Origin of the sequence: Burkholderia sp. MSMB1078WGS (genome assembly GCF_001528895.1) — a bacterium.
In the GTDB taxonomy this organism is placed as follows: domain Bacteria; phylum Pseudomonadota; class Gammaproteobacteria; order Burkholderiales; family Burkholderiaceae; genus Burkholderia.
In genome coordinates this window covers 55,565-170,907 of record NZ_LPDI01000024.1, presented here as the reverse complement: position 1 = coordinate 170,907, position 115,343 = coordinate 55,565, and the positions used below count along the sequence as shown (strand labels likewise).

General features: G+C 64.9%; 104 protein-coding genes, 1 tRNA gene and 1 riboswitch (2 of these 106 running past the window's edge). Of the genes, 84 read left to right on the top strand and 21 right to left on the bottom strand.

Annotated features, from left to right (window positions below; all coding sequences use genetic code 11):
• On the bottom strand, positions 1 to 38 hold the beginning of the coding sequence (gene hemB, locus WT24_RS04605) for a porphobilinogen synthase (protein ID WP_034209736.1). The gene continues 961 nt to the left of window position 1, outside the view; the window shows 38 of its 999 coding nt (coding positions 1–38); its start codon is at positions 36 to 38; its stop codon lies off the left edge, out of view.
• Positions 39 to 291: 253 nt separating this feature from the next.
• On the bottom strand, positions 292 to 951 hold the full coding sequence (gene yihA / locus WT24_RS04600) for a ribosome biogenesis GTP-binding protein YihA/YsxC (protein WP_034209737.1): 660 nt from the start codon (positions 949 to 951) through the stop codon (positions 292 to 294).
• 214 nt (positions 952 to 1,165) lie between these two features.
• Here yihA and WT24_RS04595 point away from each other — a divergent pair, with 214 nt between their 5' ends.
• From WT24_RS04595 to msrQ, 5 genes are all read left to right on the top strand, one after another.
• Positions 1,166 to 1,819, top strand: coding sequence for a cytochrome c (locus WT24_RS04595; protein ID WP_011546640.1), 654 nt, complete (start codon positions 1,166 to 1,168; stop codon positions 1,817 to 1,819).
• Between the two features lie 218 nt (positions 1,820 to 2,037).
• Positions 2,038 to 4,251, top strand: coding sequence for a cytochrome c biogenesis protein ResB (locus tag WT24_RS04590; RefSeq protein ID WP_060031540.1), 2,214 nt, complete (start codon positions 2,038 to 2,040; stop codon positions 4,249 to 4,251).
• Positions 4,252 to 4,255: 4 nt separating this feature from the next.
• Positions 4,256 to 5,446 (top strand): c-type cytochrome biogenesis protein CcsB, encoded by a 1,191-nt coding sequence (gene ccsB, locus WT24_RS04585; RefSeq protein WP_060031537.1) that lies wholly within the window; start codon positions 4,256 to 4,258, stop codon positions 5,444 to 5,446.
• A 159-nt stretch (positions 5,447 to 5,605) separates the two neighbouring features.
• On the top strand, positions 5,606 to 6,601 hold the full coding sequence (gene msrP, locus WT24_RS04580; protein WP_059499783.1) for a protein-methionine-sulfoxide reductase catalytic subunit MsrP: 996 nt from the start codon (positions 5,606 to 5,608) through the stop codon (positions 6,599 to 6,601).
• A gap of 20 nt (positions 6,602 to 6,621) precedes the next feature.
• Positions 6,622 to 7,308 carry a protein-methionine-sulfoxide reductase heme-binding subunit MsrQ gene (gene msrQ / locus WT24_RS04575; RefSeq protein ID WP_059499768.1) on the top strand — a complete coding sequence of 229 codons (687 nt, stop codon included), beginning with the start codon at positions 6,622 to 6,624 and terminating at the stop codon, positions 7,306 to 7,308.
• A gap of 82 nt (positions 7,309 to 7,390) precedes the next feature.
• Here msrQ and WT24_RS04570 read toward each other — a convergent pair whose 3' ends face one another.
• On the bottom strand, positions 7,391 to 7,669 hold the full coding sequence (locus WT24_RS04570) for a lipoprotein (RefSeq protein ID WP_059790955.1): 279 nt from the start codon (positions 7,667 to 7,669) through the stop codon (positions 7,391 to 7,393).
• A 36-nt stretch (positions 7,670 to 7,705) separates the two neighbouring features.
• Between WT24_RS04570 and cyaY the strand changes: the two genes are divergently transcribed.
• Entirely contained in the window at positions 7,706 to 8,032 is a 327-nt protein-coding gene (gene cyaY, locus WT24_RS04565) for an iron donor protein CyaY (protein ID WP_059499766.1), read from the top strand.
• A gap of 81 nt (positions 8,033 to 8,113) precedes the next feature.
• On the opposite strand, the gene WT24_RS04560 is transcribed toward cyaY, so the two are convergent.
• On the bottom strand, positions 8,114 to 10,507 hold the full coding sequence (locus WT24_RS04560) for a penicillin-binding protein 1A (protein WP_060031534.1): 2,394 nt from the start codon (positions 10,505 to 10,507) through the stop codon (positions 8,114 to 8,116).
• A gap of 219 nt (positions 10,508 to 10,726) precedes the next feature.
• On the opposite strand from WT24_RS04560, the gene WT24_RS04555 reads away from it, so the two are divergent.
• The 12 genes from WT24_RS04555 to ugpQ all read left to right on the top strand — a co-directional run bounded on the left by WT24_RS04555 (position 10,727) and on the right by ugpQ (position 22,933).
• The gene (locus WT24_RS04555) at positions 10,727 to 11,650 is read left to right on the top strand and encodes a hypothetical protein (RefSeq protein ID WP_060031531.1); all 924 of its coding nucleotides are present in this window, start codon (positions 10,727 to 10,729) and stop codon (positions 11,648 to 11,650) included.
• The gene (locus tag WT24_RS04550) at positions 11,650 to 12,303 is read left to right on the top strand and encodes a hypothetical protein (protein WP_060031528.1); all 654 of its coding nucleotides are present in this window, start codon (positions 11,650 to 11,652) and stop codon (positions 12,301 to 12,303) included. The genes WT24_RS04555 and WT24_RS04550 overlap by 1 nt, the downstream gene beginning before the upstream one ends.
• Positions 12,300 to 13,166 carry a hypothetical protein gene (locus WT24_RS04545; protein WP_060031525.1) on the top strand — a complete coding sequence of 289 codons (867 nt, stop codon included), beginning with the start codon at positions 12,300 to 12,302 and terminating at the stop codon, positions 13,164 to 13,166. The genes WT24_RS04550 and WT24_RS04545 overlap by 4 nt, the downstream gene beginning before the upstream one ends.
• Positions 13,163 to 14,848 carry a type IV pilus secretin PilQ gene (locus WT24_RS04540; RefSeq protein ID WP_060031524.1) on the top strand — a complete coding sequence of 562 codons (1,686 nt, stop codon included), beginning with the start codon at positions 13,163 to 13,165 and terminating at the stop codon, positions 14,846 to 14,848. Before WT24_RS04545 ends, WT24_RS04540 begins: the two co-directional genes overlap by 4 nt.
• Positions 14,849 to 14,888: 40 nt before the next feature.
• On the top strand, positions 14,889 to 15,443 hold the full coding sequence (locus WT24_RS04535) for a shikimate kinase (RefSeq protein WP_059499760.1): 555 nt from the start codon (positions 14,889 to 14,891) through the stop codon (positions 15,441 to 15,443).
• Positions 15,440 to 16,519: a 3-dehydroquinate synthase gene (gene aroB / locus WT24_RS04530; protein WP_059499759.1), complete on the top strand. Its 1,080-nt coding sequence runs from the start codon at positions 15,440 to 15,442 to the stop codon at positions 16,517 to 16,519. The genes WT24_RS04535 and aroB overlap by 4 nt, the downstream gene beginning before the upstream one ends.
• Positions 16,520 to 16,559: 40 nt before the next feature.
• Entirely contained in the window at positions 16,560 to 17,768 is a 1,209-nt protein-coding gene (locus tag WT24_RS04525) for a deoxyguanosinetriphosphate triphosphohydrolase (RefSeq protein WP_060031521.1), read from the top strand.
• 88 nt (positions 17,769 to 17,856) lie between these two features.
• Entirely contained in the window at positions 17,857 to 19,191 is a 1,335-nt protein-coding gene (gene ugpB, locus WT24_RS04520; protein ID WP_060031518.1) for a sn-glycerol-3-phosphate ABC transporter substrate-binding protein UgpB, read from the top strand.
• A gap of 97 nt (positions 19,192 to 19,288) precedes the next feature.
• Positions 19,289 to 20,173, top strand: coding sequence for a sn-glycerol-3-phosphate ABC transporter permease UgpA (gene ugpA / locus WT24_RS04515; protein WP_059795123.1), 885 nt, complete (start codon positions 19,289 to 19,291; stop codon positions 20,171 to 20,173).
• Positions 20,170 to 21,015, top strand: coding sequence for a sn-glycerol-3-phosphate ABC transporter permease UgpE (ugpE, locus tag WT24_RS04510; RefSeq protein ID WP_034209753.1), 846 nt, complete (start codon positions 20,170 to 20,172; stop codon positions 21,013 to 21,015). The genes ugpA and ugpE overlap by 4 nt, the downstream gene beginning before the upstream one ends.
• Positions 21,016 to 21,049: 34 nt before the next feature.
• Positions 21,050 to 22,135 carry a sn-glycerol-3-phosphate import ATP-binding protein UgpC gene (locus WT24_RS04505; RefSeq protein ID WP_059795125.1) on the top strand — a complete coding sequence of 362 codons (1,086 nt, stop codon included), beginning with the start codon at positions 21,050 to 21,052 and terminating at the stop codon, positions 22,133 to 22,135.
• A 27-nt stretch (positions 22,136 to 22,162) separates the two neighbouring features.
• Positions 22,163 to 22,933: a glycerophosphodiester phosphodiesterase gene (gene ugpQ, locus WT24_RS04500; protein WP_060031515.1), complete on the top strand. Its 771-nt coding sequence runs from the start codon at positions 22,163 to 22,165 to the stop codon at positions 22,931 to 22,933.
• A gap of 188 nt (positions 22,934 to 23,121) precedes the next feature.
• Here ugpQ and WT24_RS04495 read toward each other — a convergent pair whose 3' ends face one another.
• Complete coding sequence (locus WT24_RS04495; protein WP_060031512.1) at positions 23,122 to 23,847, bottom strand: OmpW family protein; 726 nt, start codon at positions 23,845 to 23,847, stop codon at positions 23,122 to 23,124.
• 193 nt (positions 23,848 to 24,040) lie between these two features.
• Here WT24_RS04495 and WT24_RS04490 point away from each other — a divergent pair, with 193 nt between their 5' ends.
• The 3 genes from WT24_RS04490 (at position 24,041) to WT24_RS04480 (ending at position 31,298) form a co-directional block, all read left to right on the top strand.
• Complete coding sequence (locus WT24_RS04490; RefSeq protein ID WP_027783329.1) at positions 24,041 to 24,754, top strand: transposase; 714 nt, start codon at positions 24,041 to 24,043, stop codon at positions 24,752 to 24,754.
• Positions 24,755 to 25,042: 288 nt separating this feature from the next.
• Positions 25,043 to 29,746 carry a glutamate synthase-related protein gene (locus tag WT24_RS04485; protein WP_059795128.1) on the top strand — a complete coding sequence of 1,568 codons (4,704 nt, stop codon included), beginning with the start codon at positions 25,043 to 25,045 and terminating at the stop codon, positions 29,744 to 29,746.
• Positions 29,747 to 29,831: 85 nt separating this feature from the next.
• Entirely contained in the window at positions 29,832 to 31,298 is a 1,467-nt protein-coding gene (locus WT24_RS04480; RefSeq protein ID WP_034209758.1) for a glutamate synthase subunit beta, read from the top strand.
• Between the two features lie 60 nt (positions 31,299 to 31,358).
• Here the strand turns inward: WT24_RS04480 and WT24_RS04475 are convergent, their stop codons facing one another.
• Positions 31,359 to 31,757 (bottom strand): hypothetical protein, encoded by a 399-nt coding sequence (locus WT24_RS04475; protein ID WP_060031508.1) that lies wholly within the window; start codon positions 31,755 to 31,757, stop codon positions 31,359 to 31,361.
• A gap of 370 nt (positions 31,758 to 32,127) precedes the next feature.
• Here WT24_RS04475 and WT24_RS04470 point away from each other — a divergent pair, with 370 nt between their 5' ends.
• Complete coding sequence (locus WT24_RS04470) at positions 32,128 to 33,618, top strand: sodium:alanine symporter family protein (RefSeq protein ID WP_059499751.1); 1,491 nt, start codon at positions 32,128 to 32,130, stop codon at positions 33,616 to 33,618.
• Complete coding sequence (gene thpR / locus WT24_RS04465; RefSeq protein WP_060031505.1) at positions 33,615 to 34,181, top strand: RNA 2',3'-cyclic phosphodiesterase; 567 nt, start codon at positions 33,615 to 33,617, stop codon at positions 34,179 to 34,181. Before WT24_RS04470 ends, thpR begins: the two co-directional genes overlap by 4 nt.
• A gap of 108 nt (positions 34,182 to 34,289) precedes the next feature.
• On the opposite strand, the gene WT24_RS04460 is transcribed toward thpR, so the two are convergent.
• The 4 genes from WT24_RS04460 to WT24_RS04445 form a co-directional block, all read right to left on the bottom strand.
• Complete coding sequence (locus tag WT24_RS04460; RefSeq protein ID WP_060031503.1) at positions 34,290 to 35,663, bottom strand: D-amino acid dehydrogenase; 1,374 nt, start codon at positions 35,661 to 35,663, stop codon at positions 34,290 to 34,292.
• Positions 35,664 to 35,688: 25 nt separating this feature from the next.
• Positions 35,689 to 36,951, bottom strand: a complete 1,263-nt coding sequence (locus WT24_RS04455; RefSeq protein ID WP_059499748.1) for an MFS transporter — start codon at positions 36,949 to 36,951, stop codon at positions 35,689 to 35,691.
• A gap of 215 nt (positions 36,952 to 37,166) precedes the next feature.
• A complete protein-coding gene (locus WT24_RS04450; protein ID WP_060031500.1) occupies positions 37,167 to 37,943 on the bottom strand; it encodes an SDR family oxidoreductase in 777 nt (258 codons plus the stop codon).
• Positions 37,940 to 39,709, bottom strand: coding sequence for an ABC transporter ATP-binding protein/permease (locus tag WT24_RS04445; RefSeq protein ID WP_060031497.1), 1,770 nt, complete (start codon positions 39,707 to 39,709; stop codon positions 37,940 to 37,942). The genes WT24_RS04450 and WT24_RS04445 overlap by 4 nt, the downstream gene beginning before the upstream one ends.
• Before the next feature lie 270 nt (positions 39,710 to 39,979).
• Positions 39,980 to 40,103: riboswitch (TPP riboswitch) on the top strand.
• Between the two features lie 225 nt (positions 40,104 to 40,328).
• On the opposite strand from WT24_RS04445, the gene WT24_RS04440 reads away from it, so the two are divergent.
• From WT24_RS04440 to tatC, 29 genes are all read left to right on the top strand, one after another.
• The gene (locus tag WT24_RS04440) at positions 40,329 to 41,465 is read left to right on the top strand and encodes an FAD-dependent oxidoreductase (protein WP_060031549.1); all 1,137 of its coding nucleotides are present in this window, start codon (positions 40,329 to 40,331) and stop codon (positions 41,463 to 41,465) included.
• A 32-nt stretch (positions 41,466 to 41,497) separates the two neighbouring features.
• On the top strand, positions 41,498 to 41,695 hold the full coding sequence (gene thiS / locus WT24_RS04435; protein WP_006488534.1) for a sulfur carrier protein ThiS: 198 nt from the start codon (positions 41,498 to 41,500) through the stop codon (positions 41,693 to 41,695).
• A 37-nt stretch (positions 41,696 to 41,732) separates the two neighbouring features.
• Complete coding sequence (locus tag WT24_RS04430; RefSeq protein WP_060031494.1) at positions 41,733 to 42,548, top strand: thiazole synthase; 816 nt, start codon at positions 41,733 to 41,735, stop codon at positions 42,546 to 42,548.
• Positions 42,545 to 43,669, top strand: coding sequence for a thiamine phosphate synthase (gene thiE, locus WT24_RS32125; protein ID WP_082742093.1), 1,125 nt, complete (start codon positions 42,545 to 42,547; stop codon positions 43,667 to 43,669). Before WT24_RS04430 ends, thiE begins: the two co-directional genes overlap by 4 nt.
• Positions 43,670 to 43,753: 84 nt before the next feature.
• Positions 43,754 to 44,575 (top strand): ABC transporter ATP-binding protein, encoded by an 822-nt coding sequence (locus tag WT24_RS04420; RefSeq protein ID WP_006477138.1) that lies wholly within the window; start codon positions 43,754 to 43,756, stop codon positions 44,573 to 44,575.
• On the top strand, positions 44,572 to 45,339 hold the full coding sequence (gene mlaE / locus WT24_RS04415; protein ID WP_034209767.1) for a lipid asymmetry maintenance ABC transporter permease subunit MlaE: 768 nt from the start codon (positions 44,572 to 44,574) through the stop codon (positions 45,337 to 45,339). The genes WT24_RS04420 and mlaE overlap by 4 nt, the downstream gene beginning before the upstream one ends.
• Positions 45,340 to 45,363: 24 nt before the next feature.
• Complete coding sequence (gene mlaD / locus WT24_RS04410; protein ID WP_060031491.1) at positions 45,364 to 45,933, top strand: outer membrane lipid asymmetry maintenance protein MlaD; 570 nt, start codon at positions 45,364 to 45,366, stop codon at positions 45,931 to 45,933.
• A 30-nt stretch (positions 45,934 to 45,963) separates the two neighbouring features.
• Complete coding sequence (locus WT24_RS04405; protein ID WP_059499743.1) at positions 45,964 to 46,926, top strand: VacJ family lipoprotein; 963 nt, start codon at positions 45,964 to 45,966, stop codon at positions 46,924 to 46,926.
• A gap of 111 nt (positions 46,927 to 47,037) precedes the next feature.
• Positions 47,038 to 47,667 (top strand): phospholipid-binding protein MlaC, encoded by a 630-nt coding sequence (locus tag WT24_RS04400; RefSeq protein ID WP_027783346.1) that lies wholly within the window; start codon positions 47,038 to 47,040, stop codon positions 47,665 to 47,667.
• Positions 47,664 to 47,939 (top strand): lipid asymmetry maintenance protein MlaB, encoded by a 276-nt coding sequence (locus tag WT24_RS04395; protein ID WP_060031488.1) that lies wholly within the window; start codon positions 47,664 to 47,666, stop codon positions 47,937 to 47,939. Before WT24_RS04400 ends, WT24_RS04395 begins: the two co-directional genes overlap by 4 nt.
• Before the next feature lie 192 nt (positions 47,940 to 48,131).
• A complete protein-coding gene (locus WT24_RS04390) occupies positions 48,132 to 49,058 on the top strand; it encodes an ABC transporter ATP-binding protein (RefSeq protein WP_034209771.1) in 927 nt (308 codons plus the stop codon).
• On the top strand, positions 49,055 to 49,876 hold the full coding sequence (locus WT24_RS04385) for an ABC transporter permease (protein ID WP_230624984.1): 822 nt from the start codon (positions 49,055 to 49,057) through the stop codon (positions 49,874 to 49,876). Before WT24_RS04390 ends, WT24_RS04385 begins: the two co-directional genes overlap by 4 nt.
• Positions 49,877 to 49,931: 55 nt before the next feature.
• Positions 49,932 to 50,171, top strand: coding sequence for a BolA family protein (locus WT24_RS04380; protein WP_006477131.1), 240 nt, complete (start codon positions 49,932 to 49,934; stop codon positions 50,169 to 50,171).
• 14 nt (positions 50,172 to 50,185) lie between these two features.
• A complete protein-coding gene (gene murA, locus WT24_RS04375) occupies positions 50,186 to 51,535 on the top strand; it encodes a UDP-N-acetylglucosamine 1-carboxyvinyltransferase (protein WP_059499741.1) in 1,350 nt (449 codons plus the stop codon).
• Complete coding sequence (hisG, locus tag WT24_RS04370; RefSeq protein ID WP_059499740.1) at positions 51,532 to 52,185, top strand: ATP phosphoribosyltransferase; 654 nt, start codon at positions 51,532 to 51,534, stop codon at positions 52,183 to 52,185. The genes murA and hisG overlap by 4 nt, the downstream gene beginning before the upstream one ends.
• Positions 52,186 to 52,209: 24 nt before the next feature.
• Positions 52,210 to 53,526: a histidinol dehydrogenase gene (gene hisD, locus WT24_RS04365; RefSeq protein WP_060031486.1), complete on the top strand. Its 1,317-nt coding sequence runs from the start codon at positions 52,210 to 52,212 to the stop codon at positions 53,524 to 53,526.
• A 145-nt stretch (positions 53,527 to 53,671) separates the two neighbouring features.
• On the top strand, positions 53,672 to 54,745 hold the full coding sequence (gene hisC / locus WT24_RS04360; RefSeq protein ID WP_060031483.1) for a histidinol-phosphate transaminase: 1,074 nt from the start codon (positions 53,672 to 53,674) through the stop codon (positions 54,743 to 54,745).
• Between the two features lie 65 nt (positions 54,746 to 54,810).
• Positions 54,811 to 55,398 carry an imidazoleglycerol-phosphate dehydratase HisB gene (gene hisB, locus WT24_RS04355; protein ID WP_011546606.1) on the top strand — a complete coding sequence of 196 codons (588 nt, stop codon included), beginning with the start codon at positions 54,811 to 54,813 and terminating at the stop codon, positions 55,396 to 55,398.
• Between the two features lie 61 nt (positions 55,399 to 55,459).
• Positions 55,460 to 56,080, top strand: coding sequence for a YchE family NAAT transporter (locus WT24_RS04350; protein ID WP_059499738.1), 621 nt, complete (start codon positions 55,460 to 55,462; stop codon positions 56,078 to 56,080).
• Positions 56,077 to 56,718 (top strand): imidazole glycerol phosphate synthase subunit HisH, encoded by a 642-nt coding sequence (hisH, locus tag WT24_RS04345; RefSeq protein ID WP_059499737.1) that lies wholly within the window; start codon positions 56,077 to 56,079, stop codon positions 56,716 to 56,718. The genes WT24_RS04350 and hisH overlap by 4 nt, the downstream gene beginning before the upstream one ends.
• Before the next feature lie 163 nt (positions 56,719 to 56,881).
• A complete protein-coding gene (gene hisA, locus WT24_RS04340; RefSeq protein WP_059499736.1) occupies positions 56,882 to 57,637 on the top strand; it encodes a 1-(5-phosphoribosyl)-5-[(5-phosphoribosylamino)methylideneamino]imidazole-4-carboxamide isomerase in 756 nt (251 codons plus the stop codon).
• Positions 57,638 to 57,743: 106 nt separating this feature from the next.
• Positions 57,744 to 58,517 (top strand): imidazole glycerol phosphate synthase subunit HisF, encoded by a 774-nt coding sequence (hisF, locus tag WT24_RS04335; protein WP_059499735.1) that lies wholly within the window; start codon positions 57,744 to 57,746, stop codon positions 58,515 to 58,517.
• Complete coding sequence (hisI, locus tag WT24_RS04330; protein WP_059780301.1) at positions 58,517 to 58,933, top strand: phosphoribosyl-AMP cyclohydrolase; 417 nt, start codon at positions 58,517 to 58,519, stop codon at positions 58,931 to 58,933. Before hisF ends, hisI begins: the two co-directional genes overlap by 1 nt.
• A complete protein-coding gene (locus tag WT24_RS04325; protein WP_059499734.1) occupies positions 58,930 to 59,295 on the top strand; it encodes a phosphoribosyl-ATP diphosphatase in 366 nt (121 codons plus the stop codon). The genes hisI and WT24_RS04325 overlap by 4 nt, the downstream gene beginning before the upstream one ends.
• Positions 59,296 to 59,365: 70 nt before the next feature.
• The gene (locus WT24_RS04320) at positions 59,366 to 59,758 is read left to right on the top strand and encodes a hypothetical protein (RefSeq protein ID WP_059499733.1); all 393 of its coding nucleotides are present in this window, start codon (positions 59,366 to 59,368) and stop codon (positions 59,756 to 59,758) included.
• A gap of 31 nt (positions 59,759 to 59,789) precedes the next feature.
• On the top strand, positions 59,790 to 60,155 hold the full coding sequence (locus tag WT24_RS04315; RefSeq protein ID WP_034209779.1) for a histidine triad nucleotide-binding protein: 366 nt from the start codon (positions 59,790 to 59,792) through the stop codon (positions 60,153 to 60,155).
• A 94-nt stretch (positions 60,156 to 60,249) separates the two neighbouring features.
• Positions 60,250 to 60,480 (top strand): Sec-independent protein translocase subunit TatA, encoded by a 231-nt coding sequence (tatA, locus tag WT24_RS04310; protein ID WP_034209780.1) that lies wholly within the window; start codon positions 60,250 to 60,252, stop codon positions 60,478 to 60,480.
• A gap of 26 nt (positions 60,481 to 60,506) precedes the next feature.
• Positions 60,507 to 61,040, top strand: coding sequence for a Sec-independent protein translocase protein TatB (tatB, locus tag WT24_RS04305; RefSeq protein ID WP_060031480.1), 534 nt, complete (start codon positions 60,507 to 60,509; stop codon positions 61,038 to 61,040).
• A 41-nt stretch (positions 61,041 to 61,081) separates the two neighbouring features.
• Positions 61,082 to 61,870: a twin-arginine translocase subunit TatC gene (gene tatC, locus WT24_RS04300; protein ID WP_059499731.1), complete on the top strand. Its 789-nt coding sequence runs from the start codon at positions 61,082 to 61,084 to the stop codon at positions 61,868 to 61,870.
• 207 nt (positions 61,871 to 62,077) lie between these two features.
• On the opposite strand, the gene WT24_RS04295 is transcribed toward tatC, so the two are convergent.
• Positions 62,078 to 63,283 carry a Do family serine endopeptidase gene (locus WT24_RS04295; RefSeq protein WP_059499730.1) on the bottom strand — a complete coding sequence of 402 codons (1,206 nt, stop codon included), beginning with the start codon at positions 63,281 to 63,283 and terminating at the stop codon, positions 62,078 to 62,080.
• Between the two features lie 21 nt (positions 63,284 to 63,304).
• Between WT24_RS04295 and WT24_RS04290 the strand changes: the two genes are divergently transcribed.
• The 12 genes from WT24_RS04290 to WT24_RS34185 all read left to right on the top strand — a co-directional run bounded on the left by WT24_RS04290 (position 63,305) and on the right by WT24_RS34185 (position 83,857).
• Positions 63,305 to 64,051, top strand: coding sequence for a Nif3-like dinuclear metal center hexameric protein (locus tag WT24_RS04290; RefSeq protein ID WP_060031478.1), 747 nt, complete (start codon positions 63,305 to 63,307; stop codon positions 64,049 to 64,051).
• Positions 64,052 to 64,269: 218 nt separating this feature from the next.
• Positions 64,270 to 64,890, top strand: coding sequence for a ubiquinol-cytochrome c reductase iron-sulfur subunit (gene petA / locus WT24_RS04285; protein WP_059499728.1), 621 nt, complete (start codon positions 64,270 to 64,272; stop codon positions 64,888 to 64,890).
• Positions 64,890 to 66,272, top strand: coding sequence for a cytochrome bc complex cytochrome b subunit (locus WT24_RS04280; protein ID WP_059499727.1), 1,383 nt, complete (start codon positions 64,890 to 64,892; stop codon positions 66,270 to 66,272). Before petA ends, WT24_RS04280 begins: the two co-directional genes overlap by 1 nt.
• A gap of 21 nt (positions 66,273 to 66,293) precedes the next feature.
• Entirely contained in the window at positions 66,294 to 67,052 is a 759-nt protein-coding gene (locus tag WT24_RS04275) for a cytochrome c1 (RefSeq protein ID WP_059499726.1), read from the top strand.
• 94 nt (positions 67,053 to 67,146) lie between these two features.
• The gene (locus tag WT24_RS04270; RefSeq protein WP_006400565.1) at positions 67,147 to 67,758 is read left to right on the top strand and encodes a glutathione S-transferase N-terminal domain-containing protein; all 612 of its coding nucleotides are present in this window, start codon (positions 67,147 to 67,149) and stop codon (positions 67,756 to 67,758) included.
• 71 nt (positions 67,759 to 67,829) lie between these two features.
• Positions 67,830 to 68,351, top strand: a complete 522-nt coding sequence (locus WT24_RS04265; RefSeq protein ID WP_027809263.1) for a ClpXP protease specificity-enhancing factor — start codon at positions 67,830 to 67,832, stop codon at positions 68,349 to 68,351.
• An 18-nt stretch (positions 68,352 to 68,369) separates the two neighbouring features.
• Positions 68,370 to 68,445, top strand: a tRNA-Thr gene (locus WT24_RS04260).
• Between the two features lie 143 nt (positions 68,446 to 68,588).
• The gene (locus WT24_RS04255) at positions 68,589 to 69,458 is read left to right on the top strand and encodes an IS110 family transposase (protein WP_082742092.1); all 870 of its coding nucleotides are present in this window, start codon (positions 68,589 to 68,591) and stop codon (positions 69,456 to 69,458) included.
• A gap of 1,360 nt (positions 69,459 to 70,818) precedes the next feature.
• Complete coding sequence (locus tag WT24_RS04250) at positions 70,819 to 72,525, top strand: ShlB/FhaC/HecB family hemolysin secretion/activation protein (protein WP_060031472.1); 1,707 nt, start codon at positions 70,819 to 70,821, stop codon at positions 72,523 to 72,525.
• A gap of 81 nt (positions 72,526 to 72,606) precedes the next feature.
• Positions 72,607 to 73,509, top strand: coding sequence for a hypothetical protein (locus tag WT24_RS04245; RefSeq protein ID WP_059499721.1), 903 nt, complete (start codon positions 72,607 to 72,609; stop codon positions 73,507 to 73,509).
• Between the two features lie 71 nt (positions 73,510 to 73,580).
• Entirely contained in the window at positions 73,581 to 83,492 is a 9,912-nt protein-coding gene (locus WT24_RS04240) for a hemagglutinin repeat-containing protein (RefSeq protein ID WP_060031470.1), read from the top strand.
• A 20-nt stretch (positions 83,493 to 83,512) separates the two neighbouring features.
• Positions 83,513 to 83,857: a hypothetical protein gene (locus WT24_RS34185; RefSeq protein ID WP_156441750.1), complete on the top strand. Its 345-nt coding sequence runs from the start codon at positions 83,513 to 83,515 to the stop codon at positions 83,855 to 83,857.
• Between the two features lie 117 nt (positions 83,858 to 83,974).
• Here the strand turns inward: WT24_RS34185 and WT24_RS34180 are convergent, their stop codons facing one another.
• On the bottom strand, positions 83,975 to 84,649 hold the full coding sequence (locus WT24_RS34180) for a hypothetical protein (protein ID WP_156441749.1): 675 nt from the start codon (positions 84,647 to 84,649) through the stop codon (positions 83,975 to 83,977).
• A gap of 1,151 nt (positions 84,650 to 85,800) precedes the next feature.
• Between WT24_RS34180 and WT24_RS35730 the strand changes: the two genes are divergently transcribed.
• The 6 genes from WT24_RS35730 (at position 85,801) to WT24_RS32105 (ending at position 89,986) form a co-directional block, all read left to right on the top strand.
• Positions 85,801 to 85,902, top strand: a complete 102-nt coding sequence (locus WT24_RS35730) for a polymorphic toxin type 22 domain-containing protein (protein ID WP_156441748.1) — start codon at positions 85,801 to 85,803, stop codon at positions 85,900 to 85,902.
• Positions 85,903 to 86,891: 989 nt separating this feature from the next.
• Positions 86,892 to 87,635, top strand: a complete 744-nt coding sequence (locus tag WT24_RS32115) for a toxin glutamine deamidase domain-containing protein (RefSeq protein ID WP_156441747.1) — start codon at positions 86,892 to 86,894, stop codon at positions 87,633 to 87,635.
• Positions 87,636 to 87,716: 81 nt separating this feature from the next.
• Positions 87,717 to 88,022, top strand: a complete 306-nt coding sequence (locus WT24_RS32110) for a YrhB domain-containing protein (protein ID WP_179949307.1) — start codon at positions 87,717 to 87,719, stop codon at positions 88,020 to 88,022.
• A 150-nt stretch (positions 88,023 to 88,172) separates the two neighbouring features.
• A complete protein-coding gene (locus WT24_RS34170; protein WP_156441746.1) occupies positions 88,173 to 88,676 on the top strand; it encodes a hypothetical protein in 504 nt (167 codons plus the stop codon).
• Positions 88,677 to 88,877: 201 nt separating this feature from the next.
• Positions 88,878 to 89,273 (top strand): hypothetical protein, encoded by a 396-nt coding sequence (locus WT24_RS04230; RefSeq protein WP_257127427.1) that lies wholly within the window; start codon positions 88,878 to 88,880, stop codon positions 89,271 to 89,273.
• A 110-nt stretch (positions 89,274 to 89,383) separates the two neighbouring features.
• Complete coding sequence (locus WT24_RS32105; RefSeq protein WP_082742089.1) at positions 89,384 to 89,986, top strand: hypothetical protein; 603 nt, start codon at positions 89,384 to 89,386, stop codon at positions 89,984 to 89,986.
• Between the two features lies 1 nt (position 89,987).
• Here the strand turns inward: WT24_RS32105 and WT24_RS04225 are convergent, their stop codons facing one another.
• On the bottom strand, positions 89,988 to 90,584 hold the full coding sequence (locus WT24_RS04225; RefSeq protein ID WP_060031461.1) for a DUF4291 domain-containing protein: 597 nt from the start codon (positions 90,582 to 90,584) through the stop codon (positions 89,988 to 89,990).
• A gap of 930 nt (positions 90,585 to 91,514) precedes the next feature.
• On the opposite strand from WT24_RS04225, the gene WT24_RS04220 reads away from it, so the two are divergent.
• Together WT24_RS04220 and WT24_RS04215 are read left to right on the top strand one after the other, a co-directional pair.
• Complete coding sequence (locus tag WT24_RS04220; RefSeq protein WP_156441745.1) at positions 91,515 to 91,802, top strand: hypothetical protein; 288 nt, start codon at positions 91,515 to 91,517, stop codon at positions 91,800 to 91,802.
• Between the two features lie 318 nt (positions 91,803 to 92,120).
• Positions 92,121 to 92,324, top strand: a complete 204-nt coding sequence (locus tag WT24_RS04215) for a hypothetical protein (protein ID WP_027783368.1) — start codon at positions 92,121 to 92,123, stop codon at positions 92,322 to 92,324.
• Positions 92,325 to 92,391: 67 nt separating this feature from the next.
• Here the strand turns inward: WT24_RS04215 and WT24_RS04210 are convergent, their stop codons facing one another.
• A complete protein-coding gene (locus tag WT24_RS04210; RefSeq protein WP_060031456.1) occupies positions 92,392 to 93,192 on the bottom strand; it encodes a transporter substrate-binding domain-containing protein in 801 nt (266 codons plus the stop codon).
• Between the two features lie 551 nt (positions 93,193 to 93,743).
• Here WT24_RS04210 and WT24_RS04205 point away from each other — a divergent pair.
• Genes WT24_RS04205 through WT24_RS04200 form a run of 3 tightly spaced genes read left to right on the top strand, consistent with a single transcriptional unit; the run spans position 93,744 to position 94,613 of the window.
• Positions 93,744 to 94,061: a hypothetical protein gene (locus tag WT24_RS04205; RefSeq protein WP_059499715.1), complete on the top strand. Its 318-nt coding sequence runs from the start codon at positions 93,744 to 93,746 to the stop codon at positions 94,059 to 94,061.
• Between the two features lie 14 nt (positions 94,062 to 94,075).
• Positions 94,076 to 94,249 (top strand): Imm1 family immunity protein, encoded by a 174-nt coding sequence (locus tag WT24_RS35725; RefSeq protein ID WP_082742088.1) that lies wholly within the window; start codon positions 94,076 to 94,078, stop codon positions 94,247 to 94,249.
• 28 nt (positions 94,250 to 94,277) lie between these two features.
• Positions 94,278 to 94,613 carry a hypothetical protein gene (locus WT24_RS04200; RefSeq protein ID WP_059499714.1) on the top strand — a complete coding sequence of 112 codons (336 nt, stop codon included), beginning with the start codon at positions 94,278 to 94,280 and terminating at the stop codon, positions 94,611 to 94,613.
• Between the two features lie 114 nt (positions 94,614 to 94,727).
• Here the strand turns inward: WT24_RS04200 and icmH are convergent, their stop codons facing one another.
• The 3 genes from icmH to tssJ all read right to left on the bottom strand — a co-directional run bounded on the left by icmH (position 94,728) and on the right by tssJ (position 97,567).
• The gene (gene icmH, locus WT24_RS04195) at positions 94,728 to 95,510 is read right to left on the bottom strand and encodes a type IVB secretion system protein IcmH/DotU (protein WP_060031454.1); all 783 of its coding nucleotides are present in this window, start codon (positions 95,508 to 95,510) and stop codon (positions 94,728 to 94,730) included.
• Complete coding sequence (gene tssK, locus WT24_RS04190) at positions 95,507 to 96,853, bottom strand: type VI secretion system baseplate subunit TssK (RefSeq protein ID WP_059499713.1); 1,347 nt, start codon at positions 96,851 to 96,853, stop codon at positions 95,507 to 95,509. Before tssK ends, icmH begins: the two co-directional genes overlap by 4 nt.
• Before the next feature lie 102 nt (positions 96,854 to 96,955).
• Positions 96,956 to 97,567 (bottom strand): type VI secretion system lipoprotein TssJ, encoded by a 612-nt coding sequence (gene tssJ, locus WT24_RS04185; protein ID WP_034209794.1) that lies wholly within the window; start codon positions 97,565 to 97,567, stop codon positions 96,956 to 96,958.
• Between the two features lie 373 nt (positions 97,568 to 97,940).
• On the opposite strand from tssJ, the gene WT24_RS04180 reads away from it, so the two are divergent.
• The 9 genes from WT24_RS04180 (at position 97,941) to tssA (ending at position 108,592) form a co-directional block, all read left to right on the top strand.
• Complete coding sequence (locus WT24_RS04180) at positions 97,941 to 98,567, top strand: M48 family metallopeptidase (protein WP_059795180.1); 627 nt, start codon at positions 97,941 to 97,943, stop codon at positions 98,565 to 98,567.
• Between the two features lie 46 nt (positions 98,568 to 98,613).
• Positions 98,614 to 99,129: a type VI secretion system contractile sheath small subunit gene (gene tssB / locus WT24_RS04175; RefSeq protein ID WP_059499711.1), complete on the top strand. Its 516-nt coding sequence runs from the start codon at positions 98,614 to 98,616 to the stop codon at positions 99,127 to 99,129.
• 15 nt (positions 99,130 to 99,144) lie between these two features.
• Positions 99,145 to 100,635 (top strand): type VI secretion system contractile sheath large subunit, encoded by a 1,491-nt coding sequence (gene tssC, locus WT24_RS04170; protein ID WP_059499710.1) that lies wholly within the window; start codon positions 99,145 to 99,147, stop codon positions 100,633 to 100,635.
• Between the two features lie 70 nt (positions 100,636 to 100,705).
• Positions 100,706 to 101,209, top strand: coding sequence for a type VI secretion system tube protein Hcp (locus WT24_RS04165; RefSeq protein ID WP_059449787.1), 504 nt, complete (start codon positions 100,706 to 100,708; stop codon positions 101,207 to 101,209).
• A 48-nt stretch (positions 101,210 to 101,257) separates the two neighbouring features.
• Positions 101,258 to 101,743: a type VI secretion system baseplate subunit TssE gene (gene tssE, locus WT24_RS04160; RefSeq protein WP_059499709.1), complete on the top strand. Its 486-nt coding sequence runs from the start codon at positions 101,258 to 101,260 to the stop codon at positions 101,741 to 101,743.
• A gap of 76 nt (positions 101,744 to 101,819) precedes the next feature.
• The gene (tssF, locus tag WT24_RS04155) at positions 101,820 to 103,655 is read left to right on the top strand and encodes a type VI secretion system baseplate subunit TssF (RefSeq protein ID WP_060031451.1); all 1,836 of its coding nucleotides are present in this window, start codon (positions 101,820 to 101,822) and stop codon (positions 103,653 to 103,655) included.
• Positions 103,619 to 104,719 (top strand): type VI secretion system baseplate subunit TssG, encoded by a 1,101-nt coding sequence (gene tssG, locus WT24_RS04150; protein WP_060031448.1) that lies wholly within the window; start codon positions 103,619 to 103,621, stop codon positions 104,717 to 104,719. The genes tssF and tssG overlap by 37 nt, the downstream gene beginning before the upstream one ends.
• Positions 104,720 to 104,758: 39 nt before the next feature.
• Positions 104,759 to 107,428, top strand: a complete 2,670-nt coding sequence (gene tssH / locus WT24_RS04145; RefSeq protein ID WP_060031446.1) for a type VI secretion system ATPase TssH — start codon at positions 104,759 to 104,761, stop codon at positions 107,426 to 107,428.
• A gap of 42 nt (positions 107,429 to 107,470) precedes the next feature.
• Positions 107,471 to 108,592, top strand: coding sequence for a type VI secretion system protein TssA (gene tssA, locus WT24_RS04140; protein WP_060031444.1), 1,122 nt, complete (start codon positions 107,471 to 107,473; stop codon positions 108,590 to 108,592).
• A gap of 90 nt (positions 108,593 to 108,682) precedes the next feature.
• Here tssA and WT24_RS04135 read toward each other — a convergent pair whose 3' ends face one another.
• The 4 genes from WT24_RS04135 to WT24_RS04120 all read right to left on the bottom strand — a co-directional run.
• Entirely contained in the window at positions 108,683 to 109,633 is a 951-nt protein-coding gene (locus WT24_RS04135) for an OmpA family protein (RefSeq protein WP_060031443.1), read from the bottom strand.
• A 4-nt stretch (positions 109,634 to 109,637) separates the two neighbouring features.
• A complete protein-coding gene (gene tagF, locus WT24_RS04130; RefSeq protein WP_060031440.1) occupies positions 109,638 to 110,627 on the bottom strand; it encodes a type VI secretion system-associated protein TagF in 990 nt (329 codons plus the stop codon).
• Positions 110,624 to 114,592: a type VI secretion system membrane subunit TssM gene (tssM, locus tag WT24_RS04125; RefSeq protein WP_060031437.1), complete on the bottom strand. Its 3,969-nt coding sequence runs from the start codon at positions 114,590 to 114,592 to the stop codon at positions 110,624 to 110,626. The genes tagF and tssM overlap by 4 nt, the downstream gene beginning before the upstream one ends.
• Before the next feature lie 301 nt (positions 114,593 to 114,893).
• Positions 114,894 to 115,343: the 3' portion of a M15 family metallopeptidase gene (locus WT24_RS04120; RefSeq protein WP_060031435.1), read on the bottom strand. The gene runs 396 nt beyond the window's last position; the window shows 450 of its 846 coding nt (coding positions 397–846); its start codon lies off the right edge, out of view — the gene reads right to left on this strand; its stop codon occupies positions 114,894 to 114,896.

Below are 115,343 nucleotides of genomic sequence, written 5' to 3'. Positions count from 1 at the left end.
CGCATCCGGCGCGGACGATGAAGCGGATGGAAGCTCATGGCGATTTGGCAGAAATCAGGGCAAGAAGGACCTTACGGAACCCTTAGGTCATTTTCGAGATCGTTGGTATATGATAGCGATCGAGCGGTACGCGTTGCGTGCAGCTCCCCGCTTCTCCTCCCTGAGCGGGTGCCTGTCGTTTTTCGATTAGGCTGTTTGACCCGCCGTTCGACGGCGGGTTTTTTTATGAGCCGGCCGAATCCGCAGGTGCCGTCAGGTGCGCACAGCCGATCCCAGCCGCGCGTTGCCCGCTCATTGTGCTACAGGCTCGCTTTTTTCGTCGGCGACGGACGGCCGCAGCCAGCTCTCGATCAGTTCATGGGCCTCGTCGAGCCCCGTGCGCTTCAGCGCCGAGAACAGCTGGACCGTCAGCTTGCCCTGCACGCCCTGGTCGCGATACGCGTCGAGCCCCTTCTGCGTATTGCGCAACGCGTTGATGCTTTCCTGGCGCGTCAATTTGTCGCACTTGGTCAGCAGCGTGTGGATCGGCTTGCCGGTCGGCGCGAACCACTCGATCATGCGTCGATCGAGATCGGTCAGCGGACGGCGCGAATCCATCATCAGGATCAGGCCGCAAAGCTGCGAGCGCGTCGCCAGATAGGACGACAGCAGCATTTCCCAATGTGCCTTCGCGGCGCCGGGCACTTCCGCATAGCCGTAGCCGGGCAGGTCGACGAGGTTCGCGACGGGCTCGGCGGCCGGGCCGACGGAGAAGTAGTTGATATGCTGCGTGCGGCCGGGCGTCTTCGACGCGAAGGCCAGCCGCTTCTGGTTGCAGAGCACGTTGATCGCCGTCGACTTGCCGGCATTCGAGCGGCCCGCGAACGCGATTTCCGGCTGAACCGTCGGCGGCAGGTCGCGCAGATGGTTGACGGTCGTGTAGAAGCGGGCTTGATGGAGCAGAAAGGCCATGGGAACCGGAAGGACGGGCGGCGCGAGCCGCTTGGTGGAGGCGGGGTAGCCCCGATAGGCGCGGGAGCTTTCAACACGATATTGTACAATACGGCGGTTTTACCGAAGGCCACCGGGCGCCTGCCTCGCGCTTTTATGTGGCTTCTGCGGTAGACTGGACGCCGTCGTTTTTTGCAGAACCTCAAATTCCCACAAGACGAAACAGGGTGTGCGAATGAATCGACTGTGCAAGTCTCTGATGGTGCTTCAGGTTGCAGCAGGGTTCGTAGGTTTCGTAGCGGAGGCAAACGCGGCAGATGCGGCCAAGCCGGATCTCGACCGCGGCAAGGCGATTGCCGGGCAGGTTTGCGCGTCGTGTCACGGCGCCGACGGCAATAGCGCGTCGGGCAGTTTCCCGAAGCTTGCCGGCCAGCATCCCGAATATCTGGTCAAGCAGTTGAACGACTTCAAGACGCAGCCGGGCGCGAAGGGGCCGGTGCGGAACAACGCGGTGATGGTTGGATTCGCGAGCGCGTTGAGCGCGGACGACATGCGCAACGTCGCCGCGTACTACGGGTCGCAGACGACGAAGCTCGGTACCGCACGCGATGCGGCGACCGTGCCGGTCGGCCAGAAGATCTATCGAGGCGGCATCGCGGAAAAGGGCGTACCCGCCTGCGCGAGCTGCCACGGCCCGACGGGGCAGGGAATCCCGGTCCAGTACCCGCGTCTGTCGGGGCAATGGGCCGATTACACGGTCGCGCAGTTGACCGCGTTCCAGCAGGGTGCCGGTGCGCGCAACAACAACGAGGCGATGCATCAGATCGCGTCGCGGCTGTCGGATACCGAGATCAAGGCCGTCGCGGATTACATCGCGGGCCTGCGTTGAGCGGTCGGCCGCGAATGGAATGACCGGGCGCCCGAAGGGCGGCCGGAGTCAGAACAAGAAAAGGGTGGGGCGCCGCGCCGTCGCGGTTGCCTCGCCCTTCTTTTTTGTCGGCACTCGCCGGGCCGAGCCGGGATGGAGCGGCTTGCCGGCGATGGGGGCTGCGCCCCCGAAGCGAACATAGTGAGCGTGGGGGCTGTTTCCCCTTAGTCGGAGTTTGAATGAGCGTTACCACGTCGGGGTTGCAGTCGAAGTCGAGCCAGGGTGCATCGAAACGCGCGGTCGAGCTGCTGAGCTCGATGCGCTTCGCGATCGCGCTGCTGGTGGTGCTGTCGATTGCGAGCATCATCGGCACGGTCCTGACCCAGGACGATCCGTATCCGAACTACGTGAACCAGTTCGGGCCGTTCTGGGCGGACATCTTCCGCTCGCTCGGCCTGTACAACGTGTACAGCGCGTGGTGGTTCATGCTGATCCTGATCTTCCTCGTCGCGTCGATCTCGCTGTGCGTGATCCGCAACGCGCCGAAGATGCTCGCCGATGCGAAGAGCTGGAAGGACAAGGTCCGCGAGGGCAGCCTGCGCGCATTCCACCACAAGGCCGAGTACACGGCGTCCGGCACGCGCGCGAGCGTCGCGACCACGCTCGCCGCGTTCGTCACGAAGGCCGGCTACAAGCACGTCGTGCGTGAAACCGACGGCGCGACGCTGATCTCCGCGAAGCGCGGTGCGATGACCAAGTGGGGCTATATCTCCGCGCACCTTGCGATCGTCGTGATCTGTATCGGCGGCCTGCTCGACAGCAACCTGCCGATCAAATTCCAGATGTGGATGTTCGGCAAGAGCCCGGTCAACACGAGCGCGACGATCAGCGAGATCTCGCCCGACCATCGCCTGTCCGCGTCGAACCCGACGTTCCGCGGCTATGCATGGGTGCCGGAGGGCCAGTTCGTGTCGACCGCGATCCTGAACCAGCCGAGCGGCTCGCTGATTCAGGATCTGCCGTTCTCGATCCAGCTCGACAAGTTCATCGTCGATTACTACACGACGGGCATGCCGAAGCTGTTCGCGAGCGACATCGTCGTGATCGATCGCGAGACCGGCCGGAAGATCCCGGCGCGGGTCGAGGTCAACAAGCCGTTCACGTACAAGGGCGTGTCGATCTACCAGTCGAGCTTCCAGGACGGCGGCTCGCAGATGCAGATGACGGCCTATCCGATGACGGGCAGCCACGCGGCGACCGTCCCCGTGAAGGGTACGATCGGCAGCTCGGTGCCGCTGCAGGTTCCGGGGGCCGACGGCGACACGATCGAGTTCTCCGATTTCCGCGCGATCAACGTCGAGAACATGGCCGACGCGACCGGCAAGCCCGACGTGCGCGGCGTCGCGACGACGAGCTCGCTGAAGGAAGTGTTCGACGAGCGGCTCGGCTCGGGCGCGAAGACGTCGAAGCCGACGCAGATCCACAACATCGGCCCGTCGGTGCAGTACAAGATCCGCGGCAAGGACGGCCAGGCGCGCGAATTCAACAACTACATGCTGCCCGTCGACATGAACGGCGAGCGCGTGTTCCTCGCCGGCGTGCGCGCGAGCCCGAACGACCCGTTCCGCTATATGCGGATTCCGGCCGACAGCCAGGATTCGATCGGCGAATGGATGCGCCTGCGCGCCGCGCTCGAGGATCCGGCCGTGCGCACGGAAGCCGCCGCACGCTTCGCGCAGCGCTCGCTGCCGGGCGACGCGTCGCTGCGCGGCCGTCTGCAGGACAGTGCATCGAAGGTGCTGACCCTTTTTGCGGCAAGCGACGACAGCATCGGTCGCGGAGCGGACGGCCAGCCGGTCGGCGGCTTCCAGGCAGTGGCGACCTTCATCGACCGCTCGGTGCCGAAGGGCGAGCAGGAGAAGGCTGCGAGCCTGCTGCTGCGGATGCTCGAGGGCTCGATGTGGGAGGTCTGGCAGATCGCCCGCGAGCGTGCCGGCGAGCCGGCGGCGCAGCAGGGCACCGACACGATCCGCTTCGTGCAGAACGCGATCAATGCGCTATCCGACAGCTTCTTGTATGGATCGCCGGTCTATTTGCAGCTTGACTCGTTCAAGCAGGTGCAAGCTTCGGTATTTCAGCTGACGCGCGCACCCGGCAAGAATCTGGTGTATCTTGGCAGCCTGTTGCTGGTCGCCGGCATCTTCTCGATGTTCTACGTGCGCGAGCGGCGACTCTGGTTCTGGCTGAAGGACGCCGGTTCGGGCGTCGATGTGGTGATGGCAATGTCCACGGCCCGCAAGACCTTCGATTTCGAGAAAGAATTCGTGCAGACGCGCGACGCGGCCGGCGCCGCCTTGCGCGCCGCACCTCGCGACGCCGCGCCTGCCGGTGCGGCTTCGACGGCCCGCCCGCCTGCCGGCGGCGGTTCCGATTCCGAGAATTCCACCCGGTAACATCATGGATCTCACGCAAGTTTCCTCTTCCCGTACGGCGTCGGCTGCGGCGCCGGCATCGTCGCCGCTGTTCGACGACCGTCCGTTCCTCGCGCGCCTGTCGCTGTTCGACTGGCTGTTCGCACTGGTGCTGGTGGCGGGCGCGGGCTATGCGCTCGTGCACTACAACGCGCACATGGATTACTACGACAAGGCGGTGATGATCGGCACCGTGCCGGCGCTCGTCGCGCTCGGCTGGCGCTGGAAGCCCGCGCGGCTGATGATGGCGTCGATCGCCGTGCTGTCGCTGCTGTCGATCCAGATCTACCAGGGCGATCTCGCCCGCGCCGATTCGGCGTTCTTCCTCAAGTATTTCCTGTCGAGCCAGTCGGCGATCCTGTGGATGAGCGCGCTGTTCGTGCTCGCGACGATCTTCTACTGGATCGGCCTGCTCGCCCGCTCCGAAACGGGCGCCGCGATCGGCCAGAAGCTCACGTGGGTTGCCGTGCTGATGGGCTTCACGGGGTTGATGGTGCGCTGGTACGAGTCCTACCTGATCGGTGCGGATGTCGGGCACATCCCCGTGTCGAACCTCTATGAAGTGTTCGTGCTGTTCAGCCTGATCACCGCGCTGCTTTATCTGTATTACGAAGGCCACTACGGCACGCGTTCGCTCGGCGCGTTCGTGCTGCTGGTCATCAGTGCGGCGGTCGGCTTCCTGATGTGGTACTCGGTCGCGCGCGATGCGCAGCAGATCCAGCCGCTCGTACCGGCACTGCAAAGCTGGTGGATGAAGATCCACGTGCCGGCGAACTTCATCGGCTACGGCAGCTTCGCGCTGTCGGCGATGGTGTCGGTCGCGTACCTGATGAAGGAGCGCGGGGTCCTCGCCGATCGCCTGCCGACGCTGGAAGTGCTCGACGACGTGATGTACAAGTCGATCGCGGTCGGTTTCGCGTTCTTCACGATCGCGACGATCCTCGGTGCGCTGTGGGCGGCCGAGGCGTGGGGCGGCTACTGGAGCTGGGATCCGAAGGAAACCTGGGCGCTGATCGTGTGGCTGAACTACGCGGCGTGGCTGCACATGCGGCTGATGAAGGGCCTGCGCGGTGCGGTGGCCGCGTGGTGGGCACTTACCGGCCTGCTGGTCACGACGTTCGCGTTCCTCGGCGTCAACATGTTCCTGTCCGGGCTGCACAGCTACGGCAAGCTGTAAGGTTTCCGCCGCTCGTCCGACCATATGACCGCCGGTGCACTGCGTGCCCGGCGGTTTTCTTTTGTAACGGGCGGGCGAACCGGGCGTCGAACGGCGCGTGACGGGCCGGGTCGAACGCTCATGAAGCATGCGCGCCGCGCATGCGGGAGGAGCTGCACGATGTGGATCAAACGCCCTTTGCGTAACGTACTGACCGGCGCGGATATCGCGCCGAGCGAGATCACCCCGCGCGCGGTGTTCGAGAACCGGCGGCGCGTGCTGCAGGCAGCCGGCCTCGCGGCCGCAGGCGGCCTGTTCGGCGCCAGCGGCGCGGCGCTCGCCGCGTATGCGTCGCCCGATCCGCGGGCGGCGAAGCTCGCGGCAAAAACGAACCCGACATTCGTCGCCATCGACAAGGTGACGCCGTTCAAGGACATCACGTCCTACAACAACTTCTACGAATTCGGCACCGACAAGAGCGATCCGGCGCAGAACGCCGGCACGCTGCGGCCGCGCCCGTGGCGCGTGAGTGTCGAAGGCGAGGTGCAGCACCCGAAGGTGTTCGATCTCGACGAGTTGCTGAAGCTCGCGCCGCTCGAGGAGCGCGTGTACCGGCTGCGCTGCGTCGAGGGCTGGTCGATGGTGATTCCGTGGATCGGCGTGCCGCTGTCCGAGCTGATCAAGCGCGTGCAGCCGACCGGCAACGCGAAATACGTGCAGTTCGTCACGCTGGCCGATCCGTCGCAGATGCCGGGCCTGTCGACGCCCGTGCTCGACTGGCCGTATTCGGAAGGGCTGCGCATGGACGAGGCGATGAATCCGCTGACGCTGCTGACGATGGGCGTCTACGGGCAGGTGCTGCCGAACCAGAACGGCGCACCGGTGCGGATCGTCGTGCCGTGGAAGTACGGCTTCAAGAGCGCGAAGTCGCTCGTGAAGATCCGCTTCGTCGACAAGCAGCCGAAGACGAGCTGGAACACGTACGCGGCGAACGAATACGGCTTTTATTCGAACGTGAACCCGAATGTCGATCATCCGCGCTGGAGCCAGGCGACCGAGCGGCGCATCGGCGAGGACGGCTTCTTCACGCCGAAGCGCAAGACGCTGATGTTCAACGGCTACGGCGATCTGGTCGCATCGATGTATCAGGGCATGGACCTGAAGAAGAATTTCTGAGTGCGACCGTGAGAAACGACATGCCTCCTTCGACGCTCACGTCCGCCCGCGCCGCGGGCGATGGGCCGCTCGCGCGCACGGCGCGGGCCGGTGCGATCCGTCCCGCCGCGCCGCGCTGGCTCGCACCGGCCAAGGTGCTGGTGTTCGCGGCCGGCCTCTATCCGCTCGCGCGCATCGTGCTGTTCGGGCTGACCGATCGGCTCGGCGCGAACCCGATCGAATTCGTCACGCGCTCGACGGGCTTGTGGACGCTCGTCCTGTTGTGCATCACGCTTGCCGTCACGCCGGTGAGGCGCATGACGGGTTTCGCGCCGCTGCTGCGCTTTCGCCGGATGATCGGGCTGTTCGCGTTCTTTTACGCGACGCTGCATTTCACGACCTACCTGTGGTTCGACAAGTGGTTCGACGTCGTCGCGATCCTGAAGGACGTCGGCAAGCGTCCGTTCATCACGGTCGGCTTCGCGGCGTTCGTGCTGCTGATTCCGCTCGCCGCGACGTCGCCGCGCGCGATGGTGCGCCGGCTCGGTCGCCACTGGGCGACGCTGCACAGCGCGATCTACGCGATCGCGCTGTTCGGCGTGCTGCACTTCTGGTGGATGCGGGCCGGCAAGCACGATCTCGCGCAGCCGAAGCTCTACGCGGCGATCGTCGCCGCGCTGCTCGGCTGGCGACTGGTTGCGTGGGGATGGCGGCGCGTGCGCGCATGACGGGGCGGCCCGGAAAAAACGAAAGGCGATGACCGAATGGTCATCGCCTCGTTTCGAGCGCCGCGCGGGCGGCAGCGCGGCGTTACTTCGTGGCGGCCGGGCCCGATGCCGGGGCGGGCAGCGTCGATGCGCTGCTCGACAACTCGGGCGACAGCGTGAGCGGCGAGCCGGATGTGTCGGGCATCTCGTCGGACGACGCGTTTTCGTCGGTCGGTTTCACGTCCGACGGCGGCGTGTCCTGTTGCTGGATCGGCTTGGGCATCGGAGGCACGGTGGGCAGATAGAGCGCGCCGCTTTGACCGCAGCCGGCAAGAATCGCCAAAGCCGCTACAATCGCGCTCATCCGGAAAACGACTCGCATGATCGTCCCTGAACAATTTAACCGATAGAGTTTAGCATGTCCGATACTGAATACCTGGCCCGTGCAGAGGCCGTGCTGGCGGCCGTCGAGCGTACCGTGGACGTCGCGAACGACGGCGATCACGACATCGATCTGGAGCGCAACGGCAGTGTGCTGACGCTGACGTTCGAGAACGGCTCGAAGATCATCGTCAACCTGCAGCCGCCGATGAAGGAGGTGTGGATTGCCGCGAAGGCGGGCGGATTCCACTACCGTTTCATCGACGGCGCATGGCGCGATACGCGCACGGGCACCGAATTCTTCGCGGCGCTCACCGAGTACGCGACCCAGCAGGCCGGCCTGCCGATCACGTTCAGCGCGTGACGGCCGGGGCACTGGGCTCCCAACGTCGTGCCCGAAGAAAAAGCGCCCCGCGGGGCGCTTTTTTCATGTCCGGGCCGCCGGTCAGTGGCCGCGGAACAGGTTCATGATGTCCTGCTTTTCCTGTTCGTCGACGTGCGGCACCGCCTCGTCGACGTTCTGCGCGGCCGGCGCCTGCGGCACGCCGACCGTCGACACGAAGCCGTGACCCGGCGTGAACTCGGTGAAGTACAGTTCGCCGCCGAGCGATTCGACGCCGTCAGGCGCCGTCGGCTTGAACTCGGGCACGCCCTTCAGCGCCGCACCCATGTAGTCGATCCAGACCGGCAGCGACAGGCCGCCGCCGGTTTCGCGATCGCCGAGGCTGCGCGGATTGTCGTAGCCGATCCATGCGATCGCGGCGAGCGTGTGCTGGTAGCCGGCGAACCACGCGTCGTGCGAATCGTTCGTCGTACCGGTCTTGCCCGCGAGGTCGGTGCGCTTCAGCACGTTGGTCCGCGCGCCCGTGCCGCGCTGCGCGACGCTCTGCAGCAGGCTGTTCATGACGTAGGCGTTGCGCGCGTCGATCGCGCGCGGCGCGTTCTGCTCGGCGATGAGCGGCTGCGCGCGCGCGACGATCGCGCCGTTCGGATCGGTGACTTCGGCGATCAGGTACGGATTGACGCGGTAGCCGCCGTTCGCGAAGACCGAATACGCGCCCGCCATCTGTAGCGGCGTGACCTGACCGGCACCGAGTGCCATCGGCAGGTAGGCGGGATGGCGCTCGGCGTCGAAGCCGAAACGGGTGATGTATTGCTGCGCGTATTTCGTGCCGATGTGGTTCAGGATCCGGATCGACACGAGGTTGCGCGAGCGCTGCAGCGCGGTGCGCATCGACATCGGGCCCTCGAAGCCGCCGCCGTAGTTCTTCGGCTCCCACGGCTGGCCGCCGGTTTCCGCGGCGCTGAAATACAGCGGGCCGTCGTTGATCACGGTGGCCGGCCCGAGGCCCTTGTCGAGCGACGCCGAATAGATGAACGGCTTGAACGACGAACCCGGCTGCCGCCACGCCTGCGTGACGTGGTTGAACTTGTTCTTGTTGTAGTCGAAGCCGCCGACGAGCGAGCGGATCGCCCCATCCTGCGGGACGATCGACAGGAACGCGCCTTCGACCTGCGGCAACTGCGTGATCGACCATTTGCCGGCGTCGTTCTTCACGACGCGGACGATCGCGCCGGGGCGGATGCGGCGGTTCGGCTGCGCGTTGGCGGACAGCGCGCCCGACGCGAAGCGCAGGTTGTCGCCCTCGATCGTCGCAGTGCTGCCGTCGATGAACGCAACCGTGATCTGGCGCGGGCTCGCGGCCGTCACGACCGCGGCGATCAGCTCGCCGTTGTCGGGGTGCTCGAGCAGCGCGTCGTCGATCGCCTGTTCGCGATCGTCGGCGCCGGCCGGCAGCTCGATGAAGCCCTCCGGCCCGCGATAGCCGTGGCGGCGCTCGTAATCCATGATGCCCTTGCGCAGCGCGGTGTACGCGACCTGCTGGTCCGCGGAATCGATCGTCGTGACGACGTTGAAGCCGCGCGTGTAGGTTTCCTCGCGATACTGCGCGTACATCATCTGTCTGACCATTTCGGCGACGTATTCGGCGTGCACGCTGAAATCGCGGCCCGGCCCCTTGACGACGAGCGGCTGCGCGGCGGCTTCGTCGTACTGTTCGCGCGTGATGAAGTTCAGCTCGAGCATCCGCTGCAGGATGTATTCCTGGCGCACCTTCGCGCGCTTCGGGTTCACGACCGGGTTGTACGCGGACGGCGCCTTCGGCAGCCCCGCGAGCATCGCGGCTTCCGCGAGCGTGATGTCCTTCAGGTCCTTGCCGAAATAGACCCGCGCGGCGCTCGCGAAGCCGTACGCGCGCTGGCCGAGATAGATCTGATTCATGTAGACCTCGAGAATCTGATCCTTCGTCAGTGCGCGCTCGATCCGGTACGCGAGCAGCATCTCGTAGATCTTGCGCGTGTAGGTCTTCTCGCTCGACAGGAAGAAGTTGCGCGCGACCTGCATCGTGATCGTGCTCGCGCCCTGCGACGCGTGGCCGTTCGTCAGCGCGACGAAGCCGGCGCGGACGATGCCGGTGAGATCGACGCCGCCGTGATCGTAGAAGCGCGCGTCCTCGATCGCGAGAATCGCCTTCTTCAGCGAGTCGGGCACGTCCTTGAAATGGACGACGTCGCGACGCTCCTCGCCGAATTCGCCGATCAGCACGTGATCCGACGTATAGATGCGCAGCGGCACCTTCGGCCGATAGTCGGTCAGCGCGTCGAGCGACGGCATGTTCGGCCACGCCACGACGAGCGCGTAGCCGAGCACGAGGCCGCCGGCCACGACGAGGGCCACGCACATCGCGGCGAAGCCGAGCAGGACTTTTTGCCACCAGGGTCGCTTCTTCGGCTCCGGGGCGGGAGGCGGGGACGTAGGAGTCGTGGATTGCATAGGCATACCGGAAAACAGTCCCGCGATTATAGCTGCCCGGTAAGACCGGTCCTGACGCGGGGGCCGCCCGTCGGAAAGCCGCAGGTCGGCGTGTCGTCAGCATAGTCCTGCATGGCCCCCGTGAGCGGATGCTGGCCATTTGGCCGACTGTCGGCCGCACGCGTCGCTTTGCAGAATCAGGTCTCGGAAACGCGGCGTGGGCCGCGACGATCTCGGGAGGCTGGGATGGCAGGACGATGGGTGGCGCGGTTTGCACAGGGCAGGCACCGGTCGACGGGAATCGACGTCGGTGCGCACGAAGTAAGGGTGGCCGTGCTGAGTCGGCGCGGCCGGGACGCGGATGTGCGCGTCGAGGGGCTCGAGCGGGAACCGGTCGGATTGGCGGACGGGCCGGAAGACGCGCGATGGGCGGCGGTCGCGCGGTCGCTGGCGGCGGCCGTGGCGCGGCTGTCGGCGTCCGATGTGCGGTGCGACGCGCGCGGCGTGATGGCGCTGCACGACGAAGAGATGCGTACCGCGACGCTCGATCTGGCCGGGCGCGGCGATATCCCGGACGCCGCGCGGCAGGCGGCCGAGCGCATCTCGGGGCTGGCGCCGGACAGTCTCGCGTTCGATTGGCGGCACTACGGCGGCGCGCGGTCCGGCGAGATCGCGGTGGCGGTGGCGCCGCTGGCGCTGCTCGAGCGGCGGATCGACGTGGCCGCCCAGGCCGGTATCGACCTGACGGTGATCGACGGCGAGTCGGCCGCCGTGCTGCGCGCGCTGCGCTATGCCGCGCAGTTCGAACTCGACGCCCAGGGCGCCTACGCCGCGCTCTGGTTCTGCGACGCGGGCGTGCGCGGCTGGCGAATCGATGGCCCGTCGATCACCCCGGCGCTCACACTGTCCGGCACGTTGCCGGAGGCACTTCCCGATGCATTGCGCCGTCGCGTGCTCGGGGCCGTGCGGTGCGTATTCGTCGCCGGGGACGAGCGATGTATCGCCCGCTTCGATACGTCCGTCGCCGGGATTGGCGATGTGCTCGGCACGGCAGTGGTCCCGTTCGACTGCACGGGCTGGGACGGCCAGCCGTGCGCGCGCGCCGGCATGCCGGGCGGCCCGGCGTTTGCCGTTGCATTCGGGCTGGCGTTGCGCGGGGTGTCGGAATGATGGCCGATCACGTGGCGGCAAACGGAGGCGGGGCGGTGGCGGCCGAGCAGGCGGTACGGGCGGTATTCGGCGACTTCAACCTGCTGCCGTACCGCGAACGATTGGCGCAGGCGTTGCGGCGTCGTCGGGCCGCGCAGTGCGGTGTGGCGATCCTGCTCGGCGTGCTCGGCGCCGGCGTGTGGACGGGCGCTGCTGTGTTATCGCGATGGCGGGTGGACGCCGAGCGCGCCGGCGTGGAGGCACGGTTGCGGCAGTTCCAGCCACAAGTGGCTGTTGCGACGCACGCCGCCCACGCCGCCGCCGCCATCGCGCAGCGCGAAGCGCAGGCGGCTGCGCTGGCCGCGCCTTACCGGCGCGTGACAGGGTTGCTGGTGACCCTGAAGCAGGTGCGCGCCGATCATATCCGGCTCGACGCACTGCGCATGACGACGACCGGCGCCGTGCTCGACGCGCGCGCCGCGAGTTACCGGGCGGCTGCGCGGTGGCTCGCCGCGATGGCGCGCGAGCAGCGCGACTGGTGGATCGATATAGAGACGTTGAAGCCTGCGTCGGATGCGCCGGCTGCCGCGGCCGGGATGCCGTTCCAGTTCTCGGTGCAGTTGCGCTGGCACGACGCGATGTCGTCGCGGACGGTGCCGGGAGGTGGCGCATGACGGCGCTCGTGCGTTGGCCGGCGCTGCGCTCAGGCGCCGGGCCGGGCCGCATGCCGCACGTGTCGCCGGCGGCCATGCATGCCGCGGGTTGCGTGCTGGCATTCGGCGCCGTGTTGGCAGGCGGCATTCATCTGGCGAATACGGCCGACTGGAGCGGCCTGGCACATAGTCGCGCGTTGCTCGCCGCAGCGCAGGCGCGTGCGGCCGACGCGCAACGCGTGCTCGCTTCCGCCGGACAGCGGCGCGACGGGCATCGTGCGTCGACGCGCGACGATCGCTTGCCGCATGTGCCGGAATGGGCCGAGTTGATGCTGGAGCTGGCCGACCTCGCTGCATCGAGCGGGCTGCAGGGCGTGTCGATCGAACCGCAGCGCGCCGATGGCGCGGCACCGGACGGCCGGCGCACCGTGCGCATCGTCGCGGATGGCGGTTTTCGCGCGCTGGTGCATATGGTCGGCGGGCTGGCGCGCTTCCCGGTGTTGGCCGTACCGTCGGCGCTGCGTATCGAGCGTGGCATGTCGGCGGCGCGCGTGGATATGTCCGTCGACGTGTTTCCGGCGCTGCCGGCAGCAACCGCCGCGGCGGCCGACACGCCGGTTCGCGCCGCTGCGTCCGACGCCGATCCGTTCGGCGAGGCTGGCCCGACCGAAGCGGCGGGGCGCGCAGCCCGCCTTGCCGGCACGATTCGCGATGCGCGTACCGGTCTCGCGTTGTTCGACGACGGCGACGGCGTGTTCACGGCCGTCGCGCCTGGCGAGGTGCTGGGGGCTGCGCGCGTGGTGCGTGTCGATCGCGCTGCCGTGACGCTTGCAACGGCAGACGGATCGCAGCGGCTCGTCCTGGACGACGGAGGCCGGCCATGACGAAACACGGCTGTTGGGTGTTTGTCGTCTGGGCCGGCGTGACGGCGGCTAACGCCGGCGCGTCGTTACCGCCGTTACCGCCGTTACCGCCGCTGCCGCCGCTGCCGCCGCTGCCGCCGCTGCCGCCGCTGCCGGCGGTCTGGCCGGCCGGGTCGACGGAGGTGTCGGTGCCGGGCTTGTCGCAGCCGTTGCGCGTGGCTGACGGCGTGGACGGCGCGGTAGCGGAGGACGCCGGCCCCTCGCCGTTCGATCAGGCCGCGCGTGCGGCGCTGCAGACGGAAACCGCCCCACCGCTTTCCACGCTCGAGGGGCCGCCGATCCCGCTGGCGCCGCCGGCCCGAATGAGCGACGCCGCGGCGTGGCAACCCGGCGATGCCGACGACGCGCGGCGGATCTCGCTGAATCTGCAGGGCGCCGGGCTCGCGGCTGCGTTCGACGCGATCGCGCGGTTCACGGGGCTCAATATCGTCGTCGGCGAGCAGGTGCGCGGCACGGTGACGTTACGTCTGAACAATGTCCGCTGGCGCGAAGCGTTCGACACGCTGCTCGACACGCACGGGCTCGCGATGTCCCGGCGCGGCAACGTGATCTGGGTCACGCCGGCAGCCGAACTGGCTGCGCGCGAACGCGAGCGCTTCGAAATGCATGCGCGGGCCGCCGATCTGGAGCCGCTCGCGAGCCGTACGTTCGCGCTGCACTATCCGCGCGCGCAGGACGTGCAACGGCTGCTGGCCGGCGCGACCGGCCAGCGTCTGCTGTCGAAGCGTGGCGCCGCGGCGGCCGATCCGCGCACGAACCTGCTGTTCGTGACCGATCTCGCGCCGCGCCTCGCTCAGATCGCGGCCCTGATCGACGCGATCGACCGGCCGTCGCGGCAGGTCCGCATCGAGGCCCGCATCGTCGAGGGCGAGCAGGGTTTCTCGCGCAACCTTGGCGCGCGCGTCGCGCTGCGTGCGCAGGGACGGCCGTCGTCGGCCGAGGGCGCGTCATTCACGGCGGATGCGCGCAACGCGCTGGATCTCGCCGCGCGGCCGCTCGGCGGTTTCGACACGGCGACTGCCGGCTTCACGCTGTTTGCCGCGCCGCTCAGCCGCGTACTCGACATCGAGCTGAGTGCGCTCGAGGCACAGGGTCGGGGCCAGATCGTTTCGCGTCCGCGGGTAGTGACGGCGGACCGCGTCAAGGCCATCGTCGAACAGGGTTCCGAACTGCCGTACCAGGCGAAGGTCGGCAATGGCATGAGCGGCGTGCAGTTCCGTCGCGCGACGCTCAAGCTGGAGGTCGAGCCGCAGATCACGCCGGACGGGCGCGTGGTGCTCGATCTCGACGTGACCAAGGACAGCGTCGGCGAGCCGACCGCGGCCGGCCCTGCCATCCATACGAAGCACGTGCAGACGCGTGTCGAGGTCGAGAATGGCGGGACGGTCGCGATCGGCGGCATCTATGAACAACTGAACCGGAACGATGTGACGCGCGTGCCGCTCTTGGGCAGAATACCGTTTCTGGGCGCGCTTTTCCGGCACCGCGCGCAGCGCGATCAACGCAACGAACTGGTCGTCTTCATCACGCCGACCGTCGTCGAGGCGCGTTGCGGCGCATCCGACACGGGCGACGTGGACGCCGAGAAAACAGGGCCGGAAGCCGGCGGCGCAGGCTCGACAAGGCAGCCGCTTTGCCAGTAAGCTGCGCCACACACCAGCAAGATTGAAGCAGAGGAAGCCGTTGCAAGCGCGGGACCCACATGCAAACGTATTTTTCGTCGGCCTTATGGGAGCGGGTAAGACCACCGTGGGCCGTGCGGTCGCGCGTCGTCTCGACAGGACGTTCTTCGACTCCGACCACGAAATCGAGGCCCGTACGGGCGCGCGCATTCCGGTGATCTTCGAACTGGAGGGCGAGGCCGGGTTTCGCGATCGCGAAACGCAGGTCATCGCCGATCTCGCGCAGCGCGAGAACATCGTGCTCGCGACGGGCGGCGGTGCGGTGCTGCGCCCGGAAAATCGCGACAGCCTGAAAACCAACGGCATCGTCGTCTACCTGCGCGCCAATCCGCACGATCTGTGGCTGCGCACGCGCAAGGACAAGAACCGCCCGCTGTTGCAGACGGAAGATCCGAAGGGGCGTCTCGAAGCGCTGTACGAAGTGCGCGACCCGCTGTACCGCGAATGCGCGGATTTCGTCATCGAGACCGGCCGTCCGTCGGTCAACGGTCTCGTCAACATGGTGCTGATGCAACTCGAACTGGCCGGCGTCGTCGCCAAGCCGCTACAAGCATGATTACTGTCAACGTCGATCTGGGCGACCGCGCCTATCCGATTCATATTGGCGCCGGCCTGATCGGCCGCACCGAGCTGTTCGCTCCCCACGTCAAGGGTTCGTCCGTCACGATCGTCACGAACACGACGGTCGATCCGCTCTACGGCGACGCGCTGCGCGCGGCGCTCGCGCCACTCGGCAAGCGCGTGTCGACGGTCGTGCTGCCGGACGGCGAGGCGTACAAGAACTGGGAAACGCTGAACCTGATCTTCGACGGCCTGCTCACGGAGCACGCGGATCGCAAGACGACGCTCGTCGCGCTCGGCGGCGGCGTGGTCGGCGACATGACGGGTTTTGCCGCCGCGTGCTACATGCGTGGCGTGCCGTTCATCCAGGTGCCGACGACGCTGCTGTCGCAGGTCGATTCGTCGGTCGGCGGCAAGACGGGCATCAATCACCCGCTTGGCAAGAACATGATCGGCGCGTTCTACCAGCCGCAGGCCGTGATCGCGGACATCGGCGCGCTGACGACGCTGCCCGATCGCGAACTGGCGGCGGGCGTCGCCGAAGTCATCAAGACGGGCGCAATCGCCGATGCCGGGTTCTTCGACTGGATCGAGGCGAACGTCGGTGCGCTGAACCGTCGCGAGCCGGCTGCGCTCGCGCATGCGGTGAAGCGTTCGTGCGAGATCAAGGCGAGCGTCGTCGCGGCCGACGAGCGCGAAGGCGGCCTGCGCGCGATTCTGAATTTCGGCCACACGTTCGGCCATGCGATCGAGGCCGGGCTCGGCTACGGCGAATGGCTGCACGGCGAGGCGGTCGGCTGCGGGATGGTGATGGCGGGCGACCTGTCGGTGCGGCTCGGTCTCTTCGACGAAGCGTCGCGGCAGCGCCTCGATGCGGTGATCGCGGCCGCGCATCTGCCGACCCGCGGGCCTGCGCTCGGCGACGCGCGCTACATGGACCTGATGCGCGTCGACAAGAAGGCCGAGTCCGGCGCGATCAAGTTCATCCTGCTGAAGCGATTCGGCGATACGCTGATCACGCAGGCGCCGGACGAAGCGGTATTCGCTACACTGGCGCAGACGACCCACTAACGGTGGCCCGGATGTGCCGGCGCCTTGACATGGAGGAGACGTGAGCGAGACATCCAGCCGCACACTGCCCGAAGCCGGCCGCGCCTGCGCCGCGCCGGTGGCCGAGCCGCCGACGCTGGCGGCGCTGGAAGCCCATCTCGCTCCGTATGCCGCACACGCGTCGCAGTCGCGTGGCCGCCGCCATCCGGAAACCCCGCCGGCGGCGCGCACCGAATTCCAGCGCGATCGCGACCGCATCGTCCATTCGACCGCGTTTCGCCGGCTCGAATACAAGACGCAGGTCTTCGTCAATCACGAAGGCGACCTGTTCCGCACACGCCTCACGCACAGCCTCGAAGTCGCGCAAATCGCGCGCTCGGTCGCGCGCAACCTGCGCCTGAACGAGGATCTCGTCGAAGCGATCTCGCTCGCGCACGATCTCGGCCATACGCCGTTCGGTCATGCCGGGCAGGACGCGCTGAATGCGTGCATGCGCGAGCACGGCGGCTTCGAGCACAACCTGCAAAGCCTCGCCGTGGTCGACGAGCTCGAGGAGCACTACGGCGCGTTCAACGGATTGAACCTGTGCTTCGAGACGCGCGAAGGCATTCTGAAGCACTGTTCGCGCGAGAATGCGCGCAAGCTCGGCGCGCTCGGCGAGCGCTTCCTGCAAGGCCGCCAGCCGTCGCTCGAAGCGCAGCTCGCGAACATCGCCGATGAAATCGCGTACAACAACCACGACGTCGACGACGGCCTGCGCTCCGGGCTGATCACGATCGAGCAGCTCGCGGAAGTCGAGCTGTGGCAGCGTCACTACGAAGCGGCGCTCGCCGAATTCCCGCATCTCGAAGGCCGCCGTCTCGTGCACGAGACGGTGCGCCGCATCATCAACACGCTGATCGTCGATCTGATCGACGAGACGACGCGCAATCTCGTGCGCGTCGCGCCTGCGTCGCTCGACGACGTGCGCGACGCACCGCCGCTCGTGTCGCACAGCCCCGAGGTCGCCGCGCAGGCGGCCGCCCTCAAGCGCTTCCTCTTCAAGAACCTGTATCGCCACTACAAGGTGATGCGCATGGCGAGCAAGGCGCAACGCGTCGTCACGGGGTTGTTCGATGCGTTCATCGACGATCCGCGCCTGCTGCCGCCGCCGTACCAGTCCGACGACGCGGCGCAGCAGCCGCGTCTCGTCGCGCATTACATCGCCGGTATGACCGACCGCTTCGCGCTGAAGGAATACCAGCGCCTGTTCGTCGTCAACGACAACTGACTGTCACAAACGATCACTAGACTTCGCCGGTTCAATGGCGACGGGAATGTTGCACACGCTGTTGGTAACGTTTTCATAGGAGAGGTCGATGAAGAAGAAGCCTGCGGGGACACTGGTTCGGTCGATCGCGCTCGGCGGCGCGTTGATGTTCGGGGCGCAGCACGTCGCGCTCGCCGCGACGGAAATCCAGTTCTGGCATGCGATGGAGGCCGCGCTCGGCGAGCGGGTCAATGCGATCGCCGACCAGTTCAACGCGTCGCAAAGCGACTACAAGATCGTGCCGGTCTTCAAGGGCACCTACGACCAGGCGCTCGCGGCCGGCATTGCGGCCTATCGCAGCGGCAACGCGCCGGCGATCCTGCAGGTGTATGAAGTCGGCACGGCGACGATGATGCAGGCGAAGAAGGCGGTCGTGCCCGTCTACGACGTGTTCAAGCAGGCCGGCGTGACGCTCGACGAAAAGGCATTCGTGCCGACCGTCGCGAGCTACTACAGCGACGCGAAGACGGGCCACCTGGTCTCGATGCCGTTCAACAGCTCGACGCCGGTGCTGTACTACAACAAGGACGCGTTCAAGAAGGCGGGCCTCGATCCGAACCAGCCGCCGAAGACGTGGGCCGACGTGAAGGCGGATGCCGAGAAGCTGCGCAAGTCGGGGATGGCCTGCGGCTTCACGACCGGCTGGCAGGGCTGGATCCAGCTCGAAAACTACAGCGCGTGGCACGGGCTGCCGTTCGCGAGCCGCAACAACGGCTTCGACGGTACGGACGCGGTGCTCGAGTTCAACAAGCCGCAGCAGATCGCGCATATCGCGTTCCTGCAGCAGATGGCGAAGGACGGCACGTTCACGTACGCGGGCCGCAAGGATGAAGCGTCGGCGAAGTTCTACAGCGGCGACTGCGGGATCCTGACGACGTCGTCGGGGGCGCTCGCGAACGTGCAGAAATTCGCGAAGTTCAGCTACGGCACGGGGATGCTGCCGTACGATGCGGACGTGAAGGGCGCGCCGCAGAACGCGATCATCGGCGGCGCGAGCCTGTGGGTGCTGGCCGGCAAGGATCCGGCGACCTACAAGGGCGTCGCGAAATTCCTCGCGTACCTGGCCACGCCTGCCGTCGCCGCGAAGTGGCACCAGGATACGGGCTACCTGCCGGTCACGACCGCCGCGTACGACCTGACGCGCCAGCAGGGCTTCTACGCGAAGAACCCGAGCGCCGAAACCGCGATCAAGCAGATGTTGAACAAGCCGCCGCTGCCGTACACGAAGGGGCTGCGGCTGGGCAACATGCCGCAGATCCGCACGATCGTCGACGAGGAGTTCGAACAGGTCTGGGCGCAGAAGAAGTCACCGAAGGACGCGCTCGATTCGGCCGCCTCGCGCGGCGACGAACTGCTGCGCCGCTTCGAGAAGTCGGGCGGCTGAGCACGCATCGCGTTCGTGCCGCCGGCGGCGCCGCGCGTCAGCGCGTGCCGTCCGGCGGCACGGCTTCCCTTCCGTTTCGCCTGACCGGACACCCGCGATGCAATCCCGTTCCCGTTTCGGTACGAGCCCGGTGCCGTACCTGCTGATCGCGCCGCAGCTCGCGATCACCGCCGTGTTCTTCCTGTGGCCGGCCGGCGTCGCGCTGTGGCAGTCCACGCAGATGCAGGACGCGTTCGGCACGTCGAGCGAGTTCGTCGGCTTCGCGAACTTCGCGCACCTGTTCGCCGATCCGCTGTATCTCGATTCGTTCCGCACGACGCTCGTGTTCAGTTCGCTCGTCACGGTGAGCGGGCTCGTCGTGTCGCTGCTGCTCGCCGCATGCGCCGACCGCGTGATCCGCGGCGCGCGCGCGTACCGCACGCTGCTGATCTGGCCGTACGCGGTCGCGCCGACGATCGCGGCCGTGCTGTGGGCGTTCCTGTTCAACCCGAGCATCGGCCTGATCACGTATGCGCTCGCGAAGGGCGGCATCGTGTGGAACCATGCGCTGAACGGCGGTCAGGCGATGTTTCTCGTCGTGCTGGCGTCGGTATGGAAGCAGGTGAGCTACAACTTCCTGTTCTTCTACGCGGGGCTGCAGGCGATCCCGCGCTCGCTGATCGAGGCGGCGGCGATCGACGGCGCGGGGCCGGTGCGGCGCTTCTTCAACATCGTGCTGCCGCTGCTGTCGCCGACGAGTTTCTTCCTGCTGGTCGTGAACCTCGTCTACGCGTTCTTCGACACCTTCCCGGTGATCGACGCGGCCACCGGCGGCGGCCCGGCGCAGAGCACCAGGACGCTGATCTACAAGATCTTCGCGGAAGGCTTCCAGGGGCTCGACATCGGCAGCTCGGGCGCGCAGTCGGTCGTGCTGATGATCATCGTCGTGGGGCTCACGGTGATCCAGTTCCGCTTCGTCGAACGCAGGGTGCAATACGCATGATCGAGAATCGCAAGGGCTTCGACCTGTTCTGCCACGCGGTGCTGATCGCCGGTGTCGTCCTGATCGTGTTTCCCGTCTACGTCGCGTTCTGCGCGGCGACGATGAATGCGCAGGAAGTGTTCACGGTGCCGCTGTCGCTCGTGCCGAGCACGCACCTGTTCGAGAACGTCGCATACATCTGGGGGCACGGCAGCGGCGGCACGACGGCGCCGTTCGGGCGCCTGCTCGTGAACAGCTTCGCGATGGCGCTCGGGATCGCGGTCGGCAAGATCGCGGTGTCGATCCTGTCCGCGTACGCGATCGTCTATTTCCGCTTCCCGTTTCGCAACACGGCGTTCTGGCTGATCTTCGTCACGCTGATGCTGCCGGTGGAAGTGCGGATCTTCCCGACCGTGCAGGTCGTGTCGACACTGCATCTGACGAACACCTATGCGGGGCTCGCGATGCCGCTGATCGCATCGGCGACCGCGACGTTCCTGTTCCGGCAGTTCTTCATGACGCTGCCCGACGAGCTGATGGATGCGGCGCGTATCGACGGCGCGGGGCCGCTGCGCTTCTTCTGGGATGTCGTGCTGCCGCTTTCGAAGACGAGCATCGCCGCGCTGTTCGTGATCACGTTCATCTACGGCTGGAACCAGTATCTGTGGCCGATCCTGATCACGACGGAAGCGTCGCTGTCGACGGCGGTGGTCGGCATCAAGACGATGATCGCGAGCGGCGACGCCGCGACCGAATGGCAATACGTGATGGCGGCGACGCTGCTGGCGATGATTCCGCCGCTCGTCGTCGTGCTGGCGATGCAGCGCTGGTTCGTGCGCGGCCTCGTCGATTCCGAGAAATGAACGACCGACGGTAACTCCGGGAGAAGGACCAGGTATGGCTGCACTGAGCTTGAAGGGCGTCAGGAAATCCTACGACGGCAAGCAGCACGTGCTGCACGGCATCGACGTGGAGATCGCCGACGGCGAATTCATCGTGCTGGTCGGCCCGTCGGGCTGCGGCAAGTCGACGTTGTTGCGGATGATCGCGGGGCTCGAGTCGGTGACGGACGGCGAGATCGCGATCGGCGACCGGGTCGTCAACACGCTGGAGCCGAAGGATCGCGACATCGCGATGGTGTTCCAGAACTACGCGCTGTACCCGCACATGACGGTCGCGCAGAACATGGGCTACGGGCTGAAGATTCGCGGCATCGAGCGCGCGACGATCGATTCGCGGGTGGCCGCGGCCGCGAAGATTCTCGAGCTCGAGCCGCTGCTCGCGCGGCGGCCGCGCGAGTTGTCGGGCGGCCAGCGGCAGCGCGTTGCGATGGGGCGCGCGATCGTGCGCGAGCCGTCGGTGTTCCTGTTCGACGAGCCGTTGTCGAACCTCGACGCGAAGCTGCGCGTGCAGATGCGGCTCGAAATCCAGCGGCTGCACGCGCGACTCGCGACGACGAGCGTATACGTGACGCACGACCAGATCGAAGCGATGACGCTCGCGCAGCGGGTGATCGTGATGAACCGCGGCTACGCGGAGCAGATCGGCGCGCCGGTCGACGTGTACGAGAAGCCGGCGACCGTGTTCGTCGCGGGCTTCATCGGCTCGCCCGCGATGAACCTGATGCACGGCCGGCTGTCGGAAGACGGCGCGACTTTCACGGTCGCGGGTGGCGGCCCCGCGCTGCCGGTCGCCGGCGCGCCCGGCATCGGCAGCGAGATCGCCACCGGGCGCGACTGGGTGCTCGGCGTGCGTCCCGAACACATGACGCCGCAGCCGGGCGTCGCGCAGGCGACGCTGCCGGTCGATTCGTGCGAGCTGCTCGGCGCGGACAATCTCGCGCACGGCCGCTGGGGCAATCACGACGTCGCGGTGCGCCTGCCGCACGCGGACCGCCCCGCGCGTGGCACGGCGCTGGCGGCGGCGTTGCCCGCGCACCGGCTGCATTTCTTCGATCCCGAAACCGGCAAGCGCGCCGGCTGAAACTGTCCGACTGCCGGGAGACCGACGATGACGATCCGCACCGACTGGCCCTATCCGCGCGTCGTCGCCCATCGCGGCGGCGGCACGCTCGCGCCGGAGAACACGCTTGCCGGGCTCGACGAGGGCGCGCGGCGCGGTCACCGGATGGTCGAGTTCGACGCGAAGCTGTCGGCCGACGACGTGACGTTCCTGCTGCACGACGACACGGTCGACCGGACGTCGAACGGCCACGGAGCGGCGGCGGGCATGCGTTATGCGACGCTGGCCGCGCTCGACGCGGGCGCGTGGCGCGATGCGCGCTTCGCGGGCGAACGGATGCCGACGCTCGAGGCCGCGGCGGCGCGCTGCATCGCGCACGGGCTGGCCGCGAACGTCGAGATCAAGCCGTGCCCGGGGCGCGAGCGCGAAACGGGGCGGCGCGTGGCGGCCGACGCGGCCGCGTACTGGCGCGATGCCGCCGTGGCGCCGCTGCTGTCGTCGTTCTCGTTCGACGCACTGCAACAGGCGCGCGCGTCCGCGCCGGCGCTGCCGCGCGGAATGCTCTACGAAATCGTGCCGGACGACTGGCATGCGCAGGTCGTCGACGCGCTCGGCTGCGTGTCGTTGCATGCAGACCACACCCGCCTCGACGAACCGCTCGTGCGCGCGATCAAGGCTGCCGGGCTGCGCATCCTGGTTTACACGGTGAACGACCTCGAACGGGCGCGCGAGTTGGCGCGCTGGGGCGTCGACGCGGTCTGCACGGACCGCATCGACCTGATCGCGCCCGATGCACTGGACGATATCGACGTCGTCTGACGGCCACGGCGGCGGTCGCAGCTGCGGCGGCGTCCGGTAAAACCCTTGCCCGGGACGGGCCCGACGCGAAAAAACGACGCCCCGACGGGATTCCCGCCGGGGCGTTTTGCATCGTGGAGACGTTACGCCACGAAAAATCCGCTACAAATTGCAGCAGAATTAACCATTCCCCAAATATTCGACTACGCTTAGAAACGGTAGCCGACGTTCAGGTACGTGACGATCGGGTTCAGCGAGATGTGGGCCTTCGACGTTTCCGTCAGCGTCCCGACCGGCGTGCGGCGGGCCGTCGTGAAGGTCGCGGTCACGCTGACGGGGATGTACGAGAGCGACAGGCCCGCGAACCAGTGTTTCGTGAAGTTGTACGTGAAGCCGGCGTTGAAGACGGGCGCCCACTGATTGCTCGTCGTGGCGCTGGTCGGGCCGCCGAGCACGCCGTTCTCGAACGCGCCGTTGGTGATCTTGGCGCCGGTGAACCAGACGTACGTCGCGCCGACGCCGACATACGGACGGAACTTCGCATTGGCGTCGTTGAAGTGGTAGCGAAGCAATACGGCAGGACTCCACTGGTACGCGCGGCCGAGTACGCCGAATCTTTCGAACTGACCCTTGCCGGTAATGTCGAACTTCGGCGGTATCCCCATCACGAGCTCGGTGGAGATATGGTCGGTGATGAAGTAGCCCGTTGCGAGCCCGAGCGTGTCGGCGTCGTTGATACCGGCGCCGGTGTTGGGAACCGACTGGTTGATGGGCGTGCCGCCTACGCCGTAGACGAACAGCGGGTCGCTGCTGTCCTGCGGCGAAAGGTGGAACCAGCCGGTGCTGACGTAGAAATCGCCTGCGGATTGTGCATGTGCCGTACCGCCCGCGAATGCGAGCGCTACGGCCCCCGTAATGGCCAGTTTTCGTTTCATTGTGTCTCCTCCGATCAAAGGCGTGCTCATTATGACGACTGCGTTTAAAACCAAACAAGCTCGTAAGTTAGAGTTTTCTCCCTAGGATTCGCACGACCGTACGCTTACGCGCGCCGCAGGGACGGGCATTCTACGCAGGTGCGCAATTTCGGACCTCCGGGTATTTCCTAACGCGTTCAAACGGACATTCAGCATGGCACGGTTAGCACGACTCTACGTTCCCGACCAGCCGCAGCACGTGATACTGCGCGGCCTGGATCAGCAACCCGCGTTCGTCGACGACCAGGACTACGAACTCTTCATAGATTGCCTGAAGGCCGCCGCACGCGATCATCACCTGTCGGTGCATGCCTACGTGCTGCTGCCGCGCCAGGTGCAACTTCTCGTGACGCCGAGCGACGAGGCGAGTCTGCCGAAGGCGATGCAAGCCGTCGGCCGTCGCTACGTCGCGCATTTCAACCGGCGCTATTCGCGGCGCGGCACCCTGTGGGAAGGCCGCTATCGCGCGACGGTGATCGAAGGCGAGCGCTATTTCCTGCTCGCGAGCCGCGTAGTCGAGATGAGCCCGGTGCGCTCGCAGCTCGTCGCGACGCCCGAGGCCTATCGGTGGTCGAGCTACCGGCATCACGTCGGGCTCACCGTCGACAGCCTGATCACCGACCATCCGCTCTACTGGGCGCTCGGCAATACGCCGTTCGACCGCCAGCGCGCGTACAAGGAGCTGTGCGAGCAACCGCTCGACGAGCGGCAGGCCGACCAGTTGCAGCAGGCGACGCTGAAAGGCTGGGTGCTCGGCGGCGAGAATTACCGCGAGTGGGCGGCGCGTACCGCGAACCGGCGCGTGTCGCCGTTGCCGCGTGGGCGCCCCAGAAAGGTGCGCGAGAACACGCCGCCGATCCAGCAATAAGGCCGGAAAGGCGGGCCAGAAGCGGCGCTGCGGGCGCCGCTTCTTTTTGCACCAAAACGATACGGCCCCAATAAAACGGCGCCATATCAAGGCATTCATTTAATTGGGGTTCGATCAAGCGGTTTTTGTTGCTATTCCCTTGATTCGTCGCGTATATTCCGAATTCCGGTGGCCCGGGCGCAGCCTGCCCAACCACTGTCGGCCGCGCCGTCTCCCGTCGGGAGCGGGATCGATGGCAACAAGAAAACGGTTCAACGGCCTCCAGGCCCCCTTTACGACGGTGTCCCCATGAACGACCACCAGCAGCCGCTCGCCGCGGTGCCCGCCGCACAAGGTCTGTACGACCCGCAAAACGAACACGACGCCTGCGGCGTCGGCTTCGTCGCTCACATCAAGGGCAAGAAGAGCCACGAGATCATTCAGCAGGGTCTGAAGATTCTGGAGAACCTCGATCACCGCGGCGCGGTCGGCGCCGATCCGCTGATGGGCGACGGCGCGGGCATCCTGATCCAGATTCCGGACGCGTTCTATCGCGAGGAAATGGCGAAGCAGGGCGTGAATCTGCCGCCGGCCGGCGAATACGGGGTCGGGATGATCTTCTTGCCGAAGGAGAACGCATCGCGTCTCGCGTGCGAGCAGGAACTCGAGCGTACGGTGAAGGCCGAAGGCCAGGTCGTGCTCGGCTGGCGCGACGTGCCGGTCGACCATGCGATGCCGATCTCGCCGACGGTGAAGGCGAGCGAGCCGCTGATCCGCCAGATCTTCATCGGCCGCGGCAAGGACATCATGGTGACGGACGCGCTCGAGCGGAAGCTGTACGTGATCCGCAAGACGGCGAGCCACCGCATCCAGGCGCTGAAGCTCAAGCACGGCAAGGAATACTTCGTGCCGTCGATGTCGGCGCGCACGGTCGTCTACAAGGGGCTGCTGCTGGCGGGCCAGGTCGGCGTGTATTACCGCGACCTGCAGGATCCGCGCGTCGTGTCGGCGCTCGCGCTCGTGCACCAGCGCTTCTCGACCAACACGTTCCCGGCGTGGGAGCTGGCTCACCCGTACCGGATGATCGCGCACAACGGCGAGATCAACACCGTGAAGGGCAACGTGAACTGGCTGAACGCGCGTACCGGCGCGATCGCGTCGCACGTGCTCGCCGACGATCTGCCGAAGCTGTGGCCGCTGATCTACCCGGGCCAGTCGGATACCGCCTCGTTCGACAACTGTCTCGAACTGCTGGTGATGGCCGGCTACCCGCTCGTGCACGCGGTGATGATGATGATCCCGGAAGCGTGGGAACAGCACACGCTGATGGACGAGAACCGCCGCGCGTTCTACGAATACCACGCCGCGATGATGGAGCCGTGGGACGGCCCGGCCGCGATCGCGTTCACCGACGGCCGTCAGATCGGCGCGACGCTCGACCGTAACGGCCTGCGCCCCGCGCGCTATATCGTGACCGATGACGACCTCGTCATCATGGCGTCGGAAGCCGGCACGCTGCCGATCCCCGAATCGAAGATCGTCAAGAAGTGGCGTCTGCAGCCGGGCAAGATGTTCCTGATCGACATGGAGCACGGCCGCATCATCGACGACAAGGAGCTCAAGGACAACCTCGCGAACGCGAAGCCGTACAAGAGCTGGATCGACGCGGTGCGCATCAAGCTCGACGAAATCGAGCCGAAGGCCGAGGAAGTCGCGGCCGGCCGCACGCAGGGCGCCGCGCTGCTCGATCGCCAGCAGGCGTTCGGCTATACGCAGGAAGACCTGAAGTTCCTGATGGCGCCGATGGCGCAGCAGGGCGAAGAGGCCGTCGGCTCGATGGGCAACGACTCGCCGCTCGCGGTGATGTCGAACAAGAACAAGACGCTCTATCACTACTTCAAGCAGCTGTTCGCACAAGTCACCAACCCGCCGATCGACCCGATCCGCGAGAACATGGTGATGTCGCTCGTGTCGTTCATCGGCCCGAAGCCGAACCTGCTCGACACGAACAACATCAACCCGCCGATGCGTCTCGAAGTGTCGCAGCCGGTGCTCGACTTCAAGGACATCGCGAAGATCCGCGCGATCGACCAGTACACGGGCGGCAAGTTCAGCGCGTACGAGCTGAACATCTGCTACCCGGTGGCGTGGGGCAAGGAGGGCATCGAGGCGCGCCTCGCGTCGCTGTGCGCCGAAGCCGTCGACGCGGTGAAGTCGGGCTACAACATCCTGATCGTGTCGGACCGCAAGACCGACGCCGAGCACGTCGCGATTCCGGCGCTGCTCGCCACGTCGGCGATCCACACGCACCTCGTCCAGCAAGGGCTGCGCACGAGCACGGGCCTCGTCGTCGAGACGGGCTCCGCGCGCGAGACGCACCACTTCGCGCTGCTCGCGGGCTACGGCGCGGAAGCCGTGCACCCGTACCTCGCGATGGAAACGCTCGCGAAGATGGCGGAAGGCCTGCCGGGCGACCTGTCGCCGGAGAAGGCCATCTACAACTTCACGAAGGCGGTCGGCAAGGGCCTGCAGAAGGTGATGTCGAAGATGGGCATCTCGACGTACATGTCGTACACCGGCGCACAGATCTTCGAAGCGCTCGGCCTGTCGAGCGACCTCGTCGAGAAGTACTTCAAGGGCACGGCGTCGAAGGTCGGCGGCATCGGCCTGTTCGAAGTCGCGGAAGAAGCGATCCGCCTGCACCGCGACGCGTTCGGCGACAGTCCGGTCCTGCGCGACATGCTCGACGCGGGCGGCGAGTACGCGTATCGCGTGCGCGGCGAAGACCACATGTGGACGCCGGATTCGATCGCGAAGCTGCAGCACGCGACGCGCAGCAACTCGTACCAGACGTACAAGGAATACGCGCACCTGATCAACGACCAGACCAAGCGTCACATGACGTTCCGCGGCCTGTTCGAGTTCAAGGTCGAGCCGACCAAGGCGATCCCGATCGACGACGTCGAGCCGGCGAAGGAGATCGTCAAGCGCTTCGCGACGGGCGCGATGTCGCTCGGTTCGATCAGCACCGAAGCGCACGCGACGCTCGCGGTCGCGATGAACCGGATCGGCGGCAAGTCGAACACCGGCGAAGGCGGCGAGGACCAGAAGCGCTACCGCAATGAACTGCGCGGCATTCCGATCAAGTCGGGCGAGACGCTGAAGTCGGTGATCGGCGACGAGATCGTCAGCGACATTCCGCTGAAGGACGGCGACTCGCTGCGCTCGAAGATCAAGCAGGTCGCGTCGGGCCGCTTCGGCGTCACCGCCGAGTACCTCGCATCGGCCGACCAGATCCAGATCAAGATGGCGCAGGGCGCGAAGCCGGGCGAAGGCGGCCAACTGCCGGGCCACAAGGTGTCCGACTACATCGGCAAGCTGCGTTACTCGGTGCCGGGCGTCGGCCTGATCTCGCCGCCGCCGCACCACGACATCTACTCGATCGAGGATCTGGCGCAACTGATCCACGACCTGAAGAACGTGAACCCGGTGGCGAGCATCTCGGTGAAGCTCGTGTCGGAAGTGGGCGTGGGCACGGTCGCGGCCGGTGTCGCGAAGGCGAAGGCCGACCACGTCGTGATCGCCGGCCATGACGGCGGCACGGGCGCGTCGCCGCTGTCGTCGGTGAAGCATGCGGGCACGCCGTGGGAACTCGGCCTCGCCGAAACGCAGCAGACGCTGGTGCTGAACCGCCTGCGCGGCCGTATCCGCGTGCAGGCCGACGGCCAGATGAAGACCGGCCGCGACGTCGTGATCGGCGCGCTGCTCGGCGCGGACGAATTCGGCTTCGCGACGGCGCCGCTCGTCGTCGAGGGCTGCATCATGATGCGCAAGTGCCACCTGAACACGTGCCCGGTCGGCGTCGCGACGCAGGATCCGGTGCTGCGTGCGAAGTTCAAGGGCCAGCCCGAGCACGTCGTGAACTACTTCTTCTTCGTCGCCGAGGAAGTGCGCGAGATCATGGCGCAGCTCGGCATCGCGAAGTTCGACGACCTGATCGGCCGCGCCGACCTGCTCGATACGCGCAAGGGCATCGAGCACTGGAAGGCGAAGGGCCTCGACTTCTCGCGCGTGTTCTACCAGCCGGAAGAATGCGAGGACGTCGCACGGCGTCACGTCGACGTGCAGGATCACGGCCTCGAGCGCGCGCTCGACCACGTGCTGATCGAAAAGGCGAAGGCCGCGATCGAGAACGGCGAGCATGTGTCGTTCATCCAGCCGGTGCGCAACGTGAACCGGACGGTCGGCGCGATGCTGTCGGGCGTGATCGCGAAGAAGCACGGCCACGACGGCCTGGCCGACGACGCGGTGCACATCCAGCTGAAGGGCACGGCCGGCCAGAGCTTCGGCGCGTTCCTCGCGAAGGGCGTGACGCTCGACCTCGTCGGCGACGGCAACGACTACGTCGGCAAGGGCCTGTCGGGCGGCCGGATCATCATCCGTCCGACCAACGACTTCCGCGGCAAGTCCGAAGAAAACATCATCTGCGGCAACACGGTGATGTACGGCGCGATCGAAGGCGAAGCCTTCTTCCGCGGCGTCGCGGGCGAGCGCTTCTGCGTGCGTAACTCGGGCGCGACGGCGGTCGTCGAAGGCACGGGCGACCACGGTTGCGAATACATGACGGGCGGCACGGTCGTCGTGCTCGGCGAGACGGGCCGCAACTTCGCGGCCGGCATGTCGGGCGGCATCGCGTACATCTACGATCCGGAAGGCACGTTCGCGGCGAAGTGCAACAAGTCGATGGTCGCGCTCGATCCGGTGCTGCAGCAGGCCGAGCAGGAGCGCACGGTCGACCGCGCGCTCTGGCACGAAGGCACGACCGACGAAGCGCTGCTCAAGGGGCTCGTCGAGCGTCATTTCCAGTTCACGGGTTCGCCGCGGGCGAAGTCGCTGCTGGAAAACTGGGACGCGGCGCGCCGCCAGTTCGTGAAGGTGTTCCCGCACGAATACAAGCGCGCGCTGGGCGAGATCGGTGCGAAGAAGGCGGCGAAGGAAGTGCTGGCCGCCTGAGCGACGAACGACATAGCGAATGCCGCGCGCGCCTGACGGCCGCGCGCGGCTCCCCCACCCGATACACCGAACAGAAGAGCACCTTATGGGCAAGGCAACCGGTTTTCTGGAGTTCGAACGCCGCCACGAGGCGTACGAAGCACCGCTCACGCGCGTGAAGCACTACAAGGAATTCGTCGCGGCGCTGACCGACGCGGACGCGAAGATCCAGGGCGCGCGCTGCATGGATTGCGGCATCCCGTTCTGCAACAACGGCTGCCCGGTCAACAACATCATTCCCGACTTCAACGATCTCGTTTACCGCCAGGACTGGCAGCAGGCGATCGAAGTCCTGCATTCGACCAACAACTTCCCCGAGTTCACGGGCCGCATCTGCCCGGCGCCGTGCGAGGCGGCCTGCACGCTCGGGATCAACGACGACCCGGTCGGCATCAAGTCGATCGAGCACGCGATCATCGACAAGGCCTGGGCGGAAGGCTGGGTGAAGCCGCTGCCGGCCGAGCACAAGACCGGCAAGAAGGTCGCGATCGTCGGTTCGGGCCCCGCGGGCCTCGCCGCCGCGCAGCAGCTCGCGCGGGCCGGCCACGACGTGACGGTGTTCGAGAAGAACGACCGCATCGGCGGCCTGCTGCGTTACGGGATCCCTGATTTCAAGCTCGAGAAGTGGCTGATCGACCGGCGCATGCGCCAGATGGAAGCGGAAGGCGTGACGTTCCGCACGAGCGTGTTCATCGGCAAGGATCCGCTGCCCGAGTCGATCGGCAGCCTCGCGAAGGAAACCATTTCGCCGGACACGCTGAAGGAAGAATTCGATGCAGTCGTGATCGCCGGCGGTTCGGAAACGCCGCGCGACCTGCCGGTGCCGGGCCGCGAGCTCGCGGGCGTTCATTTCGCGATGGACTTCCTGCCGCAGCAGAACCGCGTGAACGCCGGCGACAAGCTGGTCGACCAACTGCTCGCGAAGGGCAAGCACGTGATCGTGATCGGCGGCGGCGATACGGGTTCGGACTGCGTCGGCACGTCGAACCGTCACGGCGCGAAGCAGGTCACGCAGTTCGAACTGCTGCCGCAGCCGCCGGAAGAGGAGAACAAGCCGCTCGTGTGGCCGTACTGGCCGATCAAGCTGCGCACGTCGTCGTCGCACGAGGAAGGCTGCGAGCGCGACTGGGCGGTCGCGACGAAGCGTCTCGAAGGCAAGAACGGCAAGGTCGAGAAGCTGATCGCGGTGCGCGTCGAGTGGAAGGACGGCAAGATGCAGGAAGTGCCGGGTTCCGAGTTCGAAATGAAGGCCGATCTCGTGCTGCTGGCGATGGGCTTCACGCAGCCGGCCGCGCCGGTGCTCGACGCATTCGGCGTCGCGAAGGATGCGCGCGGCAACGCGCGTGCGGCGACCGAAGGCGATCGTTCGTACTACACGTCGGTCGACAAGGTGTTCGCGGCAGGCGACATGCGGCGCGGCCAGTCGCTCGTGGTGTGGGCGATCCGCGAGGGCCGCCAGTGCGCGCGCTCGGTCGATGCGTACCTGATGGGGCATTCGGAACTGCCGCGCTGAGCTGAATCGCGCAAGCGGGTTTCGACGAAAGCCGGGCGTCCGAGAGGGTGCCCGGTTTTTTTATTTCCGAAGCGGTGGACGATCGTGGGCTTGTCCGGTCGGGGCGCCCAGCGGATCGACGGTTCGTCCGTAGCTTGCAAGCTGCTCGTTGCAGTCGATCATCGCGGTGTATCGGATTTCGTCGACGCGCAGCGGCAATTCCCACACACCCAGCTTCCACGCGTGATACTGCGGCGCGCCGTCGAACCGGAGGCTGTCCGGCCGTATTCCATGCTCCTTGAGGAGGCGGATCTCGACCGTTTTTCGTAGCGTATCGACAGCCATGTCGGGGCAACTGCCCTCGGTCCGCTCATATCGGGAAGTCGCGACGACGAAAAATAGGAGCGCGTAGATGCAGATCGTTACGGTCACCACCCGGAGAACCAGCCGGAACCATCCGCGTACGATTCTGGAAATCATGGCGCTCTCAATGCGGGATGAACAACGGGAGGGGTAACCCCGGCAGCAGAATGCCCGGCGCCGGCGGAGGCCTGCCAGCGCACCTGTCCCAAATCGCGTGTCGGCCCCGCGTGCCCGCAAGACATTGCGACGTCCGGATTTTCATGTCAGGCGCACGCGCCAGCCAACAGCCTGGACCGGAAGGGTCATCGCCTCGCTACCGCCGCATTTTCACGAAGCGTCGTCTAACCTGACGACATCCGGCCTTGATTTTTCATCATCTCAATTTCTTTCGTTTTGTAATAATCCTTGAAAACTGTCATATCATGTCGCCCCTCGGGCCGCGTTCGCGGTCGTCGCACATGACTGACGCTATTTACAAGGACTCTGGATGGAAGCATTCGTGCAAGGGCTGGTCGACGCCGTCAACGGCGTGTTGTGGAATTACGTGCTGATCGCACTGCTGCTCGGCGTGGGCATGTGGTTCACGCTGCGATTCCGGATGATCCAGCTGAAGGCGCTGTTCCTCAGCATCAAGCTGGTCGGCAGCAAGGGCGAGCCGGGCAGCATCTCGTCGTTCCAGGCGTTCGCGACCGGGCTCGCGAGCCGCGTCGGCACCGGCAACATCGCCGGCGTCGCGGTCGCGCTGACGGTCGGCGGGCCGGGCGCGATCTTCTGGATGTGGATGACGGCGCTCGTCGGGATGTCGTCCGCGTTCGTCGAGGCCACGCTCGCGCAGATCTTCAAGGTGTCGCACGCGGACGGCAGCTATCGCGGCGGCCCCGCGTACTACATCCAGACGGGCCTGCGCTCGCGCGGCTTCGGCGTGCTGTTCTCGCTGTCGCTGATCCTCGCGTTCGGCTTCGTGTTCAACGCGGTGCAGGCCAATGCGATCGCCGACGCGTTCGACACGTCGTTCGGCTGGAGCCGCGCGAGCGTCGGTCTCGGGCTCGTGCTGCTGACCGCGCCGATCATCTTCGGCGGCATCCGCCGGATCGCGGCGGTCGCGCAGGTGATCGTGCCCGTGATGGCGATCGGTTATCTCGCGCTCGCGGTCTATGCGGTCGCGACGCACATCGCGCTGGTGCCGGGCGTGATCGCGCTGATCGTGAAAAGCGCGTTCGGCCTCGAGCAGGCGGCGGGCGGGCTGACGGGCTATGCCGTCAGCCAGGCGGTCGCGATGGGCGTGAAGCGCGGGCTGTTCTCGAACGAGGCCGGCATGGGCAGCGCGCCGAATGCGGCGGCGACCGCCAGCACGCGCCATCCGGTGGTGCAGGGGTTGATCCAGATGCTCGGCGTGTTCGTCGACACGATCGTGATCTGCAGTGCGACGGCCTTCGTGATCCTGCTGTCGGGCCAGTACGAGCTCGGTACCGGCATGGAAGGCGCGGCGCTCACGCAGCGCTCGATCGCGAGCCACGTCGGCGACTGGGGGGGCATCTACATGGCGTTCGCGATCTTCTTCTTCGCGTATTCGTCGGTGATCGGCAACTACGCGTATGCGGAAGGCAACGTCGAATTCATCACGAAGCGGCGCGGCGTGCTGCCGCTGTTCCGCGTCGCGGTGCTCGGCATGGTGATGTTCGGCAGCGTCGGGCAACTGCCGCTCGTGTGGGCGATGGCCGATACGAGCATGGGGCTGATGGCGATCATCAACCTGATCGCGATCCTCGCGCTCGGCAAGTACGCGCACGCCGCGTGGGCCGACTATCGCCGCCAGCGCGCGGCGGGTGTTACCGATCCGGTGTTCACGCGCAACACGATCCCCGAACTCGCGCGCGTGCTGCCGGGCGATGTGTGGGGCGAACACGGTCCGCTGCCGCAGCGTCCGGCGTCGGCCGATGCATCGAACGCGCCGCGGGCGGCCGTGAGCGAGTCATGAATGGAGACCGGCTCCGTGCGTTCGTCGCGCTGATGCCCGATACGGCGTCGCGCGACGCGCTGCACGCGTTGCCGGTCACCCGTGGCGCGCGGCGCACGCTGCCCGCGCAACTGCACATGACGCTCGCGTTCGTCGGCGCGATCGAGCGGGAACGGTGCGACGCGCTGGCCGCGCACCTGCCCGCGCTCGCGGCCGCGCATGCGTTGCCGTCGTTGCCGGTCGAGCGGATCGCGTGGTGGCCCAGCCTGCCGCGCGCGAGGCTGATCGTTGCGGAACTTGCGGCCGACGCCGCTTGCGTCGCGCTGAATGCCGGGCTCGCGGCGCTGCTGCGCGAACTCGGGGTGCCGGCCGATCGGCGGCCGTTCCGGCCGCACGTGACGCTCGCGCGGCTGCCGCACGACGCGGTCGGCCAGCCGGCGCACGGCGGTGCGGTGGGGCGTGCCGTCACGCTGCGGTTCGACGCGCTCACGCTGTTCGAAAGCCGGTTGTCGCACGAAGGCGTGTCGCACCGGCCGATCGTGTCGGCGCCGATTGCGCGGGCGGACGACGCGGCGACGGGTTGAGCCGCCCCGGCGCGTCCGGCGAATCGTTGAGACCGGTCGCCCTCCCGATCGTTTCGGATGCAGACGTGCCGCTTTGCATCGTGCCGCGCACGTCGCCCGGCGTCCTGCCTAGCGCTCGTAGCGCGCGAGCGTCAGCCCCGACAAATCGATCTCCGGCTCCCGCCCCGTGACGAGATCCGCGAGCACCTTCCCCGATCCCATCGACATCGCCCAGCCGGTCGACCCGTGACCGACGTTCAGCCACAGTCCGTCGATGCGGCTCGCCCCCAGCAACGGCGGCCCGTCGGGCGTCATCGGGCGGCGGCCGACCCAGAAGCGGGCGGACGCGCGCTCGGCCGCGTGCGGGAACCAGTCGTCGAGCACCTTCATCAGCGTATCGAGCGCCTGCTGCCGCAGCGCCGCGTGCCGGTTGCCGAGTTCCGCGGTGCCCGCGACGCGCAGTGTCGGGCCGAAGCGCGTGATCGCCGTCTTCAGCGATTCGTCCATCAGCGCGGCGCGCGGCGCCTTTTCGTCGTCGACGACCGTGAGCGTCGCCGAGTAGCCTTTCACCGGATACAGCGGCACGTCGATGCCATGCGGCCGCAGCAGGGCGGCACTGTCGACGCCGAGCGCGACCACGATCGCGTCGGCCGCAAGCAGCCCGTCGCGCGGCAGGGTTCCGGCCGACGCGGCGCGGTCCGGCGCCGGGCGGCTGGGCTGCCCCCCGTCACGCAAGCCGGTGCCCGCGCCTTCATCGCACGGCGCGCGGCCATCCGTTCCGGCCGCGCCTACTCGCACGCCGCGCACCTTGCCGCCCGCGACGTCGAGCGCATGAATCGCGGTGCGGAATCGGAACGTCACGCCGTTCGCTTCGCACAGCGCCCTCAGTTCGCGCGTGAAGCGCGCGCAATCGCCGGCTTCGTCGTCGGGCAGGTAGATGCCGCCGACGGGCGCCTGTCGCGCCCAGCGCAAGCCGGGCTCGATCGCGGTGCAGCCGGCGGCGTCGAGTTCGCGAAACGCGATGCCGGCGTCGCGCAGCACCTTCAGCGCCGGTTGCACCATCTCGACGTCGAATGCGCCGCGCAGCAACTGCAGGTAGCCGCGGCTCGCACCATAGTCGAACGGATGACGGTCGCGAAACGCATGCAGGCACGCGCGGCTGTAATACGCGATGCGCTGCATCCGCTGCTTGTTCACGCGGAACCGCTCGAACTCGCATTCGCGTAGCCAGCGCGCGATCCAGCGCCACTGCGCGGCATCGAGCGTCGGCCGGAAGATCAGCGGCGACGCAGGCTTGAACAGGTATTTGAGGATCTTGCCGGGCATCCCCGGCGCGGCCCACGGCGTCACGTAGCCGGGCGCGATCACGCCCGCGTTGCCGAGGCTCGTCGCTTGCGCGACATCGGCCTCGCGTTCGATCACGGTGACGTCGCAGCCTGCTTCGCGCAGGTGCCAGGCAGTGGTGACGCCGATCACGCCGGCGCCGAGAACGATCACGTGCATGCGGGTTCCCGAACGGGCAAGGTGCTTATGATGCGACGGCCGGATCGTCGGCGAGCGACTTGCCGCGCGTTTCCGGCAGCACGAGCGCCGCGACGATCACGAGCAGGTAGCCGCCGCCCGCGACGAGCCCGATCGCCTTCACGAGCGACATCGACTGCGACAGCGATCCGACCAGGATCGGGAAGAACGAGCCGAGCCCGCGGCCGAGGTTGTAGCAGAAGCCCTGGCCCGAGCCGCGGATCGCGCCCGGATACAGCTCCGACAGATACGCGCCGACGCCCGCGAAGATGCCCTGCACGACGATGCCGAGCGGGAAGCCGAGCAGCAGCATCGCGGTATCGGTGATCGGCAGCATCGTGTAGGCCATGCCGAGCGAGAACGAGCCGACCGCGAACAGGATGAACGACGCGCGTCGGCCGAGCCGGTCGGACAGGATCGCGCCGACCACGTAGCCGACGAACGAGCCGACGATCAGCACGACGAGATAGCCGCTCGTGTTGAACACCGACAGGTGGCGCACGGTTTTCAGGTAGGTGGGCAGCCACGTCGTGATCGCGTAGTAGCCGCCGAGCATGCCGGTGCACAGCGCGCTGCCGAACAGCGTCGCGCGCAGGTGCGGCGGCGAGAAGATCTCGAGGAAGTGGCCCGACACGCGGCCTTCGTCGCGGGCGCGGCGCGTGGCCGTGTAGATGTCGGGATCGCTGACGTTGCGGCGGATGTACAGGATCCACAGCGCGGGCGCGAGACCGATCCAGAAGCACGCGCGCCACGCGAGCTGCTCGGGCAGCAGCGCGAAGAACGCCCAGTACAGGATCGCGGCCGCACCCCAGCCGAACGACCAGCTGCTCTGCACGGTGCCGACTGCCTTCGCGCGATGCTCGGGCGAGCGGATCGTCTCGGCCATCATGATCGTCACGACCGACCATTCGCCGCCGAAGCCGAAGCCCTGCAGCGTGCGCGTCGCAAGGAGCTGCCAGAACGAATGCGTGAAACCGGACAGGCACGTGAACAGCGCGAACGTCGCGATCGTCCACTGCAGCACGCGCACGCGGCCGAAGCGGTCTGCGAGGATGCCGGCGACCCAGCCGCCGATCGCCGACGAGATCAGCGAACTCGTCGCGATCATCCCGGCCTCGCTCTTCGTCATGCCCCAGGTGGCGATCAGCGTCGGAATGAGGAACGAATAGATCATGAAGTCGAACGCATCGACCGCATAGCCGCCGAATCCGGCGTACAGCGTTCGTCGCTCGCGCGTCGACAATTCGTTGAACCACTGGAATGCCTGCATGCCTGCCGCCCCCTCTTGTGTCGTCTCTCGTATCGCGCTGCCGTACGGCGGCTATTTTACGGGCGGGATGAAGGGCGCCAAAAAGGTGCGTGCGGGGGCAGGCGCGGCAGCGCGGCGGGTGGACGGTCGGGCCAGGAGCGACGCTCGATCGTGCGTGAGCGCCATGCGGATGCCGGCGGCGACCTGCGCGCCGGCACGGCTGGCACGCGCTCGCGTCAGAGCGTCAGGCCGCCGTCCACGTGGATGACCTGGCCGGTGATCTGCCGTGCCGCGTCCGACAGCAGGAACGCAATCAGCGCGGCGACGTCGTCGGGTTCGGCGATCCGGCCGAGCGGCGTCGCCTGTTCGGCGCGGACCCAAGCGGCCGCATTGTCCGCGCTCGGGCCGTGGTCCTTGCGCGTGAAGCCGGGCGCGACCGCATTGACGGTGATGCCGCACGCGGCGAACTCGGCTGCCGCCGAGCGCACCAGCGATTCGAGCGCGGCTTTCGCGGCGGCGGTCGCCGCGAACGGGGCGTCCGCCCGATAGCGGTGCGCGACGAACGAGCTGACCGCGACGATGCGCGGCGCCGTCGACGCTTCGAGCAGCGGCCGTGCGCGGGCCGCGAGCGCGGAGAACGCGCCGGGCATCGCGGCGAAGGCGGATGCGAGCGCGTCCGCGCAGAGGTTGGAAAAGGATTGCCGCGCGGCGAAGCCGGCGTTCGCGACGAGCTGGTCGAGCCCGCCGAAGCGGGCAGCGGTGGCGTCGACGAGCGCGGCGGCGACGCCCGCTTCGGCGAGATCGCCGGTGAGCGTCACGCATTGCGCGCCCGCTGCCGTACATCGGTCGGCGACGTCGGCGACGCGTGCGCGGGCTGCCGGGTCCGCGCCGCGCGCATGCAGCGCCAGCGCGACGCCGGGCGCCGCGAGTCGCCGCGCGAGCGCCGCGCCGATCCCCGAACCTGCGCCGGTGATCAGCGCGATCCGCGCGATGTGCGCGGCGCGTGCGTTCACGCGGCGACCTTGTCGTCGTCGTTCACGCGCTCGACGTTGATCGTGCCGCCGTGGAACGCGGCCAGCGATTCGCGGTGCGCGATGCTGACGATCGCCGCCTTCGGCAGCCGTTCGGCGAACAGGTGATAGAGGCGGGCTTCGTTGTCGGCGTCGAGCGCGCTGGTCGCTTCGTCGAGGAACAGGAAGTCGGGCTTGTGCAGCAGCACGCGGGCGCCGGCCAGGCGCTGTTGCTCGCCGGGCGACAGCACGCGGGTCCAGTGCGCGGTTTCGTCGAGGCGCTCGACGTAGTCCTCGAGGCGGCACGCGCGCAGTGCGTCGCGGCACGCTTCGTCGCTGAACGTGTCGGGCGTCGCCGGGTAGGTGAGCGCGGCCTTCAGCGTGCCGATCGGCAAATAGCTCGTCTGCGGCACGAACATCATCCGCGCGCCGACCGGCGCATCGATCGCGCCGTCGCCGAACGGCCACAGGCCCGCGAGCGCACGCATGAACGTGCTCTTGCCGGATCCCGACTTGCCGACCACGAGCCAGCGCGAGCCGGGCTCGATCGTGACGTCGCCGATGTTCGCGAGCGCGTTGCCGTTCGGCAGCGCGAGCTTGAGCGACGACGTGGACAGCTTCGCCGCGTCGATGTAGTGCAGGTTGATGCCGCCGTGCTCGGTCGCGGGCGACAGGCTTTCCTTCAGATGCGACGTGCCCATCACGCGCTTGAATTCGCGCAGACGGTTGACGGTGGCGCGCCATTCGACGAGGGTCGAGTAGCTGTTGACGAACCACGAGAACGAATCGCTGACGGTGCCGAACGCGGACGAGATCTGCATCAGCACGCCGAACGAGAACGCGCCTGCGAAGTAGCGCGGTGCGGCGACGACGAGCGGGAAGATGATCGCGATCTGCCCGTAGAAGCTCAGCACGAACGTGAGCCGCTTCGTGTACTTCATCACGCGCCACCAGTTGTCGCGGATGCGCATGAAGAGGGTCTGCGCGTTGCCGGTCTCGGTCTTTTCGCCGTCGTAGAACGCGATCTGCTCGGCGTTCTCGCGCACGCGGATCAGCCCGAAGCGGAAATCGGCCTCGACGCGCTGCTGCTGGTAGTTGATCGACACGAGCGGATGGCCGACCTTCTGGATGATCAGCGAGCCGACCACCGCGTACAGCGCGGCCGCCCACACCATGTAGCCGGGAATCGCGATCGGCGTCGCGCCGAGCGTAAACGTCAGCGCGCCGGCGAGCGACCACAGGATCGTGATGAACGACACGAGCGTGACGACCGTCGACAGCAGGTCGAGCGACAGTGCGAGCGTCGTGGTCGCGAACGACTGGAGGTCGTCGGTGATCCGCTGATCGGGGTTGTCCGCGAGGCGGTCGCGCTCGATCCGGTAGAACGCGCGATCGCCGAGCCACTGGCCGAGAAAGCGCTCGGTGAGCCACTGGCGCCAGCGGAAGCCGAGCATCTGCCGCAGGTAGCGGCCGTACACGGCGAGGATGATGAACGCGAAGGCGAGCGCGGAGAACTGCATCAGCAGATTCGGGAAGTCGTGGACGTCCTTCGACTGCAGCGCGTTGTAGAACTGCGCGTTCCACTTGTTCAGCCGGACGTTGATCCAGACCACGCAGAGGTTGATCGCGATGATCGTGACCAGCAACCCCCACGCGATTTTCCATTCGGACGATACCCAGTAGGGCTTGATGAGGCTCCATGCGGATACCGGGCGCTCGTCCTGCGGCGCGTCGGAGACGGAGCGGACGGGGTCGATCGATTGGGTCATGTGCTTCCTGATGATGAGCCGGCGCGCGGGCCGGGCGAAGCCGGGCGCGCGCCGCGATACGGCATGCCGGGGCGCGGCGCCGACTGACGGCGGGCGTCCGGATGGTCGCCCGTGCGTCTTAAACGGCACTTAAAAACCGGCGGTGACGCGGCAACCGGCCGCTCGCGCGGCCGGCCTGCGGGCATTGTGCCAGAGCGGCGCGGCGCGCCGGCGAATTTGCCGCAAGGGGGACAGTTTGCGGCGCTTTCCGCTTTTATGGTCTAATGGCCGACGACGAAACAGGGGTGCTTCGTGGCGTGGCCGGCAGATGTTCCGGGCAGCGCGGCGAGGCTGAGAAAGACCCTTCGCACCCGATCCGGGTAATACCGGCGAGGGAAGTTTCTGATCCCGCCGGGCCGCGCTGGCCGCCATCCCACATGGTCAGCGCCCGAGTCCCGCCCGGCCGGCCTTTGCTGCCGGTTTCGTCCTTTTGGGTACGCGCATTGCGCGTTACGGAAGGAATGATGACCGCACAATCCTCAGTCTTTTGCATGATTCCCGGCCCGGTGTCGCGTGCGTTCGCATGCGGCGGCGCGTGCGCGTCGACGTCCGTCGCGCGTGGCCGCGCGGAGGGTGCGCGATGAACGTCCGCGATACACGGCCCGATTTCGCGGTGCTCGGCGGCGGGCTCGTCGGCCGTCTGATCGCGTGGCGGCTCGCGGGCGACGGGCATCGCGTCGCACTCTACGAGCGCGGCGGCCCGGACGGCGAGCAGTCGGCCGCGTGGATCGCGGCCGCGATGCTCGCGCCGCTCGCGGAAGCGGTGAGCGCGGAACGGCTGATCACCGAGCTCGGCGCCGCATCGCTCGCGCGCTGGCCGCAGTGGCTCGCCGAACTGCCCGAACCCGTCTTTTTCCAGCATCGCGGCACGCTCGTCGTCTGGCATCACGCGGACCGCGCGGAGGCGCCGCTGTTCGAGCGGCGCCTGCGCGCGAACGCGCCGGCGGAGCTGTTCGACGGCGGCTTCGTGACGCTCGCCGGCGCGCAGGTCGACGCGGCCGAACCCGCGCTCGCGGGCCGCTTCGCGCGCGGGCTGATGCTGCCGCGCGAAGGGCAGCTCGACAACCGCCAGGCGCTGCGCGCGCTCGCGGCGGGCCTCGCCGAACGTGGCGTCGCGCTGCACTGGCACGCGTCGGTCGACGACGCGAACCGGCCTGCCGCGCATTTCACGATCGATTGCCGCGGGCTCGGCGCGAAATCCGCGCTGCCCGCGCTGCGCGGCATCCGCGGCGAAGTCGCGCGCGTGCATGCGCCGGGCATCGGGCTCACCCGGCCCGTGCGGTTGCTGCATCCGCGTTACCCGCTGTACATCGCGCCGAAGCAGGACGATCTCTATGTGATCGGCGCGACCGAGGTGGAGGGCGAGGACATGTCGCCCGTCAGCGTGCGCTCCGCGCTCGAACTGCTGAGCGCGGCGTTTTCCGTGCATCCGGCGTTCGGCGAGGCGCGCATTCTCGAACTCAACGCGCAGTGCCGGCCGACGCTGCCCGATCATCGCCCGGCGGTGATCTGGGACGGCGCATCGACGCTCGCCGTCAACGGCCTGTACCGGCACGGCTTCATGATCGCGCCGGAAGTCGCGCAGGCGGCCGTCGCGTTCGCGCAGGCCGCGCTCGGCGGCTCGCTCGGCGATGCCGACGCGTTCGCCGCATGGCGCGACGCCGCACGCTGGCCGACGCTGCTTCATCACCGCAACGACGCGCGCCAGCCGGCCTGACGCGCGCCGCCGACCGAATCCGACCCAGCCTCATGGATATCCAGATCAATCAACAGACCCTGACGTTGCCCGACGGCGCGACGGTGGCCGACGCGCTTGCCGCGTACGGCGCGCGTCCGCCGTACGCGGTGGCGCTGAACGGCAACTTCGTCGCGCGCACGCAGCATGCGGCGCGTGCGCTCGCGGCGGGCGACAGGCTCGACGTCGTGCACCCCGTCGCAGGCGGCTGAGCGCCGCCGTTTCGCCCCGCTCTTCCAGGAAAACGACATGAAGTCCCACACCTCCGCCGACGCGCTCACGCTATACGGCGCCACTTTCGCAAGCCGCGTGCTGCTCGGCACGTCGCGCTATCCGTCGCTGCAGTCGCTGTCCGATTCGATCGCCGCGTCGCGCCCCGGGATGGTGACGGTCGCGCTGCGCCGCCAGATGACGGGCGGCACGGCCGAAGCCGGCTTCTTCGATCTGCTCAAGCGCCACGCGGTGCCGCTGCTGCCGAACACGGCCGGCTGCCAGACCGTCGCCGAAGCCGTGACGACCGCGCACATGGCGCGCGAGGTATTCGACACCGACTGGATCAAGCTCGAACTGATCGGCGACGACTACACGCTGCAACCCGACCCGGTCGGGCTGATCGAAGCCGCCGCGCAACTGATCAAGGACGGCTTCAAGGTGCTGCCGTACTGCACCGAGGATCTCGTGATCGGCCGGCGCCTGCTCGACGTCGGCTGCGAGGCGCTGATGCCGTGGGGCGCGCCGATCGGCACCGGCAAGGGCGTCGTGAATCCGTACGGCCTGCGCGTGCTGCGCGAGCGGCTGCCGGACGTGCCGCTGATCGTCGACGCGGGGCTCGGCGTGCCGTCGCACGCGTGCCAGGTGATGGAGTGGGGCTTCGACGGCGTGCTGCTGAATACGGCCGTCTCGCAGGCCACGCACCCGGAGATCATGGCGCGCGCGTTTGCGCAGGGCGTCGAGGCCGGCCGCGCCGCGTATCTCGCCGGCCCGATGGACGCGCGCGAAACCGCGCACGCGAGCACGCCGGTCGTCGGGATGCCGTTCTGGCACCAGGACGGGGGCGGCGCATGAGCGCGCGCTTCGCCGATGCGTTCTGGCCGCCGGCCGACGAACTGGCCGAAGCGGCCGAGCGGATTCGCGCGCGGCTCGGCGACTGGCCGGACGGCGCGGCGCCGTGGCGGCTCTGCGTGGCGGCGCCCGACGTGCCGGCCGACGGCGACGTGCTGATCGTGTCGGCCGGCGATCGCGCCGCGCAGGCGCGTGCGTCGGCCGTGTCGCGGCCGGCGTCGCCGGCGGCGGTGGCGATCGAATTCGACCAGCAGGGCGCCGTGCTGCATGCGGCCGGCGTGCGCTACGCGCTCGACGCCGCGCATCCGCTCGCGGACGACTGGATCGCGGCGCTCGCTGCGTTCCTCGATTGCGGCTTCGCGCCGGTCGACGCGCTGGTGCTCGCGCTGGCGTGGCGCGACGGCGACGAGACGCGCGCCGCCGACGCGTGGCCGGTCGATGCCGCGCAATTCCCGCGCGTCGCCGGGCTGCTGCCCGCGCCGGAGCCCGCGTTCGCCCCGTGCCCCGCGCAGCTCGGCCTCTATCCGGTCGTGCCGAGCGCCGAATGGGTCGAGCGCGTGCTCGACGGCGGCGCGCGAACCGTGCAATTGCGCGTGAAAGACGCGACGCCGGACGCGCTGCGCCGCGAAATCGCGCGCGCGGTCGCGGCAGGGCGCCGTTATCCCGATGCGCGCGTGTTCATCAACGATCACTGGCGGATCGCCGTGGAAGAGGGGGCGTACGGCGTACATCTCGGCCAGGAGGACCTCGAAACGGCCGATCTGGCGACGATCGCGCGCGCGGGCCTGCGGCTCGGACTGTCGAGCCACGGCTATTACGAGATATTGCGGGCACTGCACGAGCGGCCGAGCTACCTCGCGCTCGGCCCCGTGTACGCGACCGCCACCAAGGCGGTCGCCGCGCCGCCGCAGGGCCTCGCGCGGATCGCCCGCTATGCGCGCCTGGCCGGCGCGCGGGCGCCGCTCGTCGCGATCGGCGGGGTGGGGATCGACGCGCTGCCGGCCGTGCTGGCGACGGGCGTCGGCAGCGTCGCGGTGGTCAGCGCGGTCACGGGCGCGGCCGACTATCGGACGGCGCTTATTGCACTGCAGCAGTGCTTTGCCGGACAATTTGACAATCATTGACCGCGGGGTCCGGAACGGCGTCACGACATCATTCCAATGCAGGCCCTATAATTCGGCGTTCTGCGTAAAAGGACTGTCAGCTCCGTGAGCCCCACTCCTACCGAGACCCTGCTGGAACTTCGCGACGTCGACTTCGGCTACGGCGATCGCCTCGTCCTGTCCAACCTGAACCTGCGCTTCGGGCGTGGGCAGGTCGTCGCGGTCATGGGCGGCTCGGGTTGCGGCAAGACCACCGTGCTGCGCCTGATCGGCGGCCTCGTGCGCGCGCGCCGCGGCCAGGTGCTGTTCGACGGCGCCGACGTCGGCGCGCAAACGCGCGACGGCCTGTATGCGCTGCGCCGCAAGATGGGCATGCTGTTCCAGTTCGGCGCGCTGTTCACCGACATGTCGGTGTTCGAGAACGTCGCGTTCGCGCTGCGCGAGCATACCGACCTGCCCGAAGACCTGATCCGCGATCTGGTGCTGATGAAGCTGAACGCGGTCGGGCTGCGCGGCGCGCGCGACCTGATGCCGTCCGAGGTGTCGGGCGGGATGGCGCGCCGCATCGCGCTGGCGCGCGCGATCGCGCTCGATCCGCAGCTCATCATGTACGACGAGCCGTTCGCGGGCCTGGATCCGATCTCGCTCGGCATCACCGCCAACCTGATCCGCACGCTGAACCAGGCGCTCGGCGCGACGTCGATCCTCGTCACGCACGACGTGCCGGAATCGTTCGCGATCGCCGACTACGTGTATTTTCTGGCTAACGGCGGCGTGCTCGCGCAGGGCACGCCCGACGAGCTGCGCGCGTCGACCGATCCGAGCGTGCGGCAATTCATCGACGGCGCGCCGGACGGCCCGTTCAAATTTCACTACACGAGCCCGCCGCTGGCGGCGGATTTCGGGCTCGGCGGAGGGCGCGCATGATCAGCGCGATCGGACGTTACGTCATCGGCGGCCTCGAGCGGGCGGGCTACGGCACGCGCCTGTTCGTGCGCCTCGTGCTGGAATTCTTCCCGCTGCTGCGTCGGCCGCGGCTGGTCACGAAGCAGATCCACTTCCTCGGCAACTATTCGTTCGTGATCATCGCCGTGTCGGGGCTGTTCGTCGGCTTCGTGCTCGGCCTGCAGGGGTATTACACGCTGAACCGCTATGGTTCCGAGCAGGCGCTCGGCCTGCTGGTCGCGCTGTCGCTCGTGCGCGAGCTCGGGCCCGTCGTCACCGCGCTGCTGTTCGCGGGCCGCGCGGGCACGTCGCTCACGGCCGAGATCGGTCTGATGAAGGCCGGCGAGCAGCTCACCGCGCTCGAGATGATGGCCGTCGACCCGATCAAGAACGTGATCGCGCCGCGCATGTGGGCGGGCATCATCGCGATGCCGCTGCTGGCCGCGATCTTCAACGCGGTCGGCGTGCTCGGCGGGTACTTCGTCGGCGTCGTGCTGATCGGCGTCGATCCGGGCGCGTTCTGGTCGCAGATGCAGGGCGGCGTCCAGGTCTGGGCCGACGTCGGCAACGGCGTGCTGAAGAGCATCGTGTTCGGCTTCGCCGTGACCTTCATTGCACTGTTTCAGGGGTATGAAGCGAAGCCCACACCCGAAGGCGTGTCGCGCGCGACCACCAAGACGGTCGTGTTCGCGTCGCTCGCCGTACTCGGCCTCGATTTCCTGCTGACCGCGCTGATGTTCAGCTAAGCCTCAGCCAAGCCAAATTTTGGGATGACGATGAAAAAGACTGCTCTCGACTTCTGGGTCGGCCTGTTCGTGGTGGTGGGCTTCCTTGCGGTGCTGTTCCTGGCGCTGAAGGTCGGCAACATGAGCTCGCTATCGTTTCAGCCGACCTACTCGGTGAGGATGAAATTCGACAATATCGGCGGGCTGAAGCCGCGCGCGGCCGTGAAGAGCGCCGGCGTCGTGGTCGGCCGCGTGAAGTCGATCGGCTTCGACACGAACACCTACCAGGCGCTCGTCACGATCGACATCGACGGCCAATACCCGTTCCCGAAGGATTCGTCGGCGAAGATCCTGACGTCGGGCCTGCTCGGCGAGCAATATATCGGCCTCAATCCGGGCGGCGACACCGAAATGCTGAAATCGGGCGATACGATCGCGATGACGCAGTCGGCGATCGTGCTCGAGAACCTGATCGGCCAGTTCCTGTACAGCAAGGCCGCCGATGCGGGCGGTGCGAAGCCGGCAGCCGGCGCATCGGCTGCTCCCGCCGCTCCCGCCGCTCCGGCGCCGGTGGCGATACCGGCGTCGGCGGTGTCCGGTTCGGCCGGCCAATAACCACACGAGAGAAAACAAGAGGGTAATGACATGCACACGATCCGCATCAGGCACGCCGCGCTGGCGGTAGCGGCAGTCGCCGCGTTGAGCGGCTGCGCGACCGTGCAGACGCCGACCAAGGGCGATCCGCTCGAAGGCTTCAACCGGACGATGTACAAGTTCAACGACACGGTCGATACGTACGCGCTGAAGCCGGTCGCGAAGGGCTACCAGTACGTGGTGCCGCAGCCGGTGCGCGACAGCGTGACGAACTTCTTCTCGAACATCGGCGACGTCTACATCGCGGCGAACAACATCGTGCAGCTGCGGATCGCGGACGGCGTCGGCGACATCATGCGCGTCGTGATCAACACGGTGTTCGGCGTCGGCGGCCTGTTCGACGTCGCGACGATCGCGAAGCTGCCGAAGCACACGGCCGACTTCGGGATCACGATGGGCCGCTACGGCATGCCGTCGGGTCCGTACCTCGTGCTGCCGCTGCTCGGCCCGAGCACACTGCGCGACACGGCCGGCCTGGGCGTCGACTACGTCGGCAACCCGCTCACCTACGTGAAGCCGGACGGCCTGAGCTGGGGCCTATTCGGCGTGAATCTGGTCAACACGCGTGCGAACCTGCTGGGCGCGGGCGACGTGCTCGATGCGGCGGCGCTCGACAAGTATTCGTTCGTACGCAATGCGTACCTGCAGCGTCGCCAGATGCTGATCAACAACGCGCGCGGCGAGGCCGCCACGACGTCGAGCAACGACGCGCTGCCGAAGTACGACCTGCCGGAAGACGGTGCGGCACCGGCGGCAGCCGGCGCGGCCGGTACGGCGGGCGCGGCCGCGGTGGGCGGCGCCGCGCCGGCGGGCGCATCGGGCGCGGCGGTTGCTGCGCCTGCGTCGGGCGCGGCCGAAGCGCCCAACCCGGCGAGCGAAACGAACGTGCCGGCCATGCAGGTGGCGCCGCCGTCGCCGGGCGGGTTCCGGTTCCCGAGCATCCGGCTGCACTGACGGATTTACATTCGTTACAGCCGGAAACGATTCAGTCGGTAGCGTATGCGAACTTGCGCGTAAGCTACCTGCTCCAACCTTCGCATCGACTCATTCATGCAGGCCACTATGATGAAAAAACTGTTCCTGATCCCCGTTTTCGCGGCGCTGTTCTCGTTCGGCAGCGCAGCTCACGCGCAAGTCGACCAGTCGAACCCGCAGGCGCTGATCAAGACGGCGACGCAGCAGGTGCTCGACGAAGTCAAGCAGCAGACGATCAAGCAGGGCGACACCAACCGCATCATCACGATCGTCAACAAGGACATCCTGCCGTACACCGATTTCCGCCGCACCACGCAGCTGGCCATGGGTCGCAACTGGCGCACGGCGACGGTCGAGCAGCAGCAGCAGGTTCAGGAGCAGTTCAAGCTGCTGCTGATCCGCACGTATTCGGGCGCGCTCGCCCAACTGAAGCCGGACCAGCAGATCCAGTACCCGCCGTTCCGCGCCGATCCGGCCGATACCGACGTCGTGGTCAAGACGGTCGCGATGAACAACGGCCAGCCGGTCCAGATCGACTACCGCCTGTACAAGACGGCGAACGGCTGGAAGGTGTATGACCTGAACGTGCTCGGCGCGTGGCTGATCCAGACGTACCAGCAACAGTTCAACGAGAAGATCCAGCAAAGCGGCGTGGACGGCCTGATCAAGTTCCTGTCGCAGCGCAACCAGGAACTTGCCGCGGGCAAGCAAGCGTCGTGAGCGGCTTCGCAGCCGCTTCCTCGCTGACCGTCGCGAGCGCGAAGTCCGCGCTCGCGGACGGTCTTGCGCGCATCGGCGCCGGCGCGACCGCCGTCGATTGCGCGGCGCTGACGCAGTTCGACTCGTCCGCGCTCGCCGTGCTGCTCGCATGGCAACGTGCCGCCAAAGCGCGCGGCGTGACCCTCGACATCCTCAATCTCCCTCCGAAGCTCGCCAGCCTCGCGCGCGCCTACGGCGTCGACACGCTCATCGACGGCACCGGGCGACATTGACCCTGTCCGACCGAAGCCTGCCGCGCCAGCCGGCGCGCGCACGCTTCAGGCCGCGCGCCGCCGGCGCCGGCTCCACCAGCCGGTTTGCCCTATAATCAAGCGTTTTGCGGGGCAGCCAATCGGCGTCCGGCCCCCATTTTCTTTCGCAGCAAGCACAGAATAGGCGTCGCGGCCCTTGCGTCGCGCACAGTCATGTCAGCCATAGAAATCCGTCACGTCAAGAAGCGCTACAAGTCGCTTCAGGCGCTCAAGGGCGTCAGCCTGTCGGTCGAGGAAGGCGAGTTTTTCGGCCTGCTCGGCCCCAACGGCGCAGGCAAGACCACGCTCATCAGCATCCTCGCCGGGCTCGCCCGGGCCGACGAAGGCAGTATCTCGGTGCTCGGCCACGACGTCGTCCAGGACTTCCGCAGCGCGCGCCGCGCACTCGGCGTCGTTCCGCAGGAGCTCGTTTTCGACCCGTTCTTCACCGTTCGCGAAACGCTGCGGATCCAGTCCGGCTATTTCGGGCTGCGCCGCAACGACGACTGGATCGACGAAGTGATGGCCAATCTCGATCTCACCGAGAAAGCCGACGCGAACATGCGCGCGCTGTCGGGCGGGATGAAGCGTCGCGTGCTCGTCGCGCAGGCGCTCGTGCACCGGCCGCCCGTGATCGTGCTCGACGAGCCGACCGCCGGCGTCGACGTCGAATTGCGCCAGACGCTGTGGAAATTCATCTCGCGCCTGAATCGCGAGGGTCACACGATCGTGCTGACCACCCATTACCTCGAGGAAGCCGAGTCGCTGTGCGACCGCATCGCGATGCTGCGCCGTGGCGAAGTCGTCGCGCTCGACCGCACCGACGCGCTGCTGCGCCGCTTCGCGGGCCTGCAGCTGTACCTGCGGTTCGCGACGGGCGCGCTGCCGGCCGAGCTGCGCGGGCTGGAAACCGACCCGGCCGCGCGCGCGCCGGGCGAGCACCTGCTGCGCCTCGCGAGTTACGACGAGGTCGAACGCATCCTTGCGCAATGCCGCGCGGCGGGCTGCACGTTCGACGAGATCGAGGTCCGCAAGGCCGACCTCGAGGACGTGTTCGTCCAGGTGATGAACGGGGCCGAGGTGATCGAGGGTCTGGCATGAATCAACACTCCCCACGCGAACTGCGTTCGCTGTCGTCCGAGGGGACGGCCCGGCGCGTGCCGGGAAGCGGGTTCCGCACGCTGTTCTACAAGGAACTGCTGCGTTTCTGGAAGGTGTCGTTCCAGACGGTGCTCGCGCCGATCGTCACCGCGCTGCTGTATCTGACGATCTTCGGCCATGCGCTGTCGGGCCGCGTCGAGGTCTATCCCGGTGTCGAATACGTGAGCTTTCTCGTGCCGGGCCTCGTGATGATGAGCGTGCTGCAGAACGCGTTCGCGAACAGCTCGTCGTCGCTGATCCAGTCGAAGATCACCGGCAACCTCGTGTTCATGCTGCTGCCGCCGCTGTCGTATCGCGACATCTTCGGCGCGTACGTGCTCGCGTCCGTCGTGCGCGGGCTCGCGGTCGGCGCGGGCGTGTTCGTCGTGACGATCTGGTTTATCCCGATGCACTTCGCGGCGCCGCTGTTCATCATTGCGTTCGCGCTGCTCGGCTCGGCGATCCTCGGCACGCTCGGGCTGATCGCCGGGATCTGGGCCGAGAAGTTCGACCAGCTCGCCGCGTTCCAGAACTTCCTGATCATGCCGCTGACGTTTCTGTCCGGCGTGTTCTATTCGACGCACTCGCTGCCGCCCGTGTGGCGCGAAGTGTCGCGTCTCAACCCGTTTTTCTACATGATCGACGGCTTCCGTTTCGGGTTCTTCGGCGCGTCCGACATCAACCCGTTCGCGAGCCTCGCGATCGTCACCGGTTTCTTCGTGCTGCTCGCGCTGATCGCGATGCGGCTGCTCGCGACCGGCTACAAACTGCGTCATTGATATCGACAGGCCGCGGCCGCCCCGGGGCGGCGCGCGCCGACAGGAGCCCTACACCATGTTGCCGACTCCCGAACAGGTCAAGCAATACATCGCCGGCGGTCTCGCCTGCACACATCTGGAAGTCGAAGGCGACGGCCAGCATTTCTTCGCGACGATCGTGTCGGCGGCCTTCGAAGGCAAGCGGCCGATTCAGCGGCACCAGCTCGTCTATGCGGCGCTCGGCGATCGCATGAAGCAGGAAATTCACGCGCTCAGCATGAAGACGCTGACGCCCGCCGAATGGCAGAACGCATAAACGGAAATCACTGAGTGCAAGTCACCGCCAACGAGCGCGACGCCGTCCAGAGCGTCGCCACGGCACACCCGGCCGCCAACGGGGAATCGCAGGGACAGGGGATGGACAAGCTGGTGATCGAAGGCGGTCGCCGGCTGTCCGGCGAGATCGTCGTGTCGGGCGCGAAGAACGCCGCGCTGCCGATCCTGTGCGCGGGGCTGCTCAGCGCCGAGCCGGTCGAGCTCGACAACGTGCCGAACCTGAAGGACGTGCGCACCACGCTGAAGGTGCTGAACCAGATGGGCGTGAAGAGCGAGACCGACGGCTGCCGCGTGCAGCTCGACGCGTCGCGCGTCGACAACCTCGTCGCACCGTACGAACTCGTGAAGACGATGCGCGCGTCGATCCTCGTGCTCGGGCCGCTGCTCGCGCGCTTCGGTGAGGCGAAGGTGTCGCTGCCGGGCGGCTGCGCGATCGGCGCGCGGCCGGTCGACCAGCACATCAAGGGCCTGCAGGCGATGGGCGCCGAGATCAGCATCGAGCACGGCTTCATCGAAGCGCGCGCGAAGCGCCTGAAGGGCGCGCGCATCGTGACCGACATGATCACGGTGACGGGGACCGAAAATCTGCTGATGGCCGCGACGCTCGCCGACGGCGAGACGGTGATTGAAAACGCCGCGCGCGAGCCGGAAGTGAGCGATCTCGCACACTTGCTGGTCGCGATGGGCGCGAAAATCGACGGCATCGGCACCGACCGCCTGGTGATCCAGGGCGTCGAGCGGCTGCACGGCGCGCGCCATTCGGTGATCCCCGACCGCATCGAGGCCGGCACGTTCCTGTGCGCGGTCGCGGCGGCCGGCGGCGACGTGAGGCTGACGGGCGTGCGCCCGCACATCCTCGACGCGGTGATCGACAAGCTGCGCGAAGCGGGCGTATCGATCGAGGAAGGCGACAGCTGGCTGCGCGTGAAGATGGACCGCCGCCCGTCGGCGGTGACGATCCGCACGTCGGAATACCCGGCGTTCCCGACCGACATGCAGGCGCAGTTCATGGCCCTCAATACGGTCGCGACGGGCACCGCGCAGGTCGTCGAAACCATTTTCGAGAACCGCTTCATGCATGTGCAGGAGCTGAACCGGCTCGGCGCGAACATCACGATCGACGGCAACACGGCGCTCGTGACGGGTGTCGAGAAGCTGTCGGGCGCGAACGTGATGGCGACCGACCTGCGTGCGTCGGCGAGCCTCGTGATCGCCGGGCTGCGCGCCGACGGCGAAACGCTCGTCGACCGCATCTATCATCTGGACCGCGGCTACGACCGCATGGAAACCAAACTGACCGCCGTCGGCGCGAACGTGCGCCGCCTTTCCGGGAGCCAAGCATGACCGCGCCGCTGACCCTCGCCCTGTCGAAGGGCCGGATCTTCGAGGAAACCCTGCCGCTGCTGGCGGCTGCCGGCGTGCAGGTGGCCGAGGATCCGGAAACGTCGCGCAAGCTGATCCTGCCGACGACCGATCCGAACCTGCGCGTGATCATCGTGCGCGCGAGCGACGTGCCGACCTACGTCGAATACGGCGCGGCCGATTTCGGCGTGGCCGGCAAGGACGTGCTGGTCGAGCACGGCGGCTCGGGCCTGTACCAGCCGATCGATCTGAACATTGCGCGCTGCCGGATGTCGGTGGCCGTGCCGGCCGGTTTCGACTACGCGAGCGCGGTGCGCCAGGGCGCGCGCCTGCGGGTCGCGACCAAATACGTCGAAACGGCGCGCGAACACTTTGCCGCGAAGGGCGTGCACGTCGACCTGATCAAGCTGTACGGCTCGATGGAGCTGGCGCCGCTGGTCGGGCTGGCCGACGCGATCGTCGACCTCGTCAGCTCGGGCGGCACGCTGAAGGCGAACAATCTGGTCGAGGTCGAGGAGATCATGGCGATCTCGTCGCGCCTCGTCGTGAACCAGGCCGCGCTCAAGCTGAAGCGCGCGGCGCTCAAGCCGATCCTCGACGCGTTCGAACGCGCGTCGCAGAATGGCGGTTGAGCGCATCACCGTAACGGAACTCCCATGTCCATCACCATCCGCAAGCTCGACTCGACGAACGAAGGCTTCGGCGCCGCCCTGCGCGCCGTGCTCGCGTTCGAGGCGAGCGAAGACGAGGCGATCGAGCAATCGGTCGCGCAGATCCTCGCCGACGTGAAGTCGCGCGGCGACGCCGCGGTGCTCGAGTACACGAACCGCTTCGACCGGCTGGGCGCGGACAGCGTCGCCGCGCTCGAATTGCCGCAGGACGCGCTGCAGACGGCGCTCGACGGCCTCGTGCCGAAGGCGCGCGCGGCGCTGGAAGCCGCCGCGGCGCGGGTGCGCGCGTACCACGAGAAGCAGAAGATCGAGTGCGGCACGCATAGCTGGCAGTACACGGAAAGCGACGGCACGGTGCTCGGCCAGAAGGTCACGCCGCTCGACCGCGTCGGCCTGTACGTGCCGGGCGGCAAGGCCGCGTATCCGTCGTCGGTGCTGATGAACGCGATTCCCGCGCGTGTCGCGGGGGTCGGCGAGATCGTGATGGTCGTGCCGACGCCGGACGGCGTGAAGAACGACCTCGTGCTCGCCGCGGCGCTGCTCGGCGGCGTCGATCGCGTGTTCACGATCGGCGGCGCGCAGGCGGTCGGCGCGCTCGCGTACGGCACGGCGACGGTGCCGGCTGTCGACAAGATCTGCGGCCCCGGCAACGCGTATGTCGCGTCGGCGAAGCGCCGCGTATTCGGCACGGTCGGCATCGACATGATCGCCGGGCCGTCGGAAATCCTCGTGCTGTGCGACGGCACGACCGATCCGAATTGGGTCGCGATGGACCTGTTCTCGCAGGCCGAGCACGACGAACTCGCGCAGTCGATCCTGCTGTGCCCGGACGGTGCGTTCCTCGATCGCGTCGAGAAGGCGATCGACGAACTGCTGCCGACGATGCCGCGCCAGGACGTGATCCGTGCGTCGCTCGAGGGGCGCGGCGCGCTGATCAAGGTGCGCGACATGGCCGAGGCGTGCCGGATCGCGAACGACATCGCACCGGAACACCTCGAAATCTCGGCGCTGGAGCCGCAGCAATGGGGTCAGCAGATCCGCCATGCGGGCGCGATCTTCCTCGGCCGCTATACGAGCGAAAGCCTCGGCGACTACTGCGCGGGGCCGAACCACGTGCTGCCGACGTCGCGCACCGCGCGCTTCTCGTCGCCGCTCGGCGTGTACGACTTCATCAAGCGCTCGAGCCTGATCGAGGTCAGCGCGGAAGGCGCGCAGACGCTCGGCGAGATCGCGTCCGAGCTCGCGTACGGCGAAGGACTGCAGGCGCATGCGAGGAGCGCCGAGTTCCGGATGAAGGGCTGAGCGCGCCGCGCGCGGGGCCGGGCGCGCGCCGACGCGCCGGCACCGGCACCGGCGGCCCCGGATCGACGCAGGAGACGAGCGCAAGGCGGCAGCCGCCGCCTTGCCAACCATTTGACGCCGGCGCGACGCACGCCGGCTTGAGACCATGACGACGCCACAAGACATCATCCGCCGCGACGTGCTCGCGATGACGAGCTATCCGGTTCCCGACGCGAGCGGGTTCGTGAAGCTCGACGCGATGGAGAACCCGTATCCGCTGCCGGCGCCGCTCGCCGCGGCGCTCGGCGAGCGGCTCGCGCAGGTCGCGCTGAACCGCTACCCGGCGCCGCGCCCGGCCGCGCTGCTCGACAAGCTGCGCCACGCGATGCGTGTGCCGGCCGGTTGCGACGTGCTGCTCGGCAACGGTTCCGACGAAATCATCAGCATGATCGCGGTCGCGTGCGCCCGGCCGGGCGCGAAGGTGCTCGCGCCGGTGCCGGGCTTCGTGATGTACGAGCTCTCGGCGAAGCTCGCGCAGCTCGAATTCGTCGGCGTGCCGCTGAAGGCCGACCTGACGCTCGACGTCGACGCGATGCTCGCGGCGATCGCCGAGCACCGGCCGGCGATCGTCTATCTCGCGTATCCGAACAACCCCACCGGCACGCTGTACGACGATGCCGACGTCGAGCGGATCGTCGAGGCCGCGCGGCACAGCCTGATCGTGATCGACGAGGCGTACCAGCCGTTCGCGGAGCGCTCGTGGCTGCCCCGTGCCGCCGAGTTCGACAATGTCGTCGTGATGCGCACGGTGTCGAAGCTCGGCCTCGCGGGTATCCGCCTCGGCTATCTCGTCGGCTCGCCCGCGTGGCTGAACGAATTCGACAAGGTGCGCCCGCCGTACAACATCAACGTGCTGACCCAGGCGACCGCCGATTTCCTGCTCGACCACCTCGACGTGCTCGATGCGCAGGCGGCCGAATTGCGCGCGGAGCGCGCGCGCCTCGCGCAGGCGGTGGCCGCGCTGCCGGGCGCGACGGTGTTTCCGAGCGCCGGCAATTTCCTGCTGGTGCGCGTGCCGGACGCGGCTGCCGTGTTCGATGCGCTGCTCACCGAGCGGGTGCTGGTCAAAAACGTGAGTAAAATGCATCCGTTACTGGCCGAATGCGTGCGGCTGACCGTCGGTTCTCCCGACGAAAACGCCCGCCTGCTGGCCGCCTTGAAACTCGCGCTGCCCGGTTGAGCCCAGGGCGCGGCGGCGCGCGACGATCAATCCCCATTTACATCAGACTCAATCAAGGAATTGCCATGCGTGTGGCGGAAGTCGTTCGCAATACCAGCGAAACGCAGATCCGTGTGAAGCTCGATCTCGACGGCACCGGCCGGCAGAAGCTGGCCACCGGCGTGCCGTTTCTCGACCATATGCTCGACCAGATCGCGCGACACGGTCTGGTCGATCTCGAGGTCGAAGCGCATGGCGACACGCATATCGACGATCACCACACGGTCGAGGACGTCGGCATCACGCTTGGCCAGGCCGTCGCGAAGGCGATCGGCGATCGCAAGGGCATCCGCCGCTACGGCCATTCGTACGTGCCGCTCGACGAGGCGCTGTCGCGCGTCGTGATCGACTTCTCGGGCCGGCCCGGCCTCGAATTCCACGTGCCGTTCACGCGCGCGCGGATCGGCACGTTCGACGTCGACCTGTCGATCGAGTTCTTCCGCGGCTTCGTGAACCACGCGGGCGTCACGCTGCACATCGACAACCTGCGCGGGATCAACGCGCACCATCAGCTCGAGACGGTGTTCAAGGCCTTCGGCCGCGCGCTGCGCGCGGCGGTGGAGCTCGACGAGCGCGCGGCGGGGCAGATTCCGTCGACGAAAGGAAGCCTCTGAACGTCCGAACGGACTGCGCTCGGGACAACCTCACGGCTTCGGCGCGCGGTGCCGGCTTGCGATGGATCTGCTCAAATCGTTCATTTCGCTGCTCGCGCTGATCAATCCGGTCGGTGCGGTGCCGTTCTTCCTGAGCCTGACGGCGCAGCAGACGGAGGCCGAGCGGCGGCGCACGATCCGGATCGCATCGGTGTCGGTGTTCTGCGTGATGACGGTGACCGCGCTGCTCGGGCAGCAGATCATCAACTTCTTCGGCATTTCGGTCGGGTCGCTCGAAGTCGGCGGCGGGATCATCATGCTGCTGATGGCAATCAACATGCTCAACGCGCAGATCGGCAACACGCGATCGACGCCCGAGGAGCGCGACGAAGCCGAGCTGAAGGACAACATCGCGGTCGTGCCGCTGGCGATTCCACTGCTCACGGGCCCCGGCTCGATCAGCACGGTGATCGTCTATGCGGCGAGCGCGCATCACTGGTATGAACGGGCCGGGCTGGTCGCGATCGGCGCGGTCCTGGCTTTTCTGTGTTTCGTCGCGATGCGGCTCGCCGAGCCGATCGCGAACTGGATCGGCCGCACCGGCATCAACATCGCCACGCGGCTGATGGGTCTGATGCTGTCGGCGCTGGCGGTGGAATTCATCGTCAATGGACTGAGGGCGCTACTGCCTGCACTGAGATGAAAACTTCGATTGCGATTGTGGATTATGGGATGGGCAACCTGCGCTCGGTCGCGCAGGCGCTCAAGAAAGCCGAACCGGCCGCCGACGTGGCGATCGTCGACACGCCGGCCGCGATTCGCGCGGCCGACCGCGTCGTGCTGCCCGGCCAGGGTGCGATGCCCGACTGCATGCGCTGCCTCGGCGAATCCGGCCTGCAGGAGGCCGTGATCGACGCGTCGCGCACGAAGCCGCTGCTCGGCGTGTGCGTTGGCGAGCAGATGCTGTTCGACTGGAGCGCGGAAGGCGACACGAAGGGCCTCGGCCTGTTGCCCGGCAAGGTCGTGCGCTTCGAGCTCGACGGCCGGCTGCAGGACGACGGCTCGCGCTTCAAGGTGCCGCAGATGGGCTGGAACCGCGTGCGCCAGGCGCAGCCGCACCCGCTGTGGGACGGCGTGCCCGACGACGCGTATTTCTACTTCGTGCACAGCTATTACGTCGTGCCGGACAACCCGGCGCACACGGTTGGCGAAACGGCCTACGGCGCGCCGTTTACGTCAGCGGTCGCGCGGGACAATCTCTTCGCGACCCAATTCCACCCCGAGAAAAGCGCGGAGGTCGGGTTGCGTCTGTATCGCAACTTCGTACACTGGAAACCGTAAACGTGGTGCGCGAGCCACAGTCGAACTGGCCGAACGGCCTGTCGCGCGGGGCTTGCCCGCTTAAGCGCCGAAAGAGTTGTACTAAACTAGCGAGACGGCGCGGCACCGGTTTGGCCGGTACGCGCCGGATTCTTTTCATTTTCCACGACGACACCCGATTGCTATGTTGCTGATTCCGGCCATCGACCTCAAAGACGGTCAGTGTGTGCGCCTCAAACAGGGCGATATGGACCAGGCCACGATTTTCTCCGAGGACCCGGCGGCGATGGCCCGCAAGTGGGTCGATCTCGGCGCCCGGCGGCTCCATCTCGTCGACCTGAACGGCGCATTCGCCGGCAAGCCGAAGAATCTCGAGGCGATCGAAGCGATCCTCGACGAAGTCGGCGACGAAATCCCGGTACAGCTCGGCGGCGGCATCCGCAGCCTCGAGACGATCGAGAAGTATCTCGACGCCGGCCTGTCCTATGTGATCATCGGCACTGCCGCCGTGAAGAATCCGGGCTTTCTGCAGGACGCATGCACCGCGTTCGCGGGCAACATCATCGTCGGGCTGGACGCGAAGGACGGCAAGGTCGCGACCGACGGCTGGAGCAAGCTGACCGGCCACGAAGTGATCGATCTCGCGAAGAAGTTCGAGGACTATGGCGTCGAATCGATCGTCTACACGGACATCGGCCGCGACGGGATGCTGCAGGGCATCAACATCGACGCGACCGTGAAGCTCGCGCAGGCCGTCGGCATTCCGGTGATCGCGAGCGGCGGCCTGTCGAATCTTGCGGACATCGACAAGCTCTGCGAAGTCGAGGAACACGGCGTCGAAGGCGTGATCTGCGGCCGCGCGATCTATTCCGGCGATCTCGATTTCGCGGCCGCGCAAAAGCGCGCGGACGAACTGAACGGCGAACTCGACAACGCGTAACCGCGGTTGTCCCGTTCGCCGGGGCTGCCCGCGAGCAGCCCCGACCGGACGCCTCGTGCGAGGCCTCCGCAACCGGCCGTCCCAGCGCGGCATTTGGCGCAACATCATGGCTCTAGCTAAACGCATCATCCCCTGCCTGGACGTGACTGCCGGGCGTGTCGTCAAGGGCGTCAATTTCGTCGAGCTGCGCGACGCCGGCGACCCCGTCGAAATCGCCCGCCGCTACGACGAACAAGGTGCCGACGAACTCACGTTCCTCGACATCACCGCGACGTCCGACCAGCGCGACCTGATCCTGCCGATCATCGAAGCCGTCGCGTCGCAGGTGTTCATTCCGCTGACCGTCGGCGGCGGCGTGCGTGCCGTCGAGGACGTACGGCGCCTGCTGAACGCGGGCGCGGACAAGGTCAGCATGAATTCGTCGGCGGTCGCGAATCCGCAGCTCGTGCGCGACGCGGCCGACAAGTACGGCTCGCAGTGCATCGTCGTCGCGATCGACGCGAAGCGCGTGTCGGCCGACGGCGAGACGCCGCGCTGGGAAGTGTTCACGCACGGCGGCCGCAAGAACACGGGCCTCGACGCGATCGAATGGGCACGCAAGATGGCCGAGCTCGGCGCGGGCGAGATCCTGCTCACGAGCATGGACCGCGACGGCACGAAGTCGGGCTTCGACCTTGCACTCACGCGCGGCGTGTCGGACGCGGTGCCGGTGCCGGTGATCGCGTCGGGCGGCGTCGGCTGCCTGCAGGATCTCGCGGACGGCATCAAGGACGGTCGCGCCGACGCGGTGCTGGCCGCGAGCATCTTCCACTACGGCGAGCACACGGTCGGCGAGGCGAAGCGCTTCATGTCCGACCAGGGCATCCCGGTGAGGCTGTGATGAATACCGAAACGAAATCCCTGCCCGCGTGGCTCGACAAGGTCCGCTGGGACGACAACGGCCTCGTGCCGGTGATCGCGCAGGAAGCGTCGACGAACGACGTGCTGATGTTCGCGTGGATGAATCGCGAGGCGCTCGCGAAGACGATCGAGACCCGGCGCGCGGTCTATTATTCGCGCTCGCGCAAGCGCCTGTGGTTCAAGGGCGAGGAGTCGGGCCACGTGCAGCACGTGCACGAGGTGCGGCTCGACTGCGACGAGGACGTCGTGCTGCTGAAGGTCGAGCAGGTGTCGGGCATCGCATGCCACACCGGCCGGCATTCGTGCTTCTTCCAGAAATTCGAAGGTACCGTGGACGGCGGCGACTGGGTCGCGGTCGAGCCGGTGCTGAAAGACCCCGAACACATCTACAAATGACGCAATCGACCGAAGACACGCTGCTGCGCCTCGCGGCCGTGATCGATAGCCGCAAGGGCGGCGATCCCGATCAATCGTACGTGTCGCGCCTGTTCCACAAGGGCGACGACGCGGTGCTGAAGAAGATCGGCGAAGAGGCGACGGAAGTCGTGCTGGCCGCGAAGGACGTGCGCCAGGGCGGCGCGCCGGCCGCGCTCGTCGGCGAGGTGGCCGACCTGTGGTTCCACTGCCTCGTGATGCTGTCGCATTTCGACCTGAGCCCGGCCGACGTGATCGCCGAACTCGAGCGCCGCGAGGGCTTGTCGGGCATCGAGGAAAAAGCGCTGCGCAAGCGCCGCGAGCGCGAGGAAAACGGCGGGTGACGGACAGACCCCGCCGCGGTGGCAACAGTGCGGTAAGCTGTAAGAATTGTCATCTGACGGGGGTAGCATCATGAACGAAACGTCGAACCAGTTTCCGACGCCGGCGGTGCCGGGAGCAGCGGATGCCGAACGCCTGAACGGGCTGCGCACGCTGACCCACGTGCTGTACGGCCTCTATGCGATTCACTGGCTGACGGGCGGCGTCACCGGCATCATCGCGATCATCATCAACTACGTGAAGCGCGGCGACGTGGCCGGCACGCCGTACGCCGATCACTTCGAGTGGCAGATCCGCACGTTCTGGCGCGCGCTGATCGCTTACGTGATCGGGATCGCGCTGCTGTTCGTCGCGGTCGGATTCGTCGTGATGTTTGTCACATGGATTTGGACGCTGTACCGTATCATCAAGGGTTGGCTGTACCTGAACGACAACAAGACGCTCGATTCGCAGGCGTGGTTCTGACCGGCCGCGTGCGAGCGTTTGCAGGAGCAACATGAGTCACGATCCGAATTGCCTGTTCTGCAAGATCGCGGCAGGCGAGATCCCGAGCACGAAGGTGCACGAGGACGACGAATTCGTCGCGTTCCGCGACATCCGCCCGGCCGCCGAGACGCACGTGCTCGTGATTCCGCGCCGGCACGTGCCGACGCTGTCGGCGGTGGGCGACGCCGATGCGCCGATGCTCGGCCGGCTGATGCTGCTCGTCGCGCGTCTGGCCGACCAGCTCGGGGTCGCGTATACGGGCGGCGAAACCGGTTTTCGCACGGTGATCAACACGGGCCCGGGCGGCGGGCAGGAGGTCTACCACCTGCACGCGCATATCCTGGCCGGCCCGCGCCCGTGGCAACGGATGGGTTGACGAAGCGGGGCGTTTCCCCGCATCCGATAGTCGAAGCCGGCGCGTCGCCGGCGATTTGCGCCGCATCGCGGCGTGGTTGAGGAGAGGTTTCATCATGGGTGGATTGAGCATTTGGCACTGGCTGATCGTGCTGCTGATCGTCGCGCTGGTTTTCGGTACGAAGAAGCTGCGCAACATCGGCAACGACCTCGGCAGCGCCGTGAAGGGTTTCAAGGACGGCATGAAGGAAGGCGAAACGCCGGCGGACGCGCAGCAATTGCCGCGTTCGGGCACGGTCGACGTCAACGCGAAGGAAACGACGCGTTCCGATTCGAACAAGGCGTAACGCCGGCACGCTGACAGGCATTCGCGATGCTGGATCTCGGTCTTTCGAAGATGGCGCTGATCGGCGTCGTCGCGCTCGTGGTGCTCGGCCCCGAGCGCCTGCCGCGCGTCGCGCGTACGGCCGGCGCGCTGTTCGGCCGCGCGCAGCGGTACATCAACGACGTGAAGGCCGAGGTCTCGCGCGAAATCGAACTCGACGCGCTGCGGACGATGAAGACCGATTTCGAATCGGCCGCGCGCAATGTCGAGACGACGATTCACGACAACCTGCGCGAGCACGAGAAGGTGCTGAACGACACGTGGCATTCCGCGGTCGGCGGTGTCAACGAAGGCTCGGTCGATGCCGGCACGTACGGTAGCGACACGCCCGCAGCGCCGTCGTGGCGTGGCGGCAGTTCGGCCGCGCTTGCGCCGAAGCGTCGCAACTGGCGCATCAAGCAGGCGGCGACGCCTGTCTGGTACAAGCGCGCGACGACCCGCCGCACGCACGTGCAGTCGGGCGCCGCACGTGTCGCGCGCCACCAGCCGGCCAGCCTGCGCCGGCCGACGCGCTTCTTCTGAGTCGAGCGCATGCTCGCTCGTCAATCCTACCGAGGGCCGGTGTGAGCGACCCCCAGCAGAACCCGGGCGACGCCCCGGAAGAAACCTTCATTTCCCATCTCGTCGAGCTTCGCGATCGCATCATTCGCGCGGGGCTGGCCGTGATCGTCGTGTTCGTCGGGCTCGTCTACTGGGCGCCCGACATCTTCAGGCTGCTCGCGCGGCCGTTGATGGAGAACCTGCCGAAAGACGGCAAGATGATCGTCACCGACGTCACCGGCTCGTTCTTCGTGCCGATGAAGGTCACGATGCTCGTCGCGCTCGTGATCGCGCTGCCGATCGTGCTGTACCAGATCTGGGCGTTCGTCGCGCCGGGGCTGTACCAGCACGAGAAGAAGCTCGTCACGCCGCTCGTCGGCAGCAGCTACGTGCTGTTTCTGTGCGGGATGGCGTTCGCGTACTTCCTCGTGTTTCCGACGATCTTCCGCGTGATGGCGCACTACAACGCGCCGCTCGGGGCCGAGATGACGACCGACATCGACAACTACCTGAGCTTCGTGCTCGGGATGTTCATCGCGTTCGGCGTCACGTTCGAGGTGCCGATCGTCGTCGTGCTGCTCGTCCGGATGGGCGTGCTGTCCCTGCAGAAGCTGAAGGAGATGCGACCGTACGTGATCGTCGGCGCATTCGTGGTCGCGGCGGTCGTCACCCCGCCGGACGTGTTCTCGCAACTGATGCTGGCGCTGCCGCTCGTCGTGCTGTTCGAGATCGGGCTGCTGGCCGCGCGGTTCTTCGTGCCGAAGAAGCCGGTAGAAGAGGGCGAGGCGGGGAACGGCGAAGCCGCGGGTTGACGGCGCGTCGCCGGGCGGCTTTCCGGGCCAAGCCGGAGGGGCCGGTACCTGTGGTTGGCCGCCAGCCAGCGCATGCCAACGCGGCCTTCCCGGCACCAGACATCGTTGGAAGCAAAGCAAAAGGGCAGCCAGCCGGCTGCCCTTTTTCATTTCTGCGCCGCATCAAATCGCATCGCGAACGGCAAGCGGCGTGCCGCCCGCCGAGCCTCATTCGCTATCGTTGTCCTGCTCGTCGAGCGTCTGCTTCGGCGGCGGCGGACGCTTGCCGATCACGACGTTCACGTCGAACTGCTTGCCCTTGCGGACGACGTGCACCTTGGTCGGCGTGCCCGGCTTGATTTGCGCGACGACATTCAGCAGCTTCGTCGTGTCGGTGATGTCCTCGCCGTTGACGCTCACCAGGATGTCGCCCGGCTTGATGCCGGCCTTGTCGGCAGGGCCGCCCTGCAGCACGCCCGCGACGATCGCGCCCGATTTCTGCTGGAGCCCGAACGACTCGGCGATTTCCGGCGTGACGTCCTGCGGCTCGACGCCGATCCAGCCGCGCGTGACCGAGCCCGTCGTGATGATGCTTTCGAGCACCGTGCGCGCGGTCGAGACCGGAATCGCGAAACCGATGCCGAGCGAGCCGCCCGAGCGCGAGTAGATCGCCGTGTTGATGCCGAGCAGGTTGCCGTTCACGTCGACCAGCGCGCCGCCGGAGTTGCCGGGGTTGATCGGCGCGTCGGTCTGGATGAAGTTCTCGAACGTGTTGATGCCGAGGTGGTTGCGGCCGAGCGCGCTGATGATCCCCATCGTCACCGTCTGGCCGACGCCGAACGGGTTGCCGATCGCGAGCACGACGTCGCCGACGCGCGACTGGTCGGAGCGGCCGAGCGTGATCGTCGGCAGGTTCGTCATGTTGATCTTCAGTACCGCGAGATCGGTTTCGGGATCGCTGCCGATCACTTTCGCGGTGGCCGTGCGGCCGTCGGCGAGCGCGACTTCGATCTGGTCGGCGCCGTCCACGACGTGCTGGTTCGTTAGAATGTAACCTTCAGGGCTCACGATGACGCCGGAGCCGAGGTTGGCGGCCGGCTCGTCCTGCTGCTTGCGGGCGTTGCGGTCGCCGAAGAAGTAACGGAACAGCGGATCCTTTGCGCGCGGGTCGGGCGGCAGCGAGCCGTCCTTGCTGGAGAACACGTTGACGACGGCCGGCATCGCCTTCTGCGCGGCTTCGGCATACGACGTGGTCGCCGGTGCGCCGCCGATGCCCGGCGCGACTTCGCGCAGCGCGACGATCGGCGTGGCGAGCTGCTTGCCGAGCTGTCCTTGCCGTTGCAGCCATTGCGGCTTGAGCGTCACGACGATGAACATCAGCGCGAGCAGTACGGTCACCGCTTGCGCGAAGAACAGCCAGAAGCGTCTAAGCATCTGAATGGATTAGAGGTTTATATGGATCGGATCGAACTTGAATTGTACTTGAACAATACCCTTGAAACCGCGCGCTTCAAGGACTATTGCCCGAACGGCCTCCAGGTCGAAGGGCGCCGCAAGATCGAGAAGATCGCCACCGGCGTGACGGCGTCGGTCGCGCTCCTCGAAGCCGCGCTCGAATGGGGGGCGGATGCCGTGCTCGTCCATCACGGCTATTTCTGGCGCAACGAGGCGCCGCAGATCACCGGCCGCAAGTATCAGCGCCTGAAGCTGCTGCTCGCGAACGACCTGAACCTGTTCGCGTTTCACCTGCCGCTGGATGCGCATCCCGAGTTCGGCAACAACGCGCAGCTCGGCGAAAAGCTCGGCCTGATCGGCGAGCAGCGCTTCGGCGAAGGCGACCTGGGCTGGATGGCGACGCTGCCGATGCCCGTCACGCTCGAGCACTTCGTCGCGAAGGTCGAGCGCACGCTCGGCCGCGCGCCGCTCGTGCTGGGCGACCCGGACACGCAGTTGCGCCGCATCGCGTGGTGCACGGGCGCCGCGCAGAGCTATTTCGACGCGGCGATCGATGCCGGCGCGGACGTGTTCCTGACCGGCGAGGTGTCCGAATCGACCACGCACGCGGCGGCGGAGAGCGGTGTCGCGTTCGTTGCGGCGGGGCACCATGCGACCGAGCGCTACGGAATCCAGGCGCTGGGGCGCCACTTGTCCGAAGAATTCGATCTCGAACACCTTTTTATCGATATTCATAATCCGGTCTGAGCGACGGATTTGCGGCAGCGCATCGAAATTTCACAATGTAGCATTTGCTTAAAAGTGAAATGATTTAATCGCTCCGATAGTGGGGGATAACCCTTAACTATCAACCACTTCGAAGGGATTTTCATCGCCGGGCCTTGTAAATGGCGACTCCATTCGCGCAAACTAGCGGCGGAATGAAAAGTCGTGACGGAAAATCCAACTCAGAAGTGGGGCGTGTGATGCGAGACAAGGAAGAGAAACGCGTCGACAGCGGCCGCCGTACCTGGCTGATTGCGACATCCGTAGCAGGTGGCGTAGGAGGCGTAGCCACCGTCATACCTTTCGCGGCGTCGCTCGCGCCGTCCGCGAAAGCGAAAGCGGCCGGTGCACCGGTCGAGGTCGATATCAGCGGCCTGAAGCCCGGCGAAATGGTCACCGTGCCGTGGCGCGGCAAACCCGTCTGGATCCTGAATCGCACCGATTCGATGCTGGCCGACGTGGTCAAGGCCGACAAGGAAGTGGCCGATCCGACCACGAAATCCCCGTATTCGATGCCGTTGCCCGCGTATTGCGCCAACGAATATCGCGCGCGGACCGATCGCAAGAACATTCTCGTCGTGATGGCCGTGTGTACGCACCTCGGCTGCACGCCTAGCCAACGCTTCACGCCGGGTCCGCAGCCGAACCTGCCGGACGACTGGCCGGGCGGTTTCCTGTGCCCGTGTCACGGTTCGACCTACGACCTCGCCGGCCGCGTGTTCAAGAACAAGCCGGCGCCTCAGAATCTCGACATCCCGCCCTACATGTTCACGTCGGCGACGACCCTCGTGATCGGCAAGGACGAGAAAGGAGAAGCGTGATGGCCGCCGACAACAAGGAAGTCTCCACGACAGGTTTCACCGGCTGGATCGATCAGCGCTTCCCGCTCACGTCCACCTGGAAGAAGCACGTATCCGAGTACTACGCGCCGAAGAACTTCAACTTCTGGTACTTCTTCGGCTCCCTCGCGCTGCTGGTGCTCGTCAACCAGATCGTCACGGGCATCTTCCTGACGATGAACTACAAGCCCGACTCGACGCTCGCGTTCGCGTCGGTCGAGTACATCATGCGCGAGGTGCCGTGGGGCTGGCTGATCCGCTACATGCACTCGACCGGTGCATCGATGTTCTTCGTGGTCGTCTACCTGCACATGTTCCGCGGGCTGCTGTATGGGTCGTACCGCAAGCCGCGCGAGCTCGTGTGGATCTTCGGCTGCGCGATCTTCCTGTGCCTGATGGCCGAGGCGTTCTTCGGCTATCTGCTGCCGTGGGGCCAGATGTCGTTCTGGGGCGCGCAGGTGATCGTGAACCTGTTCTCGGCGATCCCGTTCGTCGGCCCTGACCTGTCGCTGTGGATTCGCGGCGACTACGTCGTGTCCGACGTCACGCTGAACCGCTTCTTCGCGTTCCACGTGATCGCGATTCCGCTCGTGCTGGTCGGGCTCGTCGTCGCGCACCTCGTTGCGTTGCACGAAGTCGGGTCGAACAACCCGGACGGCATCGAGATCAAGGCGAAGAAGGACGAGAACGGCATCCCGCTCGACGGCATCCCCTTCCACCCGTACTACTCGGTGCACGATTTCCTCGGCGTGTGCGTGTTCCTGATGGTGTTCGCGCTGATCGTGTTCTTCTCTCCGGAGATGGGCGGCTACTTCCTCGAGGCGAACAACTTCGTCCCGGCGAACCCGCTGCAGACGCCGCCCGAGATCGCGCCGGTCTGGTACTTCACCGCGTTCTACGCGATGCTGCGCGCGACCACCGACCCGTTCAAGATCGTGCTGATGATCGTGATCGCGCTGCTCGGCGTGCTCGCGCTGATCCGCGCGCGCGGCAAATGGAAGGTCGGGTTGCCGGTGCTGGCCGCCGCGATCGTCGTGTTCATGTACCTGACGGAGTCGAAGTTCTGGGGCGTCGTCGTGATGGGCTCGGCGGTGATCACGCTGTTCTTCCTGCCCTGGCTCGACCGCAGCCCGGTGAAATCGATCCGCTACCGGCCGCTGTTCCACAAGGTGTTCCTCGGGATCTTCGTCGCGGCGTTCCTGACCCTCGCGTTCCTCGGCACGCGGCCGCCATCGCCTGCGGCGACGCTGATCGCCCAGGCCTGTGCGTTGATCTACTTCGCGTTCTTCCTCGGCATGCCCGTCTGGACGCCGCTTGGCACGTTCAAGCAGCCGCCGGAACGGGTGCGCTTCAAGCCCCATTAACGTGAGCGAGGAGAGAACGACATGAAGAAACTGCTTTCGACACTCGCGCTGATCGGGGCGACCGCCTGTGCGCTGCTGGCGGCGCCGGCCGTGCGGGCGGAGGGTAATTTTCCGCTCGACCGGGCGCCCGATAACACGGAAAATCTCGTTTCGCTTCAGCACGGCGCGCAATTGTTTGTAAACTATTGCCTGAACTGCCACAGCGCGAACCTGATGCGCTACAACCGTCTGACGGATCTGGGCATATCCCAGAAGGAGATCGAGAAGAATCTCCTGTTTACGACCGACAAGGTCGGGAACACGATGTCCGTCGCGATGCGGCCCGACGACGCGAAGAACTGGCTCGGCACCACGCCGCCCGACCTGTCGGTCGAGGAGCGCGCGCGCGGCCGCGACTGGCTGTACACGTATCTGCGCAGCTTCTACCGCGACGATACGCGGCCGACCGGCTGGAACAACGCGGTGTTCGAGAACGTCGGCATGCCCCATGTGTTGTGGCAACTGCAGGGGCAACGCGTAGCCAAATTCGAAGACAAGACGGACGAGGAGACGGGCGAGAAGGTCCACACGCTCGTCGGCTTCCAGCAGGTCACGCCGGGGACGCTCTCGTCGCCCGACTACGATGCTGCGGTGGCCGACCTGGTGGCCTATATGACATGGATGTCCGAGCCGGCCCAGCAGACCCGCAAGCGCCTCGGCGTGTGGGTGCTGATCTTTCTCGGTGTCCTGACTTTCCTGGCCTGGCGGCTGAATGCCGCGTACTGGAAAGATATCAAGTAAACACGCCTGACCGGCGTGGGGCCGGCGCAAGGCGGAACCCGTGAAAGGGGTTTCGCCGCGTGCCGGCCCTCGGCTTTTTTGAGGAAACGCAAATATGATGGTTCTGTATTCCGGCACAACTTGCCCGTTCTCCCAGCGTTGCCGGCTGGTGCTGTTCGAGAAGGGCATGGACTTCGAAATCCGTGACGTCGACCTGTTCAACAAGCCGGAAGACATTTCGGTGATGAACCCGTACGGTCAGGTGCCGATCCTGGTCGAGCGCGACCTGATCCTGTACGAATCGAACATCATCAACGAGTACATCGACGAGCGCTTCCCGCATCCGCAACTGATGCCGGCCGACCCGGTGCAGCGCGCGCGTGCGCGCCTGTTCCTGCTCAACTTCGAGAAGGAACTGTTCGTCCACGTCAGCACGCTCGAGAACGAGAAGGGCAAGGCGGCGGAGAAGAATCACGAGAAGGCCCGCCTCGCGATCCGCGATCGCCTGACGCAGCTCGCGCCGATCTTCGTGAAGAACAAGTACATGCTCGGCGAGGAGTTCTCGATGCTCGACGTCGCGATCGCACCGCTGCTGTGGCGCCTGGATCACTACGGCATCGAGCTGTCGAAGAACGCCGCGCCGCTGATGAAGTATGCCGAACGGATCTTCAGCCGTCCGGCCTACATCGAAGCACTGACGCCGTCCGAAAAGGTCATGCGTCGTTAATGTTGCAATGAAGGCATGACGGAGCGGGTGGCGCGGCGTGCCGCGTGCCCGCTCCGGGTTCGAGGATTGTGATGCAAGAGATTTCAACGAAGCCTTATCTGCTGCGCGCGTTGTACGAGTGGTGCACCGATAACGGTTACACGCCGCATATCGCGGTGAGGGTCGACAACTCGACGCGCGTGCCGCGTCAGTTCGTGCGTGACGGCGAGATCGTGCTCAACATCAGCTTCGAGGCGACGAGCCAGTTGCAGATGGGCAACGAGTGGATCGAGTTCACGGCCCGGTTCTCCGGGAAGGCGCACAAGATCGAGATTCCGGTTGCCAACGTGCTCGCGATCTATGCGCGCGAGAACGGGCAAGGGATGGCGTTCCAGGTCGATGCGGTCGCGGGCGAAGGCGAGGATTCGGGCGCGTTCGACGATGACGCCGTGCCGGCCGATGACGCGCAGCGCGACGAGTCCGTCTCGCCGTTGGCGCCGGTCGCCGACAGCGGCGCGAACGAGGAGCCGTCCGAAGGGGCCGACGAACCGCCGAAAACCGACGGCGACGGCTCGAAAGGCGGCAGCAGGCCTCGCCTCAAGATCGTGAAATGAGGTAGAATCTCGCGCTACGCCGGCTTAGCTCATCTGGTAGAGCAGTTGATTTGTAATCATCAGGTGGCGGGTTCGAGTCCTGCAGCCGGCACCAAACACCCTTCCAAGGCCATCCTTGGAAATCCAGAAACCCGTGATAGCACAAGGCTTCACGGGTTTTTTTTATTCCTGATTTGTCCAGCCTGACCCGTGTGAATCCGGGGGCATGCGGGGGCACCTCTGGGGGAACTTTGGTTGATGGTCGATGCCCCTGACAAAAAATGCCCCTGGGGCTGTAAGGTGCACTATGCCGCTGACCGACATCGCTATCGGAAAGGCCTCCCCGCGTGGAAAAGCCGTACCGCCTCGCTGATGGCGGCGGGATGTATCAACATGCGGTTTGTGCCCATCAAGAACGTCGATCAACAGGCGGTTCTTGCATTGCACCGAGCCCGCCAAGGGTTCGTTCGGGCGCGTACCGCGCAGGCCAATCAGATGCGCGGGCTGCTGGGGGAATTCGGTTTGGTGATGCCGTGGGGGATCACCAGCATTGCCCAGCACGTACCTCAGCTCATCGAAGATGCAAGCAATGAACTGCCGGGGTCATTCCGTCTGTTGATACAGCGCTTGACGGACCACTTGAAGGAACTTGACCGGCAGGTCGCAGAGATCGAGACGCAGATCAACGCGTGGCATCACGCGAGCGACGCCAGTCGCCGACTGGCAGAGATTCCCTGCATCGGCCCGATTACGGCCAGCGCTCTGGTTGCCTCGATCGGCGACGGCAAGTGCTTCAGCAATGCCCGGCAACTGGCGGCCTGGTTAGGTCTGTTTAGGTCTGGTACCCAGACAGTATTCGAGCGGAGGAAGCCGCCGCTGCTGGGTATCAGCAAGCACGGCGATACCTACCTGCGGACACTGATGGTGCACGGCGCGCGGGCTGTCGTTCGCTATTGCGCCAACAAGGACGATGCGTTCTCGGGCTGGCTTCATCGCTTGCTCACGCGCCGGCACAAGAACGTTGCCGTGGTAGCAGTGGCGAACAGGAACGCCCGGATTGCCTGGGCGCTGCTCACACAAGGCACTGCGTTCCGATCGGATTACGCGCCGTCCGCGGCCGCTGCGTAATCCGATCGGGTTCGGTCAAGGCTCTCCCAGGAGGTTGCTTGGGCAATCGTGACGTGATGGCAAGACAGGTTGGACCGGGATCGGAATACTCTGCCCTCCCACAGGCGCTTCGAGCGCGAGGTGGTGAATAGAGTCCGATCAACTGATTCCATCAGGGACAGAGGCGTCTCGCTAGCCTCCTGAACAGTCCGGATGTATGGCCGCAATCTCAATCTATCTGCCGATCGTGCTGCCGGCCTTGCGGGCGCGATTGCGCGTGTCGATACGCGAGGACAGACAACGCGGGCAGCGGCTTGATGAGCCGGACGATGTCGGCGCGGCGGCCTTGGTTGGCGCCGGATCAGGCTTGCTCGGTTCGCCCATCAACGATTCGATCGCGTCGTGCAGGTCGTGGCGAGCTTCGTTGCAGAGGACGGGTAGGCAGGTTCTTCGCGCCGGCCGAGCGGCGGATAGCTATCGCTCGATTCGACGCTGGCTTCATGCGCCGTGTGGGCGACGTGATCGGGATACGGGGCGAACGCTTCCCATTCTTCGAATTCGTCGACAGCGACGGCACGCGGGATGGCAGCGTCGGGAGCCAGCGGTGGAGCGACGGGGGGAATGTGGGCGTGTCGGCCGGTCCTTGGTGGCGAGCCAATAGAAACCCACCGCGAACATGGCGACGAGCGCGAGGCCCAGCCCGATCAGCACAAAGGTAGGGGGATCAGAGATCACGGAAACTCCTGAGCGAAGTGTGCCGATGCGGAAATGCAGCGGCGGAGCGGCCGTAGCCGGCCGTGCTCGGGAAAGTGATATGTGTCCGAAAAAAACTGGAATGCGGTTTCGAACTCGGCTTTGCCCTCGCAGAGACCGTTGTAGATACGCGACACGTTGACGTATGCGATTATCGTGAACGAACCGGCATTTCAATGCATAAAAAAACCGATGAAAAAGTTAATTCTGTCAAGATTTTTGCTTGACGAGATTGCTTAAGTGATCGATTTTGCTGGCAAGAAACAGTTCGCGACTGTCTTGAAATTAATTTGCGAAATGGGGGTTCGGTAACGGCGAGAATTGATTTTGCAGAAAAAACAAAGCGAGAGTCGTGTGTTCGATGCTCTGAGGTGTCGAAAGAGGCGGAAGGAGGAGTGCTTCTGGTGTCTCTAAATGCGTGGATGGCTAACTTGTTTAAATGTTTATAATTGTTAAATTATAATGGGTGATTGTAGTCGCTTTAATAAAAGTTATCGGGCCAAGAGAGTCGCTACAGCATCGGACCTGGGCGGTCAATCGATTAACCGTCTTTGCAATCCCTGACAATGCACGGGCGAATACTTCGATAGATTACAGCGCGAGAGACCAACCATTACGCCGCTAACAAGTGAAGAAACGAGAAACTTCGGCAGCGTTGATTTCGGCGTTGGCGAGCGTTTCTGCGCTGGCCCAAGGTATTCCGCCATCCGAAACTACGTCTGGCCCACAAATCCAGCGTTTGCAGCAGCAGCAACTTGAGGCTACCAAGGAGCTGAATCCGCGCCCCAACGTATTGACGCCGACAGGAGAGAAGACTTCGATCCCCAGCGTCACGAACCTGCCGGTCGATAATCCGTGTTTTCCGATCAAGGAAATCGCGCTGGAAGACAATACGTTCAGCTGGCTCGCGCGTTTCCTTCAGCCGGTCGTGGGCCAGTGTGTCGGCAAGACCGCACTCAAGCAGATCCAGGATGCAGCCAATAATGCGCTGATCGAGCGCGGTTACGTGACGTCTCGCGTGCTCGTGCCGACGCAAACGTTGCAATCGGGCACGTTGACGCTACGCGTTGTGCCGGGGCGCATTAGCGAGGTCCGAGCAGACAAGCCCACAATCGGCTGGTTGCGCGCGGCGTTGCCGACGTCGGGCGGGGTGCTGTTGAACCAGCGCGACATCGATCAAGGGCTGGAGAACCTGCGTCGTCTTCAATCCCAATCCGATGCCACGTTCGACATCGCGCCGGGCCTGAATCCGGGAGACTCCGAACTCGTCTTTCACCCCGGAACCGGCAAGCGCTGGCATGCCGTTATCGGTACGGACAACGCGGGCCTCGATTCCACGGGCAAGTACGAACTGTCGGGCTCGTTCACGTTCGACTCGCCGTTCCACCTCTACGACCAGCTGCAAATCGCCGGCACGACGAATGCGAATTTTGGCGCGTCCGACAAGGGCAACCAGTCGGTGTCTGCGAACTATAGCGTGCCGATTGGCTATGCGATGCTGACGTTGAATGCGAGCCGCTCACGCTATAAGCAGACGGTGGCCGGCTTCGATGCGCCGATCGAATATAGCGGCGTGCAATCACAGCTTCAGGCTGGCCTTTCGGGCGTGATCTATCGGAACGCTCACGCGCGTACGGAGCTTCACGGCAACCTGTTTCACAAAATCAGTCGCAACTCGCTGGATGGTGTCGATCTTCCCGTGCAGCATCGCGACATCATCGGTTACGAGCTCGGCATCGCGCATCGCCAGTACATCGGCGATGTTGTCCTCGACGGCTCGTTCGCTTGGCGCGCATCGCTGCCGGGCCTGTCCAGTAATTCGGGCACGGTGGTTGGCACGCCCGACTTCAACGGCAAGACACAGATCGAGTTGGCGAGCCTCAGTGCACAGGTCCCTTTCAAGATAGGCGGTCAAACGTTCTCGTACCAGTTCGGCTGGAACATGCAGAACGCACGTACGCCACTGACCCCTTCCGACTATTTCACGATCGGCACGCGTTACGCCGTGCGCGGCTTCGATCAGCAACTGACGCTGGCTGCCGAGAGCGGCTGGGTCGTTTCCAACGAACTTGACTGGTACGTGCCGACGCCGGTTGGCACGCAGGCCCTGTATTCCGGCGTCGATGCCGGGCGCGTGCGCGGGCCGGCAGCACAGTACCTGCTTGGCGAAACGTTGGTCGGCGCCGTAGTTGGCGTGCGGGGCAATCTCGCGCCGAAGAACGTGCTCGGCGCGGCGCTGAACTACGACGTGTCACTGGGATTCCCGCTGTCAAAGCCGCAGGGTTTCAAGACAAGTTCGCCGACGCTGCTGTTCCAGGTCAGCACGTTGTTCTAAGCAGTAGGGGCGGTCCGAGCGGAACGACATGTTGCGACTCGGGGTGTTTTTGTCGATCGAGAAAGAGAAGAAGGAAAGACTATGCAGAGCGTGTACGAGAAGCGCCGTGTTTTTCAAGCTGTAACGGCAACGTTTGCGGTGGTGGCTGCGCTGGGCCTGAGCGCATGTGGCGGTGGTGACGATGGTGGCAGCGGTAGCAATGCCGCATCGAGTGGCGCGTCGTCGAACGGAGCACAGTCGGGCAGCGCGTCGTCTTCGTCGGGGATTCGTGTGGAAGGGCAATCGCAATCGATCTCGAGCCAGGTTTCGACGGTTCGTGTTCTGATGCCGCCCGCGTCGTGGAACGGCGGGCAGATGCCGAACGGGAATTACACACTGGTGGCGCTCTCTCAGCCTGTATCGACGCTCAAGGAGCACGCGCCGGGTGCGTATGTCGCGATTCCGTATGGTTCGTCGGGCACGATCAAAACGCTGACGAAGGGCGTCGTGACGGACCTCGCTGGAAATGGTGACATCGCGATCGGCCGCTGGACAGACGGCGCCGATTCATCGGGCGCTACGTATAACGCCAATCAAGGCCAGGTCTGGGCAGTCGGCGTACCGGTTGCAATCGATGTGACCTCGGCTGTGCAGATGCAATGTTCGCTCGCTTTTGCAACGCGTCCGACGTCGGCAGACGGCAATACGGCGCCGGGTTCGCTGACTGGCGCTACGGCGACGCTGACGAGCGGAACGGACACGTTCGGCAATACGGCCATCAACTACACGTTGAATCTGCAGTACTCGATCGGGAACGACCAGAACCAGTCGTTCGTCGGGACTTCCTCGGTCGGCCTCACCGAACTCAGCGCCAAAACGAAGTCGACTCTGATGAGCACGGTCATGGGCTCGGATGCGAAGCAACCGTATCTGATCGTGTCGTACGGCATACCGGCTACGACGACGGGCAACATCAACGGCTTGGTGGCACTGAGCTGCAAGTAACGTGAGTGGGGCCGGTCGTTTGCGCGATGTGCGCCATGCCGGCCTGACATGCATTCAAGAATAAAACGATCATGAATTCCGGAATCTTTCGCTTGGTATTCAGTGCCGTGCGCGGCATGCTGATGGCAGTTGACGAAAACGCATCGGCGCATGGGGGCGGCGAGCGCTCTCGTGTACAACGTGTCGTTCGTCCGGCCGAGGATTCCGGGGTCTCGATCTGGTTCGCGGCACGGGCGACAGTCTTTGCCGCGCTCTGCACATTTGGCATGCAGCCCCTCGTTGCGGAAGCGCAGGCTTCGCTACCGATCACGCCTGATCGAAGCGGTCCGACCCATCCGGTCGTTGGCGTGTCGGCATCAGGCGTGCCGCTCGTCAATATCACCGCACCGAAAAACGGCGTCTCGCTGAACAACTTCACGCAGTACAACGTGGGTACGAAGGGCGCGGTGCTGGTCAACAGTGGCCAGAATTCGCAAACGCAGCTCGCCGGCTGGGTCCAAGGCAATCCATTTCTCGGCAACAGCTCGGCCCGCGTGATCGTCAACCAGGTCACGTCGGGTAACCCCAGTCAGTTGCTCGGACCGACCGAGATCGCGGGCAATCGCGCAAACCTCGTGATCGCGAACCCGGCAGGCATCACCTGTTCGGGTTGCGGTTTTCTGAATGTGCCGCGTGTCACGCTGACGACCGGCGTGCCGACGTTCAATCCGGACGGCACGTTGGCGGGTTTCAATGTGACGCAAGGACAGATCGGCATCGCCGGGGCAGGACTCGACGCGCACGGCAGTGCGATCGACCTGATTTCGCGTGCGATGACGATCAACGGTCAGGTGTGGGCGGACTCGATCAATGCGGTAGCGGGCGCGAACCGGTTCGACTATGCGAGCAATGCCGCGCAGGCCCAGGCCGGCACTGGCGCGGTGCCGGGCGTCGCAATCGACGTGCAGGCATTGGGTAGCATGTTCGCCAATAGCGTCCGGATGATCGGGACCGAGGCCGGCGTGGGCGTGCGAGACGCGGGTGCTGTCACGTCACTGACCGGCGATATTGAAGTCTCGAACAACGGCGATGTGACGATTGCGCCGACCGCGCGTCTGCAGTCGGCCGCGAACACCCGGATCGATGGCGCCAACATTTCTCAGCAAGGCACGATTGTCAGTACGCAGGCCACCGATCTGAACGCGTCGCAGGCATTGTCGAACGCCGGAACGATTTCGTCAGGCGGCAACACGAACCTGACAGCCGCCACGTCGTTCAGCAACAGCGGGCAGGCATACGCGGGGGTAGATTCCGCCGGTAATCTCGTCGGCGGTGGCTCCGTCGCGGCACGCGCTGCGAACGTGACGAGCAGCGGCACGCTGGCAGCGGGTGACAACGTTAATCTGTTCGCAAACGACGTCACGCTGGACCACGGGACCGTGAATGCGGCCAGCGCAGTCAACGTCACGGCGAATGGCACGATGTCGAACGTCGCCGGCACGATGAGCGGCCAGAACGTGACGCTGAATGCGGGGCAACTGGTCAACGACTCGGGCATCATCAGCTCGCAGAACCTGGCGAACGTGACCGCGCAATCGGTATCGAACCGGTCCGGCACGCTGGCGGCCGATGCGTTGTCGCTGAACTCGTCCGGTGCGCTCGACAATACCCAAGGGCACATCACGGCGCGCACGGCGCAGATCGCTGCAACCGACCTGACGAACGTGGCCGGTGAGATCGGCACGTCGACGGGCGCGTTGGCACTGACGGCGACCGGGCGCGTCGCGAACGATAACGGGAAGATTGCAGGCGGCAATGGCCTCACGCTGACGGCGAATACGGTTTCCAACGCACAAGGCCAGATCGGCTCCGTGGCGGGTGACACCTCGCTCGATGTCACGCAATCGCTGAACAACGCAAACGGCAAAGTTGCGTCCGGTAATGACCTGTCGATTCACACGGCCCATCTCGACAACTCGGCCGGATCGATCAGCGCACATGCGGCACAGATCACAGCGGCCGATGTCGTGAATACGGGCGGCAAGATCGGCACTACTGACGCACTGACCGTGACGGCGACGGGCGACGTCTCGAATCAGTCGGGCTCCATGGTCGGCGGCAATGGCCTGTCGGTGACGGCAAACAGCATTGGCAACGCGGCGGGTACGATCGGATCGGCCGCTGGCGACACGACGCTGCGTGCGACGCAGTCGCTGACGAGTACTGGCGGCACGGTGAGCTCGGCCAATGCACTTACCGTCGCGAGCGACACGATCGACAACACGAACGGCAGTATGACGGCCGTGCACGGTGCGCAAATCCAGACGGGGGACCTGGTCAATGCGGGTGGCCAGATCGGATCAACGTCGGATGCATTGTCGCTGACTGCCACGCGCACGCTGTCGAACGATAGCGGCAAGATGGTGGGGTCGACCGGGTTGACCGCAACCGCTGGCACGCTGAGCAACCGTGCGGGCCAGATCGGCACGTCCACCGGCGACATGGCGCTGACTGTCTCTCAGGCACTCGACAATACGCAGGGCAAGATTACTGCAGCTGGCGCACTGAACACGCAGGCCGGTACGTTCGACAATTCGCAAGGCACGGTGTCGGCGGATGCGGCGAAGCTCACTGTAGCAGGCGCACTGACGAATGCAGGCGGTACGATCGCGGCGACACACGACACGACCGTGGCGGCGCAGACCGTGTCGAACCACGGTGGCACCATCGGTTCGGTTTCTGGTGCGTTGTCAGTGACGACATCCGGCACGACGGACAACGCAGGCGGCAAGCTGCTCGCGTCGGGCGACACGACCTTGACCAATGCGGGATTGCTGAACTCGGGCGGCACGATCACGGGGACGAACGTCACGCTTGCATCCGGACACGGTGCGATCGACAACACGCTCGGCAAAGTGGCGGCAAGTCAATCGCTGACGAGTCGGGCGGGGGCGTTGGATAACCGGTCGGGTTTGGTGCAGGCAACGGGAGCGGTCGACATCGATACGCGCGGCCAGACGTTCGACAACGGCATACTGGCAGGGCAGTCCACAGGTGGTCAGGTTCTCGGCAATGGTGTCACGCTGACAACCGGAGCACTGAGCAACGTGGGTGGTGCAATCTCGTCGAGCGGTGCGGCGACCGTCAATGCCGCATTCGTGACCAACGATGCGGGTTCGCTCGTGGCGGACGGCGCATTGACCGTACGGAGCGCCGGCACGGTGTCGAACGTGGCCGGCCAGATCGGCGGCAACAGGGATGTCACGGTGTCCGGTACGACGGTCGACAACACGCGCGGGGCCATGCACGCGAGCGGCGCGCTGTCGGTGACGGGCGATACGATTCGCAATGCGCAGACAGCCAATTCGACGCTGCCGACGACCGCAGGTGTGCCGGGGCTGACGGCCGGAATGGAGGGCGCAAGCGTTATGTTGAACGCCAACCAGGCGCTCGACAATACGTCCGGCTCGATTCGTGCGGACAAGGATGCCAAGCTGATCGCACCGACCATCGACAACACGTCGGGTAGCATTCAGTCGAAAGGCACCGCAACATTGGGAGCGTCGAATGCGCTGGTCAACAGCCGGGGCGACATCAACGGAGGCCAGCAACTGACGGTCTCGACCGGGACGCTGAACAACGACGGCAAGCTCCAATCGGCGGGCGACGTCAATGTGACGACGCAAGGCGATCTGACCAACACCGGACAGATTGTGGCGGGCCATGATCTGACGACCACGGTCGGCGGCGCGCTCGACAACAGCGGCACACTGTCGGCGGGCAACGTTGCCAACGTGAATGCCAATTCGATCCAGAACCGTGCGGCAGGCGAGATTTTTGGTGGGAATGCTACGAACGTCCACGCGAATCAGTCGATTACGAACGAAGGTCTGATCGATGGTGGCACAACGACGGTGACCGCCGGAGACACCATCACGAATGCCGGTGGCCGGATTTATGGCGATACGGTCGCAGTCGGGGCGAACACAGTCATCAACGGCCAGAACGCCCAAGGCGTGGGGGGCGTGATCGCATCGCGTGGCGACCTCGACATCGGCGCGCAGACTTTCAAGAATCAGAACGATGCACTGATCTACGCGAGCAACGACATTCGCGTTGGCGGCGCGCTGGATGCGAATCGTCAGGCAACCGGCAGCGCCCAACTCGTGACGAACAATGGCGCGCAGATCGATGCGGGCCGCGACATCACGATCAGCGCAAACCGGTTCGAGAATCTGAACTCGAACTTCCAGACTTCGAAGGTTACGACCGACAGTGGCAACCAGTTGTGGTATCAGGTGCCGGGCTCGACCGAGAAGATCGATCCGTCGACCGTTTATCTGTACCAGAAGAACAGTCAGGAAATTCATCCGGGCACGGACTATCAGTGGGCGCTGGACGACGACCAGAAATTCATTCTGCTGCCGTCGACCAAGTATCCGTTCGCCGAGTACGCGAAGTACACGATGAACGGGGTGGCGGGCAAAATCGACAACACGGCGTATCCCGCAAGCAATTTCGCCACTGGAGCTTGGGCGGCTCAGACTGGCGCGTATCGGACGGTGCCGGCCGACATCTGGGCGACTTTCGGTGTGACGCCGCCGCCCGACGCCAATCCGGCATGGACTACGTCGGGGCCGTTTTGGATGTCTTCGGGCGTAGCGCTGGTGACCGGTAGAAGCAACGTCGGCAGCGACTGGTTTTCCATCAAGGCTCCCACTGAAGCGGACGTCACGGGCGCAAAACCGAATCCCTTCGATCCGGCGAGCCCGTCGTGTCTGACCTCGACCAACGCGGCATGTGCGCCTTTCCAGCAGTGGTACAAGGCGACCGTTGCCGCCTATCAGAACCTGAATCAGGCGCTGGTCGGGTATAACGCGGACGTGGCGAGCCGCCTCGTCCAGACGTACACCGTTTATACGGCCAACGTGACATCGACCAAGGATGTTGTCACGGCTTCGCAACCGGGCACGATCACGTCTGGTCGTAGTATCACGATCAATACCGTCTCGGGCGTCAACGACAAGAGTCAGATCGTGGCCGGTGACGGTAACAATCCTAAAAACGTACAGAACATCGGTGCGCAAGGCACGGAAACGTTCACGGGTTCAGGCCAGGCGATCTATACGTGGGTTCAGTCTGGCGGTGCGTTCAGCGGTGACGAGCGCGCAACCAGTTCGACTCCCTTCATGCCGGCCATTCCGGCGCAGACCATCGATCTGCCGGTGGTGCTGACCGATCCGAGCAAGCCGTCAAATCCGATCAAGAGCGTGGCGGCAGCGACGTCCGTTGCGCAGGGCGCAAGCGGTACGGGCGTGACGCCGGTGGCGGGTAAGGATATTGACGGGCAATTGCTGGTCGGCTCGGGCGTATCGGGTGTCGGTGCGGGGAACGTATCGGCCGTGAAGGCGAATGTAGGTGATGTCGTCGTGCGCACGGTGACGCCGAACACCCGTTTGCCCAACAACGCGCTGTATCAGGTCACGAGCGACCCCGGCAGCCACTTCCTGATCGAGACGGACCCGCGCTTTACCGATTACCGGAAATGGTTATCGAGCGACACGATGCTGGACGCACTCAAGGTCGATCCGAACACGGTTCTCAAGCGCATCGGCGACGGCTTCTACGAGCAGCAACTGATTCAGCAGCAGATCATCCAGACCACCGGCCAGCGTTTCATTGGCGACTATACGGACAACCAGAGCGAATATCAGGCGCTGATGGCGAATGGCGTGAAGGCATCGCAGCAGTTCGGATTGAACGTCGGTACGGCGCTGACCGATGCGCAGATGGCCGCGCTGACGAGCGACATCGTCTGGCTCGTGAGTCAGACGGTGACGTTACCGAATGGTAGCCAACAGACGGTGCTGGTGCCGCAGGTCTATCTGCACGCGAACGCGGCGGATGTGACGGGCGAAGGTACGATCATCTCCGGCAAGAACGTCACGGTCGATGCCGACGGTGCGTACAAGAACTCGGGCACGATCGCGAGCCGAAATGTCACGATCATCCATGCGGATTCGATCAACAACAGCGGTACCGTGTCGGGCGGAACCGTGCTCGCGAGCGCGAACCAGGATCTCAATAATATTGGCGGGTTGATTCAGGGCAATACCGTAGCGCTGTCGGCCGGGCGAGACCTCAACCTGACGACTACGACGAGTTCGGCCACCACGAAGACCGGTAGTGCAACCGGTCTCGACCGTATTTCGGCGATCAATGCTGGCAGCTTACAGGCGGTCGCCGGTCACGATCTGAACGCTAATGCGGCCGTAATCGCGACGACTGGCAATGCAGTACTGGCAGCCAACAATGACGTGAATCTGAATGCGGTCCGCCAAAGTAGCCAGGACGCGGTGAAGTGGGATGCTCGCAACCACGCGGAACATACGGCGTCGAGCGACACGGGCACGCAGATCGCGACGGGCGGCAACTTGGCGATAGTGGCCGGCCATGACGTGAATGCGACGGCTGCATATGCCAACGCGCAGGGCGCAATCGGCGTGAGCGCCGGCCATGATGTCAACCTGAAGGCCGGTGAACAGAGCGCGAGCGCGAACGACGAGCACTACCGCAAGGAAAACGGCTTCCTGTCGTCGAAATCGACGCACACGATCGATTCGAGCAGCTACACCAATGCGGTGGGCACGACGTTGTCGGGCAGCACGGTTGCGGTGCAGGCTGGCAACGACCTGACGGCGAAGGCGGCGACGATCGCGGCGACCAACGACGTGAGCCTTTCTGCCGGCCACGACCTGACGGTCACGACGGCGGATACGGCTTCGAGCGAGTATCACTACAAGGATGTGAAGAAGTCCGGCCTCGGTAGCGCGGGTGCCGGGATCTCGTATGGCACGAACCAGACGATCGATACCAGCCGCGATACGGTGAAGGGTTCGCAGGGCAGCCTGATCGGCAGCACGGACGGCAGCGTGTCGATGGTGGCCGGTAATAAGCTCCATGTGACCGGTTCGGACATCGTCGCCGGCCAGGATGTGACCGGCATCGCGAAGGAAGTCACGATCGATGCATCGCAGACGGATCGTCATCACGAAGAAACGCACGAGGTGAAGAGTTCGGGCTTCACGCTCGCGGTGAAGTCGCCGGTGATCGACGCGATCCAGAACGTGAATCAGCAGGCGCAGGGCGCGGGCGGCAGCAAGGACGGCCGGGCGGCAGCGCTGCACGCGATCGCGGCGGCGGGCGGGATGGCGGATCTTGTCGGTGCAACGGGCAACATGACGAATGCGCTGAACGATCCGAAGGGCAAGGTCGAAGCGAAGATGGAGCTGAGCTTCGGCTCGTCGTACAGCAAGTCGACGTTCACCGAGAACAGCACGCAGAACAACGGCAGCAGCGTGAAGGCGGGCGGTACGGCCGCGTTCGTCGCGACGGGTGACAAGAACGCCGGGCAGGGCAACGTGACGATCCAGGGATCGGACGTGAGCGCGAAGGATGTTCTGTTGCAGGCGACCAACAAGGTCAATCTGGTCAACAGCACGGATACCGACAGCACGCGCAGCACGAACGAGTCGAAGAGTGCGAGCGTGGGTGTCTCGTACGGCACGGGCGGGTTTGGCGTGTCGGCGGCAATGTCGCGCGCGCACGGTGATGCGAATTCGGATGCGGCGACGCAGAACAATACGCACATCAACGCGAGCAATACGGCGACGATCATCAGCGGCGGCGACACCAATATCGTCGGTGCGAACGTCAACGCGAACAAGGTGATTACGGATGTCGGCGGCAACCTGAATCTCGCGTCGGTGCAGGATACGAGCCGCAGCGAGGCTCACCAGAGCAGTTCGGGCGGCGGATTCAGTGTTAGCCAGGGCGGCGGCAGCGCGAGTTTCAGCGCGCAGAGCGGTCATGCGAGCGGCAACTACGCTGGCGTGAACGAGCAATCGGGTATTCAGGCCGGAGACGGTGGTTTTGACATCACCGTGAAGGGCAACACCGACCTGAAGGGCGCGTACATCGCGAGCACGGCGACGCCTGACAAGAATCAGCTGACGACTGGGACGTTATCGTTCTCGAACATCCAGAACAGCTCAAGCTATAACGCGAGCAGCTTCGGGATTAGTGCGGGCGGGGGCGTGGGTGATGGTGGCAACAATTACGCTACGCATGGGCCGACGAGCGGTAAGAATACGGGTGGTGCATTGCCGCTCTACGTGAGCGAGAGCGATGGCAGCAATGCAACCACGAAGAGTGCAATCAGTGCCGGCAACATCACGATCACGGACAAGGCGAACCAGAAGCAGGATGTGGCGACGCTGACTCGTGATACGTCGGACCTGAATGGCACGGTTAGCAAGACGCCGGATCTGCAGCAGGTGCTGAGCAATCAATCGGATCTCATCAACGCGGCGCAGGCGGCATCGGAGGCGATTGCAAAGCAAATTGGCAGCTATGCGGACAGGAAGCGGGAGTCGGCACAGAAGAATGCCGACAGCGCAATCGATCCTACGCTCAAGGCGCAGTATCAGCAGGAGGCTGACAGTTGGGCTGAAGGCGGTGACAACCGCGTTGCGCTGCATATCGCCGGTGGTGCGTTGACGGGTGGGTTGACCGGCGGTGGCTTGGGGGCGGCTGGAGGTGCGGCAGGTGCGGGCGTGTCAGCGAAGCTCGCACCGCAACTGAATGAGATTGCGCAGTCGATCAAGGATGCAGGGCCGACTGGCAACGCGAACGTTGATGAGTTGCTCGGCAATGTGACCTCGAACCTCCTAGCGGGTGGGGCTGGGGCGCTTGTTGGTGGCGGGACGGGCGCGTTGACCGGTGCCAGTGTGGATCGCTTCAATCGGCAACTGCACCAGAACGAACGGGATTGGGCGAAGTCGAAATCCAAGGACTTTGCCGCGTTTTATCTCCAACAAACGGGAAGATCGATTAGCAACGAGGAGGCCTACCAGAAGCTGCTTTCAGCCGGCTACGCATTGGTAGACAGTTTTGCTAGCATCACTGGCGGCAGCGATGAAAAGGCCAAGCAGTTTATCGTTCAGAATAAGTCGGCAGGACTTTTCGAGGCGAGCTCGAGCGAACGTAATAATCCCCTGTTAGGTGGGAATGTCGATGGCTCGTGGACTCCCGAACAACAGGCTCGCTTCGGCACAAAAAATCCGAGTGCCTCAGCGCAGCAGCAGTATGCACAAGCGAGCAAGATTGCTGGACAGCCGTGCTCCAACCCCAACGCATGTGGTTCGAAAGTCGGTCAGGTTTCTGTTGCAATTCAGGCACTTCAGCAAGAAAAGGCTCTGTATCAGGATGATCCAGTCAAGACGCAGCAGCTTGAGTCGCAAGAGATTAAGTTGCTTAGCAGCATCACGAGCGCTGAATGGAAGCTGGCTAGACTTGCGGAAGCTGATGTATCAACACTTGGAGAAGTGCTCGGCTTTGTAGGGGCGCCGGTCCTAGTGAGGGATATAGCTGGTGCGCTTGCACGATCGCAGGCTAGCGCCTCGAAATCAGTTGTTGCTGTCGGCCAAGCGGCAAGTTCTGATGGTGCCGGAAGTGCAGGCGGACTGGCTTCAGAAACGAATGCAATGGCACGCAATGGGGATCGCGTTGTTATAGATCAGAGGTATATTTCGAACGTTGGCGATGTCGCCTGCGGCCCTACTGCTTGTGCAATGGTGATGAACGATCGAGGGCAATGGGTCAATATTTCCCAAATTGCCAAGGACGCAAACCTTGTGCCTGGATGGGGCACGGATGTTGTCGGGCTGTCGAATGCACTGCAGAAGAATGGGCTGAGCTCGGCTAGATGGGCTGTCGATGCATCTGTCGACGACTTGGCTGCGGCTACATCGAGAGGAAATGCTGCGATTGCTCACGTCGACTTGGATGTTGGCGGAGGGCACTTTGTTGTGGTGGACGGAGTGACGACACGGTTGGGGAAGTCCGTTGTTGCAATCAGAGACCCTGGGACCGGGGCGCAGTACTTTGTCCCCGCCAAAGAGTTCTCTAAGAAGTTTACTGGGCAAGTTGTTTATACGCACTAATTGTTAGGCGTGAGAGAGCTATGGAAATTATCGAACTCAATGAAAGAGCCGGAACCATTACTTTCGACGTGGAAGTGGTTTTGAAGGGGTTCTTTGTCATGGATGGGCAGGATGGATATTTTGTCGAATCGGATGCTAGAGTTCGGGAAAAGAATTGCGCCGTTTTGGTGCGACATGATGATTTGAAAAAGAAACTTCTTTCAAGTGTCCCTGCCTTTGGTGGGGGGGCATATTTGTATGGGGATCAAGCTGAGATTACCGGTGTCTTGTCGAAATCGAATGATGGTAGATTTCTTTGTGAAATAACTAATGTAACAAAATTTTTGATTTATAAGCATGGTCAGGCTATGGCGGTTCGATTGTAATGTTTATTTGATTTGGGTTGTATCGGGCTGCCTAATTTGGTGTTTTCTTGATGCTGATGGGCATGTACGCTGATTGTTCGGAATTTCGTGCGCCACCTTATGCAGACACGAGAGTTCTCAGTAAATAGCAGGTAGAAAACTATGCAGCAAACGCCAGAAACAAGTTGGATCTCGTTCGCCCCACTCCTGATTGCCTGCGTTGGCGTCGCCTTCGCGGGACACTACCTTGCGAAGGACAAAGGCCGTCCGGTTCTTCGCTGGACGATTCTCTGTATCATTCCGTTCGTTAATTTCTACTGTTTTGCTTATCTTGTCGGTTGCACGAATCTTCGACTTGAGGCGAAGCTCGATGCGATTTTGCAGGGACAAGGGCGGAGTGCAGGCAAAGAGTAGTGGTGTCGATGAAATGTGGCGGGCTCGCATTGGCGAATGCTTGAGGATGGCACGCACTGCGACGCGATGGCTAAAGCTACAACACTGAAACGCACTCGCAGGAACTCTGACGAAGCATTCTCGCTTCTGGCCGAAATCGCCGCCAACCGCGGGCTTACGCTGGTCACCGGACAATGGAGCGGTACGCAATTTGCCTATCTGTTTCGTTGCGCGTCCGGCCACAAATTCACGCGCATCGGCACAGTCGCGATGCGCGGCACGGTATCGTGTCTCAAGTGCGAGCGAAGCAGGGTCGAGCGGCGATTTCCAGAAATGATCGACGAGAGTGGCGTCGCGTGCCGCGAAGGGCGCTTTCTTGGGCAAAACGTGCGATAGCACTTCACATGCAGCCAGGGCCACGAGTGCTCGACGGAGGCACGCAAGATTCTTGAGGGCAGTAGTTGCCCCACGTGTGCGTTGGCATATCGCACTGAACAACTCGCCGACAGTAACGGGTTGACGCGGCTTCAGGAGGCCGCCATAGCGCGTGGCGGCCGATGCCTTACCGACGCGTATTTCGGGATCAAGGAACACGACCTCTGGGAACGCGCGAACGGTTATCGCAGGCAGGCGCGCGGTTACAGTGTCGTCAAAGGAGGCAGGTACTGGCCCTGCTTCGCGCGTCGCAATGGGGATTCCCACCTCAAGTCCGAACGCCTCTCTGACATACAGAGCGCTCTCGCACGGCGGGCAGTGCCTGGACGAGACCTATCACGGAAGTAATGCCAAGTACCGGTTCCGATGTGCACGCGGACACGAATGGTTGGGATGCGGTCAATCGTGATAACGCAATCATCGACACGCGCATTTCGTTGCTGACGAAGCAGGGGAAGATGACGGAGTCTGGAGTCAACGCGTTTGGCGGGGCTACGACGACGGCTCTCAATAATATTCTGCAAGGTAAGAATGACAGCGTCGTTAGCGCTGGCATCACGAGCGGCGCTCTATCAGCTGTTGGTTATTCGACCGGTAAAGTCGCAGAGTCGTGGATTAATTCTTCGCTCCGGCCAACTATAAGTAATGCAAATGGATGAGCTGCCAGTGGGGTTTGGGCAAGAAACGGATGGAATTTAATTCGACCCAACGCAGTGGGAGTAATCGGCGGCACTATTGGAGACGGCATCACTCAAGAAGCCGTGGCTCCGATAGTTCCCACCCCAAACATCGGAGGTAAAAAATGAGGCGATGGGTTATAGCGTTCTTAGGTGCATGGGGAATTTGCGTCGCAGGTATGTACGTCGCATGGATTGTTGGGCTAACCCTGAATTGCATGTTTGCGACAGGATGCCTTCAGTGGCTGAGTATCGGTCATCTGATTTCTGCGGTAAATCTTAAAAGCGTTGTAACGAAAGGCACTATTCTTGCCGTTGTGCTTATTGTCATGGCATGGGTTGGTCGTCGAAAGAGATAGAAGGCGAGCGGAAATGATTGGCTGATTGGCGGCAGTTTTTTATGCGCGGCTTGCATTTGTCTTATTGCCTGTTCGATTGCATAGATCGGCGGAGGTATACATGTATACTGCGGTTGAATTTGGTATTGGTCAACCGGGTTCTATATCTTTCGGTGTAATGCCGTGGGGGCATTCGGCTGGAGTTACTGAGCGTGGAAAATAGGGGGTATGGCAGCAGTCGGTGGAGGCCCGAATCCGGATCAATGGGCGAAGATGACTCGTAAGCAAAAAAATGTTTATTGGGTATGTGTGGCTTTTGCATGTGCATTTATTATTGGACTTCTGATAAAAAATGGATTTTCTAGGGGGGCAAGAAAGAAATAATTGAAAAAATGAAGAAGATCCGTGTCGTTGATGATGGAAATCTGAGTGGCTGATTGCGTGCGGTGCTTTGCGTGACGCGGGGCTGGTATTTTTTATTGGGGCGCCCAATATACGGAAAGTGATCGAGCAAGAAAAATGAAGGGGTTCTCGGCATGGAAGACTGTCGTCTTTTTCTTGTGGGTAATGTTCTTAATTTTGGTAATTTGTCGGACTCCATCTCGGCCCATTGAAAAGGGGGGTGATGTTATGGTTGGGGATTTGAATTATTTTATCAAAAATTCAACCATTTTTTTCGGCATGAGAATGCGAAGTCGCGGCGACACTTGGGTTTTATAACGTAGATGCATCAAGTTTCGGTGCAAAAAAGCTCAGGTGCTCGAGAAATTCTTGGAGGAAAAGGGGGTGGGTGAAGGTGATCGCGAATACATAATGTGCAAAAGTGGAATAAAGGCGTCTATTTCTAAGGGACGATTACAGAAGTTCTGGGGATCGGAAAGGCGCATATTTTCGGTAAGCATGGTGTTCAATTCAGGAACTGAGGATTTCTGTCGCCGGAAAAGACACTGACCGATTTTAGGGTTAGCTAGGTCGGTGCGAGCGCCAACAAGGACGTCGACGAGTTACTGGGTAACGTGGCGTCGAATCTGTTGGCAGGGGAACTGGCGCGCTGGTCGGCGGTGGGACGGGGGCGTTGACCGGTGCAGCGGTCGATCGCTTCAATCGGCAATTGAAATCGACAAGATTAAGGCGCTGGCTGGCAACAATGTCGATCTCTACAACCGCTTGATTGCAACTGCTTGCTCGCAAGTCGATTGCTCGGCGGAGTTCGTGAAGGGTACTGCGGACTTCCGGAATTATGACGACATGCAGAGGCTTGGAGCGAAGCTCGCGAACGGCAAGGCTACGCAAGTTGCGTCTTGGGTCGGAACTGCTGCGTCGTCGGCTGTCAAAACTGCGGCAAACGGTGCCGTGCAGGGGGCGCTGCAAACGCTTGATGGATTGTCCGTCATTGGTGGCGGTGTCGGCGATCCTGTAAGCGAGGTTGGCCAATCGATTCAGCGGAACGGTGTGAAGCAAACCGCTGTGAATTCGGTGGCCGGGTTCTCGGATACGATGAAGGCCGTCGGCCAGGGTGATCCGACTGCTGTTGGGGTGTTGACTGGTAGTGCCGCGTTGGCGGTGCTTACTGACAGGGTTCTGGCAAGCAGCAAGCCGGGTATTAGCGTCGATATTGGTGAGGCGGTCGGCGGGCACAGCGTCCGAGATGTAAATTCGATCTATCCTTCCGATGGCCGAACGATGAATTGTGCGAACTGCGCCGTTGCCACAGACGCGACATTGGCCGGAAATCCGACGAGCGCCTTGCCAGGAGAGGTGACAAGCCCAGCGGATGTTGCGACGGCTTTTGGAAAAAAAACCTTCAATTGGATCGGTCGTACAGGCCCTGATGCGATTGCTCAGACTATGTCGAATTGGGGAGATGGCTCCAGAGCAGTTGTGTTCGGTGCTCGCGGCGATGAGGTAGGACACTTCAGTAACGGTAAATCAAGGCGGATCGATTCGCTTCCTTGATGGACAAACTGGCAAGCCTACAAACCTGAGCGATGGGTACACGCGATGGTTCATTCTCAGGACAGACAAATAGGAGGAAGCATGGCTATAACCAAGGATCAGGCGCTACAACGTGTTCAAGAGTATCTTGATCAAATGGGTTCAACCGAGTCCACCGGTGGATATGCAGTTGTTGAGGGAAAGACGATCGAAAAACAGTATGGGTGGGTGTTCGTATTCAATTCGAGAAAATATTTGGAGACGGGGAACATTATATTTTCTCTTGGGGGAAATGGGCCAATTGTTGTGGAGCGGGAGAGCGGGCAGCTACACCAATTGGGGGCGGCTTCGTCTCTGCAAAATTCTGTCAAGCAATTCGAGGATGCCCATGGTTTCGATTGTCAATGAAGGAAGCCGAATGGCAAGATGTTTAATGTGAATTTCGCCAATAATAGATCTTAAGGAAATTCTAGGGTCAGCATCTCCCGATTTGCTTGACTGGAAATATGTCGCTGCTGTGATTGGTTTTGACCCGGTAAGTAGGAAGTGGAGTCACTGATGAATCAAGGGTTTGACTGGGAAGCGCCTATTGAGCCAGGGCGGGCAATGCTTGGGTTACCCCTTGGGTTATCGCATGACGCTATTAAAAAGCTTATAGGGTGCGACGGTGAGACTCTTCAGAGAATAGTAAAATTCCATAATTCGCCGAGATTGTTGATCGACTGCCGTGAGCCGGGAGTTATATTTTTTCGTGCGGCTGATATGGAAAATGTTGTGTACGATTGGCAGAATATACTTGCCAGGCTTGTTTTTAAGAAAAATGTGCTCGAAAGCATTGTGGTCGAGTCCGTTGTGGGCGGGGCGGGGTATGAGTATAAGGGAAAGATTTTTACCAGAGTCGGTCTTGGTGCGAAAGTGATGGATTTGCTTGAATTCGGGTCGCTTGAATATGACGATGCTGACGAGGTCTTCTACTCGGATGGATTGGAGATTGCGGGCAACGATTCTTGTGATTTGTCAGTTAATCCAAATCAGGTTGTGGTATACATCAAAATATTTTGATCGAAATTTTATATTCGATTCTAGGTTGATGGCGGGTGAGTGACGACTCGACTTGGTCAAGGTCCGTATGCCTGTAATCGAAGCGCGGTTTGGTTTAAGTGGTTGTGCTTGTGAGGTCTTATCATGCTGTTGCGATTTGAAGACTTCGGCGTTCCTATGAAATGTGTCTTTCGGCTCGAAGATAGATTGCGAGAAGACCCTATGCAGGTTCAGCTCGCACAAGCGTTGAAGCTAAATGCTGCGAAGCCTCGAATGGGGCTTCGTGGTACGTATGGTCTATTTGGATCAACGGAATGGTGGGCCAGTATTCAAGAAGGCAGAATGCCACTTCTTTATCAAATTGATGTTATCCGTCGAGCGTTCGTTGCTGGACAAGACGAGAATGTGCCAAACAATACAATCGAAATTCAGTTGGATGACGGGGCGCTATGTACGTCGGGGATCTACGTCAACAACAAGATTGACGTGGAGCTTTTCCAACCTGGGCGTCGAGTTGGTATCGTCTATGCCCTCGACGAATTGAAGCAGCAGCCGGCCCCGGATGGCAGCCTCAATCAATCGAAGATCGCGTTGGAAATGGTGGTAGAGGTCGAGTAATGAGCTTATTGCGTCGCCTATTTCAACCGCTAGTGCGTACTGGGTCCGTAGGGGAAGTCGGAAACCTCGGTAGCGCCGAGCCGAAATTTCGCGGACGGGGGCAGAAAGCAATGTCAAATCTCGAAGAAACCTTAGGGCTGGTTCCCCCTGAGTCGCTTGAGCGGCAATATGCCGTCGCTGTGGCACGCCGCAACGGGACTGCACATTGGTTCTTGTCGGGCCACGATAATCTAGTACTCGATTGGAAAAAATGGCGGGACGAGTTTGTAGCTGCAGGCTATGAAGTGCCTGATGAGAGCGCAACGGCAAGGGAGAGAGCTGGTATTGTAGTTGTCGATCAGGATGCAGCCGAAGAATTCTTGGCGGAGCCGATAACTCATCCCTTAAATATTGATTTTTTGAGGGGTGCTCTGTTGGAGCGATTCTCGAGCGCGAAATCCTGGTGGGACGTCGATTTTTTATTCCCCATTGCATTCATTGATTTTGATGGCAAGAGATTCTTCGGTTTTTATCACAATGGTCCACGATTGGAGCGCTATGTCCCCGATGGATGGACCGGGGAGTTTGTCGATTTTGCGAATACCTTGCCCGATGAAGTGTTCCCGGTAGCCGATAAGTTTTGGATCGTTGACGGCCGCGATCTACTGCATGAACTAAACGAGCGCGGCCGAGCGCCGCAGTCGGGCGATGTCGCAAGCGATCGTTCAAACTGAATTAGGCGAGGGCTTCGTAGACGGTTTCTTTTGGCAGCAACGCGCGAGCCGACGCAAGGTCGCCTTGGAGGACACGAGCGTGCACGCTATGTGACAGCGGAGTTACGTCGGTGATGCGCTGTATCCACTCATGCACATACAGGTCGACGGCTTGCTTGCTGAGGCCAATCTGGATCGCACGGTGTGTGAGCGGTTGTAGCGATAGATCGCGCTCTGGGTCCCATTGAACGCGTACGGGAGCGCTCTCCTTGATGCGCAACCATTCCTCTCGATTCATTGCTTCCTCAGGGTGACTCGGACAGCTATGAGCCAATGCCCACTCAAAGCCTTGGCGCGATATGTCGATGGCGAGAATGCGTCTTTGTCCGGAATCTTTCAGTCCCCAACCTGAACGGTACATCATCCACATGAACGATGGCTTAATCCAGGTCATTCGTTCCATCTTGAACGGTGGTGAAACGAATGTTCCATTCGTCAGAGCAGAATCGGCGATCGCGTCTGAGTACGCTTGGTAGACTCGGATTGTGTGGTCGTCGTACATCGCGCGGATTTGACGGATTGGGATCTCTCCGTGGTGCGGTTTCAGCTGATTTTCCATGACTGCATTCTAGCTCGGGACTCGTCTTCTAGATGGCTTCGGAGCAAGTTGTTCCGATTGGGTGGGATGTCCGGTGTTCGTGATGAAACAATGCGGTTGTTTAGGATATGGCGCGTACAGCTGAAGAGGCGTTTAAACATACAGTAGAGCTTGCGGAGGCGGGAGGGCTCACGCTTCTGACGACGGCATGGGCTGGAGCACAGGCGAACTACCTTTTCCGGTGTTCGAATGGGCATGAATTCGAGCGGCTTGCGACGTCTATCCTGTACAAAAATGTGACCGCATGTCCCGAATGCAAGCGGGAAGCGCTGCGTGACCGATGGATGGAAATTGTCAGGGAGCGCGGAGGAGAGCTTGTAGGGAGCGAATTCACGACCGTAGCGAGGCGATACCGCCTCCGCTGTGCGAAGGAGCATGAGTGGGAGGCGCTGGGACAGCATATCGTTGCCGGCCACTGGTGTCGGCGTTGCGTGGCGGAAGCCAATTCTGCGCGCCGATTGGACCATGACGGACTTGCACGCCTGCAGGCGGCAGCGGCGTTACGGGGTGGGGCTTGTTTGAGTGAAAGCTATACGGGCCTGATGTCACGATACCGGTTTCGTTGTGCAGCAGGCCATGAGTGGCAAAGCTTTGCCGGTTCGATCTTGGATGGGGCATGGTGTACGGCATGTCGATTCGACGAAGCGGGAGCGGTAGCGTTTGAGCGATTGCACGCCACTGTTACGGCGCTGAACTGGCGTTGTCTCTCTGGCACCTGGGCCGGCTACAACGAGCGGTATGAATTCGAATGCGAGAAGGGCCACCGATTTACTCGCAATGCAATGGCGCTACTGTACCGAGGCGAGCAAGCTCGTTGTGAAGCATGCGAAGCGTATGAGATTGAAGCGCGCTGGCTGAATGCTATCGCTAGCCGGAGCGGAGATCTTCTCAATGGACCGTTCCGGGGGCTACCCGTTGTACTTGATTCACCAGAACGTTGGTTACATGGTGTTCAATCAAGCCGGCCCGGTCGTTGACCAGCGCGTGCTGTTTTGGGGTGTCGTCGCTGCGGCGATAGGCACAGCGCTGTTGGTGCATGTGATCGTTGAGAAACCGGCCGCCGGCCTGCTGAAGCACGCGCTGTTGCGTTCGCTCGACGCACTACAACACCGCGCGCGGGCTGTGGCGCGGCGCCGGCAGGGGCAGCACGGCGATCAGCGTGATCGTCTTACGGGATGAGCGCCGCGGACGTAGCGCGTCGCCATACCCAGCCCGCTGTGGCCGGCCAGGCGCGGCCCTGCTTTCAATCCGCTACTTCCCCATTTCACTGTCACGTCCGCGTCATGATATGTCCATAAGGTGGGAAGCCCCCGTGCCGCGGCGGCATCGCCGGCTCCGGGGCGCGCGCAACCTGCTCGCGACGACGTGCCCGCGTCGCAGGCAGACCACCGGGATCTCGCTCCCGGCGCCGCAGCGATCATGCATCGCACCCTTTCCTTCGAAAATACGATCGACGCCGGTTCGGACCGGATCGCGGACGATCAGGAGACGTGAACCATGCTGAGCCCGCATGAATTCTCGATGCTGCTGCGCATTGCACGTGCGCCGGACAGCGTCGATCAATCGAATCCCGCTTTCGCCGTGCTGGTCGAGAAGCGGTTAGTGGACCCTACGCAGGTGCGCGTGAATGCGGTGGCCGTGCGTCCGGCGCTGACGCCGATCGGCCAGATGCTGCTCGCGCGCTTCGACGAAGCGGCTTGAGGGGACGCGTCACGCCTTCATCGACATGACCGGCGTGACGCGTTGAAGCGCTGGATCGCTGGATCGTTTACTGCGCGACCGGCACCGTCACGTCGCTGCCGAACCAGTGCGTCGAGATCTTCTTCAGCGTGCCGTCCTTGCGCAGCGACTCGAGCGCGTCGTTGATCGCCTTCTCGAACTTCGGGTTGCCCTTGCGGAACGGGATCGCCATTTCCTGCTTGCCGCCGTTCAGCACCGCCCCCGCGCGCAGCGGCAGGTTCGACGTCTTGATCATGTACGGCAGCATCAGGCGGTCGTCGAGCGTCGCCTCGATGCGGCCCGCGGCGAGATCGCGCAACTTCTCCGGCGCGCCCGGATACGTCTGCACCTCGATGCCCGGCACGGTGCGCGCCATCTGGTCGTAGTTGGTGCCGAGCGTCACGCCGAGTTTCTTGCCCTTGAAATCGTCGAGCGACTTGAAGTTGCGCGTGTCGTCCTTGCGCTGGATCAACTGCGCGGCCGAGTACGTGTACGGTTCGCTGAAGTCGAGCGCTTCCTTGCGCTGCGGCGTGATCGTGACCTGGTTGACGATCACGTCGAACTTGCCGGCCTGCAGGCCGGCGATGATGCCGCTCCATTCGGTCGGAATGAACTGCGTCTTCACGCCGAGCTTGCCGGCGACCGCGTTCGCGACGTCGACGTCGAAGCCCTCGAGCTGGCCGGACGTGCCGCGCGAATTGAACGGCGGATACGTGCCCTCGAGGCCGACGCGCAGCACGCCGGCTTTCTTCACGGAATCGAGCAGGTCGTCCGCGTGCGCGGCGGCTGCCGTGAAGCCGAGGGCGGACGCGAGCAGCAGGCCCGACAACAGGAACTTCGAACGTTTCATCGCAGATCTCCAGTGTGCAGCGTTGTGTAAATGAGTGCAGGGCGCCGGTCGGGCCCGGCTGGGCCGGAATACGGGCACGTAGACACTACTCGCAACCGAGCCTTACCGGAAGTCGAAGTGGCCCTGATTGCAATCGATTTCACGGAAAACCGGTGACGTGCTCGCGCGGGCGGAATAATCTGACGAACACAGTCCGTCGGCGGGTGTCGAAACCACCGGGCCAGGAGCAGATCGACAGGGATTGAGCGGGTGGCCGGCTATGGCGATGCCGAGCCCGTCTCGTTGCGTGGAGAAATGCCGAATATCCCAACTGACGCCGGATGCGCGATGGGCGCAAGGACGGGCGCCGGTCACGATCGTGGTGCGCACGACAGACGGACTGGAACACGTGAAGCAGGGGGGCGGCGGCTTTTGCGGGAACACCGGTCACGGTGCGTATCGACTGACGTGCACCGGAAGGCGGGCGCGCAAGGAATTGGCATAATCACGGCCTGCCGCAGGTCGCGCGCGGCCGATGCAACGCAATCAACCCGGATACCACCGCAATACCCATGTCGCTCGATTCACCGACCGCAGTGTCGCTGCACCATATTCTCGAACGTCCCGGCGATTTCTCCGGGCGGCTTTACCTGCCGCCGATGCCGTGGACGCTCGACACCGAGGGGGCGTTTTTCGAAGACGCCGATGACGTGCAAGCCGACGTTGCGCCTGCCATCGCGGCCCAACCAGACTGGAAAGTCACGCTGGACAGCGCGACGATCGAGGACATCGTGATCAACGCACACGATCAGGTCGACGAACCGAGCGTCGCGCAATTGCTCGATGCGTTCGTCTTCTACGTCGAGAACGACGCATTCATCCTGTTGTGACGACGAGCAGGCGAATGCGAACGGTGCCCGAAGCGCCGGCAGGCGACACGATCGAACTCGTGGCAGGCGGCCAGCGAGGCAACTGTCCGGCGCGGCAGTGCGTCGATCGGGCAACGGCGACGCAGGCTGCTACATATTTCGTATCGACCGGCGGCGCAGACCCGCGGTTGTGCTGGCAACCCGGCTGACTCGCCGAAAGACAGGAAGAAAACGAACATGGCCGACGATCCGGCAGTGCTACGCGCGCAACAGGATGCCGTTTGCGCACGTTACGGGCTGCATGCCGTCGAACCGGAAGACATGGTTGCCGTCGCGTTGTCGACGCTCGGGCGCATGCCCGTCTACGGCACGCGCATCGCGCTGTCCGAAGGGGACAACGTCGGCTGGTTCTTCCATTGCGGCGAATACAGCGACGCCGCCGACTTCTATCAGCCCGTGCATGCCGCGCACCTGTCGGCGTGCCTGCCATGGGTCCTGCCTTATCTGCGGTTGCCGGCCGGCGCACGCTTCATCATCGACGATGCCGGCTACGAAGACGTCTGGATGGCGTGACGCATCGGTACGCCGTCGATCTTCTTCAGTTGTCCCGATAAAGCGGATAGAAGCGAAAAAGGACCGCTAGGCGGTCCTTTTTCCATGAAGTGGCGTTCGAAAAACGCACGCCTGTTACGGCAGCGAAATCGTCAAATTAGCCGACTCCGGCCCGACCTTGATCACCTGCGAATAGGGGGCGAGCGTCTGCAGCGTCTTGTCCTTCAGATACGTGTTGAGCCCGATGAACGCGAGCAGCGCGACGAGCGCAAAAACCGCGCCGATCGCCCACACCGGCACCTCGCGCTTCAGCCGATGCGCGATCTGATCGGGCAGCGGCCAATGCGGCGCGAACGGCGCACGCTTGCCCTTCATGTGTGCGATCTCGTCGCCGAGCCGCGCGGTCAGATACGCGAGCTTTTCCGGCCCCTCGAGCAGATACTTGCCCTGGAACCCGAGCAGCAGGCACATATGGAATACCTCGAGCGACTGCAGTCGGGCCGCACCCTGCGCACGACCTTCCTCGAGATACTGAAAGAACTTCTCGCCCGCGAGTTGCTCGCCGAACAGCACGAGCTGCAGCGGCCGGCGTTCCCAGTCGGTCCGGATCTTGAACTGCGACGACAGCACCATCTCGTCGATGGCCGCGCAGAACGCGAACTTCACGCCGTACACGTCCTCGGCGGCGATGTTCAGCTTCTTCGCGCCGCGCTCGAAATCCGACAGGAATTCCTGGATCCGCGTGCTGAACTCGCTGGCGCTGTCCGGTTCCCGCCCGTTCTTGAGCAGGAACAGCATGAAGAACCCGTCGTACAGCAAATCGAGCAGCGAGCGGGCCTGGAACGCGGAGTCCGTCGACGCCGGGCTATGCTGGGGCGGCGGCACGTTGTCGCCGAACAGGGAAGGCGCGTAGCTCATGATGTGACCGCGATCAGTTCGAATTTCAGGTCATTGATGCCAGTCGGCGCGTAGATCATCGCGGACTGGGCCTGCAGCATGCGCTCGTACAGCGGGCTGCGCGAATCGAGCGCGAAGTAGCACGCGCCGGGGCGCACCGGAATCGCGGGCGGCACTTGCGGCGTGTACGACAGCCGCACGCCGGGCATGGCCGACAGCACGAGCTTGTCGACGTCGTCGGGCGCGCCGACCTTGAAGCGGGCCGGCACCGCATCGACGAGCTCGACGCTCGGCATGTCCGCCGACACCGCGAGGTAGAACTCGGTCTTGTCGTCGATCTTGCCGGAATCGAGGCGGCCGAGGTGGAACGACGGGCGCACCTCGTCGAGCGTGATCGCGAAATAGCGCGTCGAGATCACGGTGTCGAGCAATTCGCGCAGCATCAGGTCGAGACGCGCGAAGCTCGGCCCGGGATCGTCGTGGCGGTACACGGGCAGGTCGGCGAGCGTATAGCCCTTCGAGAACGTCATCAATTGACCTGCGAGGCGCAGCAGTTCGTGGAACAGCCGCTCCGGATGCAGCGCCGCGTGCTGGTGCAGGTGCGCGAGCGTCGCGAACGCGGCGTTCGCAGTGTGCAGCAGCCAGAACGACGCGATGTCGCCGGAGCGGAATTCGATGATGTTCTTCGACGGCTCGCGGTGAAAGCCGTACAGCGCGTTCACCTTCGCCTGCAGCGCGTCGACCAGTTGGCGCAGCCGCTGGTGCAGGATCGGCGACGCTTCGATCGCGAGGCATGGCGGCACGAAGTTGTCGTCGATCTCGAAACCGGACGTCGCGGTGCGGCGCACGCGCACGAGCGGCACGGACAGCAACTGGTCGCGCGGCTCGCTGTGCGCGATCAGCTTGACCTGGGTCTTCAGGAACGTGATGTCGGCTTCGGCGGCGTCGGTGAAGTTGTCGGCGACGCTCGTCTGCTCGCTGACGAACCGCGTCATGAAGCCGGCGGCCGGATCGTCGCTGTAGTTGGTGCCGTTCTCGCGCAGCGGATGCAGCGCGAGATAGAACACGAATTCGTTGATGCCGTCGGGCAACGTGTCCAGCGCGATCGGCGGCGGCAGGTCATCGGCCTGCGGCGCGGCATACAGCGCGCCGTCCGGGAACACGAGCGCGAGCTCGGCCACCCGCAGCACGTTGCTGCCGAGCGCGTCGCGGTCGATGCGCACCGAGCGCACGCCCCAGTTGTACGGCTGGATCGCCTGGATGGACTCGAACAGGCGCGCCTCGTGGTACGCGTCCTGCCGCTGAAAATGTTGAGGCCGGAGGAACAGCCCTTCCCCCCACAGCACCTTGGCCGAATAACTCATGTCAAATCCGGTTAATGTGGCGTTGCGATGTAATCGATTTGTTCGTGCCCGAATTAAATCGCCAAGTGTTAACTCTTGTTAATTGACATTCGTGCGTCATGTTTAACCGCAGGAGACCGAAGAAAGCATATTCAGCGGTTGCGACGGCGCACCCTGCTGCGGAGCGATGACCGTACCGTCGGTGACCGTCATCGCGCAATTATGCAGGCCGACGATTATGCCGGATTTCTCCGACTTCACCGGATCGAACGTCAGTTTCCATCGTTGTATTGCGGGATCGCGGAACAGCGCGACGATGCCGAATGCCTGCGCTTCACGCGACACCTTCTCGGTTGCCGTATAGCGCTGGCCCGGAATCAGCGTGATTTCGCGCACATTCAGCAGATCGGCGCCGAGTGCGGCTTTTTCCTTGGTCGGATCGGTAAATGCGTCGAACGGCGCTTGCTGGAACGAGGTCGGGTCCTTCAGCGCATAGAGCCGGACGACGAGCGCGAGCGGCTTGTGGTCGGTCGCGGCATTCAGGTTCGGCGCGGCGGCCAGCGTGAGGCCGATATTGCGCGGCGGTTTCTGCGCGTCAGGCACCTCGGGCTTGCCGATGCCGGCCGCGGACATCACGGCGCTGGCGGCCGAGCCGAGCAGCGGGGCGGCCGCGCATCCGGCCAGAAGGGCGCACGCAACCAGCGGCAGCGCGTAGCGAATCATGGACGATCTCATCGTTTTTCCGGCGTGCCGCCTTTATCCCTGTCAAAACTGCCGGGATATTGCCGCGTTCGCTGCGTATCCCCGACATTGCACCGTTCAACTATTAAGCACGCCCGCGCCAGGCAAGCGTTCGGAAATTTTTTCCGCCATCCGGGCAGCGGGTCGTGCGGCCAGTAAAACTTGCGCATTCCGGCCGAAAGAAAAACCGCCGCGAGCCCGCGGCGAGAGGCCATTCGAGGGGGTAGCGCCCGGTTTTAAAAGGAATTACTCTTCACACGACGATTGAATTATGAAAAATTGATCGGTACTATACCCGCGCGCTTCTTGCAAAGCAAAAGAACCAGATTCTCAACGATTTAAAACTCACGCGCCGGTGGATATAACGATGAAAGACCGTCTGTTCGCAAAACTGTCTGGGGTAGTGGTGGCTTGCGGCGTGATCGCCGGCTGTGCGAGCCAGCCTCCCGCGCCGCCGACTGCGGAAGTGTTCAACAAGTCGCTGGCCGATGCAGACGCCGTCGCGAAGGCGGGGGACCAGGACAAGGCGCTCGGCCTGTACCAGCAGCTCGCGAAGTCGGATCCGACGCGCGAGGAACCGTGGTCGCGCATCGCGCAAATCCAGTTCGCACAAAACCATTACGGGCAGGCGATCGTCGCCGCCCAGGAAGCGCTGCAGCGCGACGCGACCGATCGTCAGGCGAAGAGCGTGCTGGCCGTCGCCGGCCTGCGGATCGCGACGCAGTCGCTCGGCGAGCTGCGCCAGGACGCGTCGCTCGCGGGCGATGCGAAGTCCGACGCGCAGGCGCTCGCGAAGCAACTGCGCGACACGCTCGGCGAATCGGCGCTGTTCCCGCCGGAAACGAAGGTCGCGAAACCGCGCCCGCCGCGCCGGGTCGTCCATCGTCCGAGGGGCGGCGCCGCACCGGCCGCCGAGGCGGCGGCGTCGACCGCGCCGACGCCGCCCACGGCGCAAAAGGGCAGCGCGGATCCGTTCGGCGCACTGCGCAACTGAAACCGCAACTGACGCGATAACCACAACTAACCTGGGAGCCGTCGAGATGGCCAAGAAAGAAAGCATTCAGAAAAGCTTGCAGAAAATACGGCCGCCGCGCGTCCAGCTGACCTACGAGGTCGAGAAGGGCGATGCGATCGAGGTGAAGGAGCTGCCGTTCGTCGTCGGGGTCGTCGGCGATCTGGCGGGCCAGTCCGAAATCGAGCAGCCGAAGCTGCGCGATCGCAAGTTCGTCAATATCGACCGCGACAATTTCGACGACGTGATGAAGGCGATCGAGCCGCGTGCCGCGTTCCAGGTGGAAAACCGCCTGAGCCCGGAAGGCGGCAAGTTCGCGGTCGACCTGAAGTTCCGCTCGCTGTCGGATTTCAGCCCGGACCAAGTCGTCGAACAGGTCGAGCCGCTGCGCCGCCTGCTCGAGGCGCGCTCGAAGCTGGCCGACCTGCGCAACAAGCTCGCCGGCAACGACAAGCTCGAGGATCTGCTGTCCGAGGTGCTGAAGAACACGCAGCAGCTGCAGGCGCTCGCGAAGGGCACCGGCGGCGACAAAGACGGCGAATGACGACGGAGTGTTGAGATGAACCAGCAAACGGCTGCGGCCCAAGCGAGCGGCGCGGAATACGCCGCCGGGACTTCGTTGCTCGACGACATCGTCGAGAAGAGCAAGGTCGCGAAATCCGATTCCGAGCATGCGCGTGCGAAGGACCTGATCGGCGAACTCGTGCACCAGGTGCTCGACGGCACGGTGATCGTGTCGGACAACCTGTCGGCCACGATCGACGCGCGCGTCGCGGAACTCGACCGCCTGATTTCCACGCAGCTTTCCGCCGTGATGCACGCGCCGGAATTCCAGCGCCTCGAAAGCACGTGGCGCGGGATGGACTATCTGGTCAAGGAAAGCAACACGGGCCAGACGATCAAGATCAAGGCGCTGCACGCACCGAAGCGCGATCTCGTGCGCGACTTCAAGGGCGCGAGCGAGTTCGACCAGAGCGCGCTGTTCAAGAAGGTTTACGAAGAAGAATTCGGCACGTTCGGCGGCTCGCCGTTCGGTGCGCTGATCGGCGATTACGAGATCTCGCGCCAGCCGGAAGACATGTACTTCATCGAGCAGATGTCGCACGTCGCGGCGGCCGCGCATGCGCCGTTCATCGCGTCGGCGTCGCCGGAACTGCTCGGTCTCGAGTCGTTCTCCGACCTCGGCAAGCCGCGCGACCTCGGCAAGGTGTTCGATACCGTCGAATACGCGAAGTGGAAGTCGTTCCGCGACGCCGAGGACTCGCGCTACGTCGGCCTGACGCTGCCGCGCTTCCTCGGCCGCCTGCCGTTCAATCCGAAGGACGGCCAGACCGCGGAGAACTTCAACTTCGTCGAGGAAGTCGACGGCACCGATCACGACAAGTACCTGTGGTGCAACGCGGCATGGGCCTTCGCGGCACGCCTGACGGCCGCGTTCGACGACTTCGGCTGGTGCGCGGCGATCCGCGGCGTCGAAGGCGGCGGCCTCGTCGAGGATCTGCCGACCCACACGTTCAAGACCGACGACGGTGAAGTCGCGTTGAAGTGCCCGACCGAAATCGCGATCACCGATCGCCGCGAGAAGGAGTTGAGCGACCTCGGCTTCATCCCGCTCGTCCATTGCAAGAACTCGGATTACGCCGCGTTCTTCGCTGCGCAGTCGGTGCAGAAGCCGAAAAAATACAGCACCGACAGCGCGAATGCGAACGCCGTCCTGTCCGCCCAGCTTCAGTACATCTTCTCGGTATCGCGCGTCGCGCACTACCTGAAGGCAATGATGCGGGACAAGATCGGCAGCTTCGCATCGGCGCAGAACGTGGAGACTTTCCTCAACCGGTGGATTTCGCAATACGTCCTGCTCGACGACAACGCCTCGCAGGAACAGAAAGCGCAATTTCCGCTGCGCGAGGCATCCATACAAGTGTCGGAGATTCCGGGCAAGCCGGGCTCGTATCGTTCGGTCGCGTTCCTGCGCCCGCACTTTCAGCTCGACGAACTCTCGATTTCTCTGCGACTTGTCGCTGATCTGCCCAAACCGGCAAATTCATAAGCGAGTAAATCGCCCGGGCGGGCCGCCTGGGTAGGACGTTAAAACCACCTCTTTGGGGAGTCGAAGGGCCATGTTACATATGCACTTGCAGTTTGGTAGTCCCGCGGTGAAGGGCGAGTCCGCGGACAAGGACCACCAGGGCTGGATCGAACTGAAATCGTGGGATCACTCGATCGTTCAGCCGCGTTCGGCAACCGCATCGACCGCTGGCGGTCACACGATGACGCGTTGCGAGCACGGCGACATGATCTTCACGAAGGAAATCGATTCGTCGAGCCCGCTGCTGTATCAGCACGCTTCGGGCGGTACCACGTTCGACGAAGTGACGGTCCATTTCTCGCGCGCGGACGGTGAAGGCAAGCGCGTGCAGTATCTGGAAGTCAAGCTCAAGTACGTGATCATCTCGAGCATCGCGCCGAGCGTTCGCGAGGAAGGTCTGCCGATCGAGACGTTCTCGCTGAAATACGCAGCCGTGCAGTGGAAGCAAACCCAGCAGAAGATCGGCGGCAACCAGGGCGGCAACACGCAAGGCGCCTGGAGCCTGACGAAGAACGACAAGACCTACGCGGTCTAAGGTCGGTTGCGGCAACGGGGCGCGTCGCGTCCCGTTGCCGTTTTCGTCATGAAACGATTCGAACCCAGTTTTCTCGACAAGCTGTTCGACGACGAACCGCATCTGCCCGCAGCGGCGGCGATGCGGCAATTGTCGCTGGACGAGCTCAAGAATACGGTCGCCCGCGACGTCGAGGCGATCCTCAACACCCGTATCGCGCACACCGAGGACGAGCTGGCCGCACTGCCGGAATGCCAGAAATCGGTGCTGACCTACGGACTGAACGATTTCGCGGGGCTGAGCCTCGCGAGCCACTACGATCGCGCGTTCATCTGCAAGTCGATCCAGCAGGCCATCGCGCGCCACGAGCCGCGCCTGCAGCAGGTGCAGGTGACGTTCGAGCTGAACGAGCAGGCCACCAACGCGCTCTACTTCGCGATCCAGGCACTGCTCGTCGTGCACCCGGCCGAGGAGCCGGTGAGTTTCGACGCGATGTTGCAACCGTCGACGCTGCAATATTCGGTCACGCGCGCACGCGCGGCACGAATGCAGTAAATCAAGCCGCCGAGCGGGCCGGACCGCCCGGTGGTCGATCAGGTCCGGCATGAAACATTGAGGTTCGGGGTCGTCGATGGAAGAGTTGCTGCCGTATTACGAACGCGAATTATCGTTTTTGCGGCGCTATTCGCGAGATTTCGCCGAACGCTATCCGAAGATCGCCGCGCGCCTCGCGCTGTCCGGCGAGCATTGCGAGGATCCGCACGTCGAGCGGATGATCGAATCGTTCGCGCTGCTCGGCGCGCGCATCAACAAGAAGCTCGACGACGACTACCCCGAATTCACCGAAGCGCTGCTGGAAGTGCTGTATCCGCACTACCTGCGGCCGTTTCCGTCCTGCTCGATCGCGCAGTTCACGCCGGCTTCGCCCGGCCAGCAGACCGAACCGGTCGTGGTCGATCGCGGCACCGAGCTGAAGAGCCGCCCGATCCGCGGCGTGCAATGCCGGTTCCGCACCGCCTACGACGTGACGCTCGCGCCGATCCGCATCTCGGAGGCGCGCTATACGCCGGTCGCGCTCGCGCCGAGCGCGACGGTGCTGCCGTCGAACGCGACGGGCGTGATCTCGATCACGTTCGAATCGCTCGCCGCGCAGCTCGATCTCGGCGCGCTGAAGGTGTCGACGCTGCGTGCGCATCTACACGGCGAGCAGTCGTTCGTCGCCGCGCTGACCGACTGCCTGTTCGTCAACGTGCTCGGCGCGTACGTCGAGCCCGAACGCAACGGCCGCTGGACCGCGCTGCGCAAGCTGCCGATCGCGCAGGCCGGCTTCGCCGAGGACGACGCGCTGATCGACTATCCGGCGAAATCGCATCCCGCGTACCGGCTGCTCACCGAATACTTCGCGTTCCCCGACAAGTTCGATTTCGTCGACTTCGACCTCGCGGCGATCGCACGCGCGTCGGGCCGCTGCCAGCGCGCGACGCTGCATCTGGTACTGCAGGACGTGCGCAGCGATTCGCACGTCGCGCGCCTGCTCGAGCTGCTGACGGCGGGCCATTTCCGGCTGTTCTGCACGCCGATCGTCAACCTGTTCCGCCAGCACGGCGAGCCGATCCGCATCACGCACCGCGCGGTGTCGTATCCGGTGATCGCCGAGGCGCGGCGTGCGTTTGCGTACGAGGTGTATTCGATCGATTCGGTGAAGCTCGTCCGGCAGCAGGCGCACGAGGAATCGGTGATCGAGTTCCGGCCGTTCTATTCGCTGCATCACGGCGAATCGGCGCGGATCGGTCATTACTGGTTCGCGCGCCGCAACGACTGGGTCGCGCAGAAAAGCCCCGGCTACGAAACCGAGATTTCGATCGTCGACATCGACTTCGAGCCGACGTCGCCGCAGACCGACACGCTGAGCCTCGACCTCACCTGCACGAACCGCGACCTGCCGGCGATGCTGGCGTTCGGCCTCGAAGGCGGCGACCTGTTCCAGGAAGGCGGCGCGCAGACGAGCGGCATCTCGCTGCTGCGCCGCCCGACGCAAAGCGTGCGCTTCGAGCGCGGCCGCGCCGCGCACTGGCGGCTCGTGTCGCACCTCGCGCTCAACCACGTGTCGCTCGTCGCGCACGGCCTCGCGCCGTTGAAGGAAATGCTGACGCTGTACGACCTGCGACGCACCGCCGTGTCGATGCGCCAGATCGACGGCCTCGCCGGCATCGAGCAGCGCGGCGCCGTGCAGTGGCTGCCCGGCAAGCCGTTCGCGACGTTCGTGCGCGGCATCGAGATCCGGCTGACGATCGACGAGGAACACTTCGTCGGCGCGAGCCTCGCGTCGTTCGTGCGCGTGCTCGACAGCTTCTTCGGGCTGTACGTCCACCTCAACAGTTTCGTTCAATTGGTCGTCGTGTCGAAGCGCACCGGCGAGGAGATCATTCGATGCAAGCCCCGAACCGGCGAATCGATCCTGGCGTAGTCGACGCGCTGCTCGACGAGCCGCATCGCTTCGAATTCTTCCAGGCGGTGCGCGTGCTCGAAGGGCTGTTCGCGCGGCAGGCGTCGGATGCGCCCGGCGCGTGGCGGCAGGGCGACGTGGTCGCGCAGCGCATCGCATTCCGCAACACGCTGTCGCTCGGCTTCCCGCCGAGCGAGATCGAGGGCGCGCGTTCGTACGACGACGACGGCACGCCGCTGAACTCGGATGAGCAGCGCGACACCGCACTGGCCGCCGGCGAGCTCGGCCGCGTCGAGCTGACGCCCGCGTTCTTCGGGCTGCTCGGCGGGCAGGGCGCGCTGCCGCTGCACTACACCGAGCAGATCGTCGCGCGTGAGCACCTGAGGCGCGACCACGCGGCGCGCGCGTTCTTCGACGTGTTCTCGAACCGCGCGACCGCGCTGTTCTATGCGGCGTGGAAGAAATACCGGCTGCCGTTCCATTACGAACTCGACCGCGACGAGCGCTACCTGCCGCTGCTGCTCGCGATCGCCGGCGTGCCGAGCGACGAAGTGCGCGACAGTCTCGCCGCCGGCCCGGGCGGCGTGCTCGACGAAGCCGTGGCCGGCTACGCGCTGGCCGCGCGGCACCGGCCGATGTCGGCGGCTTACCTGCAGCGCACGCTGTCCGATTACTTCCGCGTGCCGGTGAAGATCGACCAGTTCGTCGGCAAGTGGTACGACGTGCCGCCCGACCAACTGAGCGTGCTCGGCGAAGTCAACGCGGTGCTCGGCGCGACGGCGCTCGTCGGCGAGCGCGTGTGGCAGCGCGACATGCGTGCGCGGATCGTCGTCGGCCCGCTGTCCAAGCGCGATTACGAGGCGTTCCTGCCCGGCGGCGCGCACGCCGTCGCGCTCGAGCGGATGCTGACGCTGCTCGCCGGCGTCACGCTCGAGTACGAGGTGAGGCTCGTGCTGAAGCGCACCGAAGTCGGCGCGAGCATGCTCGGCACGGGCTCGCGGCTCGGCTGGGATGCGTTCCTCTGCACGCGCGACGCCGCCGAAGACCGCTCCGACGCCCGCTACGAGCTGCACGTGATTCACTGACCCTGACAACAACAAGCAATCGAACCTGAGATCGACGCCATGAGCACGCCTCTGAAGACCCTGATCACGAAACTGAACCCGCTGTGCCGCCACGCGACCGAGCGCGCGGCGAGCGCGTGCCTGGCGCGCGGCCATTACGAGGTCGATCTGGAGCACCTGTTCCTCGCGTTGCTCGACGAAGCGACGGGCGACCTGCCGCTCGCATTGCGCGCGAGCCGCGTCGATCCGCATGCGCTGCATGCCGATCTCGAACGCGAGCTGACGCGCCTGAAGACGGGCAACACGCGCACGCCGGTGTTCTCCGTGCATCTGATCGCGCTGTTCGAGCAGGCGTGGCTGATCGCGTCGCTCGACTCGCAGCTCGGTCGCATTCGCTCGGGGCACCTGCTGCTCGCGCTGCTGACCGCGCCCGATCTCGCGCAGTTCGCGCAACGGATGTCGTCGCGGTTCGCGGAAATGAACGTGACGGACCTGAAGCACAAGTTCGACGAAATCATGGCCGGTTCGAGCGAAGCCGAGCCGCGTCAGGCGGATGAAGACGGCAGCGACGTCGCGCCGGCCGCCGACGGCATGGCGCCCGCGGCCGGCCCGTCGAAGACGCCCGCGCTCGACACGTACACGACCAACCTCACGCAGCGCGCGCGCGACGGCAAGATCGACCCGGTGATCGGCCGCGAAGCGGAGATCCGCCAGGCGATCGACATCCTGATGCGCCGCCGCCAGAACAACCCGATCATGACCGGCGAGGCCGGCGTCGGCAAAACGGCGGTCGTCGAGGGGCTCGCGCTGCGGATCGCGGCCGACGACGTGCCGCCGCCGTTGCGCGGCGTCGCGCTGCACGTGCTCGACATGGGGCTGCTGCAGGCCGGCGCGAGCGTGAAGGGCGAGTTCGAGAACCGCCTGAAGAGCGTGATCGACGAAGTGAAGAAGAGTGCGCATCCGATCATCCTGTTCATCGACGAGGCGCACACGATCATCGGCGCGGGCGGCCAGGCCGGCCAGAACGACGCGGCGAACCTGCTGAAGCCGGCGCTCGCGCGCGGCGAGCTGCGCACGATCGCCGCGACGACGTGGAGCGAATACAAGAAGTACTTCGAGAAGGATGCGGCGCTCGCGCGGCGCTTCCAGGTCGTGAAGGTCGAGGAGCCGAGCGAGCCGCTGGCCGCGGCGATGCTGCGCGGGATGTCGGGCCTGATGGAGAAGCATTTCGACGTGCGGATTCTCGACGACGCGATCACCGAGGCCGTGCGCCTGTCGCACCGCTACATCAGCGGTCGCCAGTTGCCGGACAAGGCGATCAGCGTGCTCGACACCGCGTGCGCGAAGGTCGCGCTCGCGCACAGCGCGACGCCGGCGGCGATCGACGATACCAGGAAGCGCATCGAGCGTATCGATGCGGAAATCGCGTCGCTGGAGCGCGAGGCGGCGGGCGGGGCGGTGCACGACGAGCGGCTCGGCGAGCTGCGCGGCGCGCGCGACACGGCGCTCGAACAACTGGCGAAGGACGAAGAACGCTACGAAGCCGAGCGCGCGATCGTCGCCGAGATCACCGAACTGCGCGACGCGCTCGACCGCGCGCGCGGCCCGTCGGAAGACGGCCAGCCGGTCGACGTGCAGGCCACCCGCGACAAGCTCGCCGAACGCGTCGCGGCGTTGCATGCGCTGCAGGGCGGCGAGCCGATGGTGCCGCTGCAGGTCGACGGCCACGTGGTCGCCGAGATCGTCGCCGCGTGGACGGGCATTCCGCTCGGCCGAATGGTGAAGGACGAGATCGACACCGTGCTGAACCTGCAGCCGCTGCTCGCCGCGCGCGTGATCGGCCAGGATCATGCGCTGGAGGCGATCGCGCAGCGCGTGCGCACCGCGACCGCGAACCTCGAGGATCCGAACAAGCCGCGCGGCGTGTTCATGTTCGTCGGGCCGTCGGGTGTCGGCAAGACCGAGACGGCGCTGGCGCTGGCCGACATCCTGTATGGCGGCGAGCGCAAGATGGTCACGATCAACATGAGCGAGTACCAGGAAGCGCACAGCGTGTCCGGCCTGAAGGGTTCGCCGCCGGGCTACGTCGGTTACGGCGAAGGCGGCGTGCTGACCGAGGCCGTGCGCCGCAACCCGTATTCCGTCGTGCTGCTCGACGAGGTCGAGAAGGCGCACCCGGATGTGCTCGAAATGTTCTTCCAGGTGTTCGACAAGGGCACGATGGACGATGCCGAAGGCCGCGAGATCGACTTCCGCAACACGCTGATCATCCTGACGTCGAACGTCGGCTCGGCCGCGGTGATGCAGGCCTGCCTGAACAAGCCGGCCGACGAATTGCCCGATCCGGACGCGCTCGCCGAGACGTTGCGTCCGCAACTGTACAAGACCTTCAAGCCGGCGTTCCTCGGCCGGATGAAGGTCGTGCCGTACTATCCGATTTCCGACGACGTGCTGGCCGAGATCATCGAGCTGAAGCTCGAGCGCATCCGCCGCCGGATCGAGACGAACCACAAGGCCGCGTTCGAATGGGACGAGTCGCTCGTCGAGGCGGTGCTCGCGCGCTGCACCGAGGTCGACTCGGGCGCCCGCAACGTCGACCACATCCTGAACGGCACGCTGCTGCCGGAGATCGCGGGCCACGTGCTCGGCCGGATCGCCGACGGCGCGGCCATCGCGCGCATCGCGGTGCGCGCGGACGAGGCCGGCGAATTCGCGTACACCGTCGAATGAGCGCGGCCGCGCCCAGTCAAGCATTGATGAACTGACCGAACCATGCCGATCAATCTCCCCGAGCTGCTGACGCCGATCAGTGAGGCGTCGCCCAGCGGCGACGACTTGCTGTTTTCGAACGAATTCGACGCGATCCAGGACGCGCGGCGCTATGACGACCCGACGCTCGACCAGGGCGAATGGGTGACCGAGATCAAGGAGGCCGACTGGGGCTTCGTCGTCGATCATGCGGGCGAGCTGCTGCGCACGCGCACGAAGGACCTGCGGCTCGCCGTATGGCTGACCGAGGCGCTCGCGCTCGAGGACGGCATCACGGGTCTCACCGAAGGCTATGCGCTGCTCGAAGGCCTGTGCCGCGAGTTCTGGGACACCTTCCACCCGCTGCCCGAGGACGACGACATCGAGCACCGGCTCGGCAACGTCGCGTGGCTGTCCGGCCGCACGGCCGAGTTGCTGCGCGCGGTGCCGCTGACGGACGGCGCATCGAATGCGTTCAGTACGCTCGACTGGGAAGTCGCGCAGCACGTCGCGCAGTCGATCAAGCGCGACCCGGACCACGCGGACGACATCGCGCGCGGCAAGCCGTCGATCGAGCAGATCGATGCGTCGCGGCGCGTGACGTCGATCGCGTTCTACACGGCGCTGCTGGCGAACCTGAAGGCGTTCGAATTCGCGCTCGATGCGTTCGAGGAGCGGCTGGTCGAGCGCGCGGGCGATTCGGCGCCGAGCTTCCGGCAGGCGCGCGACGCGTTCGAGGCCGTGTACCGGCTCGCCGAGCGCTTTGCGCGCGAACAGGGCTATACGGGCAGCGCACCGCACGCGCAGGTAGCGCCGCAGGCCGAGCCCGAGCGCATCGAGCCGGTGTTCGGCCAGCCGATCCAGACCGAGGAGACTCACGTGCCGCAGCAGACCGCTTCGCGTCCTCCGGTGGCGCAGATGATCGCCGGCATCCAGAACCGCGCGCAGGCCGTCGACCAGCTGCGTGCGGTGGCGCGCTATTTCCGCCAGACCGAGCCGCACAGCCCGGTCGCGTATCTCGCCGACAAAGCGGCCGAATGGGCCGACATGCCGCTGCACAAGTGGCTCGAGAGCGTCGTGAAGGACGACGGCTCGCTGTCGCACATTCGCGAGCTGCTGGGCGTGCGGCCCGACGAGCAGTCGTAAACGCAAGACGGGCGGCGCATTGCTGCCGCCGCCCGTCGTGTGCCGCGCCGTGCCGCTTCGCCATCGCGCGAGCGGCCGGCCGATTTCCCGTTACTGCCCGACGCGGAATTCGATCCGCCGGTTCCGCGCCCTTCCGTCCGCCGTATCGTTCGGCGCGATCGGCTGATCCGGCCCGACGCCCGTCGTCGTCATCTGCTGCGGCGGAATGCTCTTCGTGATCAGGTAGCCCTTTACCGCATCCGCGCGCGCCTGGCTCAGCGCGATGTTCGACGTCCGGTTCCCCGAGTTGTCGGTGTGGCCGATGATGTCGACCGTGCGGTTCGGCATCTTCGCGAGCGCGGCCGCCATCTGGTCGAGGATCAGCTTGCCCTGCGGCGTCAGCGTCGCGCTGCCGGTCTCGAACTCGATCGTCCGGTTCGCGAGCGTCTGGTCGAGCACGCCCTGTTCGGACGCGGACACGCGCAGCCCGTTCTTGATCGTATACGTCGGGTTCAGCGTGTTCGCCATGTCGCTCGCGAGCTGCTGGCGCTGCGCCTCGTTGTGCACCTCGCCCTTCATCTCGATCTGCGTACCGTTGATCTTCAACTGGCCCTTGCTGATCTGCTTGAGCTGCGCACCGAGCAGCTTCTGCACGTTCGCGCTCCAGTTCGGCGGCGTCGCGACGTCGCCCACCTCGATCTGGTCGACGACGTTCGTCGCGCCGTAGGTATCGCGCAGCTTCTGCAGCACGGCCGCCTTGGTCGCTTCGTCGGGCACCTTGCCGCCGACGACCACCTGGCCGGGCGTCGCGTTCGCGGGCGGCGGCGCGATCGTGCCGGCGGTGCCGTGCACCACCGTGCCGGACGCGCCGCCGGCGTTCGGGTTGGCCTGCGGCAGCGCGGTCGTCGCGACCGTGCCGTTGCCGACCGGCGTGACGGTCGCGCCCGTGTTCTGCGCGAAGGCCGCGCCGCTCGCGACGAGGCCGGCCGCGAACAGCGCGGCGAGGGCGGGCGAGACGACGGCCGACAGGCGCGCGCGCCGGACCTGAATCGTGCGATGCATGCCGTCAGCCTCCGATGAACGCTTCGCGGAACGCGTCGATGGCGACGCGCAGCGAGAGTTGCGGTTGGTCGAGGTAGCTGACGAGCTTGCTGATCTGCTGATCGTTTTGCGCATGGGCGTCGATCCACTCGGGATCGTCGATGTCGATGTTGTGGGCGGCGTAGGTCTGCGGGTCGACGACGCTCAGCAGCGTTTTCGCCGACGCACCGTTGAAGCCGATGATGAGCCGTTCGCGCTCGGCGATCGTGCCGATGAAGATCGCGAGCTCGAAGTCGGCCTGCGCGACGAACGGCGCGATCAGCTCGAGCCAGAACGCGGCGACGAGGCTGCGGTAGAACGGATCGACCGGCAGCGGCAGCGTGAGGCCGCGCTCGATGTGCGACGAGCCGCTCTGCATCACCGGCCGCAGCAGCGAGCCGAGCGCGAGCATCGCGCCGCGCAGCCGCACCGGATGACCGCTTTCGAGCAGCATCTGCTGCAGGCCGTACAGCGACTGGTGTTCGACGAAATCGTTGAAGGTGCCGTCGTGCGACGTGCCCGGGCCGCCGATGTCGATCGGCACCTGGGTGTCGCCGAGCGCCTGCAGCGCGCCGGGCGGCTCGTCCTTGCCGAGCAGCGGCGGGATCTGCGTGGCGACGCGCGACCACAGCCGCGCGAACGCGAGCGGGCTGCGCGCGAGGAATGCGAGCGGCCGGTCGACCTCCAGCGCGGTGGCGCCGAGGAACGGGAAGCGGCGCATCGACACGTCGTGGCTCGCGACCATGTGGCCCGCGATCGCGAGCTTGCTGCGCGAGCCGAGGAACGCGAAATGCATCGGCTTCGCATCCTCGTAGACGATCTTCCAGCGCGGATCTTCCGCGAGCAGCTCCAGCGCCTGCGCGATCCAGCGATCGAGCGTCTGCAGCAACTGCGGATTGTGCGCGCTCTTCACGAAGTCGCCGCGCGACGGAATCTTGCCGAAGTAGGCGATTTGCGCCTGTACCGTTTGCGTCATTGCGCCCTCTGTGCATTCGTTGCGTTGGCGGCCGCGACGGCCGGCGCTGCGCCCGGCGTGCCGGACGTGCCGGTGGCGGACGTACCGGTGGCGGTCTGCGTCGCGTTCTGCGCGGCGCCGGCGCTCGCGTCGGCGACCGACGACGGCAGCTGCAGGCCGCGCAGGCTCTGTTGCTGCGGCTGGTCGCCGCCGCCGGCCGACGGTTGCGACGTGCTGATGATGCGCATCGTCACCGACACGTTCACGCTGCCCTGTGCCCACGTCAGGTCGAAGGTGCCGTCCGGACGGCGCTTGCGCTGCGCCGAATTGATCAGCTTCTCGAGGCCGTAGCGGCCCGGCTCGTTGACGAACTGCACCGTGCGGCCGTCGAAGGTCGTCGCGGACAGCGTCGCGCCCGGCGAGCCCTGCGGGTTCGGCCACACGAAGTTGGTCCACTGCGGCGGCGTGTTGCGGTAGCGCAGTTGCTGGCCGTCGATCGCGATCGTGTATTCCGTCGTGCCCGTGCTCGGTTGCGGCAGGATTTGGAACACGGTCTGCGGCTCGGCCGACGCGGCCGCGCTGCCGGCGGCGCCGCCGGCGAGCGGCGCGACCCAGCGCGCGAAGCCGTTCGTGAACTCCGGCGTGAGCCCGATGCCCATGTCGCCCCACGTGCGGGCGGCGAGCGTGTCGCCGCGGCGCACCGCGAGCGGCCCGAGCGTCGTGCCGACGAACTTCGCGATCGAGCCGTCCGGACCGAACACCTGCGCGATCTCGCCGGCGCCGGCCTCGACCTTCGCGTTCGCCGCGAACGGGTACTTCGTCGCGAGCGAGCTCTGGAACGGCTGGTAGACCTGCGCGTTCCACACCTTGTTGACTTCGGCGCTGGCCGGCTGGATCACGACCGCGAACGCCTGCATCAGCGGCCGCACCAGCAGCGGGCGCAGCGACTTGCGTTGCGAATCGGTCAGGCCCGTCAGCATCTGCTCGTCGACGAGCTTCAGCGAATCGGCGAGCTCCGAACCGCTGCCGTCGAGGGTCTGCTGCATCAGCTGGCGCGCGCCCGGGCCCGGGTCGCCCTGGTTCTTGATCACGTTGAAGCGCGTGCGGACCTTCGACAGCGACTCCATGTAGCCCTTCAGCATCGACGTGCCGTCATGCGTCGCGACGATCCGCGCGAGCCCGACGAACTCCTGGCCGATCGGGCCCATCGGCACCTCGGCCGGATTGCCGTTGATGTCGATGTTGGCCGCCGCCACCTGGCCGGCCTGCGAGCGCGAGAACAGTTGCTTGACCCAGTTCACGACGCCCGTCTGCGCCTTCTTGATCGTCACGTTCGCGAGCGACGGGTTGTCCCACGACGTCTGGTCGTACGCGGTCTCGAGGATCTTGCGGATCGGCGAATCCTGCGGGTCGCCGAGGCGGTTCATCCCGTCGACGGCCTGGCCGAAGCTGGTGAAGCCCTGTACCGCGATGCCCTGCATGAACTTCTGCCAGTGCTGCGCGTACTCGGTCTTGTACATGCCGACGAGCGTCTTCTGGATCTGCTCGGGGCTGCCCTCGAGCGTCAGGTCGTCCTGCGTCGACGTGTTGAGCACCCAGTCCTTCGCCTGCAGTTCCTTCGTCGCCGCATCGCGGATCGCCGGCTGCACGTAGTCGAACCACGCCTCGCGCGTGAACGTGCCCGGAATCGCATAGCTGCCGGCAACCAGCGACTGATTGCCGTCGCCGACGATGCGCGCGATGGTCATCGGCGCGAAGCGGGTCGATGCGCGGGCCTTGATTTCCTCGTAGACGCGCTGGCGGGCCGGCATGCCGCGCACCACGCGGCGCAGGTTCTCGCGGGTCTGGTCGACGAGCGCGAGGTTCGCGTCGATCATCGGCCAGTCGTTGTCGTTTACGCGCGACAGGTAGAACGAGATCATGCGCTCGGCGCTCCTGATCATCTCGTCGCGCGGCATGTTGCCGCGATTCGTCTCGAGCCAGCCGCGCCAGAAGCGGGCGAGCTGGTCGGTCAGGTGCGCCTGCTCGACGTGACGCTTGTCGGACAGCATCAGGTACGTCTTCAGCGCGTTGTACGCGTCCTGCACGTTGGTCGGCGACGCGTCGCTGTAGAGGCCGCCCTGCGGCGCGGCCGCCTGTTGCGGGGCGGCGGCCGGCGTGGCGCCCGACGCGGCCGGCACGGCGCCGGCCTGCGGCGCGGCGCCTGCCGCGTTCGTCGAGACCGGCAGCGTGCCGCCCTGCACGGCACCCGATTCGGGCGGGCGCGTCATCGGCACGAGCTGTTCGGGGTGCGCGTTCACGTCCTTCATGAACGACGCGAGATTCTGCGACACCGGCGCCAGCAGGATCTGGCGCACGCCGTTGTAGTACTCGGTCAGCAGGTGCTGTTCGAGACGGTCGCCCTGGTACAGGCCGAGCGACACCGAAAGCGGCTTGTCGCGGCGGAACTGTTCGAGCTGCTCGATCCGGTCCTCGAGGATGTCCATCGCCTGCAGGCGCGACTGCAGGTCGTTGCGGCCCTGCTGCAGGCGCGTGACGTTGTCGAGGTCGGCCTGCACGTTCGCGACGAGCTGCTGGTTGCCGATCGTCGACCAGGTCCAGCCGCCGAGCGCGAGCGCGAGCGCCGCGACGAAGCCGAAGAAGGTCGCGTAGCGCAGCCGCGTCTTGGTCGGGCTCGCGAACTGGCGCACCGTCTGACGGTCCGCGAAGATCACCTTCGAGAACAGGTCGCGCAGGAAGAAGCCGTTCTTCGAGAACGCGCTGTGCGGTTTCGGCAGCGCGCTTCCGTCGAGGCCGAAGCGGTGCGCGATGCGCTGCGCGGCCGCACTGTTGGTTTCGCCTTCCTGCAGCGCGCTGGTGAAGTAGAAGCCGCGGAAGATCGGCTTGTACTGGAACGGGTTGTTCTCGAACAGCGTCGCGAGGAACGCGCGCAGCGACGGCTTGATCGTCGAGAATTCGAGCGGGAAGCTCAACTGGCCCGGCGACAGCTGGTTGCCGCGCGACAGCGACAGCTGCGCGACGCTGATCTCCTTCAGCCCTTCGTAGAGCTCCTCGAAGTGCGTGTCGAACTGCGCGACGACGTCACGCTTGTCGTCGGGCTCGTAGGGCAGGGTGGCGCCCCACACGCGGTCGTACTCGTGCTTGTCGCTGCTGCTGAAGAATTCGGTGAAGCCGGTGATCAGGTCGGCCTTCGTGAACATCACGTAGACCGGCGCGAACACTTCCAGCTTTTCCGTCAGCTCCTGAACGCGCTGGCGGAGGTTTTTCGCGAGGTTGATCGCGAATTCGGGGCGGTTGCCGGTGAGTTCGGCGATGCTGGCCGTGACGATGATGCCGTTGATCGGCGCCTTCGGACGGTAGCGCTTGAGCAGCCCGAGGAAGCCGAGCCATTCGCTGCGGTCTTCCTCGTGCACCGAATAGCGGCCGGCCGTGTCGAGCAGGATCCCTTCGGTCGTGAAGAACCAGTCGCAGTTGCGCGTGCCGCCGATGCCGTGGATCACGGCGTTGTTCTTGTCCGCGAACGGGAACTGCAGGCCGGAATTGAGCACGGCGCTGCTCTTGCCCGCGGCCGGGTTGCCGATCACGATGTACCACGGCAGTTCGTACAGCGCGGAGCCGCCCGACACCTGGCCGATCTTCGACGTCTTGATCGTCTTCACCGCATCCGACAGGCGCGTGCGCAGCACGTCGAGGTCGGCCGTCTTCGCGTCCGGTGCGAGCGCGGCAGCGGCCGGTGCCGCGATCTTGCCGGTTTCCGCCTGCTCTTCCAGCACCTGGCCGAGCTGCTGGTTCGCGCGCTTCACGCGCCAGCGGCGCCACAGCGCGACGACGAGCCACAGCGCGAGGACCGCCGCGAACGCGAGCGCCGCCCACAGGAGCGGCAACTGCAGCATGTCGGCGACGATGAACAGGATGGCCGCTAGCGCGACGATCCCGACGATCGAGAGCGTACGCGGATGAGTCAGCACGTTGAGGATGCGTTGCATAGGACGTTCAGGTTCCGGTGCGATTCGGTGAGGCGACGCAGGCGCGCCGAGCGGCAAGGGTGGCGCCGCGATGTGTCGCCATGCTGTCAAACGGGATGAAGGAGGCTGGCATCAACGCGCTCGCGGCATCGGAGAAGGCGCGCGCATTAACGAAAGGACGCTGTGAGATTTAAAACGGAAGCGGCGGCCGGAAAAAATCGCGCACCGGAATGCCCGATCGTTTGCGCCGCTCAAATCGTTTCCTGCCGGGTGATTAAAAAGCCCCATGCCGCCCTCATTATTTCTTGTCCGGCAGCCCTGGCTAGCTGCCGCGTCCCAGTTTAAAACCGGGTTTATGGTATTCCACGTGCCCGAGATCCATCATTTTCCATCGGCCGCCCCAGGTCAGGCCGACTTGTTCGGCGACCTGGCCGTACAACTGATAGCCGCGCATCGCCCACGGATCTTTCTCGGAAATGACCAGCTTGCCGTCGCGCAGGAATGCATTATCGGCCGCCAGCCCGAATTGGTGATAACTCTGGAAGGCTGCCGCGTTGGTCACGTTGCTGCCCATCTGCGCCAGCCGGTTCTGCCGTTCCGGGCTCCGGTAACCTTCCAGCAACGCCATTTCATAACCGTGCTGTTCGTGCATGATCTTGTAGACCAGCAGCAAACGCGTACGGAAATCCGGGTCCAGCAGGTTCCAGTCGCGGCTCGCATCCTTCAGCGCCGGGCGGACCTGTTCGACCTCCTTGGTGGCGAAGACTTCCGG

Coding starts and splice junctions, on each gene's coding strand:
- yihA (WP_034209737.1), bottom strand. CDS start 951: ATGGCCTTTCTGCTCCATCAAGCCCGCTTCTACACGACCGTCAACCAT.
- WT24_RS04595 (WP_011546640.1), top strand. CDS start 1,166: ATGAATCGACTGTGCAAGTCTCTGATGGTGCTTCAGGTTGCAGCAGGG.
- WT24_RS04590 (WP_060031540.1), top strand. CDS start 2,038: ATGAGCGTTACCACGTCGGGGTTGCAGTCGAAGTCGAGCCAGGGTGCA.
- ccsB (WP_060031537.1), top strand. CDS start 4,256: ATGGATCTCACGCAAGTTTCCTCTTCCCGTACGGCGTCGGCTGCGGCG.
- msrP (WP_059499783.1), top strand. CDS start 5,606: ATGTGGATCAAACGCCCTTTGCGTAACGTACTGACCGGCGCGGATATC.
- msrQ (WP_059499768.1), top strand. CDS start 6,622: ATGCCTCCTTCGACGCTCACGTCCGCCCGCGCCGCGGGCGATGGGCCG.
- WT24_RS04570 (WP_059790955.1), bottom strand. CDS start 7,669: ATGCGAGTCGTTTTCCGGATGAGCGCGATTGTAGCGGCTTTGGCGATT.
- cyaY (WP_059499766.1), top strand. CDS start 7,706: ATGTCCGATACTGAATACCTGGCCCGTGCAGAGGCCGTGCTGGCGGCC.
- WT24_RS04560 (WP_060031534.1), bottom strand. CDS start 10,507: ATGCCTATGCAATCCACGACTCCTACGTCCCCGCCTCCCGCCCCGGAG.
- WT24_RS04555 (WP_060031531.1), top strand. CDS start 10,727: ATGGCAGGACGATGGGTGGCGCGGTTTGCACAGGGCAGGCACCGGTCG.
- WT24_RS04550 (WP_060031528.1), top strand. CDS start 11,650: ATGGCCGATCACGTGGCGGCAAACGGAGGCGGGGCGGTGGCGGCCGAG.
- WT24_RS04545 (WP_060031525.1), top strand. CDS start 12,300: ATGACGGCGCTCGTGCGTTGGCCGGCGCTGCGCTCAGGCGCCGGGCCG.
- WT24_RS04540 (WP_060031524.1), top strand. CDS start 13,163: ATGACGAAACACGGCTGTTGGGTGTTTGTCGTCTGGGCCGGCGTGACG.
- aroB (WP_059499759.1), top strand. CDS start 15,440: ATGATTACTGTCAACGTCGATCTGGGCGACCGCGCCTATCCGATTCAT.
- ugpB (WP_060031518.1), top strand. CDS start 17,857: ATGAAGAAGAAGCCTGCGGGGACACTGGTTCGGTCGATCGCGCTCGGC.
- ugpA (WP_059795123.1), top strand. CDS start 19,289: ATGCAATCCCGTTCCCGTTTCGGTACGAGCCCGGTGCCGTACCTGCTG.
- ugpE (WP_034209753.1), top strand. CDS start 20,170: ATGATCGAGAATCGCAAGGGCTTCGACCTGTTCTGCCACGCGGTGCTG.
- WT24_RS04505 (WP_059795125.1), top strand. CDS start 21,050: ATGGCTGCACTGAGCTTGAAGGGCGTCAGGAAATCCTACGACGGCAAG.
- ugpQ (WP_060031515.1), top strand. CDS start 22,163: ATGACGATCCGCACCGACTGGCCCTATCCGCGCGTCGTCGCCCATCGC.
- WT24_RS04495 (WP_060031512.1), bottom strand. CDS start 23,847: ATGAAACGAAAACTGGCCATTACGGGGGCCGTAGCGCTCGCATTCGCG.
- WT24_RS04490 (WP_027783329.1), top strand. CDS start 24,041: ATGGCACGGTTAGCACGACTCTACGTTCCCGACCAGCCGCAGCACGTG.
- WT24_RS04485 (WP_059795128.1), top strand. CDS start 25,043: ATGAACGACCACCAGCAGCCGCTCGCCGCGGTGCCCGCCGCACAAGGT.
- WT24_RS04480 (WP_034209758.1), top strand. CDS start 29,832: ATGGGCAAGGCAACCGGTTTTCTGGAGTTCGAACGCCGCCACGAGGCG.
- WT24_RS04475 (WP_060031508.1), bottom strand. CDS start 31,757: ATGATTTCCAGAATCGTACGCGGATGGTTCCGGCTGGTTCTCCGGGTG.
- WT24_RS04470 (WP_059499751.1), top strand. CDS start 32,128: ATGGAAGCATTCGTGCAAGGGCTGGTCGACGCCGTCAACGGCGTGTTG.
- thpR (WP_060031505.1), top strand. CDS start 33,615: ATGAATGGAGACCGGCTCCGTGCGTTCGTCGCGCTGATGCCCGATACG.
- WT24_RS04460 (WP_060031503.1), bottom strand. CDS start 35,663: ATGCACGTGATCGTTCTCGGCGCCGGCGTGATCGGCGTCACCACTGCC.
- WT24_RS04455 (WP_059499748.1), bottom strand. CDS start 36,951: ATGCAGGCATTCCAGTGGTTCAACGAATTGTCGACGCGCGAGCGACGA.
- WT24_RS04445 (WP_060031497.1), bottom strand. CDS start 39,709: ATGACCCAATCGATCGACCCCGTCCGCTCCGTCTCCGACGCGCCGCAG.
- WT24_RS04440 (WP_060031549.1), top strand. CDS start 40,329: ATGAACGTCCGCGATACACGGCCCGATTTCGCGGTGCTCGGCGGCGGG.
- thiS (WP_006488534.1), top strand. CDS start 41,498: ATGGATATCCAGATCAATCAACAGACCCTGACGTTGCCCGACGGCGCG.
- WT24_RS04430 (WP_060031494.1), top strand. CDS start 41,733: ATGAAGTCCCACACCTCCGCCGACGCGCTCACGCTATACGGCGCCACT.
- thiE (WP_082742093.1), top strand. CDS start 42,545: ATGAGCGCGCGCTTCGCCGATGCGTTCTGGCCGCCGGCCGACGAACTG.
- mlaE (WP_034209767.1), top strand. CDS start 44,572: ATGATCAGCGCGATCGGACGTTACGTCATCGGCGGCCTCGAGCGGGCG.
- mlaD (WP_060031491.1), top strand. CDS start 45,364: ATGACGATGAAAAAGACTGCTCTCGACTTCTGGGTCGGCCTGTTCGTG.
- WT24_RS04405 (WP_059499743.1), top strand. CDS start 45,964: ATGCACACGATCCGCATCAGGCACGCCGCGCTGGCGGTAGCGGCAGTC.
- WT24_RS04400 (WP_027783346.1), top strand. CDS start 47,038: ATGAAAAAACTGTTCCTGATCCCCGTTTTCGCGGCGCTGTTCTCGTTC.
- WT24_RS04390 (WP_034209771.1), top strand. CDS start 48,132: ATGTCAGCCATAGAAATCCGTCACGTCAAGAAGCGCTACAAGTCGCTT.
- WT24_RS04385 (WP_230624984.1), top strand. CDS start 49,055: ATGAATCAACACTCCCCACGCGAACTGCGTTCGCTGTCGTCCGAGGGG.
- WT24_RS04380 (WP_006477131.1), top strand. CDS start 49,932: ATGTTGCCGACTCCCGAACAGGTCAAGCAATACATCGCCGGCGGTCTC.
- hisG (WP_059499740.1), top strand. CDS start 51,532: ATGACCGCGCCGCTGACCCTCGCCCTGTCGAAGGGCCGGATCTTCGAG.
- hisD (WP_060031486.1), top strand. CDS start 52,210: ATGTCCATCACCATCCGCAAGCTCGACTCGACGAACGAAGGCTTCGGC.
- hisC (WP_060031483.1), top strand. CDS start 53,672: ATGACGACGCCACAAGACATCATCCGCCGCGACGTGCTCGCGATGACG.
- hisB (WP_011546606.1), top strand. CDS start 54,811: ATGCGTGTGGCGGAAGTCGTTCGCAATACCAGCGAAACGCAGATCCGT.
- WT24_RS04350 (WP_059499738.1), top strand. CDS start 55,460: ATGGATCTGCTCAAATCGTTCATTTCGCTGCTCGCGCTGATCAATCCG.
- hisH (WP_059499737.1), top strand. CDS start 56,077: ATGAAAACTTCGATTGCGATTGTGGATTATGGGATGGGCAACCTGCGC.
- hisA (WP_059499736.1), top strand. CDS start 56,882: ATGTTGCTGATTCCGGCCATCGACCTCAAAGACGGTCAGTGTGTGCGC.
- hisF (WP_059499735.1), top strand. CDS start 57,744: ATGGCTCTAGCTAAACGCATCATCCCCTGCCTGGACGTGACTGCCGGG.
- hisI (WP_059780301.1), top strand. CDS start 58,517: ATGAATACCGAAACGAAATCCCTGCCCGCGTGGCTCGACAAGGTCCGC.
- WT24_RS04325 (WP_059499734.1), top strand. CDS start 58,930: ATGACGCAATCGACCGAAGACACGCTGCTGCGCCTCGCGGCCGTGATC.
- WT24_RS04320 (WP_059499733.1), top strand. CDS start 59,366: ATGAACGAAACGTCGAACCAGTTTCCGACGCCGGCGGTGCCGGGAGCA.
- WT24_RS04315 (WP_034209779.1), top strand. CDS start 59,790: ATGAGTCACGATCCGAATTGCCTGTTCTGCAAGATCGCGGCAGGCGAG.
- tatA (WP_034209780.1), top strand. CDS start 60,250: ATGGGTGGATTGAGCATTTGGCACTGGCTGATCGTGCTGCTGATCGTC.
- tatB (WP_060031480.1), top strand. CDS start 60,507: ATGCTGGATCTCGGTCTTTCGAAGATGGCGCTGATCGGCGTCGTCGCG.
- WT24_RS04295 (WP_059499730.1), bottom strand. CDS start 63,283: ATGCTTAGACGCTTCTGGCTGTTCTTCGCGCAAGCGGTGACCGTACTG.
- WT24_RS04290 (WP_060031478.1), top strand. CDS start 63,305: ATGGATCGGATCGAACTTGAATTGTACTTGAACAATACCCTTGAAACC.
- petA (WP_059499728.1), top strand. CDS start 64,270: ATGCGAGACAAGGAAGAGAAACGCGTCGACAGCGGCCGCCGTACCTGG.
- WT24_RS04280 (WP_059499727.1), top strand. CDS start 64,890: ATGGCCGCCGACAACAAGGAAGTCTCCACGACAGGTTTCACCGGCTGG.
- WT24_RS04275 (WP_059499726.1), top strand. CDS start 66,294: ATGAAGAAACTGCTTTCGACACTCGCGCTGATCGGGGCGACCGCCTGT.
- WT24_RS04270 (WP_006400565.1), top strand. CDS start 67,147: ATGATGGTTCTGTATTCCGGCACAACTTGCCCGTTCTCCCAGCGTTGC.
- WT24_RS04265 (WP_027809263.1), top strand. CDS start 67,830: ATGCAAGAGATTTCAACGAAGCCTTATCTGCTGCGCGCGTTGTACGAG.
- WT24_RS04255 (WP_082742092.1), top strand. CDS start 68,589: ATGGTCGATGCCCCTGACAAAAAATGCCCCTGGGGCTGTAAGGTGCAC.
- WT24_RS04245 (WP_059499721.1), top strand. CDS start 72,607: ATGCAGAGCGTGTACGAGAAGCGCCGTGTTTTTCAAGCTGTAACGGCA.
- WT24_RS04240 (WP_060031470.1), top strand. CDS start 73,581: ATGAATTCCGGAATCTTTCGCTTGGTATTCAGTGCCGTGCGCGGCATG.
- WT24_RS34185 (WP_156441750.1), top strand. CDS start 83,513: ATGGAAATTATCGAACTCAATGAAAGAGCCGGAACCATTACTTTCGAC.
- WT24_RS35730 (WP_156441748.1), top strand. CDS start 85,801: ATGTATACTGCGGTTGAATTTGGTATTGGTCAACCGGGTTCTATATCT.
- WT24_RS32110 (WP_179949307.1), top strand. CDS start 87,717: ATGGCTATAACCAAGGATCAGGCGCTACAACGTGTTCAAGAGTATCTT.
- WT24_RS34170 (WP_156441746.1), top strand. CDS start 88,173: ATGAATCAAGGGTTTGACTGGGAAGCGCCTATTGAGCCAGGGCGGGCA.
- WT24_RS04230 (WP_257127427.1), top strand. CDS start 88,878: ATGCAGGTTCAGCTCGCACAAGCGTTGAAGCTAAATGCTGCGAAGCCT.
- WT24_RS32105 (WP_082742089.1), top strand. CDS start 89,384: ATGTCAAATCTCGAAGAAACCTTAGGGCTGGTTCCCCCTGAGTCGCTT.
- WT24_RS04225 (WP_060031461.1), bottom strand. CDS start 90,584: ATGGAAAATCAGCTGAAACCGCACCACGGAGAGATCCCAATCCGTCAA.
- WT24_RS04220 (WP_156441745.1), top strand. CDS start 91,515: ATGGACCGTTCCGGGGGCTACCCGTTGTACTTGATTCACCAGAACGTT.
- WT24_RS04215 (WP_027783368.1), top strand. CDS start 92,121: ATGCTGAGCCCGCATGAATTCTCGATGCTGCTGCGCATTGCACGTGCG.
- WT24_RS04210 (WP_060031456.1), bottom strand. CDS start 93,192: ATGAAACGTTCGAAGTTCCTGTTGTCGGGCCTGCTGCTCGCGTCCGCC.
- WT24_RS04205 (WP_059499715.1), top strand. CDS start 93,744: ATGTCGCTCGATTCACCGACCGCAGTGTCGCTGCACCATATTCTCGAA.
- WT24_RS35725 (WP_082742088.1), top strand. CDS start 94,076: ATGCGAACGGTGCCCGAAGCGCCGGCAGGCGACACGATCGAACTCGTG.
- WT24_RS04200 (WP_059499714.1), top strand. CDS start 94,278: ATGGCCGACGATCCGGCAGTGCTACGCGCGCAACAGGATGCCGTTTGC.
- icmH (WP_060031454.1), bottom strand. CDS start 95,510: ATGAGCTACGCGCCTTCCCTGTTCGGCGACAACGTGCCGCCGCCCCAG.
- tssK (WP_059499713.1), bottom strand. CDS start 96,853: ATGAGTTATTCGGCCAAGGTGCTGTGGGGGGAAGGGCTGTTCCTCCGG.
- tssJ (WP_034209794.1), bottom strand. CDS start 97,567: ATGAGATCGTCCATGATTCGCTACGCGCTGCCGCTGGTTGCGTGCGCC.
- WT24_RS04180 (WP_059795180.1), top strand. CDS start 97,941: ATGAAAGACCGTCTGTTCGCAAAACTGTCTGGGGTAGTGGTGGCTTGC.
- tssB (WP_059499711.1), top strand. CDS start 98,614: ATGGCCAAGAAAGAAAGCATTCAGAAAAGCTTGCAGAAAATACGGCCG.
- tssC (WP_059499710.1), top strand. CDS start 99,145: ATGAACCAGCAAACGGCTGCGGCCCAAGCGAGCGGCGCGGAATACGCC.
- WT24_RS04165 (WP_059449787.1), top strand. CDS start 100,706: ATGTTACATATGCACTTGCAGTTTGGTAGTCCCGCGGTGAAGGGCGAG.
- tssE (WP_059499709.1), top strand. CDS start 101,258: ATGAAACGATTCGAACCCAGTTTTCTCGACAAGCTGTTCGACGACGAA.
- tssF (WP_060031451.1), top strand. CDS start 101,820: ATGGAAGAGTTGCTGCCGTATTACGAACGCGAATTATCGTTTTTGCGG.
- tssG (WP_060031448.1), top strand. CDS start 103,619: ATGCAAGCCCCGAACCGGCGAATCGATCCTGGCGTAGTCGACGCGCTG.
- tssH (WP_060031446.1), top strand. CDS start 104,759: ATGAGCACGCCTCTGAAGACCCTGATCACGAAACTGAACCCGCTGTGC.
- tssA (WP_060031444.1), top strand. CDS start 107,471: ATGCCGATCAATCTCCCCGAGCTGCTGACGCCGATCAGTGAGGCGTCG.
- WT24_RS04135 (WP_060031443.1), bottom strand. CDS start 109,633: ATGCATCGCACGATTCAGGTCCGGCGCGCGCGCCTGTCGGCCGTCGTC.
- tagF (WP_060031440.1), bottom strand. CDS start 110,627: ATGACGCAAACGGTACAGGCGCAAATCGCCTACTTCGGCAAGATTCCG.
- tssM (WP_060031437.1), bottom strand. CDS start 114,592: ATGCAACGCATCCTCAACGTGCTGACTCATCCGCGTACGCTCTCGATC.